Annotated in this window: 109 protein-coding genes and 4 tRNA genes (1 of these 113 running past the window's edge); 37 read left to right on the top strand and 76 right to left on the bottom strand. The window is 68.1% G+C overall.

Going from position 1 to position 113,241, the window contains the following annotated elements; genetic code table 11:
* From ACFVHY_RS11430 to ACFVHY_RS11410, 5 genes are all read right to left on the bottom strand, one after another.
* A protein-coding gene (locus ACFVHY_RS11430) for a hypothetical protein (RefSeq protein WP_390271798.1) crosses the window boundary here: on the bottom strand, positions 1-726 show its 5' portion. The gene continues 213 nt to the left of window position 1, outside the view; 726 of the gene's 939 nt are visible here — the first part of the coding sequence; its start codon is at positions 724-726; its stop codon lies off the left edge, out of view.
* A 48-nt stretch (positions 727-774) separates the two neighbouring features.
* Positions 775-1,212: a pyridoxamine 5'-phosphate oxidase family protein gene (locus ACFVHY_RS11425; RefSeq protein WP_390271796.1), complete on the bottom strand. Its 438-nt coding sequence runs from the start codon at positions 1,210-1,212 to the stop codon at positions 775-777.
* Positions 1,213-1,280: 68 nt separating this feature from the next.
* The gene (locus ACFVHY_RS11420; RefSeq protein WP_390271794.1) at positions 1,281-2,033 is read right to left on the bottom strand and encodes an isocitrate lyase/phosphoenolpyruvate mutase family protein; all 753 of its coding nucleotides are present in this window, start codon (positions 2,031-2,033) and stop codon (positions 1,281-1,283) included.
* Positions 2,034-2,081: 48 nt separating this feature from the next.
* Positions 2,082-2,729 (bottom strand): dihydrofolate reductase family protein, encoded by a 648-nt coding sequence (locus ACFVHY_RS11415; RefSeq protein WP_390271792.1) that lies wholly within the window; start codon positions 2,727-2,729, stop codon positions 2,082-2,084.
* 119 nt (positions 2,730-2,848) lie between these two features.
* Positions 2,849-3,709: an NmrA family NAD(P)-binding protein gene (locus tag ACFVHY_RS11410; RefSeq protein ID WP_390271790.1), complete on the bottom strand. Its 861-nt coding sequence runs from the start codon at positions 3,707-3,709 to the stop codon at positions 2,849-2,851.
* Between the two features lie 108 nt (positions 3,710-3,817).
* Here ACFVHY_RS11410 and ACFVHY_RS11405 point away from each other — a divergent pair, with 108 nt between their 5' ends.
* Positions 3,818-4,207 carry a helix-turn-helix domain-containing protein gene (locus tag ACFVHY_RS11405; protein WP_058252066.1) on the top strand — a complete coding sequence of 130 codons (390 nt, stop codon included), beginning with the start codon at positions 3,818-3,820 and terminating at the stop codon, positions 4,205-4,207.
* A gap of 60 nt (positions 4,208-4,267) precedes the next feature.
* Positions 4,268-4,456: a hypothetical protein gene (locus ACFVHY_RS11400; protein ID WP_390271788.1), complete on the top strand. Its 189-nt coding sequence runs from the start codon at positions 4,268-4,270 to the stop codon at positions 4,454-4,456.
* Between the two features lie 63 nt (positions 4,457-4,519).
* On the opposite strand, the gene ACFVHY_RS11395 is transcribed toward ACFVHY_RS11400, so the two are convergent.
* The 6 genes from ACFVHY_RS11395 to ACFVHY_RS11370 form a co-directional block, all read right to left on the bottom strand.
* Entirely contained in the window at positions 4,520-5,581 is a 1,062-nt protein-coding gene (locus tag ACFVHY_RS11395; protein WP_390271786.1) for a hypothetical protein, read from the bottom strand.
* A 94-nt stretch (positions 5,582-5,675) separates the two neighbouring features.
* Positions 5,676-5,748: transfer RNA gene (locus tag ACFVHY_RS11390), tRNA-Asn, on the bottom strand.
* A gap of 151 nt (positions 5,749-5,899) precedes the next feature.
* Complete coding sequence (locus ACFVHY_RS11385) at positions 5,900-7,498, bottom strand: regulator (protein ID WP_390271784.1); 1,599 nt, start codon at positions 7,496-7,498, stop codon at positions 5,900-5,902.
* Positions 7,499-7,577: 79 nt separating this feature from the next.
* Complete coding sequence (locus ACFVHY_RS11380; protein WP_390271782.1) at positions 7,578-8,279, bottom strand: cysteine hydrolase family protein; 702 nt, start codon at positions 8,277-8,279, stop codon at positions 7,578-7,580.
* A gap of 31 nt (positions 8,280-8,310) precedes the next feature.
* Complete coding sequence (locus ACFVHY_RS11375; protein ID WP_390271780.1) at positions 8,311-9,738, bottom strand: allophanate hydrolase; 1,428 nt, start codon at positions 9,736-9,738, stop codon at positions 8,311-8,313.
* A gap of 79 nt (positions 9,739-9,817) precedes the next feature.
* Positions 9,818-10,522, bottom strand: a complete 705-nt coding sequence (locus ACFVHY_RS11370; RefSeq protein ID WP_390271865.1) for a GntR family transcriptional regulator — start codon at positions 10,520-10,522, stop codon at positions 9,818-9,820.
* 137 nt (positions 10,523-10,659) lie between these two features.
* Between ACFVHY_RS11370 and ACFVHY_RS11365 the strand changes: the two genes are divergently transcribed.
* Positions 10,660-10,736: transfer RNA gene (locus ACFVHY_RS11365), tRNA-Ile, on the top strand.
* 382 nt (positions 10,737-11,118) lie between these two features.
* Here the strand turns inward: ACFVHY_RS11365 and ACFVHY_RS11360 are convergent.
* The 8 genes from ACFVHY_RS11360 to ACFVHY_RS11325 form a co-directional block, all read right to left on the bottom strand.
* Positions 11,119-11,556 carry a hypothetical protein gene (locus tag ACFVHY_RS11360; RefSeq protein ID WP_390271778.1) on the bottom strand — a complete coding sequence of 146 codons (438 nt, stop codon included), beginning with the start codon at positions 11,554-11,556 and terminating at the stop codon, positions 11,119-11,121.
* A gap of 30 nt (positions 11,557-11,586) precedes the next feature.
* The gene (locus ACFVHY_RS11355) at positions 11,587-12,276 is read right to left on the bottom strand and encodes a DUF433 domain-containing protein (protein ID WP_390271776.1); all 690 of its coding nucleotides are present in this window, start codon (positions 12,274-12,276) and stop codon (positions 11,587-11,589) included.
* A 581-nt stretch (positions 12,277-12,857) separates the two neighbouring features.
* On the bottom strand, positions 12,858-13,097 hold the full coding sequence (locus ACFVHY_RS11350; RefSeq protein WP_390271774.1) for a three-helix bundle dimerization domain-containing protein: 240 nt from the start codon (positions 13,095-13,097) through the stop codon (positions 12,858-12,860).
* Positions 13,098-13,205: 108 nt separating this feature from the next.
* Positions 13,206-13,757 (bottom strand): dihydrofolate reductase family protein, encoded by a 552-nt coding sequence (locus tag ACFVHY_RS11345; protein WP_390271772.1) that lies wholly within the window; start codon positions 13,755-13,757, stop codon positions 13,206-13,208.
* A 116-nt stretch (positions 13,758-13,873) separates the two neighbouring features.
* Positions 13,874-15,796 (bottom strand): DNA primase, encoded by a 1,923-nt coding sequence (gene dnaG / locus ACFVHY_RS11340; RefSeq protein WP_068970369.1) that lies wholly within the window; start codon positions 15,794-15,796, stop codon positions 13,874-13,876.
* Between the two features lie 62 nt (positions 15,797-15,858).
* Complete coding sequence (locus ACFVHY_RS11335; RefSeq protein WP_390271770.1) at positions 15,859-17,175, bottom strand: deoxyguanosinetriphosphate triphosphohydrolase; 1,317 nt, start codon at positions 17,173-17,175, stop codon at positions 15,859-15,861.
* Positions 17,168-17,644, bottom strand: coding sequence for a cold shock domain-containing protein (locus ACFVHY_RS11330; protein WP_269554549.1), 477 nt, complete (start codon positions 17,642-17,644; stop codon positions 17,168-17,170). Before ACFVHY_RS11330 ends, ACFVHY_RS11335 begins: the two co-directional genes overlap by 8 nt.
* Positions 17,645-17,780: 136 nt before the next feature.
* A complete protein-coding gene (locus ACFVHY_RS11325; protein WP_390271768.1) occupies positions 17,781-19,166 on the bottom strand; it encodes a glycine--tRNA ligase in 1,386 nt (461 codons plus the stop codon).
* 193 nt (positions 19,167-19,359) lie between these two features.
* On the opposite strand from ACFVHY_RS11325, the gene ACFVHY_RS11320 reads away from it, so the two are divergent.
* The 3 genes from ACFVHY_RS11320 to ACFVHY_RS11310 all read left to right on the top strand — a co-directional run bounded on the left by ACFVHY_RS11320 (position 19,360) and on the right by ACFVHY_RS11310 (position 21,785).
* Complete coding sequence (locus ACFVHY_RS11320) at positions 19,360-20,898, top strand: M28 family peptidase (RefSeq protein WP_390271766.1); 1,539 nt, start codon at positions 19,360-19,362, stop codon at positions 20,896-20,898.
* An 87-nt stretch (positions 20,899-20,985) separates the two neighbouring features.
* Positions 20,986-21,360: a helix-turn-helix transcriptional regulator gene (locus tag ACFVHY_RS11315; RefSeq protein ID WP_058252073.1), complete on the top strand. Its 375-nt coding sequence runs from the start codon at positions 20,986-20,988 to the stop codon at positions 21,358-21,360.
* A complete protein-coding gene (locus tag ACFVHY_RS11310) occupies positions 21,357-21,785 on the top strand; it encodes a Fur family transcriptional regulator (RefSeq protein ID WP_211540201.1) in 429 nt (142 codons plus the stop codon). Before ACFVHY_RS11315 ends, ACFVHY_RS11310 begins: the two co-directional genes overlap by 4 nt.
* A gap of 296 nt (positions 21,786-22,081) precedes the next feature.
* On the opposite strand, the gene ACFVHY_RS11305 is transcribed toward ACFVHY_RS11310, so the two are convergent.
* The 14 genes from ACFVHY_RS11305 to hrcA all read right to left on the bottom strand — a co-directional run bounded on the left by ACFVHY_RS11305 (position 22,082) and on the right by hrcA (position 35,968).
* The gene (locus ACFVHY_RS11305; RefSeq protein WP_390271764.1) at positions 22,082-22,495 is read right to left on the bottom strand and encodes a hypothetical protein; all 414 of its coding nucleotides are present in this window, start codon (positions 22,493-22,495) and stop codon (positions 22,082-22,084) included.
* On the bottom strand, positions 22,492-23,313 hold the full coding sequence (locus ACFVHY_RS11300) for an isoprenyl transferase (RefSeq protein WP_390271762.1): 822 nt from the start codon (positions 23,311-23,313) through the stop codon (positions 22,492-22,494). The genes ACFVHY_RS11305 and ACFVHY_RS11300 overlap by 4 nt, the downstream gene beginning before the upstream one ends.
* A complete protein-coding gene (recO, locus tag ACFVHY_RS11295; RefSeq protein ID WP_055475472.1) occupies positions 23,294-24,097 on the bottom strand; it encodes a DNA repair protein RecO in 804 nt (267 codons plus the stop codon). The genes ACFVHY_RS11300 and recO overlap by 20 nt, the downstream gene beginning before the upstream one ends.
* A 54-nt stretch (positions 24,098-24,151) precedes the next feature.
* Positions 24,152-26,011: a pyruvate kinase gene (locus ACFVHY_RS11290; RefSeq protein ID WP_390271760.1), complete on the bottom strand. Its 1,860-nt coding sequence runs from the start codon at positions 26,009-26,011 to the stop codon at positions 24,152-24,154.
* Between the two features lie 55 nt (positions 26,012-26,066).
* A complete protein-coding gene (locus ACFVHY_RS11285; RefSeq protein ID WP_390271758.1) occupies positions 26,067-27,479 on the bottom strand; it encodes a YhgE/Pip domain-containing protein in 1,413 nt (470 codons plus the stop codon).
* A gap of 57 nt (positions 27,480-27,536) precedes the next feature.
* Entirely contained in the window at positions 27,537-28,448 is a 912-nt protein-coding gene (era, locus tag ACFVHY_RS11280) for a GTPase Era (protein ID WP_165629857.1), read from the bottom strand.
* Positions 28,441-28,785 (bottom strand): cytidine deaminase, encoded by a 345-nt coding sequence (locus ACFVHY_RS11275; RefSeq protein WP_390271756.1) that lies wholly within the window; start codon positions 28,783-28,785, stop codon positions 28,441-28,443. Before ACFVHY_RS11275 ends, era begins: the two co-directional genes overlap by 8 nt.
* A complete protein-coding gene (locus tag ACFVHY_RS11270) occupies positions 28,782-30,209 on the bottom strand; it encodes a hemolysin family protein (protein ID WP_390271754.1) in 1,428 nt (475 codons plus the stop codon). The genes ACFVHY_RS11275 and ACFVHY_RS11270 overlap by 4 nt, the downstream gene beginning before the upstream one ends.
* Complete coding sequence (gene ybeY / locus ACFVHY_RS11265; RefSeq protein ID WP_269554561.1) at positions 30,206-30,793, bottom strand: rRNA maturation RNase YbeY; 588 nt, start codon at positions 30,791-30,793, stop codon at positions 30,206-30,208. The genes ACFVHY_RS11270 and ybeY overlap by 4 nt, the downstream gene beginning before the upstream one ends.
* Entirely contained in the window at positions 30,790-31,872 is a 1,083-nt protein-coding gene (locus ACFVHY_RS11260) for a PhoH family protein (RefSeq protein WP_068971662.1), read from the bottom strand. Before ACFVHY_RS11260 ends, ybeY begins: the two co-directional genes overlap by 4 nt.
* Before the next feature lie 139 nt (positions 31,873-32,011).
* Positions 32,012-32,791 (bottom strand): alpha/beta hydrolase family protein, encoded by a 780-nt coding sequence (locus ACFVHY_RS11255; RefSeq protein WP_390271751.1) that lies wholly within the window; start codon positions 32,789-32,791, stop codon positions 32,012-32,014.
* Positions 32,788-33,537 (bottom strand): 16S rRNA (uracil(1498)-N(3))-methyltransferase, encoded by a 750-nt coding sequence (locus ACFVHY_RS11250; RefSeq protein WP_390271749.1) that lies wholly within the window; start codon positions 33,535-33,537, stop codon positions 32,788-32,790. The genes ACFVHY_RS11255 and ACFVHY_RS11250 overlap by 4 nt, the downstream gene beginning before the upstream one ends.
* A 63-nt stretch (positions 33,538-33,600) precedes the next feature.
* Positions 33,601-34,767, bottom strand: a complete 1,167-nt coding sequence (gene dnaJ, locus ACFVHY_RS11245; RefSeq protein WP_390271747.1) for a molecular chaperone DnaJ — start codon at positions 34,765-34,767, stop codon at positions 33,601-33,603.
* A 166-nt stretch (positions 34,768-34,933) separates the two neighbouring features.
* Positions 34,934-35,968 carry a heat-inducible transcriptional repressor HrcA gene (hrcA, locus tag ACFVHY_RS11240; RefSeq protein ID WP_055475525.1) on the bottom strand — a complete coding sequence of 345 codons (1,035 nt, stop codon included), beginning with the start codon at positions 35,966-35,968 and terminating at the stop codon, positions 34,934-34,936.
* A 162-nt stretch (positions 35,969-36,130) separates the two neighbouring features.
* On the opposite strand from hrcA, the gene ACFVHY_RS11235 reads away from it, so the two are divergent.
* Positions 36,131-36,589 (top strand): type II toxin-antitoxin system VapB family antitoxin, encoded by a 459-nt coding sequence (locus ACFVHY_RS11235; protein WP_390271745.1) that lies wholly within the window; start codon positions 36,131-36,133, stop codon positions 36,587-36,589.
* A 19-nt stretch (positions 36,590-36,608) separates the two neighbouring features.
* Here the strand turns inward: ACFVHY_RS11235 and hemW are convergent, their stop codons facing one another.
* Entirely contained in the window at positions 36,609-37,808 is a 1,200-nt protein-coding gene (hemW, locus tag ACFVHY_RS11230) for a radical SAM family heme chaperone HemW (RefSeq protein ID WP_390271743.1), read from the bottom strand.
* Positions 37,809-38,174: 366 nt separating this feature from the next.
* On the opposite strand from hemW, the gene ACFVHY_RS11225 reads away from it, so the two are divergent.
* The 5 genes from ACFVHY_RS11225 to ACFVHY_RS11205 are packed head-to-tail and all read left to right on the top strand — an operon-like array spanning position 38,175 to position 43,687.
* The gene (locus ACFVHY_RS11225; protein WP_390271741.1) at positions 38,175-39,938 is read left to right on the top strand and encodes a nitrite/sulfite reductase; all 1,764 of its coding nucleotides are present in this window, start codon (positions 38,175-38,177) and stop codon (positions 39,936-39,938) included.
* The gene (locus ACFVHY_RS11220; protein WP_205333882.1) at positions 39,935-40,684 is read left to right on the top strand and encodes a phosphoadenylyl-sulfate reductase; all 750 of its coding nucleotides are present in this window, start codon (positions 39,935-39,937) and stop codon (positions 40,682-40,684) included. Before ACFVHY_RS11225 ends, ACFVHY_RS11220 begins: the two co-directional genes overlap by 4 nt.
* Complete coding sequence (gene cysD, locus ACFVHY_RS11215) at positions 40,666-41,658, top strand: sulfate adenylyltransferase subunit CysD (RefSeq protein ID WP_390271739.1); 993 nt, start codon at positions 40,666-40,668, stop codon at positions 41,656-41,658. Before ACFVHY_RS11220 ends, cysD begins: the two co-directional genes overlap by 19 nt.
* Entirely contained in the window at positions 41,658-42,953 is a 1,296-nt protein-coding gene (locus tag ACFVHY_RS11210; RefSeq protein ID WP_390271737.1) for a sulfate adenylyltransferase subunit 1, read from the top strand. Before cysD ends, ACFVHY_RS11210 begins: the two co-directional genes overlap by 1 nt.
* Positions 42,950-43,687: a sirohydrochlorin chelatase gene (locus tag ACFVHY_RS11205; protein WP_390271735.1), complete on the top strand. Its 738-nt coding sequence runs from the start codon at positions 42,950-42,952 to the stop codon at positions 43,685-43,687. The genes ACFVHY_RS11210 and ACFVHY_RS11205 overlap by 4 nt, the downstream gene beginning before the upstream one ends.
* A gap of 392 nt (positions 43,688-44,079) precedes the next feature.
* Here ACFVHY_RS11205 and ACFVHY_RS11200 read toward each other — a convergent pair whose 3' ends face one another.
* Positions 44,080-44,280 (bottom strand): hypothetical protein, encoded by a 201-nt coding sequence (locus ACFVHY_RS11200; protein ID WP_055475487.1) that lies wholly within the window; start codon positions 44,278-44,280, stop codon positions 44,080-44,082.
* A 151-nt stretch (positions 44,281-44,431) separates the two neighbouring features.
* Between ACFVHY_RS11200 and ACFVHY_RS11195 the strand changes: the two genes are divergently transcribed.
* Entirely contained in the window at positions 44,432-46,438 is a 2,007-nt protein-coding gene (locus ACFVHY_RS11195) for a glycoside hydrolase family 15 protein (RefSeq protein WP_390271733.1), read from the top strand.
* Positions 46,439-46,453: 15 nt separating this feature from the next.
* On the opposite strand, the gene ACFVHY_RS11190 is transcribed toward ACFVHY_RS11195, so the two are convergent.
* Genes ACFVHY_RS11190 through lepA form a run of 3 tightly spaced genes read right to left on the bottom strand, consistent with a single transcriptional unit; the run spans position 46,454 to position 51,316 of the window.
* Complete coding sequence (locus ACFVHY_RS11190; RefSeq protein ID WP_390271731.1) at positions 46,454-47,365, bottom strand: cation diffusion facilitator family transporter; 912 nt, start codon at positions 47,363-47,365, stop codon at positions 46,454-46,456.
* 13 nt (positions 47,366-47,378) lie between these two features.
* Positions 47,379-49,427, bottom strand: coding sequence for a M3 family metallopeptidase (locus tag ACFVHY_RS11185; RefSeq protein WP_390271729.1), 2,049 nt, complete (start codon positions 49,425-49,427; stop codon positions 47,379-47,381).
* 32 nt (positions 49,428-49,459) lie between these two features.
* Complete coding sequence (lepA, locus tag ACFVHY_RS11180) at positions 49,460-51,316, bottom strand: translation elongation factor 4 (RefSeq protein ID WP_390271863.1); 1,857 nt, start codon at positions 51,314-51,316, stop codon at positions 49,460-49,462.
* Positions 51,317-51,452: 136 nt separating this feature from the next.
* Here lepA and ACFVHY_RS11175 point away from each other — a divergent pair, with 136 nt between their 5' ends.
* Both ACFVHY_RS11175 and ACFVHY_RS11170 read left to right on the top strand, forming a co-directional pair.
* The gene (locus ACFVHY_RS11175) at positions 51,453-52,133 is read left to right on the top strand and encodes an alpha/beta fold hydrolase (protein ID WP_390271727.1); all 681 of its coding nucleotides are present in this window, start codon (positions 51,453-51,455) and stop codon (positions 52,131-52,133) included.
* A gap of 2 nt (positions 52,134-52,135) precedes the next feature.
* Entirely contained in the window at positions 52,136-52,561 is a 426-nt protein-coding gene (locus tag ACFVHY_RS11170; RefSeq protein ID WP_390271725.1) for a type II toxin-antitoxin system PemK/MazF family toxin, read from the top strand.
* A gap of 16 nt (positions 52,562-52,577) precedes the next feature.
* Here ACFVHY_RS11170 and ACFVHY_RS11165 read toward each other — a convergent pair whose 3' ends face one another.
* The 4 genes from ACFVHY_RS11165 to ACFVHY_RS11150 all read right to left on the bottom strand — a co-directional run bounded on the left by ACFVHY_RS11165 (position 52,578) and on the right by ACFVHY_RS11150 (position 57,533).
* Positions 52,578-53,426 carry a transglutaminase family protein gene (locus tag ACFVHY_RS11165; protein ID WP_065631479.1) on the bottom strand — a complete coding sequence of 283 codons (849 nt, stop codon included), beginning with the start codon at positions 53,424-53,426 and terminating at the stop codon, positions 52,578-52,580.
* Positions 53,423-54,400: an alpha-E domain-containing protein gene (locus ACFVHY_RS11160; RefSeq protein ID WP_058252096.1), complete on the bottom strand. Its 978-nt coding sequence runs from the start codon at positions 54,398-54,400 to the stop codon at positions 53,423-53,425. The genes ACFVHY_RS11165 and ACFVHY_RS11160 overlap by 4 nt, the downstream gene beginning before the upstream one ends.
* Positions 54,397-56,268, bottom strand: coding sequence for a circularly permuted type 2 ATP-grasp protein (locus ACFVHY_RS11155; RefSeq protein ID WP_390271723.1), 1,872 nt, complete (start codon positions 56,266-56,268; stop codon positions 54,397-54,399). The genes ACFVHY_RS11160 and ACFVHY_RS11155 overlap by 4 nt, the downstream gene beginning before the upstream one ends.
* Before the next feature lie 92 nt (positions 56,269-56,360).
* Positions 56,361-57,533, bottom strand: coding sequence for a sulfotransferase family protein (locus ACFVHY_RS11150; RefSeq protein WP_390271721.1), 1,173 nt, complete (start codon positions 57,531-57,533; stop codon positions 56,361-56,363).
* A gap of 238 nt (positions 57,534-57,771) precedes the next feature.
* On the opposite strand from ACFVHY_RS11150, the gene rpsT reads away from it, so the two are divergent.
* The gene (rpsT, locus tag ACFVHY_RS11145) at positions 57,772-58,032 is read left to right on the top strand and encodes a 30S ribosomal protein S20 (RefSeq protein ID WP_004023072.1); all 261 of its coding nucleotides are present in this window, start codon (positions 57,772-57,774) and stop codon (positions 58,030-58,032) included.
* Positions 58,033-58,239: 207 nt separating this feature from the next.
* Here rpsT and holA read toward each other — a convergent pair whose 3' ends face one another.
* The 12 genes from holA to ACFVHY_RS11085 all read right to left on the bottom strand — a co-directional run bounded on the left by holA (position 58,240) and on the right by ACFVHY_RS11085 (position 69,506).
* Complete coding sequence (holA, locus tag ACFVHY_RS11140) at positions 58,240-59,208, bottom strand: DNA polymerase III subunit delta (RefSeq protein WP_137808978.1); 969 nt, start codon at positions 59,206-59,208, stop codon at positions 58,240-58,242.
* A gap of 87 nt (positions 59,209-59,295) precedes the next feature.
* On the bottom strand, positions 59,296-60,693 hold the full coding sequence (locus tag ACFVHY_RS11135) for a ComEC/Rec2 family competence protein (RefSeq protein ID WP_390271719.1): 1,398 nt from the start codon (positions 60,691-60,693) through the stop codon (positions 59,296-59,298).
* 3 nt (positions 60,694-60,696) lie between these two features.
* Entirely contained in the window at positions 60,697-61,683 is a 987-nt protein-coding gene (locus tag ACFVHY_RS11130; protein ID WP_390271717.1) for a helix-hairpin-helix domain-containing protein, read from the bottom strand.
* A gap of 116 nt (positions 61,684-61,799) precedes the next feature.
* Complete coding sequence (locus tag ACFVHY_RS11125; RefSeq protein WP_390271716.1) at positions 61,800-62,660, bottom strand: DegV family protein; 861 nt, start codon at positions 62,658-62,660, stop codon at positions 61,800-61,802.
* 4 nt (positions 62,661-62,664) lie between these two features.
* A complete protein-coding gene (gene octT / locus ACFVHY_RS11120) occupies positions 62,665-63,489 on the bottom strand; it encodes a diglucosylglycerate octanoyltransferase (protein WP_390271714.1) in 825 nt (274 codons plus the stop codon).
* Positions 63,490-63,502: 13 nt separating this feature from the next.
* Positions 63,503-64,216, bottom strand: a complete 714-nt coding sequence (locus ACFVHY_RS11115) for a histidine phosphatase family protein (RefSeq protein WP_247449669.1) — start codon at positions 64,214-64,216, stop codon at positions 63,503-63,505.
* On the bottom strand, positions 64,213-64,575 hold the full coding sequence (gene rsfS / locus ACFVHY_RS11110) for a ribosome silencing factor (protein WP_004023080.1): 363 nt from the start codon (positions 64,573-64,575) through the stop codon (positions 64,213-64,215). The genes ACFVHY_RS11115 and rsfS overlap by 4 nt, the downstream gene beginning before the upstream one ends.
* Positions 64,576-64,585: 10 nt before the next feature.
* The gene (nadD, locus tag ACFVHY_RS11105) at positions 64,586-65,380 is read right to left on the bottom strand and encodes a nicotinate-nucleotide adenylyltransferase (RefSeq protein WP_390271712.1); all 795 of its coding nucleotides are present in this window, start codon (positions 65,378-65,380) and stop codon (positions 64,586-64,588) included.
* Between the two features lie 48 nt (positions 65,381-65,428).
* Entirely contained in the window at positions 65,429-66,823 is a 1,395-nt protein-coding gene (locus ACFVHY_RS11100) for a VWA domain-containing protein (RefSeq protein WP_390271710.1), read from the bottom strand.
* Positions 66,823-67,767, bottom strand: coding sequence for an AAA family ATPase (locus ACFVHY_RS11095; protein ID WP_390271708.1), 945 nt, complete (start codon positions 67,765-67,767; stop codon positions 66,823-66,825). The genes ACFVHY_RS11100 and ACFVHY_RS11095 overlap by 1 nt, the downstream gene beginning before the upstream one ends.
* Entirely contained in the window at positions 67,767-69,110 is a 1,344-nt protein-coding gene (locus tag ACFVHY_RS11090) for a glutamate-5-semialdehyde dehydrogenase (protein WP_390271706.1), read from the bottom strand. Before ACFVHY_RS11090 ends, ACFVHY_RS11095 begins: the two co-directional genes overlap by 1 nt.
* A 105-nt stretch (positions 69,111-69,215) precedes the next feature.
* The gene (locus ACFVHY_RS11085) at positions 69,216-69,506 is read right to left on the bottom strand and encodes a metal-sensitive transcriptional regulator (RefSeq protein ID WP_390271704.1); all 291 of its coding nucleotides are present in this window, start codon (positions 69,504-69,506) and stop codon (positions 69,216-69,218) included.
* 126 nt (positions 69,507-69,632) lie between these two features.
* Here ACFVHY_RS11085 and ACFVHY_RS11080 point away from each other — a divergent pair, with 126 nt between their 5' ends.
* From ACFVHY_RS11080 to ACFVHY_RS11070, 3 genes are read left to right on the top strand one after another with little or no spacing between them, the layout of a single operon-like run.
* Entirely contained in the window at positions 69,633-71,798 is a 2,166-nt protein-coding gene (locus ACFVHY_RS11080) for an MMPL family transporter (RefSeq protein ID WP_390271702.1), read from the top strand.
* Between the two features lie 53 nt (positions 71,799-71,851).
* The gene (locus ACFVHY_RS11075) at positions 71,852-72,256 is read left to right on the top strand and encodes a DUF302 domain-containing protein (RefSeq protein WP_390271700.1); all 405 of its coding nucleotides are present in this window, start codon (positions 71,852-71,854) and stop codon (positions 72,254-72,256) included.
* A 38-nt stretch (positions 72,257-72,294) separates the two neighbouring features.
* Positions 72,295-72,900, top strand: a complete 606-nt coding sequence (locus ACFVHY_RS11070) for a DsbA family protein (RefSeq protein WP_390271698.1) — start codon at positions 72,295-72,297, stop codon at positions 72,898-72,900.
* Positions 72,901-72,949: 49 nt separating this feature from the next.
* Here ACFVHY_RS11070 and ACFVHY_RS11065 read toward each other — a convergent pair whose 3' ends face one another.
* The 3 genes from ACFVHY_RS11065 to ACFVHY_RS11055 form a co-directional block, all read right to left on the bottom strand.
* A complete protein-coding gene (locus ACFVHY_RS11065; protein WP_390271696.1) occupies positions 72,950-73,714 on the bottom strand; it encodes an HNH endonuclease family protein in 765 nt (254 codons plus the stop codon).
* Positions 73,715-73,940: 226 nt separating this feature from the next.
* Positions 73,941-76,187 (bottom strand): ATP-dependent DNA helicase RecG, encoded by a 2,247-nt coding sequence (recG, locus tag ACFVHY_RS11060; RefSeq protein ID WP_390271694.1) that lies wholly within the window; start codon positions 76,185-76,187, stop codon positions 73,941-73,943.
* A complete protein-coding gene (locus ACFVHY_RS11055) occupies positions 76,184-77,833 on the bottom strand; it encodes a DAK2 domain-containing protein (protein WP_390271692.1) in 1,650 nt (549 codons plus the stop codon). The genes recG and ACFVHY_RS11055 overlap by 4 nt, the downstream gene beginning before the upstream one ends.
* A gap of 281 nt (positions 77,834-78,114) precedes the next feature.
* Here ACFVHY_RS11055 and rpmB point away from each other — a divergent pair, with 281 nt between their 5' ends.
* Together rpmB and ACFVHY_RS11045 are read left to right on the top strand one after the other, a co-directional pair.
* Positions 78,115-78,306, top strand: a complete 192-nt coding sequence (rpmB, locus tag ACFVHY_RS11050) for a 50S ribosomal protein L28 (RefSeq protein WP_004023092.1) — start codon at positions 78,115-78,117, stop codon at positions 78,304-78,306.
* A gap of 107 nt (positions 78,307-78,413) precedes the next feature.
* Entirely contained in the window at positions 78,414-79,238 is an 825-nt protein-coding gene (locus ACFVHY_RS11045) for an enoyl-CoA hydratase/isomerase family protein (protein WP_390271690.1), read from the top strand.
* 234 nt (positions 79,239-79,472) lie between these two features.
* Here ACFVHY_RS11045 and ACFVHY_RS11040 read toward each other — a convergent pair whose 3' ends face one another.
* Genes ACFVHY_RS11040 through ACFVHY_RS11030 form a run of 3 tightly spaced genes read right to left on the bottom strand, consistent with a single transcriptional unit; the run spans position 79,473 to position 81,776 of the window.
* The gene (locus ACFVHY_RS11040) at positions 79,473-80,156 is read right to left on the bottom strand and encodes a uracil-DNA glycosylase (RefSeq protein ID WP_390271688.1); all 684 of its coding nucleotides are present in this window, start codon (positions 80,154-80,156) and stop codon (positions 79,473-79,475) included.
* 26 nt (positions 80,157-80,182) lie between these two features.
* Positions 80,183-80,704, bottom strand: coding sequence for a gamma carbonic anhydrase family protein (locus ACFVHY_RS11035; protein WP_058252116.1), 522 nt, complete (start codon positions 80,702-80,704; stop codon positions 80,183-80,185).
* 31 nt (positions 80,705-80,735) lie between these two features.
* The gene (locus ACFVHY_RS11030) at positions 80,736-81,776 is read right to left on the bottom strand and encodes a thiamine-phosphate kinase (protein ID WP_390271686.1); all 1,041 of its coding nucleotides are present in this window, start codon (positions 81,774-81,776) and stop codon (positions 80,736-80,738) included.
* A 225-nt stretch (positions 81,777-82,001) separates the two neighbouring features.
* Between ACFVHY_RS11030 and ACFVHY_RS11025 the strand changes: the two genes are divergently transcribed.
* Both ACFVHY_RS11025 and ACFVHY_RS11020 read left to right on the top strand, forming a co-directional pair.
* On the top strand, positions 82,002-82,247 hold the full coding sequence (locus ACFVHY_RS11025) for an Lrp/AsnC ligand binding domain-containing protein (protein ID WP_058252118.1): 246 nt from the start codon (positions 82,002-82,004) through the stop codon (positions 82,245-82,247).
* An 84-nt stretch (positions 82,248-82,331) separates the two neighbouring features.
* Positions 82,332-82,925, top strand: a complete 594-nt coding sequence (locus ACFVHY_RS11020; protein WP_068970242.1) for a DUF3515 domain-containing protein — start codon at positions 82,332-82,334, stop codon at positions 82,923-82,925.
* Positions 82,926-82,939: 14 nt separating this feature from the next.
* Here ACFVHY_RS11020 and ACFVHY_RS11015 read toward each other — a convergent pair whose 3' ends face one another.
* Positions 82,940-83,947 (bottom strand): NAD(P)H-dependent glycerol-3-phosphate dehydrogenase, encoded by a 1,008-nt coding sequence (locus ACFVHY_RS11015; RefSeq protein ID WP_058252120.1) that lies wholly within the window; start codon positions 83,945-83,947, stop codon positions 82,940-82,942.
* Between the two features lie 145 nt (positions 83,948-84,092).
* Between ACFVHY_RS11015 and cofC the strand changes: the two genes are divergently transcribed.
* The 3 genes from cofC (at position 84,093) to ACFVHY_RS11000 (ending at position 88,082) form a co-directional block, all read left to right on the top strand.
* On the top strand, positions 84,093-84,830 hold the full coding sequence (gene cofC, locus ACFVHY_RS11010; protein WP_390271684.1) for a 2-phospho-L-lactate guanylyltransferase: 738 nt from the start codon (positions 84,093-84,095) through the stop codon (positions 84,828-84,830).
* 73 nt (positions 84,831-84,903) lie between these two features.
* Positions 84,904-87,102, top strand: coding sequence for an RNA degradosome polyphosphate kinase (locus ACFVHY_RS11005; protein ID WP_390271682.1), 2,199 nt, complete (start codon positions 84,904-84,906; stop codon positions 87,100-87,102).
* A 44-nt stretch (positions 87,103-87,146) separates the two neighbouring features.
* Entirely contained in the window at positions 87,147-88,082 is a 936-nt protein-coding gene (locus tag ACFVHY_RS11000) for an NUDIX domain-containing protein (protein ID WP_390271680.1), read from the top strand.
* Between the two features lie 104 nt (positions 88,083-88,186).
* Here the strand turns inward: ACFVHY_RS11000 and ACFVHY_RS10995 are convergent, their stop codons facing one another.
* The 3 genes from ACFVHY_RS10995 to leuC form a co-directional block, all read right to left on the bottom strand.
* On the bottom strand, positions 88,187-88,813 hold the full coding sequence (locus ACFVHY_RS10995) for an HU family DNA-binding protein (protein ID WP_058252122.1): 627 nt from the start codon (positions 88,811-88,813) through the stop codon (positions 88,187-88,189).
* A gap of 173 nt (positions 88,814-88,986) precedes the next feature.
* Positions 88,987-89,580 (bottom strand): 3-isopropylmalate dehydratase small subunit, encoded by a 594-nt coding sequence (leuD, locus tag ACFVHY_RS10990; protein ID WP_390271678.1) that lies wholly within the window; start codon positions 89,578-89,580, stop codon positions 88,987-88,989.
* A 52-nt stretch (positions 89,581-89,632) separates the two neighbouring features.
* Positions 89,633-91,096 carry a 3-isopropylmalate dehydratase large subunit gene (leuC, locus tag ACFVHY_RS10985; RefSeq protein WP_259937167.1) on the bottom strand — a complete coding sequence of 488 codons (1,464 nt, stop codon included), beginning with the start codon at positions 91,094-91,096 and terminating at the stop codon, positions 89,633-89,635.
* Positions 91,097-91,203: 107 nt separating this feature from the next.
* Here leuC and ACFVHY_RS10980 point away from each other — a divergent pair, with 107 nt between their 5' ends.
* Positions 91,204-91,938, top strand: coding sequence for an IclR family transcriptional regulator (locus ACFVHY_RS10980; protein ID WP_058252125.1), 735 nt, complete (start codon positions 91,204-91,206; stop codon positions 91,936-91,938).
* A gap of 60 nt (positions 91,939-91,998) precedes the next feature.
* The gene (locus ACFVHY_RS10975; protein ID WP_390271675.1) at positions 91,999-92,496 is read left to right on the top strand and encodes a PPOX class F420-dependent oxidoreductase; all 498 of its coding nucleotides are present in this window, start codon (positions 91,999-92,001) and stop codon (positions 92,494-92,496) included.
* Between the two features lie 130 nt (positions 92,497-92,626).
* On the opposite strand, the gene ACFVHY_RS10970 is transcribed toward ACFVHY_RS10975, so the two are convergent.
* From ACFVHY_RS10970 to ACFVHY_RS10950, 5 genes are all read right to left on the bottom strand, one after another.
* Positions 92,627-92,699, bottom strand: a tRNA-Glu gene (locus ACFVHY_RS10970).
* A gap of 54 nt (positions 92,700-92,753) precedes the next feature.
* Positions 92,754-92,825 (bottom strand) — tRNA-Gln (locus ACFVHY_RS10965).
* Between the two features lie 86 nt (positions 92,826-92,911).
* Complete coding sequence (gene gltX, locus ACFVHY_RS10960) at positions 92,912-94,390, bottom strand: glutamate--tRNA ligase (RefSeq protein WP_390271673.1); 1,479 nt, start codon at positions 94,388-94,390, stop codon at positions 92,912-92,914.
* 46 nt (positions 94,391-94,436) lie between these two features.
* Entirely contained in the window at positions 94,437-95,261 is an 825-nt protein-coding gene (locus ACFVHY_RS10955) for an alpha/beta fold hydrolase (RefSeq protein WP_390271671.1), read from the bottom strand.
* Positions 95,258-96,028 (bottom strand): fumarylacetoacetate hydrolase family protein, encoded by a 771-nt coding sequence (locus tag ACFVHY_RS10950; RefSeq protein WP_078112922.1) that lies wholly within the window; start codon positions 96,026-96,028, stop codon positions 95,258-95,260. The genes ACFVHY_RS10955 and ACFVHY_RS10950 overlap by 4 nt, the downstream gene beginning before the upstream one ends.
* Before the next feature lie 151 nt (positions 96,029-96,179).
* Between ACFVHY_RS10950 and ACFVHY_RS10945 the strand changes: the two genes are divergently transcribed.
* Entirely contained in the window at positions 96,180-97,409 is a 1,230-nt protein-coding gene (locus ACFVHY_RS10945) for an MFS transporter (protein WP_390271669.1), read from the top strand.
* A gap of 74 nt (positions 97,410-97,483) precedes the next feature.
* Here ACFVHY_RS10945 and ACFVHY_RS10940 read toward each other — a convergent pair whose 3' ends face one another.
* Together ACFVHY_RS10940 and serA are read right to left on the bottom strand one after the other, a co-directional pair.
* A complete protein-coding gene (locus ACFVHY_RS10940; protein WP_065632707.1) occupies positions 97,484-98,491 on the bottom strand; it encodes a 3-isopropylmalate dehydrogenase in 1,008 nt (335 codons plus the stop codon).
* Positions 98,488-100,083: a phosphoglycerate dehydrogenase gene (gene serA / locus ACFVHY_RS10935; RefSeq protein WP_058252194.1), complete on the bottom strand. Its 1,596-nt coding sequence runs from the start codon at positions 100,081-100,083 to the stop codon at positions 98,488-98,490. Before serA ends, ACFVHY_RS10940 begins: the two co-directional genes overlap by 4 nt.
* A 340-nt stretch (positions 100,084-100,423) precedes the next feature.
* On the opposite strand from serA, the gene ACFVHY_RS10930 reads away from it, so the two are divergent.
* Positions 100,424-101,089 carry a trypsin-like peptidase domain-containing protein gene (locus tag ACFVHY_RS10930; RefSeq protein WP_058252132.1) on the top strand — a complete coding sequence of 222 codons (666 nt, stop codon included), beginning with the start codon at positions 100,424-100,426 and terminating at the stop codon, positions 101,087-101,089.
* Positions 101,090-101,193: 104 nt separating this feature from the next.
* Here ACFVHY_RS10930 and ACFVHY_RS10925 read toward each other — a convergent pair whose 3' ends face one another.
* The gene (locus tag ACFVHY_RS10925; protein ID WP_390271666.1) at positions 101,194-102,264 is read right to left on the bottom strand and encodes a LacI family DNA-binding transcriptional regulator; all 1,071 of its coding nucleotides are present in this window, start codon (positions 102,262-102,264) and stop codon (positions 101,194-101,196) included.
* A 198-nt stretch (positions 102,265-102,462) separates the two neighbouring features.
* Here ACFVHY_RS10925 and ACFVHY_RS10920 point away from each other — a divergent pair, with 198 nt between their 5' ends.
* The 6 genes from ACFVHY_RS10920 (at position 102,463) to ACFVHY_RS10895 (ending at position 107,688) form a co-directional block, all read left to right on the top strand.
* On the top strand, positions 102,463-103,542 hold the full coding sequence (locus ACFVHY_RS10920) for an asparaginase (protein ID WP_390271664.1): 1,080 nt from the start codon (positions 102,463-102,465) through the stop codon (positions 103,540-103,542).
* Positions 103,543-103,546: 4 nt separating this feature from the next.
* Entirely contained in the window at positions 103,547-104,425 is an 879-nt protein-coding gene (locus ACFVHY_RS10915; protein WP_211540648.1) for a polysaccharide deacetylase, read from the top strand.
* 94 nt (positions 104,426-104,519) lie between these two features.
* Complete coding sequence (locus tag ACFVHY_RS10910; protein ID WP_058252136.1) at positions 104,520-105,893, top strand: MFS transporter; 1,374 nt, start codon at positions 104,520-104,522, stop codon at positions 105,891-105,893.
* A complete protein-coding gene (locus ACFVHY_RS10905; RefSeq protein ID WP_058252137.1) occupies positions 105,890-106,654 on the top strand; it encodes an SDR family NAD(P)-dependent oxidoreductase in 765 nt (254 codons plus the stop codon). The genes ACFVHY_RS10910 and ACFVHY_RS10905 overlap by 4 nt, the downstream gene beginning before the upstream one ends.
* Positions 106,655-106,681: 27 nt before the next feature.
* Positions 106,682-107,419, top strand: coding sequence for an SDR family NAD(P)-dependent oxidoreductase (locus ACFVHY_RS10900; RefSeq protein WP_065632703.1), 738 nt, complete (start codon positions 106,682-106,684; stop codon positions 107,417-107,419).
* A gap of 86 nt (positions 107,420-107,505) precedes the next feature.
* Entirely contained in the window at positions 107,506-107,688 is a 183-nt protein-coding gene (locus tag ACFVHY_RS10895) for a hypothetical protein (RefSeq protein ID WP_390271661.1), read from the top strand.
* A 62-nt stretch (positions 107,689-107,750) separates the two neighbouring features.
* On the opposite strand, the gene ACFVHY_RS10890 is transcribed toward ACFVHY_RS10895, so the two are convergent.
* The 4 genes from ACFVHY_RS10890 to ACFVHY_RS10875 all read right to left on the bottom strand — a co-directional run bounded on the left by ACFVHY_RS10890 (position 107,751) and on the right by ACFVHY_RS10875 (position 112,380).
* The gene (locus tag ACFVHY_RS10890) at positions 107,751-108,611 is read right to left on the bottom strand and encodes an alpha/beta fold hydrolase (protein WP_390271659.1); all 861 of its coding nucleotides are present in this window, start codon (positions 108,609-108,611) and stop codon (positions 107,751-107,753) included.
* Between the two features lie 172 nt (positions 108,612-108,783).
* Positions 108,784-109,797 (bottom strand): ketol-acid reductoisomerase, encoded by a 1,014-nt coding sequence (gene ilvC / locus ACFVHY_RS10885; RefSeq protein ID WP_058252140.1) that lies wholly within the window; start codon positions 109,795-109,797, stop codon positions 108,784-108,786.
* Positions 109,798-109,915: 118 nt separating this feature from the next.
* Positions 109,916-110,419: an acetolactate synthase small subunit gene (gene ilvN / locus ACFVHY_RS10880; RefSeq protein WP_058252141.1), complete on the bottom strand. Its 504-nt coding sequence runs from the start codon at positions 110,417-110,419 to the stop codon at positions 109,916-109,918.
* A complete protein-coding gene (locus tag ACFVHY_RS10875; RefSeq protein WP_058252142.1) occupies positions 110,416-112,380 on the bottom strand; it encodes an acetolactate synthase large subunit in 1,965 nt (654 codons plus the stop codon). The genes ilvN and ACFVHY_RS10875 overlap by 4 nt, the downstream gene beginning before the upstream one ends.
* A gap of 347 nt (positions 112,381-112,727) precedes the next feature.
* Here ACFVHY_RS10875 and ACFVHY_RS10870 point away from each other — a divergent pair, with 347 nt between their 5' ends.
* Positions 112,728-113,186 carry a PH domain-containing protein gene (locus ACFVHY_RS10870; RefSeq protein ID WP_390271656.1) on the top strand — a complete coding sequence of 153 codons (459 nt, stop codon included), beginning with the start codon at positions 112,728-112,730 and terminating at the stop codon, positions 113,184-113,186.
* Positions 113,187-113,241: the final 55 nt, after the last annotated feature.

Here is a 113,241-nt window from a genome sequence, read left to right as displayed (position 1 = left end):
CTCGGCGGATCCGCGGCGGGCGTCCTGCGAGGACTCGATGTAGGTCTGGGTGAACGCGGGCGTGGAGATCTCCCGGATGCGTCGGTCGAGGTCTGCGTAGTCCGCTGAGTTGTAGGTCGAGATCTCGGCCGCGTACCGCCGGGCGGTCTCGAGGAGGGACGTCGTCGTGCCGGCCGACGCGCTCGACTCGGCGCGTTCATCGGCATCCACGTACGCCACGGCGAGCACCGCCGTCGACGCCGCGAGGACGACGACCGCCGCGATCAGCGCGATCACCGCCCACGGTCGGCTGCCGACCTTCGAGGTCCAACCGGTCCACCGGCGGGAACCACTCCGACGCGCCGTGACGGGATCGAGCTTGCGGGGGGTGCGATCCGAACCGGGGTCCTGGTCTGCGGAGTCGGATGCAGCGGTACCGGTGTCGGCCGGCTCGTCGGTGTCGGCGGGCTCGTCGGCGCCCGCGGGCTCGTCAGTGCGTCGGCGTTCGGCCTTGCGGGCTGCTTTCGCCGCCTTCGCCTCGGCCTCGGCGCGGTACCTGTCGCGGTTGCTGCGATTGGCCTGCAGGAATTCGTTGCCGTCGAGAGGGGTGACCTGCTCGCCGCCCGGCGGCTTCGCCTGGTGTGAAACCTCGTCGACGGACTTTTCGGACTCCGCGCCGGACGCCGCGGCACCAGAAGCGGCGGCCCCGGAATCGGGCTGGTCGGACGTGGAACGCGACTTCGGCATGCGTTCAATGTAGCGAGACGTTCCCGACCGGTTCGTCTCGCTGCCGGATCACTGCCCGTCGGTCAGAGCACCGAGGTCCAGGGACACCCACTGTTTCGGTTCGAGGAACAGCTTGGTCTGGGGACCGTGGTCTTTCTCGGCCATCTCCACATAGGGGTCGACGGCCTGGGGCGGGAGGTAGCGCGCCGCCATCTCCTGCAGGTCGCCGCGGGTGCCCGGCACCATGTCGACCGCATCCCCCGACACGGCCACGTACATCAGCCGCGGCGACACCTCGTCGACCATGAGCGTGAACCGCCCGGCGGTTCGGATGAGCTGCAACTTGCGCGATTCGGTTCCGGTGAGCAGCCAGGGGCGACCGCCCGGCTCGTACTGGTACCACACCGGGACCGTGAGCGGCGCCCGGCCGGGCTCGGCTTCGACCGACAGCGCCGCGACATGGGGTTCGGACAGGAACGCTTCTCGTTCGGATTTCGTCAGTGCCATGGCCCGACGGTAGTCCGGACCACCGACAGTCTCCTCCGGGTTCGACGACCCGGAGGAGAACGGTGTGTCTACTTCCAGGGTTCGAGAACCTCGGCAGCGCGTTCGGCGAGCACCATCTGGAAGATCGGTCCGAAACTGACCCGGGCGACACCGAGTTCGGCCAGTGCCGCTTTGGTGTTCTTGGTCGGATGGCCGATCGCGTTGACCGGCAACGGCAGTTCGCTGGTGAGCCGCTTCTGCGCGGCGTCGTCGTGGAAACCGACCGGGTACAGCACGTCTGCGCCTGAGTCGGCAGCCAGCTTCAGTCGCTCGATCGCGCGGTCGAGGCGGTCGGATTCGTCGCCGACCTGCTTGACGAACAGGTCGGTGCGCGCGTTGATCACCACGTGGACATCGGTGGCGTCGGACGCCGCCCGCAGTGCGCCCACGAGATCGGCGTGCTCCTGCGCCTCGCGAAGGCGTCCGCCCTCGCTGTGCACGGTGTCCTCGATGTTCAGACCGACGGCACCCGCGGCGATCAGGCCCTCGATGAGCGTCTTCGGGTCCTCCCCGTAGCCGGACTCGATGTCGACGGAGATCGGGACGTCGACCGCCGCGGTGATCTGCCGGATGCGAGTGGTCAGTTCCTCGAACGTGATCCCTTCGTTGTCGGGCTTGCCGATCGAGTCCGACACCGGGTGACTGCCGACGGTGAGGGCGGTGAACCCGGCGGAGATCGCGAGGTTCGCCGACCAGGCGTCCCACACCGTGGGCAGAATGACCGGGTTACCGGGCTGGTGGAGTTCGAGCAGAGTGGTGGCCTTGCTGGCGAGTTCCGTCATGGTCCCTACAACTACGCGAGTTCTCGGTGTCATTCCACCGCCATTGCGCTACTTGCGCCAGAACAAATGGTGCGTCACGCCGCTGGTGCTCGGGACGGACTCGTGGTGGTACCGGTCCTCGAGCTCCTCGGGCGACTCCCAGAGTGTGAGCCCGGCGCCGATCGTGACGGGTGCGACGGCGATGTGGAGGGTGTCGATGAGGTCGGCGTCGAGGAACTCCCGAACTGTGCTCACGCCGCCGCCGATACGTACGTCCTTGCCGTCCGCCGCGGCCTTCGCCTGGTCGGCGGCCTCGGCCGGGGTGGCGTCGAGGAAGTGAAACGTGGTGTCGCTCAGCGTGAACGACGGCCGAACATGGTGCGTCAGCACGAAGACGGGAGTGTGGAACGGCGGTTCGTCACCCCACCACCCCTGCCACTCATGGTCGGTCCACGGTCCGCGCTGATAACCGAACTTGTTGCGGCCCATGATCTCCGCGCCGATGTTGTGGGCGAAGTCGCGGGTGAAATAGTCGTCGAGGCCGCGGGTGCCACCCGGGTCGGTCCGGTTGGGCCAGCTCGCGGTGGCACCCGCCCACGACATCAGGTCCCAGGGTTCGACGCGATCACCGAAGGGACGCTCGAACGTCTGGTTCTCCCCCGCCCCGACCCCGTCCTGCGAGATCGAGAAGTTCTGGACTCTGAGTAGCTGTGGCATGGTTCCGCTTCCTTGTCGCCCGGCACGAGCAATCTATGCGGACGGACTCGGTGTCGCAGCCAAACTCATCGATGCGACTCAGCGCGGAGCACGCCGGACGCCGATCGGGCGACGCCGGATCAGGCGAGCGCCTGCGCGATGACCTCCGCGACGGGGGTCGACGACCGGCCGATGAGCGACTGGAGGTCGCCGGAGTCGGTGTCCAGCTCACCGCGGCTGATCCCGGCATCTGCGCCGGCCAGCATCGCGGCGACCGGTTCCGGCAGACCCGCGCTGACGAGAGCGGCCTGGTAGTCGGCTTCGGAGAGGTCGCGGTACTGGACGGACGCACCCGAGGCCTCACCGATCGCTCGCGCGAATTCGCCGTACGTCAGCCGCTCGTCACCACCCAACTCGTAGATCTTGCCGGCCTGGTCGGTGTCGGCGGTGAGGACCGCTGCGGCCGCAGCCGCGTAGTCGGCGCGAGCGGCCGCAGCGAGTTCCCCCTCACCCGCGGCGCCCAGGAGCGTTCCGGTCGACGCCGCCTGCGGGATGGCGGCCAGGTAGTTCTCCCAGTACCAGCCGTTGCGCAGGATCACGGCGGGAACCGACGACTCGTTCAGTAGGGCTTCGGTGGCGACGTGCTCGGGAGCCAGACTCAGACCGCTCGTGTCGGCGTGGAGCAGGCTGGTGTACGCGATCAGTTCGACGGAGTTGGCCTCCGCCGCCTCGATCACGTTGGTGTGCTGGGCAACACGTTGCCCGACCTCGGAACCCGAGACCAGCAGCAACTTGTCGACGCCGACGAGGGCGTCGACAAGTGATGCCGGATCGTCGTAGTCGGCGACACGGACCGAAACGCCTTGCGACACAAGCTTCGAGGCCTTCGACTCGTCGCGGACGATCGCCACCACGTCGGCGGCGGCGACGCCCCGCGCGAGTAATTCGTCGATCACGAGTCCGCCGAGCTGTCCCGTCGCGCCGGTCACTGCTGTGGTCATCTGATTCCTCATCTCTGTCGGTTGGACGAGTCCCAGTATGCACTTACTATTCGTTAGTGCAATACGAACTGTTAGCGAGGTCTCGTTCATTCGGCTACCGTTGAGCACGTGACCGAGATCAGCGACGAGTCCCTCGAGGCGGACGTCTTCGCCCGGGACTGCTCGTCCCGGACGACACTGCAGACCGTCACCGGACGGTGGGGCAGCCTCGTGCTGATCGCTCTGGGAGAGAGCAACTATCGATTCAGCGCCCTGCGGCGACGCGTCGACGGCGTGAGCGAACGGATGCTCTCGCAGACCCTGCAGAGCCTCGAACGCGACGGCATGATCGTGCGCACCGTCCTCGAAGCCATCCCGCCGAAGGTCGAGTACCACCTCACCCCGCTCGGCAGGCAGGTCGCCGACCAGTTGAGTGGCCTGATCGAACTCGTGCAGGACAACATGCCGGCCGTCCGCGACGCCCAGGCCGACTACGACGAGCGACGCGGCGGCGACTGAAACCACTCTCGTCGGGTACACGTGGAGACGTAGGAGTTCGACGACGAGAGGAGCGTCCCGATGACGTCACCGGAAGCCGACCTGCCGGTCGAGGCCGACGAGGCCGATGCACTCGAGCAGGCCCAGACGGCAGTGCCCGACCCCGCCGAAGGTGTGGGCCCCAGCGTGCCGTTCGAAGCCGACGATGCCGACGCCGCCGAACAGGCCGCCGAGGTCGAGATCGATCCCGAGGACTACCCCCGGGAGTAGGGTCGTCCATCCGGTACAGGAAAGCCCATCACCTGCTCACGCAGCGTGATGGGCTTTCCGTTGTCACCGGCTCTTGCTCTTTCCCGAGCGCCGATTGCCATCGTCGTCCCGCTCGAAACGCCGTCGTTGCCGAGCCCCATACGTCGCCGCCCGCACGGCGTCGTCATCCTCCATGCCTGAACCGAGCGCGCCGCCCAATGTGGCCACCGAGGCCACCAGCCAGGCCATCACCACCAGAGTCCAGAAGTCCATCGGATGACCGACCTGGTCGGTGACCATGTCCGGCGGTATCGTCCACCACGCCGTCAGGAGCAAGAGGAAGAACACGACGACGTAGAAGACGATGACCCCGATCGTCAACGTGACGACGGTGGACATGTTGTAGAGCAACGCGCGCTCGCGTTCTTCCGGCGACGACGGCCGTTCCCAGAGTTTGTGCTCGATGATCAGCCAAGCGATCAGCGCGGCAATGGACAGAATCGTGGCCACCGTCAGTCGCCACGGGCCCATCATGTCGGACAGCTGCCACATGGTCCCGTACGCGAGACTCACTGCGCCGGTGGCGAAGGCGGCCATCATCACCTTCGACATACCGGCGACCACCCGCCAGGGCCGATTGGCGTAGACCATGCCCGCGAGAAGCCGTAGGCGCGACAATCTGGACGGCGCGAGATAGTGCACGACGTCGTCGTCCTGCACTCGATGAATCCGCTCGTTCGTCGCCGGTTCATCCGACTCGATGGACACCTCGGCAACGACCATTCGTGCCAGATCCCTTGTCCGTCGTTCGACAAACGCTGCCCCCATCGCCGGAATCGAGATGACCCCGAGCCCTTTCGAGCGATGGATCTCGGCTATGAGCGGGGTCGTACCCGATCGGCGCGCCAAGTCGGTGAGGTAGATGACGATGTCTTCGCTCGCGGAATCGGGATCGATCGTGCCGACCACATCGGCGAAATCGGTGTGCTCCTCGATCGGGTACGCGTGACTTCGGGTCGAGACGTGCCGACCCTCGGTGTTATCGCTGTCTGTCGACAAGGACTCGGACAGACGTTTGCCGATCGCCTCTGTTGTACCGGGATCGGCGATCACCAAGACAGACTGGAACGATGGCTCTGTTCGCATGCGGGGCGGCTACCCTCGCCGACCGGCCACAAAACGCACACGGGGTCGAAAGGAGAAGCCCGCCGCCTGCTGTTGCAGGTGACGGGCTTTTCTGCTCCCCCAACTGGACTCGAACCAGTAACCGTTCGATTAACAGTCGAATGCTCTGCCAATTGAGCTATGGGGGATTGCTCCGGCCCTGTTCGGCACCCTGTGATGCGTCATCAGAACCGAGGTCAGACTCTAGCGCATGGTCGCGCCGGACGACAAAACGCGCGGTCAGCGCACATCGGGCGGTCGGGTCGGGTGCGTACCGATCCGACCGCCCGGGCTGTCGGATCAGTGCCCGGCGACCACGTCGGACTCGTCGACCACGACGGGTGTGCGGGCTCCTGGCAGGAACCAGTGCGCCAGGCACACGACCGCGAACAGCAGGTAGCCGAGCGCGACAGCCGGGGCCGCCGCCCACGACACCTCCGGGGCGTGAATCAAGCCGATGAACGACAGCACGGCGCCGACCGACGCGGCTATCGCGGCGTAGTGGAACTTCTTCTCCAGGATGAACGTGACGATGGTGCCGAGGACGAGGCCGACGAGCACCGCGCCCTCGCCCAGCGTCTTGAGGCCCTCGTAGATGACCCCGGCGCCGCCGAGCGCTTCCATGCCCACCTCGCTCGCAGTCGTGCCGGCCGCCGACAGCGCGTTGTCGATCAGACCGCGCCCCCACTCGGCGAGGTTCGGCAGCAACGCGGCCACCACCGCGACCGCGTGCAGGCGCGGCACCGCCTGGAAGGCCTGGGCACCGATGAGCAGACCGATGAACAGCAGGATCGGGACGATCGCCGGGACCGGCAGCAGCGCGTTCAGCACCCCGAACATGCCCAGGAAACACAGCAACCCGATCGCGACGCCGCTGGCGAGCGAGTAGCTCGCGCGGCCGCCCGCGTCCTTCCAGCCCGGATGCCCGATGTAGACCGCGGGCGGGAACGGCGACCCGAACGCCGCTCCGATGCACGCTCCGGCACCGTCGGCCAACAGGACGCTGCGCAGGTTGTAGTTGTCCCCCGCCGCCGCGGCGCTCTCCACGTTGCTCATCGCCTCGGTGAAGTTGTAGACGCCGAGCGGGATCGCCGTGCCGAGCAGCGGTGCCAGATCACCGAGTCCGTTGAGCAGCAGGTCGATTCGTTGGTCCGGGATGCCGATCGCGATGTTCTCCACCGCGGAGGTGAGGTCGGGCACCGACATGTACCCGCCGGCCCAGCCGATGGCCGTGCCGACGAACAGCGCGGCCAGGCCGACCGGGATGTTGCCCGGCAGCTTCACGTCGGTGAAGAACCCGATCAGGATGATCGCGAGCACGGGGAGACCGATCCACGCCGCCTCCCACATCTGCCCGGCCGGTCTCATCGAGATGAAGGTGATCGAGATGCCCGCGAGGGTTCCCAGCATCGCCGCCCGCGGAGTGAGCTTGCGGACGTAGGGCCCGACGAACGCACCGATCATCACGATGACGCCGATCATGAACGCCCACGCCAGACCCGCCTGCCAGGCCTGGATCGCGTTGTCGGTGCTCAGATACACCGGCAGCATCACGACGAACACCACGATGAACATGTGCGGCACGCTCGGGCCGTAGGGCAGCGCGGTCACATCGTCGCGTCCCTCACGCGCGGCGAGGCGACGGGCCAGGAACGTGTAGTACAGGTTGCCCAGGATCAGGGCCACCCCCAGGGCGGGCAGTACCGTACCCAGGACATTCACCGCGCTGAGGCCGATCACCCCGATCATCAGGCCGGTCAACGTCAGCACGTTGACCAGGATGTTGAACCCGAGACCGAAGAACGCGTTGGTGTCCCCCCGCGTCCACCAGGCGACCTTGAACTGCTGCGGGGCTGACGGCGGGTCGGCGGCGGGGGCGGGATCGGTGGTGGCGCTCATGACTTCCTCCGGATGGTCGGGTTGGAGTTCGAGACGCCGGTGTCTCGGGAACGAACAGGGACTGGTGTCGTCGCGTGACTCACGCCGGGCTGATGACGTCGTCGGCGCTTGTGGGCAGCAGCGCGATGACGTCCGCACTCGGTGCCGTCCAGCCGAAGATGCCGCCCTGGGCCGCGATCATCTCGAGCCCGACGCGTTGGAACTCGGGAAAATACGAACCGACACAATCGGATACGACGACGCATTCGAATCCGCGGTCATTGGCCTCGCGGGTGGTCGTGTGTACGCAGACCTCGGTGGTCACCCCGGTGACGAGCAGCTGCGTGATGTCGTTGTCGGCGAGCACCGTCGACAACTCGGTCGCGTAGAACGCGCCCTTGCCGGGCTTGTCGATGACGACCTCGGTGGCGAGCGGGGCGAGTTCGTCGACGATGTCGTGGCCGTACTCGCCGCGGATGAGGATGCGGCCGTAGGCACCCGGATCACCGATCCGCTTCGACGGGAGCCCACGATTGAGCTTGGCGGGCGGACAGTCCGACAGATCAGGCAGATGCCCTTCCCTGGTGTGGATGACGAGCATCCCGGCCGTGCGCGCGGCGTCGAGCAGACCGGCCAGCGGCGCGACGACGCGCTGCAACTGGGCGACGTCGTTGCCGAGTGTCTCGCCGAAACCCCCGGGCAGCAGGAAGTCTCGCTGCATGTCGATGATGATCAGCGCCGTGTGGGCGAGGTCGAGCTCGATGGGGCCGGGTTGAGCGTCGAGGGTGACGGTGTCGGACATGGGGTTCCTTCGGGACGGTCTCGTCGAGAATTCAGGGGTGGGAAACGGTGGCGGTCGAGGTGCGTGACGACCGGTCGGGGATCGCCGGGCGGGAACGCGGCTCGTCGAGTAATGCGGCCGCCAGGTGCAGGACGGCGTCATCGGTGAGGGCGTTGCCGAGCAGCATCGCGCTGTGCGGCCGGCCGTCGGCGGTCAGACCCTGCGGGATGGCGACGCCGGTGAGGTCCAGCAGATTACCGAAGTGGGTGTAATGGCCGAGCATCGTGTTGACGGCGATCGGTTCGGCCAGGACCTCGTCGACGGTGAACGTACGGCCGATCGTGGGGACCACGAGGACGTCCATCTGCTGCCACAACCGGCCGACCTCGGCGCGCAACTCCTGTAGCCGCTGCAGCGCCGAGAAGGCGTCCACGGCGGAGTACTTCTCACCGCTGCGCAGTATGTCCCGGACCACCGGATGGATGTCGTCGGGCCGCTCGGCCAGGAACCGGGCGAATTCGACGAGTCGCTCGGCCACCCAGGGACCCGAGTAGAGCAGCTCGCCCGCGGCGAGGAACGGGGTCAGCGACACATCGACGATCTCGACGCCGCCGGGCACGGCCAGGTGCGACAGGCGCGCGCGGAACGAGAGGTGGGCCTCGCGCATGGCCTCGTCGCCGAAGAACTCCAGCTCGTCCGGCGCCGGCAGGCCGATGGTGAGAGTGTCACCGGAGTGACGAGGGCCGGGGTCGCGGGACCAGGGATCGGCGTCGTCGCGGCCGATCATCACGTCCATGACCCGGTCCATGTCGTCGATGGTCGAGGTCATCGCGGTGATGCAGTCCAGCGACTTGCAGGCGGGCACGAGGCCGACCGTGCTGATCAGTCCGCGGGACGGCTTGTAGCCGACGATCCCGTTCAGCGCCGCCGGCACGCGCCCGGAACCGGCCGTGTCGGTCGCGACGGCGAACGGCACGTCACCGCGCGCCACCGCCAGCGCCGAGCCGGAACTCGAACCGCCGGAGATCATCCCGTTGCCGAAGACGCCGCGTGGGATGGTGAAGGGCGTCCGGGTCCCGTTGAGTCCGGTGGCGAACTGGTCGAGATTTGTCTTGCCGACGTAGAGGGCACCCGCATCGAGCAGTCGCTGCACCACGGGCGCGGTCGTGTCCGGGACATAGGCGTACGCCGGACACGACAGTGTGGTCGGCACCCCCGCGACATCGATGGAGTCCTTCACCCCGAACGGAACCCCGTACAGCGGGAGATCGCGTGTGTCGGAACGGTCCTCGAGGTCCGCGGCGGCAGCGAGGAGCTCATCGCGAGGCACCGTGGACAGCCAGGTGCCGTCGTCTCCCCGGGCCTCGATGGCGTCGAGGACGGCTCGCGCGGTCCGCGTCGGCGACCCGCTGCCGTGCAGATGCGAGTCGAGGATCTCGGCGACCGTGGGACCCGTCGTCGGCCCGGCAACTTTCGTCATAACGTCGATTGTCGACAGAATGATGGCGTCTGCGGAACGGCTGTGTGTCGATTGTGTTAGCGCGTGAACCCGAGCGGGGTCAGCGAGCGGGATCGTGCTGGTGCACGGTGGATTCGCCGGCCGCGGACACCAATCCCAGGTAGTGCAGGTGTCCATGGTCACCGAGCGCGGCGACGACCGCCTCGGTGTCGTTGCGTTCGAGAGCGTCCAGAATCGCCTGATGGCGGGTGAATCCGTCCGCCGGGCCATGGTGATCGGCTGTCTCCGAACGCAGGTTGACCGCCATCGGCAACTGCAGTTTGAGCAGGATCGGCGCCAGGGTCACGTCGAGCTGACGGTTTCCGGCCAGCGCGACCACCGCGGCATGGAACCGGCGATGAGCGTCATCGCGTTCGAGATCGTCACCCGCACGACGCATCGCGTCGATCGCCGCCCGCACCGGCGCGAGCTGACGGTCGGGATCCGCCAGCGGCAGAGCGGTTTCGACGGCGTGGCGTTCGAGCACCTGGCGGATCTCGAACAGTTGCAGAATGTCGGTCGGCGACCATTCGGTCACCCGGACCCCGCGCCGCGGTTGATGTTCGACGAGACCCTGCTGCGCCAGGAGCCGCAGCGCCTCACGAACCGGGGCGCGGCTGATACCGAGGTCCGCGCACAATGTCTCTTCGACGATCTTCTGGCCCGGTTCGAGCGCGCCGCTCAGGATCGCGTCGCGGAGCCGGCGTGCGGCGACATCCACCAGGGACTCCGGGAGATCACCCCCAGGCCCGTCCGCCAGCGTCACCTGTTCCACTCCCGCCACACTCGTACCCGATCGTGCGGCCAGTCTAGCGGCGTCGACAGTCGACGGTTTTGCGCGCACACGTGTGTCGTCCGTCTCCGGCGGTGCGGTATTGTCCTCCCGCAGGCCTGTACAGGCGCGGGGAGTTAGCTCAGTCGGTTAGAGCCGCGGACTCATAATCCGTAGGTCGCGGGTTCGAGCCCCGCACTCCCCACCATCTTGACCAGTAGATTCGCTGCCGAGCGGGTCGCCTTCGTCGTCTCGGGAGACGGCGATGGTCACCGATTGGTCACCTTCGCCTTGCGACGAGTTAGTTTCCTGGTCAGCTCGCGGCTGACGTGCACCAGTGGAGCCGCGGCCTCCGTAGCCGCGGCAACGGCGAAGTACGCACCGCCACCGAATTCCTGCTCAAGACGCGCAAGCACTACGCGAATCTCGCCACCAAGCTCGGCCTCACTCCCGAGTCGGACTCCCGGATCAATCGGGACAACGCGCTACCACCGGCCGACGAGGTACGGCGCCCGAAGACTTCGTGGAGCACTCCGGGCTGTTCGGGGTGCATAACACGAAAGTCTGGGCTTGGGGCATGGTCACGAGGTCTACCTTGCTAGTCCTGGTTGGAACGGCAGCGTGCGAACACGTTTCGATTCCAGCGACAGCCACCAGGGACCACGAGGCGTCGTAGAGACCTGAAGCTCAACCTTCTGCCAGTGCACGAGCAGCCGCTCGGCTTGCTGCCATGGACGCTGCGAGCCGACCGCGCCGTGAAGGTGCACCACCGTGAGTTCGTGAGCGATCGCGGCGGGGGCCTCCAGTGGGCGGGTGCGGAGCCTGCGATCGTTCGTGATCACAATCCACCCGCGGCCGCCGGCCTCCGCGATCCAGTCGGCATCGAGTGTTCCACAAGGGATGACTCGATCGAGAGTGATGTCTCCGAACACTGCGGCATCGTTCCGGAGCTGAGTGAGCCCCTTCGCCAGCCCCATCAGGTTCTCGTCGAAGACGAACACCACGTCGTTCAGTGAGCGCGCAGGCATGATCGGCAGGAGGTCCAGTCTGTGCTGGAATCAGGCAGCCAGCCGATACTTCGCGGCGTACTCGCTGGCCGACCTCACCTGCACGATGCTAAGTCCGTAGGTTGCCGCTACATCTTCGACTGGCTCCCCGTAGGCGACAATCCCGGCGATGGTCTCGACGGACACACGGCGCCCTTCGAAGGTGGGTTGTCCCCCGAATCGTCCGGGATGTAGCACGATTCCGGGATAGGTCAGATCGCTGCTGATCTGTTCGGCGAACTTCTCCCCGGATTCGTCCTCCGCGAGCTGCGCACGCTCGATGAGCGGCCGCCCGTCGGTCAGGATCATCTGGCCGGTCTCGATGATCAAACGACCCTCCTCCGAGGACAGCTTCAGGTCGAGTTCGATGTGTTGGGGGCGGATGTCGATGTATGGTCGGTACCGGGCCAGCGGGTAGTCGATCTGGAACTCTTGCCGCAAGGCGTCGACCGCGGCCCTCAGCCGAGTAGTCTTGACCGCCTTCTGGTCTCGGTACTCAGCCAGTATGCGTGTCTCGACGAACTCTCCCCACGTCACCCATTCGGTGTCACGCCGCTGCTCTCGCAAGATTGGTGCGTAGTCCCGACCGTTGCGCGAGTAGCCGTTGATCCACCGACGGGCGGTGCCTGCGCGCAGCCCGGTGAGACGATCGACCTCGTTGTAGAGGTAGACGTCGCGGTGCAGCACGTTGGTGACGGTCACACCGACAGAATCGCACACCGAGTTTGCCGGCGTTACCTCAAGTCGGGAGTGATGTGCGGCTCAGGGTCCCCAGACGAAGGTCGCGGGATAGTCAACCGTGACCGCGATTGTGGGCTTGGTCGTCACCGCCTTGCCGCTCGGCCAGGATCTCACGGTACTGCGGCAGGAAACGTCCGTCTCCACTGCCTGGAGATCGGGTTATGTGAGTGGTCAGGCGCATCCTTTTCGCCGCCTCGACCGCGGCGCGGCGGATTTCAGCGCGAATCTCGGGAGGGATATGAGCCCTCGATGGGTCATAGTGAGCGAGCTGGTCGAGATCCTCCGCGCCTGTATCCGCTATCCGTTGATCTTGGCACGGCCGCTGGTCACACCGTGGACACGAACTTCCCATAACTGTCCGTCACACGACAGCAACAGGTGGTGATGATCATGGCCGCTGGCCTGCGCTGACCTTGACTACCCATCACCTGTCATCGCTATCCATCACGGACGGTTCGCCACTCATAATCCGTAGGTCGCAGGTTCGAGCCCCGCACTCCCCGCTCGCGAGCGACCTGACGAATACCGCCGGTTCGTCGACGTCACCCACCCAGGGCGGGCGGCACCTCTGCGGAATCGGCCATGACCGAGGACCCGCTGAGTGCGTCGTTGGCGCGACGCTCGACCAGCAGTGGCACGAAGTCGCGCACATCGGTTCCGTCGAAGTGCCGGTAGGCGGCCTCGACGGCCGCGGCGACCTCTCCGGGCTTCCGGTCGGAGTACATACCGATCAGGCGGTGCTGCACCTCGGTGACCTGACGGCGCTCATCATTCGCATCCACGCACCCAGGTCAGGCATCGTCCGGTGCGCCCCGCAGCCGTGGATCACGAACTGTCTCCGACTGTTCAAGCCGTGCTCGTCTCGACAAGCGGTCACCGGTCACACCGGCTCACCGCTCGACGCGACACCAGTACTCGGTCTCGCCGCGGATCGGCGCGAGTCTGACCTCGCCGCCCTCGGGACGGTCGAACAACCGGACACCCGCCCCCAGGAACACCGGGACGAAGAACACGAGCACCTCGTCGAGCAGCCCGTGATCGATCATCTGTCGCGCGACGTCGGCGCCGATGACGGTGACGTAGCCGTCGCCGGCCGTCCGGGCGGCGAGGTCGACCGCCTCGTGCAGATCCGAGACGAACGTGACGCCGTCGACGGGGTCCGCCGGCGGGTTGTGCGTGAGAACGACGGCGGGACCGTCGTATTCACCGCCGAACGCACCTTCGCGGTCCGTTCCCCGGTTGGGATCGTCGCCGCGAAACGACCGATTGCCGACCAACACCGCGCCGGTACCACGCATCAACCGGTCGGCCGCGTCGTCGGCTGCCCGGTTCTGTCCCTCGGCGGGGACGTCGAAGAACCGGGTCAGCCACGACATGTCGCCGCCCGGGCCCGCGATGAATCCGTCGAGAGACGCCGTCGCCGAATAGATCGTTGTCGCCATGATCAGTGCCCTTCGTAGCGGTGTCGACAGATAGACCGGCGCCACGACGGGAACTCATCGGTCCGGCGGGGGCTGCGACGCGGCTCAACCCACGGAGCCGGCGCGACCCGCAGGACTCAGCCCGCGTCGACGATGGGGTCGACCGCCTGCTCCAGCAGGCTCCGACGGTAGGCCTCGAGGGCGACGAGATCGCCGAAGACCGCGTTGTACCCGTCCGGGTCGTCGCTGGGTGCCATCCGGCGTAGACGCGACTTGATGTCGGCGATCTGGGAACCGACCCACACCTCTTGCAGCCTGGCGAGCACGCTCGTGATGTAGCGAGCGATGTTGTCCTCGTCGACCGGCATCGACTCGACCGCCAGTTCGGTCACCAGCGGGTCGATGACCGGGTCGTCGACGGCATTGCGCACGGCGTCGACCCAGGCCGCGCCACCCAGCCCGGCCGACGTGCCCCCGAGGCCGGTCATCGCCTGCCGGATGATGGCGTAGGCCGGCTCGTTGAAGCACTCGACGGGCAGCGAGTCGAAGACGGTGCCGGCGATAGCCGGATACTGCAGCGCGGCCTTCAGCGCTTCCCGCTGCGGCCACAGGCGCGGGTCGTTGGGCTGGGGGCGGGCCGACGTCGGCGCGGCCTCCGCCTCCGGCCGGTTGCGAGCACCGCGACCGCTCCCCCGACTGCCGGAGTTGCTGACGCCCTGCGCCTTTCGAATTCTGGCGCCTTCTTCGCGCACTCTGCCGAGAACCTGGGAGACCTCTTCCCAACCGACCCAACCGGCCAGCTGGCGGGCGTACTCGTCACGCAGCGCGATGTCCTTGATCCGGGCGACCACCGGGACGGTGTCGCGCAACGCGTGGACGCGGCCCTCCGCGGTGTCGAGGTCGTGGCCGGCGAGGAGGGCCTTGATCGCGAACTCGAACATCGGCACTCGACGCGCGACCAGGTCACGGACGGCGGCGTCGCCCTTCTCCTGCCGGAGTTCGCAGGGGTCCATGCCGTCGGGCGCGATCGCCACGAAGGTCTGCCCCGAGATGGACTGCTCGCCCTCGAATGCTTTGAGAGCCGCCGCTTTACCGGCATCGTCACCGTCGAAGGTGTAGATCACCTCGCCGCGGAAGTACGAGTCGTCCATCATCAGCCGCCGGATGAGGGCGAGGTGGTCCTCACCGAAGGCGGTGCCACACGAGGCGACCGCGGTGGTGACGCCGGCCAGATGCATCGCCATGACGTCGGTGTAGCCCTCGACGACCACCACCTGATGCCCCTTGGCGATGCTCTTCTTCGCGTGGTCGAGACCGAACAGCACCTGAGACTTCTTGTACAGCATGGTCTCCGGCGTGTTCATGTACTTGCCGAGGTTGTCGTCGTCGAACAGTTTGCGGGCGCCGAAACCGATGATGTCCCCGCCGAGGTTGCGGATCGGCCACAAGAGACGGCGATGGAAGCGGTCGATCGGCCCCTTGCGTCCCTGTTTGGACAGGCCGGCGGCCTCGAGTTCGCTGAACTCGAAGCCCTGCGACAGCAGCGCCTTGGTCATCGTGTCCCAGCCGGCAGGTGCGTAACCGCAACCGAATTGGACGGCCGCCACCGCGTCGAAGTCGCGTTCCTTCAGGTAGTCGCGCGCCGGCTGCGCCTCGGGTGACTGCAGCGCGGCCGCGTAGAACTTGGCCGCGGCGGCGTTGGCGGCCACCAGTCGCGCGCGGGTGCCGCGGTCCCGCTTGATGGCGGTACCGCCGCCCTCGTAGTTGATCTGGTAGCCGATCCGGTCGGCGAGCTGCTCGACCGCCTCGACGAAGCTGATGTGCTCCTGCTTCTGCAGGAAGCTGTACACGTCGCCGCCTTCGCCGCAGCCGAAGCAGTGGAAGTGGCCGTGGTTGGGACGGACGTGGAACGACGGCGACTTCTCGTCGTGGAAGGGGCACAGACCCTTGAGGCTGTCAGCACCGGCGCGACGCAGGGCGACGTAGTCGCCGACGATGTCCTCGATCCTCGTCTGCTCACGGATCGCCGTGATGTCGCGATCGGGAATTCGGCCTGCCACGCGACCAGTGTAGTGACGCCGGTGAGGCCGCCCGGCCGGGTGCTTCGTCGACCACGCCCGGCCTACCCCAGATGCGCCTGGGCCCCCGAATTGTGCTTGTCCGTGCGCTCGAGCCGGCCTTCGGTCATGGATGCGATCTGGTCGACGATGACGCGCATGCGGGCGGCATCGTCGGACGCGGCGTTCCACCACGGCACGAAGATCGGGTCCAGGCCCCCGGGCGCCGCCTCGGCGAACCAGTTCGCCACCCGGTGGATGCGTTCCCGCTGACGACGCTGCGTCGCCTTGTGCCGCTCGTTGGAGAAGATGAAGCGCAGTGCCAGGGTCTTGAGCATCGACACCTCGGCGGCGATGAGTTCCGGCACCTCGAGGTCGGCGTCGTAGCGCGAGACCGGCCGGCCGCCGACCACCTCGCGGGTGCCGGTGATCGCGGCCGACGCGAAGCGGCCGATGAACTCACTGGTCAACCTCTTGAGCGCGACGTAGGAATCGAGCGTGCCGTCGAAGACACCCACCGACCGCACGATGTCCATGCGGTGCAGGCGGGCGGCGGCGTCGACGAGGGCCGCGGGATCGAGACCCGGGAATTCCTTGGCGCCGATGTCGGCGAGCGCGCGCTGGTCCTGCGGATCGCCGAGGGTGCGCAGGTCGATCCGGCCACCGATGACGCCGTCCTCGAGGTCGTGCACGGAGTACGCCACGTCGTCGGACCAGTCCATGATCTGCGCTTCCACGCACTGTCGGGTCCCGGGCGCGTCCCGACGAATCCACGCCAGCATGGCGGCATCGTCGTCGTAGGCCCCGAACTTGCCTCCGGGTGTGCGCCGGGTCCACGGATACTTCAGGGTCGCGTCCAACGACGCGCGGGTGAGGTTGAGGCCGGCGCTGCGCCCGTCGGCATCGAGCAGCTTGGGTTCGAGCCGCGTCAGGATGCGCAGGTTCTGGGCGTTGCCCTCGAAACCACCGTGCTCCGCCGCCACCTCGTCGAGCGCGCGTTCGCCGTTGTGTCCGTAGGGCGGATGCCCGATGTCGTGGGCGAGTCCGGCGAGTTCGACGAGGTCGGGCTCGGCGCCGAGACCGATGGCGATCCCCCGGCCGATCTGCCCGACCTCGAGCGAATGCGTGAGCCGGGTACGGGGCGTGTCACCCTCCCGCGGACCGACGACCTGCGTCTTGTCGGCCAGCCTGCGCAGGGCGGCCGAGTGCAGGACCCGCGCACGGTCCCGCGCGAAGTCGCTTCGATGGTCGGTCCGGGTGCCGGGCAGGCTCGCGACCTTGGCGCCCTCGGGCACGAACCGCTCGACGGCCTCGTCGCCGTAGGTTGCCACCGTCGGGAGCACATGCCCGACCGTCTCGGGACCCTGTCGGGTGCTAGTCAAGCACCCAGCCCCGGGCGACGGCGAAGTCGGTGACCCGCTGCCGGATCGCCACGATCTGACGAGCCGTGAGGGCGCCGTCGGCGTCGAGGAGCAGCTCGGTGAGCTCTTCGGTGAACGCGGCAGCATCCAGCGAGCCGCCCCCGCCGCGCGGACGACGGCTGCCGCGGTCGTCGTGACGTCCGCGGTCGCCCCGGTCACGGTCGCGGCCGTGGTGCTCGTCGCGGCGGTGCGCCCGTGCGCCGGCGGTGTCGTCGGCCGGCGCCGCCTCGGTCACCGCGACGTTGACGGCCTTGGAACCGCGGTCGGTCTCCTCGATGTCGAAGGACACCTTGGCACCGGGTTTCAACGAGTTCTCGTCGATGTCGATGTCGTTGATGTGGAGGAACACATCGGCGCCGCCCGATTCCGGCGCCAAGAACCCGAATCCCCGATTCGCGTCGTAATGAACGACTTTCCCGCTGACAGACACGACTCCACTCACTCTCTCGTCGCGCGCACGACGGACCCCATGCCCTACTCCACGCGACAACTCGTCATCGATTGTGACAGACATCCGCAGGTCAGGCGGAATCGCGAGCACCCGGTCCGCGCGACCGGGAGCAGGATCAGGCGCCGAGCAGCTTGCCGCCGAGATACTCGGCGACCTTGTCGAGCGCGACCCGCTCTTGGCTCATGGTGTCCCGTTCGCGCACCGTGACGGCATGGTCGTCGAGGGTGTCGAAGTCGACCGTCACGCAGAACGGCGTGCCGATCTCGTCCTGCCGGCGGTACCGCTTGCCGATGCCCTGTGCGTCGTCGAACTCGACGTTCCAGTGCTTGCGGAGTTCGGCGGCGAGGTCGCGGGCCTTCGGCGAGAGCTTCTCGTTGCGCGAGAGCGGCAGCACCGCGACCTTGATCGGGGCCAGCCGGCGGTCGAGCCGCAGCACGGTGCGAGTGTCGGTGCCGCCCTTCGCGTTCGGCACCTCCTCCTCGGTGTAGGCGTCGCACAGGAAGGCCATCAGCGAGCGGGTCAGGCCGGCCGCCGGTTCGATGACGAACGGTGTGTAGCGCTCACCCGACGCCTGGTCGAAGAACGACAGGTCCTCCCCCGAGTGCTTGCTGTGCGTGGACAGGTCGTAGTCCGTCCGGTTGGCGACACCCTCGAGCTCACCCCACGGGTTGCCGGTGAAGCCGAACTTGTACTCAACGTCCACGGTCCGCTTGGAGTAGTGCGACAACTTCTCTTTCGGGTGGTCGTAGAGCCGCAGGTTCTCCGGATCGATGCCCAGGTTGACGTACCAGTCGAAGCGCTGGTCGATCCAGTACTGGTGCCATTCCTCGTCCTCGCCCGGCTTGACGAAGAACTCCATCTCCATCTGCTCGAACTCGCGGGTGCGGAAGATGAAGTTGCCCGGCGTGATCTCGTTGCGGAAGCTCTTGCCGATCTGCGCGATGCCGAACGGCGGCTTCTTGCGCGCGGTGGTCATCACGTTCTTGAAGTTCACGAAGATACCCTGCGCGGTCTCGGGACGCAGGTAGTGCAGACCCTCTTCGTCGTCGACGGGCCCGAGGAACGTCTTCATCAGACCGCTGAAGGCTTTGGGTTCGGTCCAGTTGCCGGGCTGCCCGGTCTCCGGGTCGTTGATGTCGGCCAGACCGTTGGCCGGCGGATGCCCGTGCTTGGCCTCGTAGGCCTCGATGAGATGATCGGCGCGGTAGCGCTTGTGGGTGTGCAGCGACTCGACCAGCGGGTCGGTGAACACCTCGACGTGGCCCGAGGCCTCCCAGACCTGACGCGGCAGGATGACCGACGAGTCGAGGCCGACGACGTCCTCGCGGCTGATGACCATCGTGCGCCACCACTGCCGCTTGATGTTCTCCTTGAGTTCGACGCCGAGCGGGCCGTAGTCCCACGCCGATTTGGTGCCGCCGTAGATCTCACCGCACTGGTACACCAGGCCCCGGCGCTTGGCGAGGTTGACGACGGATTCCACATTGGACTGGGCGGCCACGGTTAACTGCTCTCCACGGGTTGAGGTGTTCGGCTGGGACGGTCGTGCTGACGCTCGGTGCTCGACGTGCATCCACCAGATGCGGGCGGCAACCCGTACAGACTACCGAGCACATGTGCCGTTTCCCGAAACCACCGGCAACGGTGCACCCGTCGGACCCACATGCACGGACGGGAACTGCGAGAGTGGCAGGGTGATCGTTCGCATACGACGACGCGTCGGCGTCCCCCCATCAGCCCGTGGCCGTCGGCCGGTCCTCGCCTCGGCCGGCCTCGCACTGACACTCGCACTGGCCGTGGGGTGCGCGGCCGAGCAGGCCGCCGAGCCCCAGCGACCCTCGTCGGCGCCGGTGTCGACGCCCTCTCCCGAGCCACCGATCGACGAGGTCACCCCGGCCGCGCTGGCCAAGGCCGTCACCCTCGACAACGTGATGGCGCACGTTCGCGCACTGGCCCAGATCGCCGCCAACCACGGCGGCAACCGCGCGGCCGGCACACCCGGGTACGACGCCTCGCTCGACTACGTCGCCGGGCTCCTCCGCACGGCGGGCTTCGACGTGACGACGCCGCCCGTCGAGTACGAGCGCTTCGAAGCCGGTCCGGTCAGCCTCACCGCCGACGGCCTGAAGGTCGCCACCCGCGTCGTCGAGTATTCGGCCGGAACCGGCGACACCCCGGTCACCGGGGCCCCGGTCGCCGTCAACGGCCTCGGCTGCGCGAGCACCGACTTTCCGGCCACGACGCGTGGTGCGATCGCCGTCATCACCCGAGGTACCTGCACCTTCGCCGACAAGGCACGGAACGCGGAGGCGGCCGGCGCGGTCGGGGTCGTCATGGTCAACAACGAACCCGGCCCGCTCACCGGCGCCACCCTGGGGCCGGACGACCGGCCGGGGATCCCGGTCCTCGGCATCGCGGGCGACGACGCCGATCGGGTGCGGTCGGCGCGATCGGTCGCGCTTGCGGTCGAGGCGAAGACCACCGGCATCACCACGCGAAACCTGATCGCCGAGACCCGGACGGGCACCGGCGACGACGTCGTCATGGCCGGCGCACACCTCGACAGTGTCGCCGAGGGACCCGGCATGAACGACAACGCCAGCGGCTCCGCGGCCGTGCTCGAGACGGCTCTGCGACTCGGGTCGTCGCCGCGGGTCCCGCACCGCGTGCGATTCGCGTTCTGGGGCGCGGAGGAGGACGGGCTCGTGGGTTCCACCGAGTACGTCCGGGGACTCGACCCGGCCGCACGTACGGCGGTGGCCCTCTACCTGAACTTCGACATGCTCGCCTCACCCAACGGCGGGTACTTCACCTACGACGGCGACGACTCCGAGCGTCAGGGAGCCGGCCCCGGCCCGGACGGCTCCGGGGGCATCGAGCGGACCTTCGAGAAGTTCTACGCCGATCGCGGCATCCCCCTCGCCCCCGACGACTTCGACGGCCGTTCCGACTACGGCCCGTTCATCGCGGTGGGCATCCCCTCCGGCGGGGTGTTCACCGGCGCGGAAACCGAGAAGAACGAAGCGCAGGCGGAAATGTGGGGCGGCCGGGCCGGAGAACCCTTCGACCCCGACTATCACACCGCGCGCGACACCCTCGACAACCTGAACACCGACCTGCTGGCCGTCAACTCGGCTGCGGTCGCGTCTGCGGTCGCGACCTACGCGTTGTCGACCGCGGGTGCGGACGGGGTCCCGCCGCCGGCCGAGCGCCGACGTGCAGACGAGGGCTGACCAGCGGCGACACCGGTGGCACGGATTGAAAACCATTTCCGATAGAATGGCCGGATCATTGGCGCGAGCCAGGCGAGGAGGAGCGTGATGTCGACGCAACCGTTGGACGGGCCCGGACCGATCGAAGCGGCCGATGCCGCGGCGCGGGAAGCCGCCGCCGACCTCCTGCGCGCCCTCGCCTCCCCCACTCGCGTCGCCATCGTCCTGTCCCTGCGGGAGCGGGTGCAGTGCGTCCACGAACTCGTCGGGCACCTGGGCTTGAGTCAGCCACTGGTCAGCCAGCACCTGCGCGTGCTCAAGGACGCCGGTGTGGTGCGGGGCCAGCGCAACGGTCGTGAGATCACCTACGAACTCCTCGACGACCACGTCGCGCACATCGTCGGCGATGCGCTGATCCACGCGAACGAGACCACCGACGGCCGCGCCGTGCCGTCCGATGCGTCCCGGGTGGTGAACGAATGAGTGGCGTCGCATCGGGCCCGCAGCCGGTCACCGGCATCCGGTCGACGCGCCAACGCGCTGCGATCGCCGACGCCCTGGCCGGCACCGAGGACTTCTGCTCCGCGCAGGAACTGCACGAGATCCTCAAGGCCCGGGGCGAATCCATCGGCCTGACGACGGTGTACCGCAATCTGCAGGCGCTGAGTCAGGCCGGCCAGATCGATGTCCTGTGGGACGGTTCCGGTGAGACCCGATACCGCCACTGCTCGTCGGGACACCACCACCATCTCGTGTGCCGGGAGTGCGGCACCACCGTCGAGGTCCAGGCCGAACCGGTCGAACGCTGGGCCGCGAAGATCGCCGCCCAGCACGGCTTCACCGACATCAACCACACCGTCGAGGTCTTCGGGCGCTGCGGGGACTGCCGGACCGCCGAGAACGACTGAGCTTTCAGCGGTCTCTAATCCGAAAGAACCGCACACCCACTGTTCCCTGAGGAGCGAGCTCGCGAGCCCCTCCGCCCCCTGAGGAGCGAGCTTCCGAGCCCCTCCGCCCCCTGAGGAGCGAGCTTGCGAGCGTCACGAAGGGTCCTGGTGAGACGCGTGGCAGACCCTTCGTGACGCGCCCTCCGCAAGCTCCGAGCGCTCCTCAGGGAGCAGGGGGTGGCCGCGCCCTCCGCAAGCTCCGAGCGCTCCTCAGGGAGCAGGGGGTGGCCGCGCCCTCCGCAAGCTCCGAGCGCTCCTCAGGGAGCGGGGGTCGGGCCCACCAGCCGTTCGGCGGCGTCGACACCGGCGGCGAGCACGATGTGCAAGACCGTCAGCAGCGGGATGTCCTCGAGATGTGAAGCCGGAAACGTGTAGTACTGCAACACATCTGTGGTGACCCCGGCGAGATCGGAGCGTCGGAGGCTGCCGAAGCTGAGCTGGGCGGCGCACGCCTCGACGTCATCCCGGAGTGTCGGGGTGTTGGGCAGGTCCATCGCGACCATCTGCGTCAAGGCCAGCACGTCGAGGCCGTCGGCAAGCGTGAGTACGCGGATCGACGCGCGGGTCGGACCGACCTGCACCACCAGCGAATCGGCATCAGGACGGTCGACAGGCCCGAGTTCGGCGACGATCGCCGCGGTCCGGTCGAGCAACTCGGCGGCCTCGCTCACGACGGCTTCACCCCGCCGAAACGCCGGTCGCGCGAAGCGTATTCGAGGCAGGCGGCCCACAGGTCCCGACGGTCGAAGTCCGGGAAGAGTTTCTCCTGGTAGACCATCTCCGCGTACGCGGACTGCCACAGCAGGAAGTTCGAGATCCGCTGCTCCCCCGACGGACGCAGGAACAGGTCGACGTCGGGCATGTCCGGCTCGTCGAGGTACCGCGCGAACGTCGACTCCGAGATCCGCTCAGGATCGATCTCGCCTCGCGCGGCGCGCCGTGCGATCTCCCGTGCGGCGTCGGCGATCTCGGCACGACCGCCGTAATTCACGCACATCGTGAGCGTCATGACGGTGTTGTCCCGGGTCATCTCCTCGGCGATCTCGAGTTCCCGGATCACGCTGCGCCACAACCGGGGTCGGCGTCCGGCCCAGCGCACCCGGACGCCCATCTCGTGCATCTCATCGCGTCGACGGCGGATGACGTCGCGGTTGAAGCCCATGAGGAACTTCACCTCGTCGGGGCTGCGCGACCAGTTCTCGGTGGAGAACGCATAGGCGGAGAGCCAGCCGACCCCCAATTCGATACAGCCGCAGACGGTGTCCATCAACACGGCCTCACCGCGCTTGTGCCCCTCGGTGCGCGGGAGCCCGCGATCGGTGGCCCAGCGCCCGTTCCCGTCCATCACCAGCGCCACGTGCTTGGGCACGAACTCCGCGGGGATCGCCGGGGGCCGGGCACCGCTCGGATGCGGATCGGGGGGACGGACATCCGTCCGGGGGCTCGCGACCTTGCGTCCCTTCGCCGAACTACCCGGCCGCAACGCCATCGTCGACCCTCCTCACGCCCGTGTCCACACCCGTCTCCATCAGCCTATGAGGGGCGGTGCGTTCGATCAGCGGCAGGGTTCGGAGCTGGCGTTCCAGATGCCACTGCAGATGCGCGGCGGTGAGTCCGCTGGCCTGTCGACGCAGCGACGGCGTGGCGTCGACGACCTCATCCCACCGACCGCGGAACAGGGCCTCCATGAGGTCGAGCACGCCGGGCGAGGGGGTCGCCGATCCGGGTGGCCGGCACGGCAGACAGACGGCGCCGCCGGCGGCGACGTGGAAAGCGCGGTGGGGGCCGGGTGTCGCGCACCGCGCGCACTCCTCGAGCGCCGGCATCCAGCCCGCGCTGTACATCGCGCGCAGCAGGTAGGCGTCGAGGATCAGCTCACGCGGCCGGCGGTCGTCGGCCAGCGCGGCCAGCGCCCCGACCGTCAGCCGGTGCAACTGACGAGTAGGCGCTCGTTCCTCACCCGCGAGTCGTTCCGCGGTCTCGAGGACCGCACAGGCCGTGGTGTAGCGCCCGTAGTCGGCGACGATGGCGTCGGCGAAGGCGTGCAGGCTGTGTACCTGGGTGACCACGTCGAGGCTGCGGCCGGGATACAGATGTACGTCGATGTGGGCGAAGGGTTCGAGCCGGGCGCCGAACTTCGACCGCGTCCGCCGCACGCCCTTCGCGACCGCGCGCACGAGACCGTGTTCGGCGGTGAGCAGCGTGATGATGCGGTCGGCTTCGCCCAGCTTGTGCTGGCGCAGCACGACGGCCTCATCCCGGTAGAACCTCACCGGGACATTCTCCCATCGGGTACCGACACGACGTGTCCCGACATGCCCGCCGGCCTACCCCGGATCGATGTCGAACGAGGTCAGCGGCCGCAGCAGCGAGCGCTTCTTCTCGACGTGACCACCCATCCGATCGAGGATCGACGTCAACGCCTCGATGGCCTCGACGATGTAGGGCCCCTTGTTCAGCATCACGCCCTCCGCACGCCGGCTCATCGCGGCGTCGGTGACCTCGGCCCGGGACGGCACGCCCTTCTTGGCCAGTCCGTCGAGCACCTGTGTCGCCCAGATGACGGGGACATGCGCGGCCTCGCACAGCCAGAGGATCTCCTCCTGCACTTCGGCGAGCCGGCCGAACCCGACCTCGACGGCCAGGTCGCCGCGAGCGATCATGACCCCGACCGCGTCCCAGCGCATCGCCTCGAGCAGCATCTGCGGGAGCGACTCGAACGCCGCCCGGGTCTCGATCTTCAGCACGATGCCCACATCGGACGCACCGCGACGGTTCAGTTCGTCGATGAGGTCGGCCACGTCCTCCGGCGACCGGACGAACGAGCAGTTCACCATGTCGGCATGTGCCGCGACGAACTCTAGGTCATAGCGGTCCGACGCGGTGAGCGCCGGGATGTGCAGTGTCGTGTCCGGGAGGTTGATGCCCTTCTCGGCGCGAAGTTTCGTCCCGCCCGGCGCGGCACGCTCGACGTCGACCACGATCTCGTCGTCGAGCTTCTCCCGCACTCGCCCGGCGATCTTGCCGTCGTCGAACAACACCCGATGGCCCGCCTCGACGTCGTCGAAGGCGTCCCCGAGCTCACATCCGATCCGATGCGGCCCGGTCCGGGTCGCCGGTGTCGGCGTGAGGTCGCGCTGTAGCCGGATCTCGTCACCGGTGCGCACGAGCAGATGCTGACGCTTCTCGGGCAGATCGTCGACGACGATCGGGGCGGCGTCGGCAGAGCCCGACAACCCGATCGTCGTACCCGTCTCGTAGTAGACGGTGCGATCGCATTCGACGTCGATCCCCGCCTCGGACACCGCGACCACCTCGAGTCGCCGTCGGCGACCACGAGCGTCCCGTAGGCGCAAGCGGTCTCCCTGCGCGACGTCGGCGAGAGCGCGGACCGGGATGACCCCGTCGATGCCCTCGGGCAGGCGTGCGCCGGGATCGAACGGTGCGGCACTGAGCCGCACCCGCGACCGCCGTTCGACGGTGCCATCGTCAGCGCGGACCGGTTTGACCTTGATCACCTTAGGTCCCGGTTCGAGTGGGCCGGTGCGCAACTTCGGACCGGCGAGATCCATGGCCACCCGCACCCGGCCGGGTAGAGCACGCACCGACTCGATCATCCGCGCCCATTCGGCCGGGCCGTCGTGTGCGCAGTTCACCCGCGCGACGTCCATCCCGGCGGCACCCATGGCACGGACGAGGTCGGGGTCGTCGGCGGCCTGGGTCGGCATCGTGACCATCACACGGGTGGCCCGCTCGCCGTGCTCGTCATCGGGTCCGTCGGCGGTGGCGTCATCGCCACCGCCGGGATGCACCCGCCCGAGGAGCCGGTCGCGATTGCGCGTCAGGGTCCGCACCCCACCCGCGAGGTCACCCCAGATCGGATGCCGGGTGCGCCCCTCGGCCAGGGCGTCCACCGTCTCGATGACCGTCTCGATCCACGAATAGACGATCGACTCCATCCGGCCGAGACTCGACAGTCCGTGCGCGGACATCGACTCCTGCAGCGGACGCAGATCGCGGCGTCGCACCGTGACGTAATGCACCAGGTTGCGGGCGCTGTCCCGGTGCTGGTCGGCGACCGCGGCGATGAGCGATTCGGCCTGCTCCTCGGCGCGGTCGAGGTCGTCGCGCAGTTCGTGCAGGGCCGAGGACAATTCGGGGATCGACATGACGACGGGGGTACCCATCCGGCCACCGTGTCAGACCCAGGTGAACGGCCGGGGCGAGGCGGCGCCGCCCGCGTCAGCCGGCGTTGACGATCTTGTCCAGCTTCGGCGGCAGCGTCATCCCACCCGGATATCGGTGCCAGCCCCTGCGGTCGTAGAACTTAGTGCCGAGCAGACCGAGGAGCACGCCGACGAGCAAGCCGATGAAGCACTGGATGATCGACCGGCCCAACCCCGCCGACAGGTCGGCGTCGAAGTACAGGACCGCACGCACACCGAGGTAGATCACGTGCATCGGCTCGATCGCGGCGATCCACTCGAAGAGGCGCGGACTCGCCTCCAGCGGGAGCGTCCCGCCCGACGACGGCAGGCCGAACACCACGAAGAAGAGCAGATTGAACAGCAGACCGGGGTTGCCGAACACCGCCATCATCGCGCTCGCGCTCACGCCGACGGCGAAGATGCCCAGCACCGAGAGCATCCAGAGCACGAAGCCGTTCGGGATCGACGTCCCGACCATCGCGCCGACGGCGATGAACAGGGTCGAGAGCACCACCGCGACCAGGAACATGATCGTCCACTTCGCCGCGAGCGTCGCCCACCGGCTGATCGCGAGCCGCTCGCGCAGCTGATAGAACGGCCCGTACTCGATGGGGGTCTGGCCGAGCATCCCGTCGACCACGATGCTGACCATCATCGCCCCGGTGAAGCCGGCGAGGACGAGCAGCAGGGTCAGATAGAACGCCGACAATCCGTTGCCCGCACCCTCGGGAAGCGGGGTCGGCTCGGACACCTCGACGGCCACCGGGGTTGCGAGCGCGAGCTGCGCCGCCCCGGTGAAGGTGATGTCGTTGCGATCGAGCTGGGTGCGGACCTGTTCGGTCAGCTGCGCGCCCACCTGCTCGTTGACGCGCGTACGCACCTGGTCGGCGAGGGTGGTGGTGATCGACGACGCGAACGCCCCTGAGCCCCGGTTGATGAAGATGTCGATGGTCGGTTTCGCCGGTTCGGCGGTGAGGACCGTCGACCGGCCCAGTGCGACAGCCCGATTCGTGAAATTGGACCCGACGACGATGACGCCGTACACCTTGCCGCTGTTGAGTTCGGACAGCGCGGTCGAGCGATCCGTGCGGGTCACCACGATCCCGTTCTGCGCCGCCGAGGAGATGATGCCCTCGGCGACCTGATCGCCGAAGTTCTGCGGCGTGGACTGTCCGTCGGCGTTCTGCACCTCACCGCCCGCGTCCTCCTGCACCAGGGCGACGGGGAAGTCGTGGAGGTGGCGTTGCGGGTCGACGACCGCGGCCATGTACAGCGCGGCCATCAGCGAGAACATCACCGCGACCAACGCGAGTGGGGCGAGCCAGAAACGCGGCGATCTGAGGACGCCGGCGATCGTGCGACCGGTCGGCTGGTCGGTGTCGGGCGCCTCATGCGCTCCGCGGCCGGAATCGTCCCCCGGCTGTTGCGGCGATTCGTGCGTTCCCATCGGCGTACCTCCCCGCAGGCGGCCTCCGTCGGCGGCGAAGCCGGCAGTTCTGCGTTGCTAAAAACCCAATCGACGCAACTGCTTGGGGTCGCGTTGCCAGTCCTTGGCGACCTTCACGTGCAGATCCAGGTACACCTTGGTGCCCAGCAGCCGCTCGATCTGTGCGCGGGCAACTGTACCGACCTCTTTCAGACGCGCGCCCTTGCGGCCGATGATGATGCCCTTCTGGCTGTCGCGTTCGACGAACAGCACGGCGTGGACGTCGACCATCGGCGGTAGGTCGGGGTCGCGGTCCTCACGATCGATGACCTCCTCGATGACGACGGCCAGCGAGTGCGGTAACTCGTCGTGCACCCCCTCGAGCGCGGCCTCGCGGATGAACTCCGCCATCAGCACCTGTTCGGGTTCGTCGGTGAGTTCGCCGTCCGGGTAGAACGCGGGGCCTTCCTCCATGAGGCTCACGAGCACGTCGGACAGCACGTCGAGCTGCTTGCCCGACTTCGCCGACACCGGAACCACTTCCGAGTCCGGCCCGAGTACCTCCGACAGCGCGAGCAGCTGTTTGGCCACCTGCTCCGGACCGACCCGGTCGATCTTGGTGACCACCCCGACGATCGTCGTGCGCGGCGCCATCTCGCGGACCTGGGAGATGATCCACCGGTCACCCGGACCGATGGCCTCGTCGGCCGGTATGCAGACTCCGATCACGTCGACCTCGGAGTAGGTGTCGCGGACGAGGTCGTTCAGGCGCTGACCCAGCAGGGTGCGCGGTCGGTGCAGGCCCGGGGTGTCGACGAGGATCAGCTGTGCGTCGGGCCGGTTGACGATCCCGCGGATGGTGTGGCGGGTGGTCTGCGGACGATTCGAGGTGATCGCGATCTTCTCCCCGACCAGGGCATTGGTGAGCGTGGACTTGCCGGTGTTGGGCCGGCCCACGAAACAGACGAAGCCCGAACGGAACTCAGGCATCCGCGCGCCCCACCCGCTGCTGAGGGCGACCCGCGGTGTCGGTGAGAACCGCGTACGCCCCCGGGCTCAGCTCGTGCAGGGTGTCCAGGCCCGGGTCGTCGGCGTCACCGTTGACGACGACCGCTGCCTCGAAGGAGCGGGCGCCGCTCGAGATCGCCGACGCCACCGCGACCTGGAGTCCGGTGAGGGTCAGCGAGCGGGTCCGCACGTCGGCCCCGGCGTAGGTGCGACCGTCGCCGTCCCGGACCGCCGCGCCCGAGGGCGACTCGGCGCGAGCCAGCGCACCTCGAGCGAGCACCACGAGCTTGCGATCCTCGTCGGAGAGGGTCTCGGTCACTGGTTCATCCTTGCTCTCGACTCGCCTGCGCGCTCCTGGCCGGCGGTGTCCGTGTCCTGGTCGTCGTCGTGCGCGTTCCCCGTGGTGCGATCGGCACGTCCCTGCGATCGACTCGACTGCCCACCGTGCTCGGCCCGTCGGGAATCCTCGTCCGGGTCGGGGACCCGGGTGACCAGCACCGTGATGATGCGTTGGCGCCCTTGGCGATTGGGACCACCCTCGGCCACCAGCTGCAGCCCGTGCGACTCGACCCGGGCGCCGGGCAGTGGCACGCGCCCCAGTTCCAGACCGACGAGTCCGCCGACCGTCTCGACCTCTTCCTCGGCGATCTCGACACCGAACAGCTCGCCGAGATCCTCCACCGGCAGTCGTGCCGACACCCGGTACGACCCGTCGCCGAGGTCTTCGACAGGTGCGAGTTCGTCGATGTCGTACTCGTCGGTGATCTCGCCGACGATCTCCTCCAGCACGTCCTCGATGGTCACCAGCCCGGCGATGCCGCCGTACTCGTCGACGAGCATCGCCATGTGGTTGCGCTCGCGCTGCATGTCGGCGAGGACCCGGTCCAGTGGCTTGGAGTCGGGGATGAACTCGGCCTCGCGCATCACGTCGACCACGCGGAGGGTCGTGGGGTCGATCCGCTGGGCGACCGTGCGCGCCACCAGATCCTTGAGGTACACGATGCCCAGGACGTCGTCGGTGTTCTCCCCGATCACCGGGATCCGCGAATGTCCGGACCGCGTCGCGAGATTCGTGGCCTGCAGCGCGGTCTTGTCGGCTTCGATCCACACCATCTCCGGGCGCGGGACCATCACCTCGCGGGCACTGGTGTCGCCGAGGTCGAAGACCGACTGGATCATCCGGCGCTCGTCGGCCGCGACGACGCCCGAGGCCTCGGCCAGGTCGACGACCTCGCGCAACTCGACCTCGGTGGCGAACGGACCGTTGCGGAACCCGCGACCCGGGGTGAGGGCGTTGCCGATCAGGATCAGCAGCCGGGTCAGCGGTTTGAGCAGCACGCCGAGCGCGAACAACAGGTACGACGACGACAACGCGATCGTGTACGCGTGCTGCCGGCCGAGCGTGCGGGGGCCGACTCCGACGGCGACGTACGAGACGACCGTCATGGCGGCGATGGCCACCGCCAGTCCCCCGCCGACGCCGATCAGCTGCGTCGCGGCGACCGCGACAAGCGCGACGGCCGCGGTCTCGCACACGACTCGGAGCAGCACCACGAGGCCGACATAGGTCGCACGCGCCTCGAGGATGCCCGCCAGGCGGCGCGCACCGGCGCGCCCTTCCCGGACCATGTCGTCGACCCGGGCGTTCGACACCGTCGACACCGCGGTGTCGACGGCCGCGAAGACGCCGCCCACCACGATCAACACGACTGCCGCCACGATGAACCAGTAGTCGGAGGTCACCCTCGGTCCTCCTCGGACCGCGCCGGCGCACCGGGGGTCGGTGAATCGCCCTCGGCTCCGGTGAACCCGATGTTGGACAGCAGCCGGGAATCGCGGTCGGTCTGTCGTTGCTCCTGGGCGCGACGGTGACGTTCGGCGTAGAACGCGTCGAGGATGCGGTTCTGCAGTCCGAACATCTCGCGCTCCTCCTCCGGCTCGGCATGGTCGTAGCCGAGCAGGTGGAGCACTCCGTGGATGGTCAGCATGGCGAGCTCGTGTTCGAAGGACCGCTTCGCCTCGCGCGCCTGTTTCCGGGCGAAGTCCGGGCACAGCACGATGTCCCCGAGGATCGCCGGGCCCGGGTCGGTCGCATCCGGCCGGCCGCCGGGCACCAGTTCGTCCATCGGAAAACTCATGACATCGGTCGGACCGGGCAGGTCCATCCACTGGACGTGCATGTCGGCCATGGTGTCCTCGTCGACGCACAGCACCGACAGCAATGCGGCCGGGTTCACGTCCATCGCGGTGACCGCGAAACGCGCGGCGTCGATGATCAACTCGGCCGGGACCTCGACCCCGGATTCGTTGGCCAGTTCGATGCTCATGAGCGACGGCCCTGCGCCGCTGCCCGGCGTGCGGCGCGATTGCCGCCGATGGCCGTGTTGGGCAGACCCCGCTGCGCCTCCTCGGCCCGCCCGTAGGCGTCGACGATGTCGGCGACCAGGCGGTGCCGGACCACGTCCTGGCTGGTGAGGCGGGCGAAGTGGATGTCGTCGATGCCCTCGAGGATCTCCGACGCGGCGAGGAGTCCGCTTCGGGCGCCGCCGGGCAGGTCCACCTGCGTGACGTCACCGGTGACGACGACCTTGGAACCGAAACCGAGGCGCGTGAGGAACATCTTCATCTGCTCGCTCGTGGTGTTCTGCGCCTCGTCGAGGATGATGAACGCGTCGTTGAGGGTGCGCCCGCGCATGTAGGCCAGCGGCGCGACCTCGATGACCCCGGCCGCCATCAGCTTCGGGATCGCGTCAGGGTCCATCATGTCGTGCAACGCGTCGTACAGCGGGCGCAGGTACGGGTCGATCTTCTCGCTCAGCGTGCCCGGCAGGAAGCCGAGGCGTTCGCCGGCCTCGACCGCCGGCCGCGTCAGGATGATGCGGTTGACCGACTTCGACTGCAGCGCCTGCACGGCCTTGGCCATCGCCAGGTAGGTCTTGCCGGTACCGGCCGGACCCAGACCGAACACGATGGTGTGGTTGTCGATCGCGTCGACATAGTGCTTCTGGTTGAGCGTCTTGGGCCGGATCGTCTTGCCGCGCCGCGACAGGATGTCCAGCGACAGCACATCGGCGGGCGATTCCTCGGTGCCGTCGGACAGCATCGAGACGCTGTGCCGGACGAGATCCGGTGTCAGCGGGGTCCCGCGGCCGACGAGGTCGACGAGTTCGGCGATGACGCGCTCGGACGCGGCTACCTCGGCGGGCTCACCGGTCAGCGTCACCTGGTTGCCGCGGACGTGGATGTCGGCGGGCAGGAGCTGCTCGAGGGTACGCAGGTTGACGTCACTCGCGCCGAGCAGCCCGAACACGACTCCGGGAGAGACTTCGACAGTGGATGTGACCCCAGACCGGCGCGGCTGCGTACGGCTGGATTGCCCGCTCTGGTCGGGGTTGTCGTCACTCACGTATGAAATCACTCCTGGTGTCCTGGTCCGGATGGATGGTCGGTTCTGGATGCGGCGCCCCCGGACGACGCGTGTCGCGGCGGCAGGGGTGTGGTCAGTGTATCGCGGTGCAACAGCCGATCAGCAGGCAATATTTCCGTCAGATCCCGAGCACGCGGATCGTCTGTCGCGTGCCGACGCTGCGCGGGTCGACGAAGGCGTCGTGCCCCTCACCGGGGACGACGATGAGTTCGGCGGACTGTCCGCGTGCGATCGCGGCGTCGACGTACCGTCGGCTGGACTCGACCGGGATCAGATCATCGGCGTCGCCGTGGATCGCGACGACGTGGGCGTCGACCACCGGCGCCAGCAATGGTGAGGCATCGGAGTAGCGGCGCGGCGACTCGCTGAACGGCCGGCCCATGAACGCCCGCACCGACTCCCGGTCCGCTGCGCCGACGGTGTCGAGCACGGCCGCCTGGGCGATCACGGTGGTGATGGTGGCCGTGGCGGTCCGGGCACCGAGCTGACCGACGGCCCAGACCGCGAGCTGACCGCCCGCGGAATGCCCGACGACCGCGGTCGAGGCGAAGTCGACCGCGTCGGGCGGGAGCAGGTCACGAACGGGACCGTCCAGGGCACCGAGCGCGTCGAGGACATCCCGGCCGGTGTTCGGCCATCCGCCGCCCTCTTCGCCCACCCGGCGGTACTCGATGTTCCACACCGCCGCCCCGCGCTCGGCGAGCATCCGAGCGATCGCGGTCTGCGTCGTCGACCCGAACTCGACGGACCAGGACCCGCCGTGGACGAGCACCACGAGCCGCGCCGGCGCCGCGGCGCCGAGCCCCTCGGAGGGCACGTACAGGTGCCCGAATTGGGAAGGCGCAGAGCCGTATTCGACTTTGGTCCGACGCACCGGACGGCGTCCGACGACACTCATCGGCCCCACCGGCGGGTGAGCACCCCGATCGCGCCGAGGGCCACTGCGGCGGCCGTCGACGTACGCAACACCTCGGGGCCGAGCACGACCGAGTGCGCACCGAGCGCGGTCAGGTCGGCGACCTCGCCGGCGTCGAGTCCGCCCTCGGGCCCGACCACGAGCAGGATCTCGGTGGCCTCGGCGAGGGGTAGCCGGGCCAGGGGTTGCGCGGCTTCCTCGTGCAGGACGGCGACGACCCCTCCCCGCGCCACGACGTCCGCGCAGCGGGCCCGGACGTCGATGGTGGTCGCGAGGTCGGTGATCTCCGGAATCCATGGTCGACGGCTCTGTTTGGCGGCTGCCGAGGCCGCGGCCCGCCATTTGGCGACGCCCTTGTCCGCCTTCCCCGTCCACCGCGACACGCACCGCAGCGCCTGCCACGGCACGATGACGTCGGCGCCGGCCTCGGTGGCGAGGTCGACCGCGAGCTCGGACCGCTCCGACTTGGGGAGCGCCTGTACCACGGTCACCTGCGGGGTCGGGCGAGCCTCGAACGCGAGGTCGTGGACGGTCGCCACCAATGTGTCCTTGGCGGTGATCTCCCGGATCTCGCAACCGCCGACCGAGCCGGCGCCGTCGCCGACGAGGATCCGTTCGCCGACGCCCAGCCGGGCGACGGTGACCGCGTGACGACCCTCGGCGCCGCTCAGGATGAGGTCAGCGCCGGGCGCGGGCACGGAGTCCGCCCAGAACAGCGGTGGACTCACCGCGCACCCGCCGTCCCGAACGCGCACATCCGCCGGGAGATCGCCGCCGCGGACAACAGGTGCCTACTTCCCGGCGAACGCGTTGCGCAGCCGCGAGAAGAGACCGCCGGGCGCCGCGGCCGCCGAGGTGTTGACGACCTCGATCTCGTCGGCGGCGATCTTGCGGTACTTCTTCAGTGCTTCGGTCTGCGCCGCATCGAGTCTGGTCGGTACGACGACGTCGAGGTGGACGTGCATGGTGCCGCGCACACCGGAACTGACGTGCGGCATGCCCTGCCCGCGCAGCTTCACGATCTGGCCCGGCTGCGTGCCAGGCGCGACCGTCACGGTGACCGGGTCGCCGAGAATCGTCTCCACCTCGAACTCGGCACCGAGCGCGGCGTCGGCCATCGGGACCTTGACGGTGCAGTGCAGGTCGTCCTTGTCGCGCAGGAACACCTCGTGCGGCCGTTCGGCGACCTCGACGTACAGATCGCCGGCGGGGCCGCCGCCGAGACCCACCTCACCCTGACCGGTGAGGCGGACACGCATGCCGTTCTCGATCCCGGCGGGGATGCGCACGGTCATCGTGCGTCGCGAGCGGTAGCGTCCGTCGCCGCCGCACTTGTGGCAGGGGTCGGGGATGACTTCGCCGACGCCGTGGCAGGTCGGGCACTCGCGCACGGTCATGACCTGCCCGAGGAAGGAGCGCTGCACCGACTGGATCTCCCCGGCGCCCTTACAGATGTCGCAGGTGACCGGCTTGCTGTCGCCGTTGGTGCCCGAGCCGGTACACACGTCGCAGAGGATCGCGGTGTCGACGGTGATCTCCTTGGCGACACCCTTGGCGCACTCGGCGAGATCCAGGGTCACGTTCACCAGCGCCGGCTCACCCGGCTGGACACGGGACTTGGGTCCGCGGCCCGAGCCGAAGCCCCCGCCACCGCCGCCGAAGGCACCGCCGTTGCCGAAGAACGCCTCGAAGACGTCCCCGAAGCCGCCACCACCACCGAAACCGCCGAAGCCGCCCGCACCGGCGCCGGCCAGCGGATCGCCGCCGGCGTCGACGATGCGACGCTTCTCCGGATCGGTCAACACCTCATAGGCGGTGCTGACCTCTTTGAACTCGTCTTCTTTGCCCGGGTTGACGTCGGGGTGCAGCTCCCGCGCCTTCTTGCGGTAGGCGCGCTTGAGCTCCTGATCACTGGCGCCCTTCGCCACTCCCAGGATTGCGTAGTAGTCACGTGCCACGGTTGTAGTGATCCTTCGGTCTCAGTTGGTGCCTGGCGGCGGGTGCTCTCACGATCGCGCGACGCGCGGGTGGACCGGCCGTCCCCACCGTCGTCCCGGCTCGGTGTCGCGAGCGGCCGCCGTCGACGCTGCGGTATGCCCGACAGCGATCATGGAAAAACAGCGATCATCGTTCGGCGAGCACCTCGCCGATGTACTTGGCAACGGCTGCCACCGAGGCGATGGTTCCCGGATAGTCCATCCGTGTGGGGCCGAGCACACCGACGCCGCCGAACACGGTTCCCGAAGCACCGTACCCTGTCGACACGACCGAGGTCCCACGCAGGTTCTCAGTCCGGGTCTCCTCGCCGATCTGCACCGTGACCTGGCCCATGTCCTGGGTCGTCGCCAAGATCTTGAGCACCACCACCTGCTCCTCGAGCGCCTCGAGAACGGTGTCCATCCCGCCGACGACGGGGGTGAAGTCGGCCGCCGACCGCGCGAGGTTCGACGTGCCGCCCAGCACCAGCCGGTCGTCACCGCGTTCGACGAGGGTCTCCACCAGCACGGTGGCGATGTTGAGGACCGCACCGCGCAGATCCTCGGGCGCGGAGTTGGCGAGCTCGGCGACCGCGGCCGACGCGGCTTCGAGCCGTTTGCCGTGCAGCGCGGCCGAGAACAGATCGCGCAACCGGGCGATCTCGTCCTCATCGTGGTCTTCGCTCAGCGCCACCATCCGCTGTTCGACCCGGCCGTTGTCGACGATGACGACCAGCAGCAGGCGCGACGGAGACAGGGTGACGACCTCGAGGTGACGCACGGTCGCCGCCGACAGGACCGGGTACTGGATGACCGCGACCTGTCTCGTCAGCTGGGCGAGGAGCCGCACCGAGCGCCGGAGCACGTCGTCGAGGTCGACGCCGGAGTCGAGCACCGAGAGGATCGCGCGGCGCTCGGCGGCCGACAGCGGCTTGATCTCGCTGATCCGGTCGACGAACATCCGGTAGCCCTTGTCGGTGGGCACCCGGCCGGAGCTGGTGTGCGGCTGGGTAATGTATCCCTCGGCCTCCAGGACCGCCATGTCGTTGCGGACGGTGGCACTCGACACCCCCAGCTGGTGTCGCTCCACGAGCGCCTTCGAACCGATCGGTTCCTGCGTGTCGACGTAGTCGGTCACGATCGCACGCAAGATCTCGAAGCGACGATCATCGGTGGTAGACACGCGGCACACCTCCTGACTCGGGTCCCTGCCATACAGTTGGGTGCGTTCCATAGTACGAAATGGGATCGCGATCACCGTGCCACGGCGTGGTGTCGCGCACTGACCGTCGACGCGTCGTCGCAGATCAGCAATCGTCGAGGCACGGGCGTCGGAGGAGTTCGCATGATCTTCAAGGGGGTGCGGGAGGGCAAGCCCTATCCCGACCACGGGCTGTCGACGCGCGGCTGGGCCAAGATCCCGCCGCGGCAACTCCGGCTCGACCAGCTGACGCCGATCACCAAGGTCCTCGCCCTGGACAAGCTCCTCAGCGAGGACTCCACCTTCTACGGCGACCTGTTCGCCCACGTCGTGCGGTGGGAGGGCGAGCTCTACCTGGAGGACGGACTGCATCGCGCGGTGCGGTCGGCGCTGCGAAACCGGCACATCATCCACGCGCGCACCCTCGACCTCGACGCCCTGGACCTGTCCGACGCGGCCAAACCCCTCGACGATCAACTCGAGGACACCGCCGAGATCCCGGCGCGTCGGCCCCCGACCACACCCGACGGCCCCGGTGCGCATCGGCGCGGTGCCCGATCGACGGGCTGGACGAGTCCGCCTCGCCCCGATCAGCGCTGGTAAACGGGCACCGGAACCCGCATCAGCCCCAGAGCACGCGGCGGATCACGCCGTCGGCCAGCAACCGACCCGCGTCGGTGAGCACATAGGCGTCGTCGGCCGCGGTGAGCAGTCCGTCGGCCCGGAGCTGTTCGGCATGCGCCGTCTCGGCGTCGTCGAGGAGATCGCGCGGCAGTCCGCTGCGGCACCGGGTGGTCAGCATGATGGCCTCGAGGTGTTGGTCCTCGGCGGTCAGCTGCTCCGCCGACGCGATCGGCAGGACCCCGTCCGCCAGCGACTTCGCGTAGCGTGCGGGGTGTTTGGCGTTCAGCCAGCGCACGCCGGCGACGTGGGAATGCGCCCCCGGACCGATGCCCCACCAGTCGTGGCTGTGCCAATAGGCGATGTTGTGACGACACACCGACTTCTCGCCGCGCGCCCAGTTCGACACCTCGTACCAGTCGAGTCCGTCCGCACGCAGACGACGATCGAGGATCTGATAGCGGTCGGCGAGGACGTCGTCGTCGGGTGCGGGCATCTCCCCGCGCCGGATGCGGCGGGCGAGTGCGGTGCCGTCCTCGACGATCAGCGCGTAGGCCGACACGTGGTCGACCCCGGCGTCGAGCACCGCGTCGACGGTGGCGTGCAGGTCGGCATCCGTCTCGCCGGGCGTGCCGTAGATCAGGTCGAGGTTGACGTGCTCGAAACCGGCCGCTCGTGCCTCCCTGGCGGCCGCAACCGCCCGACCCGGGGTGTGTGTGCGATCGAGCAGCCTGAGCACGTGTGCGGCGGCCGACTGCATGCCGAGCGAGATGCGGGTGAAACCGGCGGACCGGAGGTCATCGAAGAACTCCGGCGAGGTCGACTCCGGATTCGACTCGGTGGTGATCTCGACGTCGTCGGCCAGGTCGAAGTTCGCCCGCACCGCGTCGAGGAGGCGCGTGAGACCGGCACCTCCGAGGAGCGACGGGGTGCCGCCGCCGACGAAGATCGTCGAGACCGGCCGCGCCGGGGTCAGCATCCGCGACGCCGCGTCGAGTTCGCGGGCGACCGCGTGCTGCCACGATTCCGGCGACGACGACGAACCGAGTTCGCCCGCCGTGTAGGTGTTGAAGTCGCAGTACCCACACCGGGTCGCGCAGAACGGGACGTGCAGGTACAGCGCGAGAGGCACGTCCGCGTCGACGTCGCGGCACGCAGCGGCGACCAGGTCGGCTGCGATGGTGGTGGTGTCGACGTTCACCGTTCCATGATGCCGATCGCGGCGACGTGGGAGGAAATCGTCGCCCCGATCGGGAACAGCGCGGTCCTCGACGGCGTTGTGCGGCGCAGGCAGGGTGGAGCCCGGCCCGGTTTCCATCATCGTGATGGAAAATAACCCCAAGTAGACGAGCCGATAGGGAGCGTGGCACTATGGACCGCGTGATTTTCCCCGGGGTGTGGCTCGCAGCTCGCCGCCACATTGATCTCAAGCGCGTCAACAGCGCTTTCTGTCGCATCTAGCGACGTCTCGGCCCCGATTCGTCCCCGATTCCCGGGGATGCCGGCACGTTTCAGCCCGTAACTCGTGCAACGAACGCCGGCCCTGTGCGCCGGCACAGGAGAGTTCATGACGTCCACCACCGACGCCCCCGCCGCTTCCGGTCCGGGTGCACCGAACGACGCTGCCGCTGCCGAGCCGGCCGCCGCGAAGCCCGCGCGCCCGGCCCGCAAGGCCCGTCCGACCAAGCGCCGCGCCGAGGGTCAGTGGAAGCTCGGTTATCGCGAGCCGCTGAACCCCAACGAGCAGGTCAAGAAGGACGACAACCCGCTCAACGTGCGTGCGCGCATCGAGAACATCTATTCCAAGCAGGGTTTCGACTCGATCGACAAACAGGACCTGCGCGGCCGGATGCGCTGGTGGGGTCTCTACACCCAGCGCGCCGAGGGTTACGACGGCACCTGGACCGGCGACGAGAACATCGACATCCTCGAGGACAGTCACTTCATGATGCGGGTGCGCTGCGACGGCGGTGCGCTCAACGTCGCTCAGCTGCGCACCCTCGGTGAGATCTCCACCGAGTTCGCCCGCGACACCGCAGACCTCTCCGACCGCGAGAACGTCCAGTACCACTGGATCCGCATCGAGGACGTCCCGACGATCTGGGAGCGCCTCGAGGGTGTGGGGCTCCAGACCACCGAGGCCTGCGGCGACTGCCCCCGCGTCGTGCTGGGTTCCCCGCTCGCCGGCGAGTCCCTCGACGAGATCCTCGACCCCACCCCGGCCATCGACGAGATCGTCCGCCGCTACATCGGCGACCCGAAGTACTCGAACCTGCCGCGCAAGTTCAAGACCGCGATCTCGGGCCAGCAGGACGTGGTCCACGAGATCAACGACGTCGCGTTCGTCGGCGTCGTGCACCCCGAGCACGGCCCCGGACTCGACCTCTGGGTCGGCGGCGGACTGTCCACCAACCCGATGCTCGCCCAGCGCGTCGGCGCCTGGGTGCCGCTCGACGAAGTACCCGACGTCTGGGAGGCCGTGGTCTCGATCTTCCGCGACTACGGGTACCGGCGTCTGCGCGCCAAGGCGCGGCTGAAATTCCTCATCAAGGACTGGGGCATCGAGAAGTTCCGCCAGGTGCTCGAGGACGAATACCTGGGTCGCAAGCTGATCGACGGCCCGGCGCCGGAGAAGCCCGAGCGCCCGATCGACCACATCGGTGTGCAGAAGCTGAGCAACGGCCTCAACGCGATCGGCTTCTCCCCCATCGCCGGACGCGTCTCGGGCACGATCCTGACCAAGACCGCCGAGGCGGTCGCCGCGGCCGGTTCCGACCGTGTGCGCTTCACCCCGTACCAGAAGCTGATCGTCCTCGACGTCCCCGACGACAAGGTCGAGTGGCTGATCGACGAGCTCAAGCCACTCGGCCTACACGGCCGGCCGACCCGGTGGCGCCGTAACCTGTTGGCGTGCAGCGGCATCGAGTTCTGCAAGCTGTCGTTCACCGAGACCCGCAAGCGCTCGCAGGTCCTCGCCCCGGAACTGGACGAGCGGCTGGCCGACATCAACGCGAAGCTCGACGTGCCGATCACGGTGAACATCAACGGCTGCCCCAACTCCTGCGGACGGTCGCAGATCGCCGACATCGGCTTCAAGGGACAGCTCGTCGAGGACGCCGACGGCAACCAGACCGACGGCTTCCAGGTCCACCTCGGCGGCAGCCTGGGCCTGGACTCGGGTTTCGGTCGCAAGTTGCGCCAGCACAAGGTGCTGGGCACCGAACTGGGCGACTACATCGAACGCGTGGTCCGCAACTTCGTCGACCAGCGCGAAGAGGGTGAACGGTTCGCGCAGTGGGCCGTTCGTGCCGATGAGGAGGCGCTGCGATGACCATCGAGACCACCACCCGTACGGGCCGGCGCTTCAGCGAGGACCAGCTGCGGGACATCGCCGAGAAGGGCGCTGCGGACCTCGGTTCCGACGCCACCCCGGAGGAATTGATCCGCTGGACCGCGCAGACCTTCGGCACCAACTTCGTCGTCGCGTCGAACATGCAGGACGCGGCCCTGGTCGACCTCGCGGTGAAGAACATCGACCGTGAGCTCCTCGACGGAGACCCGGTCAAGGTGCTCTTCCTCGACACCGGGTACCACTTCGCCGAGACCATCGGCACCCGTGACGCCGTCGAGCAGGTGTACGGCGTGGAGATGGTGAACCTGACCCCCGAGCACAGCGTCGCCGAGCAGGACGAGCTGTTGGGGCGCAACCTCTTCGCGCGCGACCCGGGCGAATGCTGCCGACTGCGGAAGGTCGTGCCGCTCAAGGCCGGGCTCGCCGGGTACGACGCGTGGATCACGGGCATCCGTCGTGTGGAGGCACCGACTCGGGCCAACGCCCCGCTCATCTCCTTCGACGAGGGCTTCGGACTGGTCAAGATCAATCCGATCGCGGCCTGGTCCGACGAGACGATGCAGGACTACATCGACACCAACGGCGTGCTGGTGAATCCGCTCGTCGACGAGGGATACCCCTCCATCGGGTGCGCACCGTGCACCGCCAAACCCGAACCCGGATCCGATCCGCGCAGCGGCCGCTGGGCCGGTCGCGCCAAGACAGAATGTGGGCTGCACGCATGACCGTGACCGAAACACCGTCCGTTCCGGCGACGCCCGGCGTCGCCGCTGCCCAGACGAGCGGCGCCGCCGCCGCGGAGGCTGACGAGTTCACCACACTCGACGCCCTGGAGTCCGAGGCGATCCACATCTTCCGCGAGGTCGCGGGCGAGTTCGAGCGGCCGGTGATCCTGTTCTCCGGCGGCAAGGACTCCACCGTGCTCCTGCACGTCGCGCTCAAGGCGTTCTGGCCTGCGCCACTGCCCTTCTCGCTGCTGCACGTCGACACCGGGCACAACCTGCCCGAGGTCCTCGAGTTCCGTGACCAGGTCGTGGAACGGCACAACCTGCGGCTGCACGTGGCCAAGGTGGAGGACTACCTCGCCGACGGCCGGCTCACCGAGCGCCCCGACGGGGTCCGCAACCCGCTGCAGACCATCCCCCTGCTCGATGCCATCACCGAGAACCGTTTCGACGCGGTGTTCGGCGGCGGTCGCCGCGACGAGGAGCGGTCCCGCGCCAAGGAGCGGATCTTCTCGCTGCGCAACGCCTTCGGCCAGTGGGACCCGAAGCGACAGCGCCCCGAGCTGTGGAACCTCTACAACGGCCGCCACGCCCCGGGTGAGCACGTGCGGGTGTTCCCGCTGTCGAACTGGACCGAGCTCGACATCTGGCGCTACATCGCTCGCGAGCAGGTGCTCCTCCCGTCGATCTACTACGCCCACGAGCGCGAGGTCTACCAGCGCGACGGCATGTGGATGACCTCGGGAGTCTGGGGCGGTCCCCGCGAAGGCGAAGAGGTGCAGCGACTCTCGGTGCGCTACCGCACCGTCGGCGACGGCTCCTCGACCGGCGCGGTCCTCTCCGACGCCACGGACAACGAGGCCGTGCTCGCCGAGGTCGCCGCGTCGCGGCTGACCGAGCGTGGCGCCACCCGTGGCGACGACCGGGTCTCCGAGGCCGCCATGGAAGACCGTAAGCGCGAAGGATATTTCTGATGAAGCACGCTCCTGATCTCCTCCGCATCGCGACCGCGGGCAGCGTCGACGACGGTAAGTCCACGCTCGTGGGCCGCCTGCTGTACGACACGAAATCCGTTCTGGCCGACCAGATCGACGCGGTCACGAAGGCGTCGGTGGACCGCGGTCTCGACACCCCGGACCTGTCGCTGCTCGTCGACGGGCTGCGGGCCGAGCGCGAACAGGGCATCACCATCGATGTCGCCTACCGCTACTTCGCCACTCCCGCGCGCTCGTTCGTGCTCGCCGACACCCCCGGGCACGTCCAGTACACCCGCAACACGGTGTCGGGTGCGTCGACTGCGCAACTGGTGATCCTGCTCGTCGACGCCCGCACCGGCGTCGTCGCCCAGACCCGCCGCCACGCCGCGGTGATGGCCCTTCTCGGAGTGCCCCAGCTGGTGCTCGCGGTCAACAAGATCGACCTCGTCACCGACCAGGCGTCGGTGTTCGCCGAGATCTCCGCCGAATTCGCCGAACTCACCCGATCGCTGGGCTGGTCCGACGAGCAGGTCACCGCGATCCCGGTGTCGGCGCTGCACGGCGACAACGTGGCCCACCGCTCGGAGACCACCTCCTTCTACGACGGGCCGACACTCATCGAGCATCTCGAGACCGTGCCCAATCTGGTGGAGCGCAACGACGTCGGCCTGCGGTTCCCGGTCCAGTACGTCATCCGTCCCCGCACGCCGGAACACCCCGACTACCGCGGTTACGCGGGTCAGATCGCCGCCGGCCGGGTCTCCGTCGGCGACGAGGTGGTCGTCCTGCCGTCGGGGCAGCGGACCACCGTCAGCCAGATCGACACCGCCGACGGCGAATTGCCCACCGCGCACACCGGACGCAGTGTCACGATCCTGCTGGCAGACGACGTCGACATCTCGCGCGGTGACCTCATCGCCACCGCCGCCGACGCCCCGGAACCGTTGCAGCAGTTCAGCGCAACGGTCTGCTGGCTCGCCGAGAAGCCGCTGCGCCCGGGCGCTCGCCTGCTCCTCAAGCACGGCACCAAGACCACCCAGGCGATCGTCGGCGCCCTCGACGCGCTGTTCGACGAGCAGAACCTCGCCCTGGTGGAGGCACCGGAATCGGTGGAACTCAACCAGATCGTGCGGATCTCGGTGCAGACCGCCGAGCCGATCCCAGCCGACGACTACCAGGTCAACCGGGAGTCGGGCAGCTTCCTGCTCATCGACCCGCAGGGCGGGAACACGCTGGCCGCGGGCCTCGTGGGCGACGCCTTGGCGCCGCTCCATCTCAAAGAGTTGGTGTGACACCGACTCTCGTCCTCGCCGCACACGGCAGTCGCGATCCGCGTTTCGGCGCGACCGCGCGCCGCGTGCGTGACGCCGTCGCGTCGAGCCTGCCCGGTGTCGAGGTGGTGCTCTCCTATCTCGACCTCGACGAGCCACTCGTGGGCGACGTTCTCGGACAGCTGGGCGGGTCGGATTCGCCGCACCACGGTCCCGTCGTCGTACCGATGCTGCTGTCGGCGGGGTACCACCACAAGATCGACCTACCGTCGATCATCGCGTCGCGACGTCCGACCGCCCGGCAGACCGACGTCATGGGCACCCGATCGTTGGCCGGGGCACTGGCGGACCGTCTGGTCGAGGCCGGCCTCGGCCCGCGCGACGGGGTGATCCTGTCCGCGGTCGGGTCCTCCGACCCGGCCGCCGATCGCTCGGTGCGCCTACGGGCGATCGAACTGTCGACGCGGCTCCACCGTCCGGTCGAGGTGGTCTTCGCGACCAAGCTGGGGCCGCACGATCGCGCCGTCGTCTCGGCCGTGCGCCGACTCCGCGCCGGCGGTGCCCGACGTATCGCGGTGAGTCCGTACTTCCTGTCGGCCGGACTGCTCACCGAGCGGGTCGAGTCGGCCCTCGACGCCCTGGTCGACGACACCCTCGTCGCCGGTCCCCTCGGCACCCATCCGGACGTCATCGAGGCGATCGGGTCGCTCTACCGCGCGGCGGCGGATCAACGAGCTGTCCCCGCCGGACACTGAACCGTCCGCTCCTCCCGCTCCCTGATCCGGAAGAACGACATAGCCATTGCTCCCTGAGGAGCGCCCGGAGCTTGCGGAGGGCGCGTCACGAAGGGCCTGGCGACCGGGGTTGCGAAGACCCTTCGTGACGCTCGCAAGCTCGCTCCTCAGGGAGCAGTGAAGTGGCGCGCCTTCAGGCGCAGCGAGTTCGTCATACTGCGCATGGGCCGGAACACCACCCGCTCCCTGAGGAGGCCCGGAGCCTGCGGAGGGCCGTCACGAAGGGTCGCCGAACCCACCGATCAACCGGCGACGACCAGCTTGGGACGCTCAGCCCGTGACAAGCCAGGCGATGATGACCAGGACCAGCAGCGCCAGCAGCGCGAAGGTGACGGGCGAACGCAGTATCTTCTTCACAATCCGGTCCCGTCGTCGTCGGCGAAGCGGCGTCGGTCGACCAGCGTGGCGGCGGCGTCGACCAGCAGACTCAGCACGTAGGCGATGAGGATCGCCACCGGGATCACGACGGCGACGGTCACCAGCAACTGGGGCACGAAGGACAGGCCCGTGAGCCACTCCTCCACGCTGTCCCACCAGTCGAAGAACGCCGACACCTCATCACCCCGTCATCCGTGCATTCGTTCCCGCGGGGAGCCGTATATCCGTCCGCGGCATCTGCGTCACTCCGAGTCCGTGATCACCGCCACTGTCTCGCTCGCGGGAGCCGAGTGGCGTCGGCGAGAACCCGTCGTAATGATGGAACCCATGTCTGTCGCAGATGACTCCACCGTAACGTCCCTGCCGACCGTGCCGCCGCGGGCATCCGGGACCGCGGCCGACGCCGACGTCTCCCCGGCGGCTCCCCCGGCTCCGTCGCACACGAGCGCCTTCCCGCCGATCGGCGACTATGCGTTCCTGTCCGACACCGAGACCAACTGTCTCATCGCGCGCAACGGCTCCGTCGAGTGGATGTGCATACCCCGGCCCGACTCTCCGAGCGTTTTCGGTGCCATCCTCGACCGTAGTGCCGGCCACTTCCGACTGGCGCCCTACGGCGTGAACGTCCCGGTGGATCGGCGATACCTGCCCGGCAGCCTGATGGTCGAGACCACCTGGCAGACCGACACCGGTTGGATCATCGTCCGTGACGCACTGGTCATGGGTCCGTGGCACGACAACGAACGTCGCTCGAAGACGCACCGCCGGACGCCCACCGACTGGGACGCCGAGCACATCCTGCTGCGCACCGTGCGCTGCGTGTCCGGCACCGTCGAACTGCACATGAGTTGCGAACCCGCCTTCGACTACCACCGCGGGACGACGAAGTGGGAGTACTCGGGCCCGGCCTACGGCGAGGCGATCGCGACCGCCAAGGACACCGATGCCGACACGCCCACCCTGAAACTCACCACGGACCTCCGGCTCGGTCTGGAAGGTCGCGAAGCGCGGGCACGTACCCGGCTCGTCGAAGGCGACAACCGCTTCGTCGCACTCAGCTGGTCCCGGCAGCCGGCGCCGCAGAACTTCGAGGAAGCCGCCCAGAAGATGTGGGCGACAAGCGAGTCGTGGCGGCAATGGATCAACATCGGCAGCTTCCCCGATCATCCGTGGCGCTCACACCTGCAGCGTTCGGCCCTCACGCTGAAGGGACTCACCTACTCCCCGACCGGTGCGCTGCTCGCCGCCGCGACCACGTCGCTGCCGGAAACGCCTCAGGGCGAACGCAACTGGGACTACCGCTATGCGTGGGTGCGCGACTCCACCTTCGCCCTGTGGGGTCTGTACACGCTCGGTCTCGACCGGGAGGCCGACGACTTCTTCTCCTTCATCGCCGATGTCTCGGGCATCACCAACGGGGAACGTCATCCGCTGCAGGTGATGTACGGCGTCGGCGGCGAACGCACCTTGGAAGAGGAAGAGCTGACCCATCTCTCCGGCTACGACGGCGCCCGGCCGGTCCGCATCGGCAACGGCGCGTACAACCAGGCACAGCACGACATCTGGGGCACGATGCTCGACTCGGTGTACCTCAACATCAAGTCGCACGAAGCGGTGCCGGAGACGCTGTGGCCCGTGCTGAAGGCCCAGGTCGAAGAAGCGATCAAGCACTGGAAGGACCCCGACCGCGGCATCTGGGAGGTGCGTGGGGAGCCGCAGCATTTCACGTCGTCGAAGGTGATGTGCTGGGTCGCGCTCGACCGCGGGTCACGCCTCGCGACGATGCACGGCGAGCGGGCCCACGCGCGCGAGTGGGCGGCGATCGCGGAGGAGATCAGGGCCGACGTCCTGGCGCACGGGGTCAACGAGCGCGGGGTGTTCACCCAGCGTTACGGCGACGACGCGCTCGATGCCTCGTTACTACTCGTCCCGCTGCTGCGATTCCTGCCGCCGGACGACCACCGGGTGCGCGCAACGGTTCTCGCGATCGCCGACGAACTCACCGAGAACGAACTGGTGCTCCGCTACCGGGTCGAGGAGACCGACGACGGCCTCAGCGGCGAAGAGGGTACGTTCACCATCTGCTCGTTCTGGCTGGTGTCGGCCCTCGTCGAGATCGGCGAACTGCCACGGGCGAAGACGCTGTGCGAACGACTGCTGTCCTACTCGAGCCCGCTCAAGCTGTACGCCGAGGAGATCGACGCCAAGACCGGACAGCATCTCGGCAACTTCCCGCAGGCGTTCACCCACCTCGCCCTCATCAACGCGGTCATGCATGTGATCCGCGCCGAGGAAGCCGCCCACCAGGCCACCTTCCAACCGGCGAACCACTGACGCGACGACGACGACTCAGTCCAACCGCCAGTCCTCGTAGGCGCGTGGGTCGTTGATCGGTTCGACGTGCAGGGTCACGGTGAGATCGTCGACCGCGGCGCGGAGTTCGTCCTCGATCGTCTCGGCCAGGTCGTGCGCGCGCTGCACCGACCAGTCACCGGGGACGAGCATGTGCAACTGGACGAACCGTTCATGGCCGGCCTCCCGCGTGCGGACGTCGTGGAAGTCGATCCGGTCGGCGCGGTGACGCGCGAGGACGGCGTCGATCGCGGCGCGCAGGTCGTCGGGCAGCGCCGAGTCCATCAGTCCCGCACCGGATCGCCAGACCAGCCGTCCGCCCACGACGAGGATGTTGGCAGCCACCGTGATGGCGATCAGCGGGTCGAGCGGCAGCCAGCCGGTCACGGCGACCAGGAACACACCGACCACCACGCCGGCCGTCGTCCACACGTCGGTCATGAGATGCCGCCCGTCGGCTTCGAGGGTCAGCGACCGATGACGTCGACCGGCGCGGATGAGCACCCAGCCGACGACCGCGTTGACCACCGTCGCGCCCACCGAGATCGCCAGTCCCATGCCGACTTCGTCCAGTTCCTCCGGGTGGAGCAGGCGGTCGACGGCCGTCGCGACGATGACGACCGCCGCGACGACGATCATCACCCCCTCGAACACCGCTGAGAGGTACTCGGCCTTGGTGTGCCCGAAGTTGTGGCTCCGGTCCGGCGGCTTCGCCGCCACCCGCAGCGCGACGAACGCACCGATCGCCGCAACGAGGTTGACGGTGGACTCCAGCGCGTCGGAGAGCAGACCGACCGAGCCGGTGATCCGCCACGCGATCAGTTTGAGACCGATCACGACGATCGCGGTCACGATGCTCAGCACCGCGAACGCCGACAGGTCCCGGCGCGGGGTGCGCGTCGTCGTCATGACCGCGACCCGATCAGGCCGCGAGCCCCCGGCGCCGCAACAGCGGTTCGATGCGCGGCCGGCGACCGATCAGGCCCTGGTGTGCGACAAGCGGATCCACGCTGTCGCCGCGGGAGAGAGTGGCGTCGGCGAACCGGCGGCCGTTCTCGCGACGCAACCCGCCCTCGGCGAGGAACCACTGCTCGGTCTCGGCGTCGAGCACCTCCGACCAGATGTAGCTGTAGTAGCCGGCAGAGTAGCCGCCACCGAAGATGTGGTTGAAGTACGAGCTCCGGTAGCGCGGCGGGATCAGCTCGGTGTGCAGTCCCGCGTCGGTGAGCGCCCGCGCCTCGAAGGCCTCGACGTCGGCCACCGCCTCGGCCTCCGCCACCGACAACCGGTGCCAGGCCAGGTCCAGTGAGGATGCGGCGAGGTATTCGATGGTGCCGTGCGCGGACTCGGCTCCCGCCGACTCCCGCGCCGCATCGGCGAGCTCGGCCGGGATCGGCTCTCCGGTCTCGTGATGCCGGGCGTAGTTCGCCAGCACGTCCGGGTGCAGCGCCCACATCTCGTTCACCTGCGACGGGAACTCGACGAAGTCCCGCGGTACCGATGTCCCGGATTGCGACGGGTAGTCGACCGACGACAGCAACCCGTGCAGGGCGTGCCCGAACTCGTGGAAGAGCGTGGTGAGCTGATCCATCGTGAGCAGACACGGTTGTCCGGCATCGGATTTGGTCAGGTTCAGCACGTTCACGATGATCGGCTGGGTGTGCAGGACCGACGACTGGTCGACGATGTTGTTCATCCACGCCCCGCCGCGTTTCGACGGCCGGGCGAAGAAGTCGCCGAGGAAGAGTCCGATACCGACGCCCGCGTCGTCGCGTACCTCCCAGGCGCGCACATCCGGGTGGTACAGCGGGAGATCGGTGATCTCCCGAAAGCTGAGGCCGTACAGCTTGTTCGCGGCGAAGAAGACACCCCTGGTCAGCACCGCGTCCAGTTCGCAATAGTTCGCGAAGTCGTCGAGCGGCACCGCCGAGTGCGACCGCTTCTCCCGATCGAGCCAGAAGGTGAGATCGGCGGGGCCGATCGGCGCGTCACCCGCGAACTCGGTGAGCCGGGTGAGTTCGCGGCCACCGGCACGCATGGCCGAGGAGTTGAGCTCGCGCAGCATGTCGTCGACGGCACCCGGGTCCGGCGCCGTCTGCTCGGCGATCACGTATTCGGCGTGGTCCCGGTAGCCGAGCATCTCTGCTCGGCGTGCCCGCAGGCGGACGATCTCGAGGACCAGTTCCCGGGTGTCGTGTTCGTTGCCTCGGGCGCACCGCCCCACCGACGCGTCGAACACCCGCCGGCGCACATCGGCATTCGTCAATTCGGCGAGCACCGACTGGCTCGTCGGGAGCTCGAGCGTGAGGAGGTATCCGCTGTCGTGCCCGGCCTCGCCGGCGGCGCGGCGGGCGGCGGCGATCTGTCCGGCGGACAGACCCTCGAGTTCGGCCGCGTCGTCGACCAGCACCGCCGAGTCGTTGGTGTCGTCGAGGATCTTCTGGGAGAACGTCGTCGTGAGATAGGCCAGGCGGGAGGCGATCTCGCGCATCTCACGCTGCGCGTCGGGGTCGAGTCCGGCTCCGGCGCGGACCGATTCCCGGTACCGCTTGTCGAGCAACCGGCGCTGAGCTTCGGTGAGATCGAGTTCGTCGGCGCGCGAGTGGAGGTCGGAGATCCGTTCGAAGAGAACCGGATTCATCGCAATCGTGTTCGTGTGATCGGTCAGGAGCGTCGACAGCTCCTGGGAGATCTCGTTGCGTCTGGGGTTCGTGTCGGGCCCGACGAGGTTGAAGAAGATCCCCGACGCCCGGGCCAGGTCGCGCCCCGACAACTCCAGGGCTTCGATCGTGTTGGCGAAGGTGGGCGCCGCGGGGTCGGCCGCGATCGCCTCCACCTCGGCCACATGCGACGCCATGGCCTCGGTGAACGCCGGCAGGAAGTCGTCGTCGGCGATCGACGCGAAGTCGGGGAGGTCGTAGGGCAGGCCGCTTTGCGCCAGTACCGGATTGGTGCCCTGTGCTGCGGTCATCGTCTCCCCGCTCCCGGTCTGCCCGTCGCCCATCACTTCCCCTTCGGCTTGTCACCCACCGCGTCGGTGGAGAGCGCGGCCACGAAGGCCTCTTGCGGGACCTCGACGCGGCCGATGGTCTTCATCCGCTTCTTGCCCTCTTTCTGCTTCTCGAGCAGTTTGCGCTTACGGCTGATGTCGCCGCCGTAGCACTTCGCGAGCACGTCCTTGCGGATGGCTCGGATGTTCTCTCGCGCAATGATCTTCGAGCCGACGGCGGCCTGCACCGGAACCTCGAACTGCTGACGCGGGATGAGCTCCTTGAGCTTTATCGCCATCCGATTGCCGTAGGCATACGCCGCGTCCTTGTGGACGATCGCACTGAACGCGTCGACGGCCTCGCCCTGCAGCAGGATGTCGACCTTCACCAGATCGGCTTCCTGCTCGCCCGCCTCCTCGTAGTCGAGACTGGCGTAGCCACGCGTCCGCGACTTCAAGGCGTCGAAGAAGTCGAAGATGATCTCGGCCATGGGCAGCGTGTACCGCAGTTCCACGCGCGTCTCCGACAGATAGTCCATACCGCCGAGCTCACCTCGACGGGACTGACACAGCTCCATGATCGCGCCGATGAATTCGCTCGGCGCGATCACGGTGGTCTTGACGATGGGTTCGTAGATGTGCCGGGTCTTGCCTTCCGGCCAGTCCGACGGGTTGGTCACCACATGCTCCGAACCGTCTTCCATCACCACCCGGTAGACGACGTTGGGGGCGGTCGAGATCAGGTCGAGGTTGAATTCGCGCTCGAGACGCTCGCGGGTGATCTCCATGTGCAGCAGGCCGAGGAAGCCGCAGCGGAACCCGAAGCCGAGCGCGACCGAGGTCTCCGGCTCGAAGGTCAGGGCGGCGTCGTTGAGCTGCAGCTTCTCGAGCGCCTCACGCAGGACCGGGTAGTCGGAGCCGTCGAGCGGGTACAGCCCCGAGTAGACCATCGGGCGCGGCTCGCGGTACCCCGTCAGCGCCTGCTCGGCACCCCGGCGGGCGGTGGTGACGGTGTCGCCGACCTTCGACTGGCGGACGTCTTTCACGCCGGTGATGAGGTAGCCGACCTCGCCGACGCCCAGACCCTTGGTCGGCTTCGGCTCCGGGGACACGATGCCCACCTCGAGCAGCTCGTGCGTGGTGCCGGTCGACATCATCAGGATCTTCTCCCGCGGCACGATCTTGCCGTCGACGACACGGACGTAGGTGACCACGCCGCGATAGGTGTCGTACACCGAGTCGAAGATCATCGCGCGCGCCGGGGCGTCGGGGTCGCCCACCGGAGCCGGCACCTTCCGGATGACCTCGTCGAGCAGCTCGGTGACCCCGACGCCGGTCTTGCCCGACACACGCAGCACGTCCTCCGGCTCGCAGCCCACGATGTGCGCGAGTTCGGCAGCGTAGCGCTCGGGGTCGGCCGCGGGCAGGTCGATCTTGTTCAGCACCGGGATGATGGTGAGGTCGTTCTCCATCGCCAGATACAGGTTGGCGAGGGTCTGGGCCTCGATGCCCTGCGCGGCGTCGACGAGCAGGACAGCTCCCTCGCACGCCTCCAGAGCGCGGGACACCTCGTAGGTGAAGTCGACGTGCCCGGGGGTGTCGATGAGGTGCAGGACGTAGTCCTCGTCACCCTCCGCCGACTTCACCGTCCACGGCAGGCGCACGTTCTGCGCCTTGATGGTGATGCCGCGCTCGCGCTCGATGTCCATCCGATCGAGGTACTGCGCCCGCATCTGCCGCTCTTCGACGACGCCGGTGAGCTGCAGCATCCGGTCTGCCAGCGTCGACTTGCCGTGGTCGATGTGGGCGATGATGCAGAAGTTCCGGATACGTGCCGGATCGGTGAAGGTGGTGTCGGCGAAGGTGGGAATGGAACTACTCCTCGAACGAGAACTTCGGTAGCGAACGGGTACGGATACGGGATGTGCTCCAGTTTCTCATGAGCGGCGCCGGCGGCGCGTCGGGCCACGTCGCCGCGGGGTCCGCGAACACCCGGGAGGCGCTACGGTGGCAGCCGTGTCCGCGTCCACCGTCACCACCATCGAGTCCGACGACGTCGCCGCCGAGGTACACCGCCCGGGGATCCCGGCACGTGCCACGCTCGTCCTCGCCCACGGCGCAGGTGGCAACCGCGACGCCGTGATCCTGCGTGCCCTGGCCGAGGAACTGTGCGACCGCGGGTTCGTCGTCGCCCGGATCGACCTGCCGTATCGACGGCGCCGGCCCAAGGGCCCGCCCAGCCCGTCCACCGCCGCCGCCGACCGGGACGGCATCCGTGCCGCGTGCGCGACGCTGCGCGCCGAGTCCGACGGGCCGCTGATCGTCGGTGGCCACTCCTATGGCGGGCGACAGTCCTCGATGGCCGTCGCCGAGGACGGAACAGCTCTGGCCGACGGCCTGCTGCTGACGTCGTATCCGCTGCATCCGCCGGGCAAGCCCGACCGACTACGCACCGAACACCTGCCGTCGATCACCGTCCCCACCCTCGTGGTCCACGGGAGCACCGACCCGTTCGGCACCACCGACGAAATGACCCGCGCGATCGGCCTCATCGACGCGCCGACACACATCGTCGAACTCGAGCAGGTCGGACACGACCTCAACCCGAAGAGAAAACCCACCGCAGCCCTCACCGCGGACGCGGTCGAGGACTTCCTGCTACCCCGCATCTCCGGAGAGGACTCCTGACGGTGACCAGTCGCGACGCCCGGCCCGCACTTCGGCCGACAACCGATCTCGCCCGCACCATCAGCTACTCCCCCGACCTCGACGGCGACGCCGACCCCGGCGAGATCGTGTGGACCTGGGTCGCCTACGAGGACGACCCGAACCAGGGTAAGGACCGGCCGGTCCTGGTCGTCGGCCGGGACGCCCGGGCCGACCGGTCCGACACCGTGCTCGGGCTCATGCTGTCGAGCAAGGACCACCGGGATGACGGCAACTGGCTTCCCGTCGGGTCGGGCGCATGGGATTCCCAGGGCCGGCCGAGCTTCGTGTGCCTCGACCGTGTACTCGTCGTCGACGACGACGGCATCCGCCGGGAAGGCGCGATCCTCGACCGCACGACGTTCGACGCCGTTGCGCAGCAACTCCGCCGGCACTACGGCTGGCGGTGACCCGGAGGACGAAACCCTAGGCGAGCCGGGTGATCTCGACGATGACGTCGAGGTCGGTCGCGCCGCCGCCGGTGTAGATGCCCTTCAGCGGCGACACATCGGCGTAGTCACGACCCACACCCACCGACACATGCTGCTCGGTGATCGGGGTGTCGTTGGTCGGGTCGTATCCCCACCAGCCGCCCGTCCACGCCTCGATCCAGGCGTGACTCTGACCCTGCACCGTCTTGTCGATCTCGGCGTCGGGTTCGGGATGGAGATAACCCGACACGTACCGGGCGGGGATGCCGAGCCCGCGGAGCATCAGCAGGGTGAGATGCGCGTAGTCCTGACACACGCCCTTGCGATCGGTCCACGCGTCGACAGCCGTGGTGTGCACACCCGTCGTCCCTGGGACGTATTCCATCTCGGTGTAGATGAAGCGGCACACGGCCTCGACAGCCTCCTGGGGCGTCAGTCCCTTGGTGACCTTCTTCGCGGTCGAGAGCAACTGCCTGTTACGGGCGACGAACTCCGTGTAGGACAGCATCTCGTCGTAGCGGTCCTTGATCGCCTCGCCGTTGATGTCGTCCCACGACACCTGATCCTCTTCGTCGGGGCGTTGTCCGGCCTCGGTTTCGACGACCGACAGCCCCGAGACCTCGAGTTCGTTGTGCGGCGCGTGCAGATCGAAGGCGGTGACCGCGGTACCCCAGTAGTCGGTGTACCGGTAGGACCTCGTCGCCGGGACGGTCTCGACCCGGTTGACGATCACGTTCTGGCGGGCGTCGCTGCGCGGGGTGAGCCGGGCTTCGTTGTACGACGAGGTGACCGGACTGTGGTAGGCGAAACCCGTGGAATGGACAACACGCAGACGCCAGCTCACAGCTCACTCTCCTCGATGACATGCCCGTCGCTGACGCGGGCGTCGGCCCACGAGACATAAGGCGACACATGGAAATACTGCTTCGTGACCGCCTCGTTGACCGCTCGGCAGGTGTCCTGCAGGTCGACGAGCCGGTCCTGCAGATCGTCGAGCAACTTCCCGGGCTCGAGGAACTCGAGCGAACTGCGCGCGCGGCCCAGCAGCAACTGCGCCTCGGCCTGGGCCCCGACGCGGCTCGGCCCACTCTCGAGCTGGCCCAGATTGCGCTCGGCGACGCTGAGGGCGTGGAAGATCGACCGTGGGAACAGCCGGTCGAGAAGCATGAACTCGACGATGTTCTCCGCGTCCAACACACCGCGGTAGGTGCGCAGGAAGGTGTCGTGCCCGCCGGCGGACACGAGGACGTTCACCCAGGCCGGCGACGTCGTCCGATCTCCGGCGCGGGACAGCAACATCCGGATGGTCATGTCGACCCGCTCCACCGACCGACCCAGCAGCAGATACCGGTAGCCGTCGTCGTGGCTGAGCGTGGCGTCGGCGAGGCCCGCGAACATCGCCGCCCGGTTCTTCACGTACGACAGGAACTCGTGGGGACCGAGGCGACGCGAGCGCCGCTCGGCGCCGTCGAGTCCGTTGTAGGTGGTGTTCAGGCATTCCCACAACTCGCTGGACGTGACTTCCCTTGCGCCCCGGGCGTTTTCCCGCGCCGCCCGGATCAGGTCGACGATCGACCCCACCGCGTCGGCGTCGTAGGCGACGCGTTCGGTCAGCGACCAGACGTCGAGCTCGTCGTCGTCCTCCGGCGCGGTGAGTCCGAGCACCTGGATGATCAGGCGTGCCTGCCGGTCGACGTCGACCGTGGTGTCCTCGAGGATCTGGTGGATCGCGACATCGAGGATGCGCGCCATGTCGTCGGCGCGCTCGACGTATCTGCCGATCCAGTAGAGCGATTCGGCGTTCCGCGCCAGCATCATCGGACATCACCGCTCTGCTGCTGGGTCATGTCGCCGGACGCGGTCGTCGGATTCGGTTGCGGCGTCATGCCACCCATCTGCTGCGTCATGGAACCCATCTGCTGCGTCATCGAACCCTGCTGTTGCTGTTGAGTCTGCGTGTGCACCGGGTCGGGGGCGCTCTCCGCCGGCCGGGCGGCGGCGACTCCGCTCGTCGTCACGACCTTCGCACCCGACAACTCCCGGTCCCCCTCGGAGGTACGCGAGGCCAGCACCCAGGTGTCCTTGGAACCGCCGCCCTGGCTCGAGTTGACGACGAGCGATCCCTCCGGCAGCGCCACCCGGGTCAGGCCGCCGGGCAGGACCCACACGGACTCACCGTCGTTGACCGCGAACGGACGCAGGTCAACATGGCGCGGTCGGATGTCGTCACCGATCTTCGTCGGTACCGTCGACAGCTGCACGACCGGCTGCGCGATCCACCCGCGCGGATCGTTGCGGACCTTGCGTGCCAGTGCGTCCAATTCGGCGCCGGTCGCGTCGGGGCCGAAGACGATGCCGTAACCGCCCGATCCCTCAACGGGTTTCACGACGAGTTCGTCGATGCGGTCGAGTACCTCCTCGCACTCGTCGGGGAGCCAGCAGCGCAGCGTGTCCACGTTCTGGAGACTCGGCTTCTCGCCGAGGTAGTACTGGATGATCTCCGGGACGTAGGTGTAGATCAACTTGTCGTCGCCGACGCCGTTGCCGACCGCACTGGAGATCACCACGTTGCCCGCGCGTGCGGCGTTCAGCAGCCCCGCCACGCCGAGCATCGAATCGGGGCGGAACTGCATGGGATCCAGGAAGTCGTCGTCGATGCGGCGATAGATGACATCGACCCGCTGCTCCCCCTCGGTCGTGCGCATGTACACGACGTTGTCGCGGCAGAACAGGTCACGGCCCTCGACCAGCTCGACGCCCATCAGGCGTGCGAGGAGCGAGTGCTCGAAGTAGGCGGAGTTGGCCACGCCCGGGGTGAGCACGACGATGTTCGGGTCGGCCTCGTTGAACGCCGCCGACGCCCGCAGTGCGCGCAGGAGGTGGCTCGGATAGTCGGCGACCGCACGCACCTTGTGTTTCGAGAACAGATCCGGGAAGACGCGGGCCATCGCGCGCCGGTTCTCGAGCACATAGGAGACGCCCGACGGCGACCGCAGATTGTCCTCGAGGACCCGGAAGTCGCCGTTCTCGTCGCGGATCAGGTCGATACCCGCGACGTGGATGCGAACACCGTTGGGCGGCCGGATGTTTGCCGCCTGTCGATGAAAGTGCTCACAGGAGTGGACGAGTCGCTTGGGCAATACCCCGTCGCGCAGGATCTCCTGCTCGCCGTAGATGTCGTCGAGGAAGAGTTCCAGCGCCTGTACGCGCTGGGTGATACCCGCCTCGAGCTTGTTCCACTCCGCCGCCGAGATCACCCGTGGCACAACATCCAACGGGAAGGGGCGTTCCTTGCCGGACAGCGAGAACGTCACACCCTGGTCGAGATAGGCACGCCCGAGGGCCTCCACACGGGCCTCCACGAGGTCGGACTGATCCTCGTCGGCCATGGCCTTGTAGATACCGCGGTACGGTGTCCGCACCTCGCCGGCGGCATCGAACATCTCGTCATATGCCTTGCCGTACGGGCCTTTTGCGTACCCGCCGAAGTTGCCGGTGAAGTTCTCCCCGGTGGTTGCGTCGCCCGCGCCCTTCGCCGACCGGCTGCCGGAACCGGAACCGGAACCCTTGGTCGAACCGGACTTGGCGGAGGCCGTCCGTCCCGACGAGGCGGACGACGCCGCTTTCGCGGCTGCGGACTTACGCGCCGCCTTCTTGGCTGGCGCACTTGTCGATGCGGGGGTCATAAACTGCCATGGTGCTACAGAATGCCGAAATCGGCAGGACGTCGACCGGCCGTGTCATCGACGAAGCCGCACCGCCGTTCCGGGGCCACCGATCAGGATGATCGGCGCGCAGCGATCACCCGCCGCTTGACCCTGCGCACCACATTCGCCGCCCGCGTCCGCGCACGGGGTCCGACCTTGGGCAAGGGCGCCGCGAGCACCATCGCCGCGATCGTGTCGAGCGCGACGTCGAGCACCTCGCCGTCCGACGGCGGCGGTACGTCGCCGGCGTCGTGTTCGGGCGACACCACCAGATCGTCGAGGTCACCGACGACGTCGTAGCCGGCGTCGCGGACCGCCGCGACCATTCGCCGGGACTCCCCCGCCGCCCACCCCCGGCTCTTGTCCGAGAGTCCCTGCGGCGGGCCGGACGGCGCCTCGAACAGGATCTCCCCGATCACCTGCCCCTTGATGATCCGCTCGTATCGGCGCCACTCGATGACGTCCGGCTGCAGGCGGCGGTTGAGGCCGCGCAGGAACTCGGCCTGCGGCGCGGACAGCGAGCTGTTCAGGCTGGGGACCGGGATCCGCAGCGGGACCGGATCGATGTTCATCGCGCGCAGGAACCGATCCCAGAGCGTGTCGCCCGACGCAGCCCCGCGGGGCGGCACCGTGACGATGTGGACGCGCTCGGGTCCGACGACGCGCGACCACCGTTCCAGGATGCCGACGTAGTCCTGGAACTCCCAGAACGGCTCCTCGTCGACCTCGTCGGCCGGGGCATCGTCAGCGGGGGTACTGACGACGACGGGACCGCCGGTCCGGCGCCCCTCGGAAGCGAAGGCCACCGAATCCACGAACTCGTCGAACGACGCGCGGCGCTGGTTCTTCACGTTCTCCTGCCACACGGACGGGAGTTGGCGGCCGAGGTCGCGGACGGTCGCGATCACGTGGACCTCGTCGGCGAAGGACAGGTCGGCCATCAACCGTTCGATCTGGTCGACGGTCGCGGTGCTGTACAGCTCGTGCGACAGTAGCGAGATCTGCGGCCAGGCCCGGATCTGACCGAGGAGCGTCGGCCAGGTGCCGGCGAAGGCGGGATCGACCCAGTCGAGGTAGCGCTCCGGCTGCAGATGCACCGCGGCGTGGAAGTGATCGGAGATCACGTTGCCCGGGTACAGCAGCCCGGAGGATTGCAACGCCAGGTCGCGGTTTCGCCAGAGGCGATCCTGGAGGTGTGTGGTCCCGGTTTTGGGAAGGCCGATGTGTACGTAAACGACGGACATGATGGGTCCACCGTAGACATAAGTTCACGATGATTCTTATTGGCCGACGCGGCGGCCCGTCGTTCCCGACGCATGGATTTTGGCGGGCTGACCCCGGCTGGTAATGTTGTGCGCTGTTGCGGTGACGCCGTGGAGATGCTTCACGCGCCGACACCGCCCGGTGCGAGTTCAGCCCCAGGGCCGACCGCCCGACCCGAACAGACAGACATATCCACCAGCAACGACAGAGGTAACACGCGTGGCAAACATCAAGTCTCAGATCAAGCGCAATCGCACCAACGAAGCGAACCGTCAGCGCAACCAGTCGGTGAAGTCGGCCCTTCGTACCGCCATCCGCAGCTTCCGTGAGGCTGTCGAGTCCGGCGACAAGGCGAAGGCCGCCGAGCTCGGCCAGACCGCCAGCCGCAAGCTCGACAAGGCTGCCAGCAAGGGCGTCATCCACGCCAACCAGGCCGCCAACAAGAAGTCGGCCATCGCCCTCGCGGTCAACAAGCTCTGATCTGACACCGACCCCGGTCGGTCCGACGGTTGATCCGTCGCCACATCTGCATACCTCGCTCACCCCGGCAGCATCCACGCGGTTGCCGGGGTGATCGACGTTTCTGTCTGGCGTTCCACCGCTGGTTGAGCCGGCCCCGAGCGGAGCGAGGCGCCGAGTCGAAGCCACTCCCGTCCGACGGCCGACTGAAGACCCGGCCGCGTGGCGTCAGCTCCGCCGGCGCCCGTCCGGCCGGAGCTCGGCGACCGTGGCGACGGCGTGGGTGAGGCTGTAATCGGGGTCGGCGGCCTGCCCCTTCACGTCCGCGTTGAGCGCGGCGACCACGCCGACCGCCCGCGCGATCGATTCCGCATCCCACGCCTTGGCCTTCGCCTGCACGTTCTTGACCCGGTTGGGCGGCATGCCGAGTTCGCGGGCCGCATCGAAGTGGTTGATCGACCCCATGGGCCGGATGCGCGCGATGGCGTGGACGGCCTCGGCGAGGGCGTCGGCCAGCAGCACCCGCGGCACGCCGTGGTGCAGTGCCCAGGCCAGGGATTCCAGTGCTCCGGCACGGTCGCCCGTCACCGCCCGGTCGGCCACCTCGAATCCGGTCACCTCGGGACGGCCCTGGTAGTACAGGCGCACGGTGTCGCGATCGACCTTGCCGCCGGTGTCGGCCACGAGTTGCGCGCACGCGGCGGCCAGCTCGCGCAGTTCCGATCCGACGCCCTCGACAACCTGCTCGACGACATCGGCGCCGACCTTCACGCCCAGCGAACGGAACTCGTTGCGCACGAACGTCATCCGCTCCGACGGCCACTTCGGGGCGGTCGTCTCGTGTTCGACGGCCCCGGCCTTCTTCAAGGCGGGGACCATCGACTTCGCCCGGCCCCCGCCGTGATGGATCACCATCAGCGTGATGCCCTCGGGCAGCGACGACGCGGTCGCGGCGATGAGCGCGGCCGGCTCCTTGCCCGCGTCGGCGGCGGCCTCGACGACAACGATCCGCTCTTCGGCGAACAGCGACGGACTGAGCAGCTCCGCGAGTTCGTGTTCGCTCACGTCGCCGGCACGTACCCGGGTCACCGGCACCGGGGTGCCCGCTGCTTTCGACGCGGCGTCGACCACGGCCGAGATCACCCGGCCGGTGAGGAAGTCGTCGTCTCCGAGCAGCAGGTGCAGGCGATCGGTCACGGCGACAATGGTGCCAGACGGTGCCGACACGGTCGCAGCGCCCGACGCCGGCGGTCGGCCACGCGACACGACGGAGCGTCGCAAGCCTCATCCGAACGGCGACCACACCTCCACACTCGCCCAGCCCACTCCGCCGAGGGTGCGCGCGCACGCGACCATCCACCACAGCTCGGGCGCGAGGGCACGCACCAGCAGCTCCCCGACGAACGCGCCGGGTCCGTCGGGCGGACCGATCGCGCCGATGAGTGCGGCGAGGGTGCCGACCACGCTGATCACCGCGACCACCGGGGCGACCAGCAGGTTCGCGACGATTCCCACCACCGAGAACGTGCCGGTCACCACGACCACGATCGGCGCCGTCACCACCTGCGCGGTGACCGCCATCGCGATCACCTCGGCGACACCGGGCGGACAACGCCACTCGCGCAACCGGTCACGGAGTCGCGGGGCCCACAGCACGATGGCGGCGGTGGCAGCGACCGACAAGGCGAACCCCGGTTGCAGCGCCAGTTCGGGCCACCACAGGAGTCCGCCGACGACCGCCGCACCGAGCGCCGGGAACGCCTGCGCTCGACGAGAGGCGAAGAGCGCCAACACACCCACCGCTCCCATCAACGCGGCACGCACGACACTAGGCGACGGCCGGACGAGCACCACGAATGCCAGGATCACCACCAGCCCGACGACCGCGGCCGCCCGCGGTGGCACACCCACACTGCGAACCACGAGAAGCGCTGCCCCGCACACGATCGCGAAATTGCTGCCGCTCACCGCGGTCAGATGGCTCAGGCCGGCGTCGCGGAAATCGTCCCGCAGGCCGTCGTCGAGGGAGCTCTCGTCACCGAGCACGAGGCCGGGCAGGAGTCCGGCCGCATCCTCGTCGAGCGCCCGCGCGGCCAACACCTGCAACCGCTCCCGGATCGCGCCGGCCACCTGCTGGTGAGCGGGCGGCGCGCCGACGATCCGGGGCTGCTGCGCAGTCAGGGTCGCCACCAGAAGCGAGTGCTCGGGCGGGGGCCGCACCCGCGCGACCGTGACCACCCGTTGCCCGGGCAACAGTCCCGACCACTCCCCGAGATCGCCCATCACGTCGGCAGAAGCCGTCGGAACACGATGCGAACCAACCTGTTCCACGTCGACGCGCAGACGGACGCGTCCGGCCGACGACGGCCCGACGACCACCGGATCACCACGCACGGTCAGCACGACCGTCGACTTCTTGGTCGACGCGGCCAGCGGGTGGTCGGCGCGGACCTCCTGCCGGATCGCCAACGAGGTCGCGCACACCGCCGCGAGTCCGGCCACGACGATGATCAAACCGACCGCGTCCCATCCGAACCGGCCGCCGGCACAGACCAGCGTGCCGACCGAGGCCACCGCGCCCGAACAGATCGCCAGCCCGAGCGTGTACGCGGGCGGCATCACCAGCCCGAACGCCGTCACCGACCACACCGCCATCGCCGGTACCAGCAGGCGGTAGTCCACCCGTCAGACCGTCACGAGATCGCGCAGTCTGGCCAGGCGTGCCGGACCGATCCCGTCGACCTCGGCGAGCTGGTCCACGGAGCTGAAGCGCCCGTTGCGTTCCCGCCACGACAGGATGGCCTTCGCGGTCACCGGCCCCACCCCGGGCAACTCGTCGAGGTCGGCCTCGGTGGCGGTGTTGAGGTTCACGAGTCCGCCGGTGGTCGGCGGACCACCCGAACCGCCGGCGGGGGCACCTGGATCTGCCGGGGGTGCACCCGCGGGTGCGGGCGGAGTGCCGGAAGCCCCGACGACGGCGCTGCGCAGCGACATCTCGCCCTGCCCGCCCGCGTAGCCGACGAGGATCTGATCGCCGTCCCGGAGGACCTGCGCGAGGTTCAGCGACAGCAGATCCGCGTTCTTGCGCGCGCCTCCGGCCCGGTCGATCGCGTCGGCGACCCGCGCCCCGGGCGTGAGTTGCACCAGACCCGGCGTGTGCACCAAACCGACGACACTGACCACCATCTGCGCCGGGATCGATTCGGTCGGCACGGCCGGCGGCGTCGACGGGTTCGACATCGACGAGGTGCCGGCCACCGCACCGAAATCCACGACCGGCGCCGACTCCGACCCGCGGAACAGTCCGAAGGCCGCGACGGCACAGACGACGACACCGACCGCGATCAGCGCGAGAGCTGCCGGCGGCGCGACCGCGAAGCGCCGTCGAGGGATGGGATCGTCGTCGAAGTCATCGTCATCCTCGGCACCGTCGCCGCCGTCGGCGTCCGACCGCCGACGCTGGGTTCGCGGCGGCGTGTCGAGCCACGTCGGCATCCCGCCGATCCCCCACCCGGGATGCTCGGGTTCCTCGACGGGGCCGAGCGGGTCGTCGATGTCCGGCGCGAGCGGCGGCGACTCGGGGTCGATGCCTGCCGTACCGTCCCGTCGGCCCGGCAGATCGGCCACCGGCGCCAGCCGGTCCAGCGGGTTCCGCCGTCCTGATGCGCTCATGACGCCACACGCTAGGTCGCACAGCCGCCGCTGCTCCGCACGCGAGCCGCGGAGCCCGCGATCTGTGGACGGTCAGCGCGAGCTGTGGATGACGCCGAGTCCGGCGGGCCGGACCGCTAGGACTCGCCGAGACCTTCGATCGGTTCGAGGTGCGCGGCGATCACGACGCCCACCGCGCCGGGGCCGACGTGGGTGCCGAGGATGGGACCGAGATCGACGGTCAGCTCGGAGGTCACCACCCGCAGCTTGGCGTGGACGGCCGCGCGCAGTTCCTCGGCGACGTCCGGGCTCTGACAGTGCTGGATGCCGACCGTGACCGCGCGGCCGCCCGCGGAGTCGGCGGCGGCGTCGACCATCTTGTCCAGCGCCTTGGAGAACGTGCGATGACGTTCCTTCAGCGTCAGGGTCCCGTCGACCATGTGCAGGATCGGTTTGATGGACAGCGCCGAGCCGAAGAGCTTGCCCGCGGCGCTGATCCGGCCGCTGTTGCGCAGATTGTCGAGTTGCTGCACACACAGCAGCGAGTCGACGGTCGCTGCCTGTCGGATGGCGGACTCGTACACGCGGTCCCTGTCGGCTCCCCCGGCGGCGGCCTGGGCGGCCGCGACGGCGGTGAAACCGACTGCGAGACCGACAGATCGGGAATCGACGACGCGAACCTGCCCGGAGAACTTCTCCGCGGCCATTCGCGCCGAACTCCAGGTCCCCGACAGCCGGCGCGACATGTGAACGGCGACGACGCCGGCACCCTGACTCGCCTCGAGCGCGGACTCGAAGTGTTCGGAGAGGTCGTTGGGGTTGGCGCCGGAGGTGGTCACGCCCGGCGTCGTCACGATGTCGGCCGGGATGTCGTCGACACCTTCCCGGTAGTCCTCGTCGCCGACGGCGAGGTGCAGTGGGACCTGCCGAATCCCGTAGTACTCGGTCACCGACCGCGGCAGTCGGGACGAGGAGTCTGTGACGACGACGACAGGCACGCGTCTACGTTAACGGGTTCACGCGCCGGGCCTCCACGGGCGTCGGGGTCGGGCCCCCGGCGTCGCGATTCGCACGCCGCCGGACGGCGTCGACGACCGGGGCGACCAGGTCGGCGATGCCCCGATGGCACGAGAAACCCCAATGGATTCCGTCGGGATTCATCTCGGCGGTGTCGTCGTCGAAGGCGTCCCGGGTGACCGGGTAGAAGTCGACACACGGTAGGCCGTGGCTCGACGCCCATCGCGACATCGCCGCGGTCGTCGGGATTCGCCCGGAATGGACGTTGCCGTAATACGGGCTGCGGTGAGTGGGCGGCAGGCACACGACGATCGGGAGGTCCGGACGCAGTTGCGTGAGCGCCGCCCGGATCTTCTCCAGGTACTCGATCGTGACGTGCGGCGGCAGCGCGAGCGGCCAACCGAGGTGCGACCCCCGCGGTTGTATCCACGCATAGGCCGCGCGTATTCGCTGCCGCAAACCGTTCGGCCGGATGTAGCGGATCTGCTCCCGAAAGGCCGTCGGAAGCGGCGACGGCAGCGTGTCCATCCCTCCGAATGCCAGCACGACGACGTCGGCGCGGGGCACGGTGGCCCAGATGTTCGGGTCCTGGGTGAGGGCCCACCAGACGTCCCGGCTCGTCCACCCGATCCGGCCGAACAGCCGCACCTCCGAGCGCGTCGCAGCGCCCACGAGCATCGGCCAGATCCGAGGGTCATCCGCGGGCAGACCGCCCTGCGGACCGTAGTACGCGAGCGAGTCGGACAACACCAGCACACATCGCTCCCGCGCATCGGCAGCGGATGGACCGGGTCCGGCAGCCTCGGTCATCGGCGGACGTCGCTCACTGCACCGCCGGGTCGGAGTCCTCGGCGGACGCATTCCACACGTCCAGACGCCACCGCGGCAGTTCGCCGGGCATGCCGTGCCCCGACAGCTGCACCCAACTCGTGTTCGCGAGCCCCCCGAAGACGGGCCAGTTCTCGACCGGCAGCCCGAGCAGCGCCGCGGTCATCGCCGCGATCACTCCTCCGTGGGCCACCAGCACCACCGGCGCCTCCGGGTTGTCGCCGACGCCCCACTCCGGCAGCAGCTCGATCAACTCGTCGACCAGGGGGGTGGAGCGTCGGGCGACGTCGACGCGGCTCTCCCCACCCGGCGGCGTCCAGGTCGCGTCATCGCGCCAGACGGCGCGCGCGCCCGGCATCGCGGCATCGACGTCGAGGTGCGTCAGACCCTGCCACTCACCGAGATGTGTCTCCCGCAGGCGGACGTCGGTGGTCACCGGCAGACCGGTTCGTTGCGCGAGCGCCTCGGCGGTGTCGCGGGCCCGCCGCAGATCCGACGACCAGATGACCACCGGTTGCCGCTTGGCGAGCTCGACCGCCGCCGAACCAGCTTGCCGGACACCGAGTTCGGACAGGTCGGTGTCGATCTGGCCCTGCATCCGACTCGCCGCGTTGTACTCGGTCTGCCCGTGCCGCAACAGGATCAGGCGCCGCACCACCGGGGTGAGACGTTCGACGGCGGTGTCGTGTGAGTCGGGACCGCCACTCACGACAGCCCGTCCACCTCGACCACCGGGCAGTCCTTCCACAGACTCTCCAGCGCGTAGAAGCGTCGCTCGTCGGTGTGCTGGATGTGCACCACGATGTCGGCGTAATCGAGCAGTGCCCAACGACCTTCGCGCGTGCCTTCGCGCCGCAGCGGCTTGTGGCCGGCCTCCCGCAGCTTCTCCTCGACCTCGTCGACGATCGAGTTCACCTGACGCTCGTTGTCGGCGGAGGCGATCACGAAGGCGTCGGTGATCACCAACTGCTCCGAGACGTCGATCACCGTCACCTCGTGGGCGAGCTTCTCGGCCGCGGCCAGGGCGGCCACCTTGGCCATCTCCAGCGCTTCAGCTGACGCAGTCACACTTGTCCTCTCATTCGGTCACGGCCTGTTCGCCCACCGTCCGGTCCGACCCATCGGCATCGCTCTGCAGTTCCCCGGGCGGGAACCGTCCAGGCGGCGAGTCCTCGGGCGGAAGCCTCTCGGGGCGGTTGGCCCCGGGAAGCGCCGGGGCGGAGACACCGGGCGACGACGCCCGAGGCGCACGATACAGCTTCCGTTTGGCGATGTACTGCACGACGCCGTCGGGCACGAGGTACCAGACGGGCCGTCCCAATGACGCGCGCGTCCGGCACTCGGTGGACGAGATGGCCAGCGCCGGGATCTCGAGGAGGTGGAGGGTGTCGGACGGCATGGCTTCGAGGTGGTGCGCCAGATGTGTGGCATCGAGCTCGTAACCCGGCCGGCTCACGCCGACGAAGCGGGCGAGTCCGAAAAGTTCCTCCCAGTCCTGCCACGACAGGATCGATTCCAGCGCATCGGCGCCGGTGATGAAGTAGAGCTGAGCGTCCGGGAGCAGCGCCCGCAGGTCGCGGAGGGTGTCCACGGTGTAGGTGTCCCCGTCGCGGTCGATGTCGACGCGACTGACGCTGAACTGCGGATTCGACGCGGTCGCGATGACCGTCATGAGGTAGCGGTCCTCCGGCGGGCTCACCGTCGTCGCCTCGCCCATCTTCTGCCAGGGCCGGCCGGTCGGGACGAAGATCACCTCGTCCAGCGAGAACCGGTGGGCGACCTCGCTGGCCGCGACGAGGTGCCCGTTGTGGATCGGGTCGAACGTGCCGCCCATCACGCCGATACGGCGCGCACGCGGGCGGTCGGGTGACATGGACGGTCAGTCTACGCGTCGAGCACTGATGCGAATCGGCAGCGCTGGTCAGATCGGCAGGAGGTCGGCGATGACCGTGCCCAGTTGGGTGGCGTTCCGGCATTCGAACATGTCGATCACGTCCGCGTAATCGGTCGCGACCGAGTCGCCCGTGCCCCAGTGCTGCTTGGCCTCCGGGTTGAGCCAGTAGGCGTGGCGGGCCCGTTCCACCAGTTCGGCGAGCGCGTCGGCGTGCGGATCGTGATAGTTGTTCCGCCCGTCCCCCAGGATCAGCAACGCACCCCGGTGGGTCAGCGTATCGCCGTAGTCGGCGACGAACCCGGCCAGCATGTTGCCGTAGTCCGAGTGACCGTCGCGGGTGGAGATCCGCGCGGTGGAGATCATGTGGTGCATCGCCGCACCGAAATCCTCTTCGCCGTGGTCGAAGTAATCGGTCACCTCGTCGACGGTGTCGACGAACGCGAACACCCGCACCTTCGAGAACTGTTGCCGCAGTGCATACACCAAGCGCAACGTGAACTGACTGAACCCGGCCACCGACCCCGAGACGTCGCAGATGATGATGAGTTCGGGCCGCCCCGGTCGGGGCTTGCGGTGACTGAGTTCGATGGGCACCCCACCGGTGGACATCGAGGCGCGCAGCGTCTTCCGGACGTCGACCGCGCCGCGGTGAGCGCGCCGTCGCCTCGTCTCGAGCTTCGCGGCCAGCAATCTGGCCAGCGGTTCGATGGTCTTGCGGATCTCCACCTGCTCTTTGGCACCCGCCGACAGGAAGTTGACGTTCTCCGGTAGCGGGGGCACCGCGTAGGCGCCGACCTTCTCGCGGCCGTTGCGGTCGGCCATGCGCCGCTGGGTCTCTCGCTCGATCGCCGCACGCAGATCGTTGGCCTTCTGACGCGCCGCCTGCCGGTAGAGCGGTTCCGTACCGGCCCGCCCGCCGTCCCCGTCGCCACCACCGGCCATGGCCGCCGCGATCTTCGCGATCAGTGTCTGCGGACTCACCGCGGTGATGGCCTGATAGGCCGAGAACGCCTCGCCCCGAGTCGATCCGTACCGCCCCAACTCGTCGACGATCATCGCGATGGCCTGGTCGAGCCGGCCGTCGTTCGCCGACGCGTCATCGGCCAGCATCTCCGCCAGCGCGTCCCGGACCGCCTCGACATCGAGCTCGCCGTCGGGGGTGCGCGGGAGATCCTCGGTCACGGTGCGCATTCCGGCGCCGAGCGGGAACCACAGGTCGAAGACCCGGTCGAACACACCGCGATGGGCGTGATCGACGAGCAGTGTCGTCGCGAGCCCCTCGCGCAGACGGGGGCGTTCGAGGAGATCGAGGACCTCCATCGCACTCGCCGCATCGATCAGCGCCGACGGCCCGACCACGATCCCGCGACGACGCAACTCGTCGACGAAATCGGTGAGGTGCGCGACGAGCGGAGCCGTCATCAGCCCAGCTTGAGTTCTTCGAGAGCCGTCTTGAGGTCCGGCCGGTGCTTCAGCACGACACCGAGAGTCCGTGCGATGAGTCCGTCGTCGAATCCGCCACCGCTCTTCGCCGTGGCCTTCTCCCCGGCTCCCAGTGCCAACAGCGTGTTCGCCCAGTCGATCGTTTCGGCCACCGACGGCTTCTTGCGGATGTCGAGTGTGCGCAGGACACCGACGATCCGCACCAGCTCGGCGCTCAGCGAATCCGACAGGTTCGGCACCCGCGACGCGAGGATCTCCTTCTCGCGCTCGGCATCCGGGAAGTCGATGTAGAGGTACAGACAACGACGCTTGAGCGCCTCGGACAGTTCACGGGTCGCGTTCGATGTCAGCAGGACGATCGGACGACGCTGAGCGGCAACGGTTCCCATCTCCGGGATGGTGATCGCGAAATCGCTGAGCACTTCCAGCAGCAGACCCTCCATGTCGACGTCGGCCTTGTCGACCTCGTCGATGAGGAGCACGGTGGCACCCTCGCGCGAGATCGCCTTGAGCAGTGGCCGCGGCAGGAGGAACTCATCGGAGAAGATGTCGGCCTTGGCCTCATCCCACGCGCGGTCCCCCGTCGCCTGGATGTGCAGGATCTGCTTGGCGTGATTCCACTCGTACAGCGCGCGGGCCTCGTCGATGCCCTCGTAGCACTGCAGGCGGATGAGTTCGGCATCAGTGGCCGCCGCGATGGACCGGGCGAGTTCGGTCTTGCCGACACCCGCGGGTCCCTCGACCAGCAAGGGCTTGCCGAGACGGTCGGCCAGGAAGGTCGAGGTCGCGGTGGCGTCGTCGGCGAGGTAACCCGTCGCGCGCAAGCGACCGACGACGTCGTCGACACCCTCGAACGACGGCACGACGGCCGGGCCCGAGCCGGTGTATCCCGTGGTCCCCGCGTCCGGGGTCGGCGCGCTCATCAGGCGGGCCGCACGTGCCCGTTGCCCCAGACCACCCATTTGGTCGAGGTCAGTTCCGGCAGGCCCATCGGGCCGCGGGCATGGAGCTTCTGGGTGGAGATGCCGATCTCGGCGCCGAATCCGAACTGCTCGCCGTCGGTGAAGGCGGTCGATGCGTTGACCATGACGGCGGCGGCATCCACGCGCCGGGTGAACTCGTCGGCGGCCGCCAGGTCGGTGGTGATGATCGCCTCCGTGTGGCCGGTTCCGTAGGTGTCGATGTGGGCGACCGCGGCGTCGAGCCCGTCGACCACCTTCATCGCGATGTCCATCGACAGGTATTCCATGGACCAGTCGTCCTCGGTGGCCGGCTCCATACCCGGCTCGTCGCCGTGGATGACCACGCCCTGGGTCTGCAGCACCGAGGTGATCCGCGGCAGCGCGTCGGCCGCGACGGCCTCGTCGATGAGCACGGTCTCCGCGGTGTTGCAGACACTCGGCCGGCGGGTCTTGGAGTTGAGGATGACACGCGCCGCGACATCGAGGTCGGCGAGTGCGTGGACGTAGACGTGGCAGTTGCCTACGCCGGTCTCGATCGTCGGGACCGTCGCATTCGACACCACGGCCTCGATGAGGCCCGCGCCGCCACGGGGGATGACCACGTCCACGAGTCCGCGCGCCCGGATGAGCGCGGTCACGCTGGACCGATCGTCGCTGGGCAGCAGCGACACCGCATCCGCGCTGACCCCCTTGGCCGACAGGGTCTCCCGCAGCACGCGCACGAGTTCGGCGTTCGACGACGCGGCCGACGACGAGCCACGCAGCAGCACCGCGTTCCCGGACTTGAAGGAGATCCCGAACGCATCGACGGTGACGTTGGGGCGCGCTTCGTACACGATGCCCACGACCCCCAGGGGCACGCGCAGCTGGCGCAGCTGCAGCCCGTTGGGGAGGGTCTTCCCCGCAACCACCTCACCGATCGGGTCGGGGAGCACGGCGACCTGCCGCAGACCGTTGGCGATACCGGCCACGCGCGAGGCGTCGAGCCGCAGCCGGTCGAGCAGGCTCACCTCGATGTCGGCCGCCTCGGCACGCGCGATGTCCTCCGCGTTCGCGGCGAGGATGGTGTCGGTGGCCGCCTCGATGGCGTCGGCCGCGGCGAGCAGGACCTCGTTCTTGCCCGCGGTCGTCAGACCGCTCAGCGAACGGGACGCCGACTTGGCGGCACGGGCAAGCCCGAGAACGACCTTCTCCGTGTCGGACTTCTCGGCCCCGGACTTCTCGGCGCCGGACTTCTCGGAGCCGGACTTCTCGGCGCCGGAGCCGCCTTCGGCGACGGACTGCTCTGCGGTGGGTGCGCTCATCAACATCCTCGACTTCGGTGGTTCCGGGCGCGACCGCCCGGAAAGTGCCGTTCTCAGAGTAACGCCGCAGGTTCGGAGTCCCCAACGAGATCCACGGTCGGCGCCTCAGGCGAGTGTGAGGAAGAGTTTCTCCAGCTCTGCCTCGGTCAACGGCGGTTGCTCACCGTCAACGGTCTCGATGCACTGCCGCATTCCCGAGGCCACGATCTTGAAGCCGGCGCGGTCGAGCGCGCGGGACACCGCGGCGAGCTGGGTGACGACGTCCTTGCAGTCGCGCCCCGCCTCGATCATCGCGATCACACCGGCGAGTTGCCCCTGAGCTCGGCGTAACCGGTTGAGGACGGCACTCATCGCGTCGTCGCCGACGGCCGGGTGGGGCCTCACGTCATCGGCCATCGAGGCCTCCTCGCTGTCGTGCACCACCGACGTGCGGTTGGTGCTGGATTCTTGACGCCAAGATACCCCCTTGGGTATGTTGGCCGCCAGATGGATACCCCTAGGGGTATATGAGAAAGGAAAACCATGGCGCCGATCACCGCCCTGTCCGACGACGAGGCGACCACCTCCGACCCCGCGGGCCCCTCGGCCGGGGTCCTCGGCCGGTGGGGTGCGGCCATGGCCGCGCACGCCCGCTGGGTGTTCGGCGTGTGGCTACTCGTGCTTCTCGTCCTGGGGGCCGCGGCACCGTCGGTGTTCTCCGCACTCGCGGGCGCGGGCTGGCAGGCCGACGGGTCGGAGTCCGTGCAGGTCCGCGAGCTGGCCCAGCAACATTTCGGCGGAAACTCGTCGGCCGCGGTGCAGGTGGTCGTCCACTCCGAGCGCGACATGGTCGACGGTCCCGCGGTTCGAGAGGTGGTCGGCGAGATCGCGGCACTGGCCGGCGCGGACAGCCGGTTCGCGCAGGTCGTCCCACCACAGCCCGGCGTGTCGATCAGCCCGGACGGCCACACCGGGATCGTCATCGTGGGCGCGGCCGCCGACACCGACGAGATGGTGCGTGCTGTCGATGAGCACAAGGGCGCGTTGATCGCCCTGTCCGGGAACGGGATCGAGGTGTACCCGACGGGTGCCTCGGCCCTGTGGAGCGACTTCAACAAGGCCAATCACGACGCGATGATCAAGGCCGAGCTGTTCTCGTGGCCGGTCACGCTGACGATCATGGTGCTCGCCTTCGGGTCGCTCGTCGCGGCCGGTCTGCCACTGTTGCTGACCATCGCCGGTCTCGTCGCATCCGCGGGCGGTCTGGTGTTGTTGAACCAGGTCACCCCGATCTCGGTGTGGGCCATGAACTTCGCGATGATGTTCGCGCTGGCTCTGGGCATCGACTACGCACTGTTCCTGGTGTCGCGGTTCCGCGACTCGGTCCGGGAGCAGGGCGACGACATGCGCGCGGCGGTGGCGCAGACGATGGACACCGCAGGCAAGGCGGTGTTGCTGTCCGGCATCACGGTTCTGGTGAGCCTGTCGGCCGTTCTGCTGGTTCCGGCACCGGCGGTACGCACGATGGCGGTGGGAATCATGCTCGCGGTGGCCTTCGTCCTCGCGGCGACCCTCACTCTCCTGCCCGCCGCGCTGGGCGCCCTGGGTGGCCGGATCAATGCCCTCTCGCTGCCGTACGCGCGCCGCCAGCAACACCGTTCGCCGGTGTTCGCACGCTGGGGCGGCTTCCTGCAGCGCCATCCGTGGGCTGTCGCCATCGGCTCCCTGGTCGTTCTCGTCGCGCTCGCGATCCCGGTCGTCGGGTTGAAGGTCGCGATGCCCTCCATCGGTGTCGTCCCGGCCGATGCCCCCGTCCGCCAGGGCTATGAACTGGTGCAGTCGCAGATGGGCGAGGGCGCACCGGGGATGCTGCAGATCGTCGCACCCGCCGACGAGGCGCAGCGGGCCGCCGAGGTCGCGGCACAGTCCCCGGGGATCACCATGGTCACTCCCGCGACGCCGGCCGCGGACGACTCGGGCTTCGTTCTCATGCAGGCTCTTCCGGCCGTCGATCCGTCCGCCCGCCAGATGGCCACGATCGTCGACGACCTGCGTGACGCATTGCCCGACGGCGCTCTGGTCGGCGGCGAGCCCACCGAGAACCTCGACCTGCAGCAGGCTTTGAACGACTACTTCCCGCTGGTCGTCGCCGTCATTCTCGTCCTCGGTTTCCTCCTGCTGCTGGCGTCACTCCAAGCACCGCTGATCGCACTCATCGGCACTGTGGTGAGCCTGTTGTCCACCGCAGCGGCGTTCGGCGTCGCGAAGCTGATCTTCCAGGACGGGCACCTGTCAGACCTGCTGGGCTTCACACCTCAGGGATTTCTCGACGGCTGGGCCCCGGTGTTCTTCTTCGCCATGATCTTCGCGATCGCGATGGACTACACCGTGTTCCTCCTCGCCACCGCCAAGGAACACCACGAACGGTCCGGGGATCCATCGACCGCGCAGGTCGACGGCATGGCCCACTCCGGGCGGATCATCTTCGCCGCAGCTGCGGTCATGGTCGCCGTCTTCTTCACCTTCGCCCTGGCCGAACCACTCCCTCCGAAGGAGATGGGGATCATCCTGGGTGTGGCGGTCCTGCTCGACGCCGTCCTGATCCGGCTCACCCTCCTGCCGGCGCTGCTACGCATCACCGGCCGGGCGGCGTGGTGGACACCATCCTGGTTGCGCCGGATTCTCCCGTCGATCAGCTTCTCGCATTGACCTCACCCGAATCGGGTACACGCCCCTCGAGGGCCGACACGAAAGGACACACGATGTCACTCGCACTGACCACCACGCTGCCGCACCCCTTCGCGGAGGCGGTCGAACGGACCAGAGCCGCGCTCGCCGACCAGGGATTCGGCGTTCTCACCGAAATCGACGTCCAGGCGACGCTCAAGACGAAACTCGACGAGGACATGGAGCCGTACCTGATACTCGGCGCATGCAATCCACCGCTGGCGCACCGGGCGCTGGGCGTCCAGCGGCAGATCGGGTTGTTGTTGCCGTGCAACGTCGTCGTCCGCGCCGACCCGGGCAACCCCGACCACACGCTCGTCGAGGCGATGAATCCCGACCTCATGGTTCAGGTCTCGGGCGAACCCGACCTCGAACCGGTCGCACGTGATGCCGCGGGGAAGTTGCGTGCCGCGATCGATTCCCTGACCGCACAGTCCTGAATCCCCTTGCACATTCGTCCGAGACCACCGGAGTTCTCATGACCCACTTCGATTTCCACTTCGACCCCGTGTGCCCCTTCGCCTGGGCGGCATCGCGATGGCTCATCGACCGGGCTCAGGCACACGACGCCTCCGTCGACTGGCACGTGATGAGTCTGGCCATCCTGAACGAGGACCAGGAGCCGGATTCCGACGAGCAGAGGCAGCAACTCGACACCTCGCGGCGTCTCGGACGTGTGTTGATGGCGGCCGTCGCCGAGTCCGGGGCCGACGTGCTCGAGCCCCTGTACTCGGCGATCGGCCGACGGCTCCACCACCTGGGCGACGAGATGACTCCCGCGGCGGTGTCGGAAATCCTCGTCGACACCGGCCTCCCCGCCGGCCTGACCGAGGCCATGGACGACGAGTCGCTCGACGACGCCCTGCGCGCGTCCCATCAACGCGGTCAGGATGCTCTGGGTGAGGCGGGCGGCAGCCCCATCATCGGGATCGACGGCAACCATTTCTTCGGTCCCGTCCTCTCCGACATCCCGACCGGGGCCGACGCGGAGGCGCTCTTCTCCGCACTCGTGACCCTCGCCGGCACCGAGACCTTCGCGCAGGTCAAACGTCCGGCCGGCGGCCCGCCGACGTTTTCGCCGTGATCCCCGGGGCCGCCGGAGTCCGCTCCACCCTGTCATCGGCGCCGCGGCGTCACCCACACCGCAGCGCCTCCGTCAGGACTCGTCGGGACGGCTCGTCGATCGTCAATCCGTAAGCCTCCGTGACGATCACGAACTGGATCGCGTACTGGCACCAAAAGCCCCGCGCCGGTGGCATCCAGCGCGCCGGTTCCGAGTCACTCTTGTCCTGGTTCGAATATCCGTCGACGGCAACGAGATTGGCGGGGTCGTTCGCGAAGTCCAGCCTCTTCGCCGGTGTCCACGACCAGGCACCCATGTCCCAGGCATACGACAGCGGGACGATGTGGTCGATCTGCACCGTAGACGCGCTCCGATCGCGCCGGAAGACGATGAAATCGCCGGTGTACGGGCTCCGCAGTTCGCCCGCCAGCACGGCACGTGGACAACTCGACGTCGGCCCGGCTCGGATGTCGCGCAGATCTCGGGCGAGCACGTCGTTACGGGTGTCGCATCCGTTGCCGCCTCCGGGTACGGACGCGGCGTCCGACCAGGCGGCGCCGAACGCGGATCGGTCGTAATCCGGTCGGTCGGTACGACCCGCACTGATCGGGATCGAGGCGAGCGACGACGCCGCCTGCCCCGCCATCGTCCGAATCCTCGGGTCGGTGTCGGGACCGGCCCGAAAGGCGTCGACGCCGACGGCGACCATCACCGCCGTGACGACGGCGGCGACGAGCACCGCCCACTGCCGTGGCGACCAGGACGGCGAGTCCCGCGGCGTCCAGCGCATCCATCGGATCCGCATGCGGAGTCGTCGCAGCGTCGGCGAACGCATCACCATGCATTCTCAGACGCACGCGGTCACCTTCTGGTTCCGTGTGTCGATCGGCCGGTACCGGTGTCGCAGAACGTGGCACCACTTCCGCTGGTCGAGCCGGCACCGAGCGAAGCCGCCGGGCCGAGCAGGCGACGAAGGAGCGCGTCGAGGTCGAGGCGCCGAGTCGAAGCCACCTGGTGCGCCAGGCGCATCGATGCGCGACAACTGGCCTCAGGCCGAGCGGTCAGGACTTGTCGAGGTAGGCGATCTTGTTCGGCACGAGGATACCGTCGACGAGGTCGGCGAGCGGCCGGTGTTCGAGCAGCGTGATGTCCTCGCTCACCACGTCTTCCGCGAGTTCGCGGGCGTCCTCGATGACCTCGACGTCCTCGAGCAGGGACAGGAACCGCAACGACGTGTTGACGCCCGACTGTAGGGACCCGAGCAGATCACCCTCCCGCCGTTGCTCGAGATCGACTCGCGCGAGCTCGAATCCGTCGTTCGAACCGGCCACGGCGCGGAGGCGGTCCATCGACGGCGAGCCGTCCCGGGCATTCGTCATCAGCAGGCATAGGCCCGCATGCCGCCCGCGTCCCACACGACCGCGCAACTGATGCAGCTGGCTCACGCCGAACCGATCGGCGTCGACGATGACCATCGTGGTCGCATTGGGCACGTCGACACCCACCTCGATGACGGTGGTGGACACCAGCACGTCCACCTCGCCCCGACCGAAAGCATCCATGACGGCGTTCTTCTCGTCGGCGGGTAGGCGGCCGTGCAGGAGCTCCACGCGTCGGTGCGCGAACGGGCCGGCGACGAGGGCCTCGTACTGCTCGAGGACCGAGGTCGTCCGCGGGCCCTTCTCCTCGTTGTCGTCGGGCTCGGGTTCGGGCCCGTCGCCGATGCGGGAACACACGACGTAGACCTGACGGCCGGCGTCGATCTCCTCGTTGGCGCGCGACCACACCCGGTCGACCCATGAGGATTTCCCGGTGGGCACCACCGACGTGGTGATCGGCTGCCGGCCGCGCGGCAGCTCCCGGAGGACCGAGGTCTCGAGGTCGCCGAAGGCGGTCATGGCGACGGTCCGCGGGATCGGCGTCGCGGTCATCACGAGGAAATGCGGTATCCGTCCGTTGCGGCCCTTGCCGCGCAACACATCTCGCTGCTCCACGCCGAAGCGGTGCTGTTCGTCGATCACGACGAGTCCTAGGTCGAAGAACTCGACCTTGTCCTCGAGGAGCGCGTGGGTCCCGATCACGATCCCGGCCTGGCCCGTCACCACGTCGAGGAGCGTCTCGCGCCGGCCCTTGGTCTTCATCGAACCCGTCAGCAGCGCGAGGCGCGTCGCGCCGTCGGCCGCGGTCAGTTCGCCCGCCTCGGCGAGGTCGCCCAGCATCGTCTTCATCGTCCGGTAGTGCTGTGCGGCAAGCACTTCCGTCGGGGCCAGGATGGCACACTGGTACCCGTTGTCGACGACCCGCAGCATTGCCAGCAACGACACGAGTGTCTTCCCGGACCCGACCTCGCCCTGTAACAGCCGCGACATCGGCTGCGCGCGGGCCAGATCCTCGGCGAGCTCCTCCCCCACCTCGACCTGACCGTCGGTCAGGGTGAACGGGAGTCGGTCACGCAACTTGTCCTCGAGACCACCGGGCACGCGTGGACACGGTGGCGCCGACTCGCTCCGCCCCGCCAGCCGGCGCTGCGCCAGCACGGTCTGGATGGCCAGCGCCTCATCGAACTTGAGCCGATGGGCGGCGACCTTCACGTCGTCCTCGGCATCGGGCAGGTGGATCTTGCGGATCGCCTCGTCGGTGCTGACGAGACCCCGCGCGCGGCGTTCGGCTTCGGTGAGTGCGTCGGGAATCGGCGCGCTCTCACTCAGGATCCGACGGACCGCGCCGAGGATGTCCCAGGTCTGAATGTTCTTGTTGGCCGGGTACATCGGCAGGATGTCGCGGTCGAACATGGTGACCAGCGGGTGATCGCCGCGCTCTCCGGTGATCTGCTCCTCGATCGCGTACATCTCGGTCAGCATCTTGGAACCGACGACGTCCTCGATCTCCGGGTCGCCGTCGGGAAGGATCATCCATTCCGGATGCGACAACTGGATCTGATCGCGGAAGTATTTGACCGCGCCGGCCATCATCACCCGTGCACCGGGTCGGAACAGCCCCTTGAGGCGGTGGGCGTTGAAGAAACTGGCCTCGTAGACGTCGTTGTCGTCGGTGACCTTCACCTTGAGGAACGACCCTTTGCGGCTCCTCATCTTGATGAGATCGGACTTGGTGATCCGTCCGACGATCGTCAGCCACTCACCCGGTTCGGGACGCTCCTGGTCGACCACGTGGCCGCGCCGGATGTAGCGGCGGGGCGTGTACCGCAACAGCTCCCCGACCGTGTGCACGCCGACTGTGGCGAGCTGTTCGGCGGGCTTGGTCCCCAGGACGTCGGACAGCGAATCCGACAGTGCCAGTTCGGTCACTCCACACCCACCTGGACGAGATCGGTGCGTTGTCCGGTGCGGTACACCGCCAACTCGATGCCGGGGTAGCTGCGCCGCATCTGCTCCGCGACGGCCTCGAGGGCGGCCTCGTCGACCTCGACCCCGGCGAGCACCGTGACCAGCTCGCCTCCGGTGGAGAGCATGAGGTCGACGAGGGCGGTGCACGCCGACGTCTGATCCGGCGCCACGACGAGCACGTCGTCGCCGATCAGCCCCAGCACGTCACCGACCTCGCTCATCCCCGCCAGCGTCATCATCCTCGTGGTCGCGGACTGCAGCGATCCCCAGCGTGCCCCGGCGGCGGCCTCGGCCATCGCGTAGGCGTCGACGTCGGGGACCTCGCTCGGATCGTGCACGGCGAGAGCGGCGAGGCACTGGGTCATCGACGACGTCGGCAGCATCAGGACCGAACGCTGGGTGGACCGCACCTCGGTGGCGACCGTGACGAGATCCTGCGATGTCAATGCGCCGTTGGCCATCACGACGACGTGCGCGCTGTCGGTGTCGCGGATCGCGCGGCCCAGCTCGTGGGCGGAGAGTCCGTCGTCGGCGCGCAGCACGACCGCACCGGCCTCGCCGAACAGTTCGGCCGCACCGTCACCGAACACGACGACCACCACGGCCCGTTTGTGCCGAGGCGGCGGCTCAGCCGAATCCGCCTGTGCCCGAATGGCATCGAGGGCGAAGCAAGTGATCCGGACATCCGAGAGCTGCCCGATGCCCGCGCCGGCCTCGACCGCCGCACCCGGGTGGCAGGTGTGGACGTGTACCGAGAAGCGTTCGCCCTCACCGCTGGAACTGTCACCGACGATCACCACCGCGTCGCCGAGTTCGTCCAGACGTTCGCGCAGTTCGGCGATCTGCTCGCCGGCCGCGCCGTCGAGGAGGTACATGACCTCAAAGTCCTGGTCGCTCCCGTCGAGGCAGCTGTCGTCCGGTCCGTGACCGAGCGTGGTGCTGTCGGTGAGGATGCCCCGGTAACGCCGGCGGCGGTGCGAGACGCCGGTGATGACCTTGACCATGGCGTCCACGATCGCGAGGAAGCCACGCCCGCCCGCGTCCACCACGCCCGCGTTCGCGAGCACCGACAGCTGTTCCGGGGTGCGTTCGAGCGCTTCGGCGCAGTCGTCGGCGACGGCGCGCACCTGGTCGGCCGGGGACTCGTGCTCGTGCGCCGCGGCCGATTCGGCGGCGACCCGCACCAGCGTGAGGACCGTGCCCTCGCGCGGTTCGCTCACCGCACGGGTCGCCGCGAGCGAACCGAGACGCAGACCCAGCGTCGACAGCTCGGCGAAGGTCAGGGCGTCGGTGTCGCCCAGGATCTCCGCACCGTCCGCGAGTCCGACCAGCACCTGCGAGAGGATGATCCCCGAGTTGCCCCGCGCCTGCGCCACCGCGCCGTCGGCCATCGCGCGGGCGACCTCGGGCAGCGACGCGTCGGGCGGCGTCTTCTCGACCGCCTCGGCCGCGGCCCGCATCGTGAAGAGCATGTTGCTCCCGGTGTCCGAATCGGGGATCGGGAACACGTTGAGGTCGTTGATCTCGCCGCGCAGCGACTCGAGCTGTTCGACCGAAACTCGGGCCCAATCGCGCAGCAACTGCGGGTTGACGGTGCGGGCGATCACACGGTGGCTCTTTCTCGCAGACGCGGCGCGCGACGTACTGTGCTCTCGCGCGCAACGTGACCGGCTGGTGAGGTTGTGGGCAAGGTTACTCGGGGTGTCCGACCGTGCGGCGCGACCGAGCGGGACCGGGTGGCGGATCGGCTCGGATTTGGTCACGCCCCCACGACCTGGTTATCCTTGCAGGGTTGCCTTTCGCCTCGAGCGCGCACACCCACCGGTGGTGCCGATCGATCCGAGCGGCTGAACACCAGACCATGATCATCTACCAAGGGAGTTCGACGATGGCTGCCGTCTGCGATATTTGCGGCAAGGGCCCGGGCTTCGGCAAGTCGGTGTCTCACTCGCACCGCCGTACCAACCGCCGCTGGAACCCGAACATCCAGTCCGTTCGCGTGGAGGTCGCCCCCGGCAACCGCAAGCGCAAGAACGTCTGCACCTCCTGCCTGAAGGCCGGCAAGACCGCAGCTGTCTGACCTCCTCGCCCGTCCGCGGGTGGGAGTCCGAGAGCACGAGACCCGATGCCATGAGCGCAAGCTCCCCGGCATCGGGTCTTTGGTGTGTGCGCGATAGGGTTTCGCGCATGGCCTCATCGAACCCCACCGCCCCCGCTGCCGTAGACGACACCGATGCTCTGGTGCACGAAAGCAACGGCGTCCTCACCATCGCGGTCTCGACGGCGGGCGCGGGCAACTCGCTCGACGACACTGCCCTCGCCGCGGGAGCCCAGGCACTGCGCGAGGTCGCGCGTGGACAGCGTGACGTGGGGGCGGTCCTGCTCATCGGAATGGGCAAGAACTTCTGCGCCGGCGGCAACGTCCGCGCCTTCGCCGGTGCGGACGACCGCCCGACCTATCTGCGCGAGATCGCCGACAACTTCCATCAGCTCGTCGGCGCCCTGTACGAGGCGGACCGCCCCGTCGTCGTCGCCGCGAAGGGCTGGGCCGCCGGCGCGGGCATGTCGCTGGTGTTGCACGCCGACGTCGCCGTCGGTGGTCCGTCGACCCGGTTGCGGCCCGCCTACCGCGGTATCGGTCTCACCCCCGACGGGGGTCTCACCTGGACCCTCCCCCGCGCCGTCGGCGCTGCCCGGGCACGCCAGATCATCCTGACCGACCGCATCATCAGCGCCGACGAGGCCCAGCAGTGGGGGCTGCTGTCGGAGATCGTCGCCGACGACGAGGTCGAGTCCGCCGCGCGCACGGCCGCCGAGGCCATCGCGTCGGGTCCCCGTGACGCCGACGCGATGACCAAGCGTCTGCTGGCCGTCGCCGCCGACACCACGCTGGTCGAGCACCTCGCCCTCGAAGCCCGCTCCATCTCCGAACGGTCCGGACTGCCCGAGGGCATCGAGGGAGTCGACGCCTTCGTCGGCAAGCGCGCGCCGGACTTCACCCGGGGCCGCTGAGGCGCGACCCTTCGTGGCTCGTCGCCAACGCTCCTCGCACCTCAGTACTGCCCTCTGATCAGGGAGCTTGCGAGCCCCTGTCCGCTCCCTGAGGAGCGAGCTTGCGAGCGTCACGAAGGGTCTTCGCAACGGGTCTTCGCAACCTCGGTCGCCAGGACCCTTCGTGACGCGCCCTCCGCAAGCTCCGGGCGCTCCTCAGGGAGCGAAGGAGATCCTTGAGGCGCGAGCGAAGGGTCACGGCAGACGCCACTCCACCGGCTCGGCGCCGAGGTCCATCAGTTCCTCGTTGGCCCGGCTGAAGGGTCGGGATCCGAAGAACCCGCGCGAGGCCGACAACGGTGACGGATGCGCCGACACGATGGTCGGGACGTCGGGCAGCCACTTCTCCAGTCCCGCGGCGTCCCTGCCCCACAGGATCGCGACGAGCGGCTCGTCGCGGGCGGCAAGCGCCTTGATCGCGCACTCGGTCACCTCTTCCCAGCCCTTCCCCCGGTGAGAGGCCGGCTCGCCGGGGGCCACCGTGAGCACGCGATTCAGCAGGAGCACACCGTTGTCCGCCCACGGCGTGAGATCCCCGGTGGTCGGCATGGGGTAACCGAGATCGGCGCAGTACTCGGTGTAGATGTTCGCCAGGGAACGCGGGATCGGGCGCACGTCGGGCGCCACCGAGAAGCTCAGTCCGACGGCGTGTCCGGGCGTCGGGTATGGATCCTGCCCGACGATCAGCACGCGCACGTCGTCGAGGGGGCGCGTGAATGCCCGCAGGACATGTTGTCCCGCAGGCAGATAGCGCCGCCCCTCGGCGATCTCGGTGCGCAGGAACCGGCCCATCTCGGTGATGAGCGGCTCGACCGGGGCGAGCGCCTGCGCCCAGCCCGGGTCGATCAGTTCGGCAAGGGGTTTGGGTGGTGCGGTCACTCGATTGCCTCCGTCGTGGGCGGTCGTCAGTCCAGTCGTTTCAGGGCGGTGCGATAGTGCTGCGCGTTCTGGAAGTACATCTCGCAGTTGAGTTCGGTGTGCCCCTCCGGTACCTCGTAGCCGTCGCGGAGCCGGGCCGGTACACCGAGCGCCATCCGTCGCGAGGGAACGTCGAACTTGAACGGGACCACCGCGCCGGCTCCGACGATCGCGCCGTCGCCGACCGTGGACCCGTTCAGGACCACCGATCCCGAGGCGATGAGGCAGTCGTTTCCGATCGTCGCGCCCTCGATGTGCGCGTTGTGTCCGACGACGCACCGTTCGCCGATCACGGTCGGGTCGAGAACCGTGCAGTGGATGACGGTGCCGTCCTGGATGTTGCTGCGGGCGCCGACGGTGATGGTCCCGTAGTCGCCGCGGAGTACCGCGCCCGGCCACACCGAGACACCGTCGCCCAGGGTGACCGCGCCGATCACCACCGCGTCCGGGTGCACGTAGGTGTCCTGTCCCAGGACCGGTTCTCGGTCGTCGAGTGCGTAAATCGCCATGAGGCGACTCTAATGGTGCGCCCCGGGGACCTCAGTCACCAGTCGGGTCGGCGAAGGACTGCCACCCGTGCAGTTCGAGACCGCCGGGCCCGCCGACCCGGCGGTCGTCGACCCAGACCTCGGGCGCCGACGAGGATTTCTCCCCCACCGAGCCGATGACGGTCCACCCTGGCGGCACCGTGGGCCCGCCGAACGCCGCGAGCAGGTGATGGTCCTCGCCGCCGGCCAGTACCCAGCGGTCGACGTCCGCCCCGAGTTCGCTTGCCGCGGCAGCCAGATCCGGGCGCCGCGGTACGGCGTCGCCATGCACGGTCATGGCGACCTGGGCAGCCCTCGACATGGTGAGCAGTTCCTCGACCAGGCCGTCGGAGATGTCGGTCATGGCGTGCGCACCTGCCGCCGCGGCGACCGGCCCCTGGGTGAGGTCGGGGTTCGGAACTCGGTGCAGTGCAACCAGTTCCGACCAATGGGTGACCACCGGACGCGGATCGGACAGCACCGCGAGTCCCGCGGCGCTGGCCCCCAGCGGACCGCTCACCGCGAGGACGTCACCAGGCCGGGCACCGCCCAGCGAGACGGGGGGCCGACCCTCGAGCGCGCCGACCGCGGTGACACTCACCACCACCTGACCGGCCGCGACGAGGTCGCCGCCCAGCACCCGGGCCCCCTGTCCGTGTGCCGCGCGGACCACGCCGTCGTTGAGGTCGAGGACGACGCCGACGGGCGTGTCCGACGGACACGCGATGGACACGACGAGACCCGTTGTGCGGCCGCCCATCGCGGCGACGTCGGCGGCACTCTGCACCACCGCGCGGGCGCCGACCTGCTCCGGCGTCGACCAGTCGAATCGGAAGTGGCGCCCCTCGACGACGGTGTCGGTGCTGATCACCGCCGATCCGCCGATGTCGAGAACGGCTGCGTCGTCACCGGATCCGATCACGATGTCGTCGGCGGGCTCACCGGAGGTCGCGGACGCGGTCAACGCGGCGATCACGGCACGCTCACCGATCGCCCCGACCGTGTCGGTCCGGTCGATCGCGCGGTCCTGCCGACCTGTCTCGTCGAAGGTCACTCGTCGGGGCCTTTCCTCTTCCGGTCGCGCGCGCACAGGGTTGTCGGTGACAATGTGTGCCACAGTGTATGGGGCCGCCGGGCGGGAGCGATCCGCAACAGTCCGGCCGCCCGCGGCAGTCGTGCACTGCCCGACGACCGCGCATGCGCCGAGCCGCCGGTACGACAGCCCGTGTCGACGATGTGCCTCATACGATGTGGCGCGGGTACGACACAGACGGAGAGGATGTCCGTGGTTCAGGCATACATACTGATCCAGACCGAGGTCGGCAGGGCCGCCCTCGCAGCTGCGACCATCGCCGAGATCGCCGGGGTCGCCTCGTCCGAAGAGGTCAGTGGGCCGTACGACGTGATCGTCCGGGTCGACGCGTCCGATGCCACCCACCTGACCGAGAACGTGGTTCCGCAGATCCAGAAGGTGGACGGGATCACCCGCACCCTGACCTGCCCGGTGGTCCCCACGACGCGCTGAGGGGCGTCGGCCGGCCGCCGACGACGGGTGATCGTGACGGGTCCCCGTGCGCGGGTTCGGCAGACCGACTCCTACTGTTGTGGGGTGACGTCAGCAGGTTCGGATGACACCCAGCAGGATCCCGTCGACGGCGAATCCGCCGAGGACTCCGCGCGGTATGGCGGCGGCGGACGTCTCAGCCCCGCACTCGTCGCGACCCTGGTAGCCATTCCCGTGATGGTGCTCGCCGGCTTCATCGTGTTCGCCGCGATGCGCCCCGATCCGGTGACCCCGATCGAGTCCTACGACTCCGTCGGCCCGGTCGCCGCGGAGTGCACCCGCTTGCTCACCGAAGCACCGGACACCTTCGAGGGTTTCGGCACCAAAGAGGTCTCCGGCGACCGCGCGACGTGGCCGTCGACCGGCCCGGGCGACGACATGACACTTCGGTGTGGGGTGACCCGACCTGCCGAGCTGTCTCCCACCAGCAATCTCCAGGAGATCCATGCCGCCGGCCAGGCCGGGGTCCAGTGGTTCATCACGGACACGGTCGACGGCTCGGGCCAGGCCTATGTGTGCGTCGACCACCGGCCCTATGTCGCGATGTGGATTCCGACGAACGCCGGCAACGGACCCATCACCGACATCTCGGGACTGATCGACCGCACCCTTGAACGGGGACCGCTCGACTTCGGCTGATCGGCGGCGGGCGCTCAGTCCCGGTAGATCTCCGGCTTGGTGCTGCGGCCCAGCAGCGAATTGACCGCGTCGGCCACCGACATGCCGTCGTGACAGACCTGGTGGACCGCGTCGGTGAGCGGCATCGGCACCTGGTGTCGTTCGGCCAGTGCACGCACCGACGAGCACGACTTGACGCCCTCGGCGACCTGCCCGTTGGTGGCCTCCTGAGCCTGCGCCATGGTGGCGCCCTCCCCCAGCCGCGCGCCGAACGTGCGGTTGCGCGACAACGGCGACGAACACGTCGCGACGAGATCCCCGATCCCCGCCAGACCCGCCAGCGTCTCGATCTGCGCGCCCACCGCGACGCCCAGCCGGATCGTCTCGGCGAGCCCACGAGTGATGATCGTCGCCAGGGTGTTCTGACCGAACCCGATGCCGCTGGCCATCCCGCAGGCCAGCGCGATGACGTTCTTCGCGGAGCCGCCGATCTCACATCCGACGACGTCGGTGTTGGTGTACGGCCGGAAGTATCGCGTACTGAACGCGCTCTGCAGCGTCACCGCCCGCGCCTCGTCGGCACAGGCGATCACGGTCGCCGCCGGTTGACCCTCCGCGATCTCGCGTGCCAGGTTCGGCCCGGTCAGCACCGCGATCCGGTCGTCGGCGACACCGGTCACCTCGGCGATGACCTCACTCATCCGTAGCAGGGTGTTGGATTCGATGCCCTTGGCGAGCGACACCAGCGACGCATCCGACCCGATGTAGGGAGTCCACTGCGTCAGGTTGGGGCGCAACGACTGCGACGGGACACCGCAGACGACGACGTCGGCGCCGAGCAGGGCATCGACCGCCGAACTCGTCGCGGTGAGCGCGGCGGGCAGCGCGATGCCGGGTAGATAGTCGGCGTTGACGTGCTCGGTGTTGATCGCCTCGGCGAGTTCGGGTCGCCGCGCCCAGATCACGGTGTCGGTACCGGCATCGACCAGCACCTTCGCCACCGAGGTTCCCCAGGAACCCGCACCCATCACCGCTGCGCGCACCGCAACCTCCCACCGGGCAAGCCCAATTCCGTATTCCCACCGCCGGCGCCGGCCGGACGGCCGACCCTGCTCACCCTAGTGCCCTGCCGGGTATGGCCGACCCGGAATGTCACCGACCAGGGGTCGGTGCATCATGATGGTCGGCATGGAACACAGCACCGTCGGCGCGGGCGCCGACTCCACGGTCGTCGACGCGGGGGGCAACGAGCCCGTCGCGACGTCGGTCGCGGCCGTGCTGGCGGTCAAGAATCTGCACCGCGCGAAGTCACGACTGGCGGCGACGCTGTCCACCGCATTCGAGGGTGACGACCCCGTCGCCCGAGGTTTCCTCGTCCTGGCGATGTTCCTCGACACCGTCGACGCCCTGCGCGGCGCCGGGATCTCTCGGCTCGTCGTCGTCAGCCCCGACGACGAGGTGCTCGCCGCGGCGCGGCGCTCGGGCATGCGCGGCCTGCGGGAGTCGCCGCACCGGGCACCCGCGGACGCCGGTCTCAACTCCGCGTTCGTCGACGGTGCGCGCTGGGCGCGCGAGGCGTGGCCCGAGTCGACGGGCCTGATGTACGTGCAGGCCGATCTGCCGGCGGCGACGAGCACGTCCGTCGCCGCCGTGTTGCGCGCCGCCGGTGAACACCGCTCGAGCTTCGTCACCGACCGGGACGGATCCGGGACGGTGCTGCTGCACGGCACCGGTACCGGCGTCCCCGCTCCCCGCTTCGGTCCCGGTTCGGCGGCCGCCCACCGGGCCGCCGGCGCCGTCGAACTCGACCCGGCCGGCCGGGAGTGGGCCGACCTGCGCACCGACGTCGACACCGCGGCGGACCTGGGCGTCGCCCGCGAGCTCGGCCTCGGGCCGCACACCATCGCTGCGCTGCGTCATCTCTGACCCCGACCGCAATCGACAGGCGTCCGACTGGCGGGCGTGTACGCCGGGGACGGCGATGGGTCATCATTGGGGGGTGAGCCCCGCCGACGATGACGTATCGCAGACCGCCACGGTCACCACGACACCGATCCCGCACGCCCCGCCGGCCGCCACCCTGGTGCCCGACGAATCCGCCGACCTGCCCGAGGACCGTTACCTCAACCGGGAATTGAGCTGGCTGGACTTCAACTCCCGGGTGCTCGCACTCGCCGAGGACACCTCCCTGCCGCTCCTCGATCGGGCGAAGTTCCTCGCCATCTTCGCCTCGAACCTCGACGAGTTCTTCATGGTGCGGGTGGCCGGACTCAAGCGGCGTGACGAGACCGGCCTGTCGGTCCGGTCCGCCGACGGCCTGTCGCCCCGAGAACAACTCATGCGCATCGCCGGACGCGCGCAGACCGTCGCCGACCGGCACGCGCGCGTCTTCCTCGATTCGGTCCGACCGGCGTTGGCCGACAACGACATCTACGTGGTGTCCTGGTCGCAGCTCACCGCCGAGCAGCAGGCGCGGATGACCGACTATTTCCAGGACGAGGTGTTCCCGGTCCTGACGCCCCTGGCGGTCGACCCCGCTCATCCGTTCCCGTACATCAGCGGGTTGTCGCTGAACCTCGCGGTCACGGTCCGCGACGTCAACGAGAGCGGCGAGCACTTCGCGCGGGTCAAGGTACCGGACAACGTGAACCGCTTCATCCGGGTCGACCGGTTGTCGCCCGCTCGGGTCCCCGACGACGACAAGGCCGCCCGGAGCGCGGTGTTCCTGCCGTTGGAGAGTCTGATCGCGGCCAACCTGGGCAACCTGTTCCCCGGTATGGAAATCGTTGAGCATCACGTCTTCCGGATCACCCGCAACGCCGACTTCGAGGTCGAGGAGGACCGCGACGAGGACCTGCTCCAGGCGCTCGAGCGAGAACTCGCGCGCCGTCGGTTCGGCTCGCCGGTGCGGCTCGAGGTCGCCGACGACATGAGCGAGCACATGCTCGAGTTGTTGCTACGCGAGCTCGAGGTGGACCCCGCCGACGTCATCCAGGTGCCCGGACTCCTCGATCTGTCATCACTTTTCGAGATCTACGCGCTCGACCGCCCGCACCTCAAGGACCGTCCGTTCGTCCCCGCCACCCACCCCGCGTTCGGCGAGCGAGAGACACCCAAGAGCGTGTTCTCGACCCTTCGCGACGGTGACGTACTCGTCCACCATCCGTACGACTCGTTCTCGACGAGCGTGCAGCGGTTCATCGAGCAGGCCGCGGCCGACCCGCAGGTCCTGGCCATCAAGCAGACGCTGTACCGCACCTCCGGCGACTCTCCGATCGTCAACGCGCTCATCGACGCCGCCGAGGCCGGGAAGCAGGTCGTCGCGCTGGTGGAGATCAAGGCCCGCTTCGACGAGCAGGCGAACATCAAGTGGGCCCGCAAACTCGAACAGGCCGGCGTCCACGTCGTCTACGGCCTCGTCGGTTTGAAGACCCACTGCAAGACCTGCCTGGTGGTGCGTCGCGAGGGCTCGACGATCAAGCGGTACTGCCACATCGGGACCGGCAACTACAACCCGAAGACCGCGCGGCTCTACGAGGACGTGGGCCTGCTGACCGCCGCCCCCGACATCGGCGCCGATCTGACCGACCTGTTCAACACCTTGACCGGTTACTCCCGCAAGCAGGAGTACCGCAACATCCTCGTTGCGCCGCACGGCATCCGGGCCGGCATCATCAAACGGATCCATCGCGAGATCGAGCTGTTCCGCGACGGCGACACGCGCGCGAGAATCCAGCTCAAGGCGAATGCACTGGTCGACGAGCAAGTGATCGATGCGCTGTACCGGGCCTCGCAGAGCGGGGTACCCGTCGACGTCGTCGTCCGTGGCATCAGTGCGCTGCGGCCCGGGGTCGAGGGTTACAGCGACAACATCCACGTGCGGTCGATCCTGGGGCAGTTCCTCGAGCACTCTCGAATCCTGTATTTCGGTGCGCAGAACGAGTACTGGTTCGGCAGCGCGGACATGATGCACCGCAATCTCGATCGGCGTGTGGAGGTCATGGTGAACGTCCGTGACGAGCGTCTGGCCGGCGAACTCGGTGACATCTTCGCCTCCGCCCTCGATCCGCGGACCCGCTGCTGGGTCCTGCAGTCCGACGGGAGCTGGGTGGCCTCACCCGCCGAGGGCGAGGAGGTGCGCGACCATCAACGACAGATGATGCGGCGCAATCGTCGTCGGCCGGAGACCAGTTCGTGACCGGCACCGTCACGTAACCTTCGACCTCTACGATCACCATCGACATGGCGAAGAAGACGAATGAGGTGTGGGCCGCCGGTGGCGTGGTCTGGCGACCGGGTGTCTCCGGTTCGACCGGGAACGACGACGCCGCCGAGAACGACGATGTCGAGATCGCGGTCGTCCACCGCCCCAAGTACGACGACTGGACGCTGCCCAAGGGAAAGGCCGAGCCGGGCGAGACCCTCATCGACACGGCGGTGCGCGAGATCGCCGAGGAGACGGGCCAACACGTCGTTCTCGGCCGGCACCTGGACGACGTCCACTACGACCTCGGCGGCACCCGCAAGCATGTGCGCTACTGGTCGGCGCGCGCGCTCGACGGGGAGTTCGTCGCCGGGCACGAGGTCGACGAGCTGCGGTGGCTCTCCGTCGGCGAGGCCCGGGAGACGTTGAGCTATCCGCTCGATCGCACGATCCTCGAGGAGTTCGTGCGGTTACCCGCGGACCTGCACACGTTCCTGTTGGTACGGCACGCCAAGGCCGGCCGGCGCTCGACCTACAAGGGCGACGACCGGTTGCGACCCCTCGACAAACTCGGCCGGGCGCAAGCCGCCGCCCTCGCCCCACTGCTGATCGCGTTCGGGGCGAGCCGGGTGCACTCGGCCGATCGCGTCCGATGTGAGCAGACCCTGGAACCGCTACGCGACCGGCTCGGGGCCGAGTTGCACAGCGAGCCGGATCTGTCGGAGGAGACGTACCGGACCAATCCGGCAGCGGCGCAACGCCGGATCCTCGAACTCGCCGCCGACACGACGTCGACCCTGGCGGTCTGCAGTCAGGGCAAGGTGATCCCGCCCCTCATGGATTGGTGGTCCGAGCGCGACTCGATCCCGCTTCCCAAGGCCTCCAACCGCAAGGGCAGTGTGTGGGTTCTGTCCCTGTTCGACGGCCGGCTGGTGGCGGCCGATCACATCGCCGGGCCGCTCCCGACAGCCTGAGTCCCGCGCCCCTCCGCCGGTTGACCCCGAACACGATTCAGCCCCCGGCGGGGGAAGTACGCCGGGGGCTGAATTGTGGTCGTCGACTGCGGTTGTCCCGCAGGTCAGCGACGGGTGGTCTTCTTTGCCGCGGTCTTCTTCGCGGCAGTCTTCTTGGCCGGAGCCTTCTTCGCCGCGGTGGCCTTCTTCGCCGGCGCCGCCTTCTTGGCCGGAGCCTTCTTCGCCGCAGTGGTGGTCTTCTTGGCCGCCGTGGTCTTCGCCGGAGCCTTCTTGGCCGCGGTGGTCTTCTTGGCCGCCGTGGTCTTCGCCGGAGCCTTCTTGGCCGCGGTGGTCTTCTTGGCCGCGGCGGTCGTCTTCTTGGCGGCGGTCTTCTTCGCCGGCGCAGCCTTCTTGGCTGCCGTGGTGGTGGCCCCGCTTCCGCGCTTCACAGCCGGACCGGTCGCGGACAGCTTCTGCTTGCCCGCCACAACGGCTTTGAACTGAGCGCCCGGACGGAACGCCGGCACCGAGGTCGCGCGGACCTTGACGGTCTCGCCGGTGCGCGGGTTACGGGCGACGCGCGGTGCGCGCTTCCGCTTCTCGAATACGCCGAAGCCGGTGATCGTCACGCTCTCGCCCTTGTTGACTGCGCGCACGATCGTGTCGACGACGAGCTCGACGGCTTCAGTCGCAGTCTTGCGATCCGCGTCGAGCTTCTTGGTCAGCTCATCAATGAGCTCCGCCTTGTTCATGAGTACCTCCGCAAGCTGATCTGACCGAGTTTCGGCCAGCTACCAACACACGGTAAACGTCGAATTTGAAAACGTCCATCTTCCACGCCAATTAGGACGCCGTGTTGCGAAATGGCATGGCAGCTCACGACGGTGCCGCCGCGGCGAGATGACCCCGCCGCGGCGGTGCGGAATCAGTCCGCGAGGGTGCGCGGCTTGAATGCCGGACGCGCCGACTCGTACTCGGAAATCGCCTCTACCTGGCGCAACGTGAGTCCGATGTCATCGAGACCCTCCATCAGACGCCACCGCGTGTAGTCATCAATTGCCAACGGCACCACGAGGTCTCCGGCGGTGACCGTCTTATCGACAAGGCTCACCGTCACTTCGAGGCCAGGATTCTCCTCGAGGCGCTTCCACAGCAGTTCGACGTCGGGCTGCTCGACCTGCGCGGCCACCAGACCCGCCTTGCCCGAGTTGCCGCGGAAGATGTCGGCGAAACGCGACGAGATCACCACGCGGAAGCCGAAATCGGACAGCGCCCAGACCGCGTGCTCACGCGACGACCCGGTGCCGAAGTCGGGACCGGCGACCAGGACCGACCCGCGGCTCCAGGGCTCGTTGTTGAGGATGAAGTCGGGATCGGTCCGCCAACCGGCGAACAGTCCGTCCTCAAAGCCGGTGCGCGTCACCCGCTTCAGATAGACGGCCGGGATGATCTGGTCGGTGTCGACGTTGCTGCGACGCAGCGGGACACCGATACCGGTGTGTTCGGTGAACGGTTCCATGGAAAAAGCCCCTGTTCGAATGATGTGGCTGGGATATGGGTCGGACCGTGACTCAACCGAGATCGGCGGGCGCCGGCTGTGCGTCCAGGTCGGCGGGCGCGGACAAGGTGCCGCGCAGCGCGGTGGCCGCTGCCACTCCCGGAGACACGAGGTGCGTTCGGCCACCCTTGCCCTGGCGCCCTTCGAAATTGCGGTTGGAGGTCGACGCACACCGCTCCCCCGGGGCGAGCTGGTCGGGGTTCATGCCGAGGCACATCGAGCACCCGGCCTGCCGCCATTCGGCGCCGGCCGCGAGGAAGATCTCGCCGAGACCTTCGTCCTCGGCCTGTGCACGCACCCGCATCGAACCGGGCACGATGAGCATCCGCATCCCGTCCGCGACCCTGCGCCCCTTGAGGATGCCGGCGACCTCGCGCAGGTCCTCGATCCGCCCGTTGGTGCAGGAGCCGACGAAGACCGTGTCGACCTTGATGTCGCGCAGCGGCGTTCCGGGCTCGAGGCCCATGTACTCCAGCGCCTTGGCCGCGGCACTCGCCTTGACCTCGTCGCCGTACTCCGCCGGGTCGGGTACCGCGGCGCCGAGCGGTGCACCCTGTCCCGGATTGGTCCCCCACGTGACGAACGGGGTCAGCGAGGCGGCGTCGATGTGCACCTCGGCGTCGAAGGTGGCACCGGGATCGGTGCGCAGACTGTCCCAATAGGCAACGGCAGCATCCCAATCGGCACCCGACGGGGCATGCGGGCGGCCCTTGAGGAACTCGTAGGTGACCTCATCGGGTGCGATCATCCCCGCCCGGGCGCCTGCCTCGATCGACATGTTGCACACCGTCATCCGCGCTTCCATGGAGAGCTTGCGGATCGCCTCCCCGCGGTACTCCAGCACGTAACCCTGCCCGCCGCCGGTGCCGATCTTCGCGATGATCGCGAGGATCAGGTCCTTGCTCGTCACACCGGGCGGGAGCTCGCCGTCGACATTGATCGCCATCGTCTTGAACGGGCGCAGCGAGAGGGTCTGCGTCGCCAGGACGTGCTCGACCTCACTGGTACCGATACCCATCGCGATCGCTCCGAAGGCACCGTGCGTCGAGGTGTGGCTGTCACCGCACACGACGGTCATGCCGGGTTGGGTCAGGCCCAACTGCGGCCCGACCACGTGGACGATGCCCTGCTCGGCGTCACCCATGGGATGAAGGCGGACGCCGAATTCCTCGCAGTTGCTGCGCAGCGTGTCGACCTGGGTCCGCGACACGGGATCGGCGATGGGCTTGTCGATGTCCACCGTCGGGACGTTGTGGTCCTCGGTCGCGATGGTCAGATCCGGTCGGCGGACCGGACGACCGGCGAGGCGCAGACCCTCGAAGGCCTGGGGGCTGGTGACCTCGTGGACGAGGTGGAGATCGATGTAGATCAGGTCGGGATTGGTGTTGCCGGACGCATCGACGTCACCGGGGACGACGACATGGTCGCGCCACACCTTCTCGGCGAGAGTCAGCGGCTGGGCTGGGCTGTTGCTCATGGCTTCACTCGTTATCTGCTCGGGTTCTTCGGACTCTGCACGCGGTGTTGACGTTCTGGCTGTGTTTCGAACGTGCATCTCACTATTTGGACAGCTAGTATCGTCCTATGGGAAAGGATACCGCATCCGCGGTCAGCAGCGGAATCGGAGTGCTCGACAAGTCCGTGGCGGTGCTGCACGCGATCGCCGAGGCGCCGTGCAATCTCTCCGAACTCTGCGAACGCACCGGTCTGCCCCGGGCGACGGCACATCGACTCGCCGTGGGACTCGAGACGCACCGCTTTCTGACCAGGGATGTCACCGGCCGTTGGCAGCCCGGCCCCGTCCTCGGCGAACTCGCCTCCTCGGCACACGATCCCGTCACCGAGTCGGCTCTCATGGTCCTCCCCCGGCTCCGCGACATCACCGGCGAATCGGTTCAGGTCTATCGCCGCGAAGGTGCCGAACGCGTCTGCGTCGCCGCGATGGAACCACCGACCGGCCTGCGTGACACCGTGCCGGTGGGCACCCGCTTCCCCATGAGCGCAGGGTCCGCGGCGAAAGTCCTCCTCGCCTGGGCCGACCCTGCCACCCAGCGCGCGCTCGTGCCGGACAGCGTCTTCAGCGAGCGCGCACTGCACGAGATCCGCCGGCGCGGGTGGGCCCAGAGTGCCGGTGAACGCGCCGCCGGAGTCGCGAGTGTGTCGGCTCCCGTGCGCGACGGCAACGGTGACGTGGTCGCCGCGATCTCGGTGTCCGGGCCGATCGACCGGATGGGCCGACGACCCGGTGCACGCTGGGCCGCCGATCTGCTCGCCGCCGCCGACGCCATCCACAAACGCCTCCAGGCCGCACGTCCCTGACCCAGAGCCGTTGCACCCGGAGCGGTTCCGATGGACCCGCCGGTGGGCTAGCGTCGGGGAATGGGAGTCAACCAACGCAATCAGATCGTCATGTCCGAGGCCGAGATCGCGGAGTTCGTGGCGCGCAGCCGGACCGCGACCCTCGCCACCACCGGAGCGGACGGGAGCATCCACCTCGTGGCGATGTGGTACGGGATCATCGACGGCGAGATCTGGTTCGAGACCAAATCCAAGTCGCAGAAGGCGGTCAACATCCGTCGCAACAACCGGTGCTCGGTGATGATCGAGGACGGTGACACCTACGACACACTGCGCGGCGTCACCTTCGAGGGCACTGCCGAGATCCTCGACGACCCGGACTCGTGCCTGAAGGTCGGCATCAGCGTCTGGGAACGCTACACAGCGCCCTACACCGAAGAATCGCGACCATTCGTCGAGCAGATGATGAACAAGCGCGTCGCCGTCCGGATCCGTCCGTCCCGCACCCGTTCCTGGGACCACCGCAAGCTCAGCATCCCCGAGATGCCGGCCTCGGGCACCACCGCCGAATTTCTCTGACCGCAGTCCCGGCGCAACACCTTCCGACCCTCGTCCGTGGTTCGGTGTGATCATCGCAACACGGACGAGATGGTCTGTCGCGCAATGAAAAACACCCTCCCCCTGCATCGCAGAGGAAGGGTGTTTCTCGTAGCCCCGACGGGATTCGAACCCGCGCTACCGCCTTGAGAGGGCGGCGTCCTAGGCCGCTAGACGACGGGGCCATGGGAACTTCCGGCGATCAAGACCTTAGCACGGTCTCGATCTCTTTCTGTCCGCTGGGGTACCAGGACTCGAACCTAGAATGGCGGTACCAGAAACCGCTGTGTTGCCAATTACACCATACCCCATTGGCTTGGTTCTCCTTGCGGAAAACTGCCGAGAAAGAGAGTATCAAAGGGTTACCGCAAGTCCACAAACGTGCAGCTCAGCGGCACTATTTGGCTGCGATCTCCCGTGCCGAGGCCAGCCGCGCGAGCGTCTTGTCGCGACCCAGGATCTCCATCGATTCGAAGAGCGGCGGACTGACCTGGGAGCCGGTCACCGCCACGCGTACCGGACCGAACGCCTTGCGCGGTTTGAGCCCCAGATCGTCCACCAGCGCAGCATTCAGTGCGTCCTGCAGTGCGGCGGTGATGAAGGAGTCCAGCGACTCGACCGCGGCGATGGTGGCGTCCAGGACCGGCACCGCGTCGGCGCCCAGGTTCTTGCTCGCCGCCTTCTCGTCGATCGTGAACTCGTCGTCGGAGACGTAGGCGAAGGAGATGAGGTCCCACGCGTCGCCGAGGACCTGGATACGCGTCTGCACGAGTTCGGCCAGAGCCGCGAAGGTCTCGTCGTCGGCGCTCTCGGGGAGCTTGCCCTGCGCGACGAGATACGACCGCAGCCGCCCCGTGAAGTCGGCGACCTCGAGCATCCGGATGTGCTCGGCGTTGATGGCGTCGGCCTTCTTCTGATCGAACCGTGCGGGGTTCGAGTTGACCTGTCGCACATCGAAAGCCGCGATCATCTCGGCCAGGCTGAAGACGTCGACATCGCTCTTGTAACCCCAGCCGAGCAGCGCGAGGTAGTTGAGCAGACCCTCGGGGATGAAACCGCGGTCGCGATGGTGGAAGAGGTTCGACTGGGGGTCGCGCTTGGAGAGCTTCTTGTTGCCCTCACCCATCACGAAGGGCAGGTGCCCGAAGGCCGGCACGGCGTCGGCGACGCCGATTCGGATCAGCGCGTCGTACAGCGCGAGCTGCCGCGGAGTCGACGACAGGAGATCCTCGCCGCGCAGCACATGGGTGATCTTCATCATCGCGTCGTCGACCGGGTTGACCAGCGTGTAGAGCGGATCGCCGGTCGCACGGGTCAGCGCGAAGTCGGGAACGGTACCCGCCTTGATCGTCGTCGTGCCGCGCACGAGGTCGTCCCAGGTGAGGTCGGTGTCCGGCATCCGCAGGCGGACAACGGGTTTACGTCCTTCGGCGAGGTAGGCCGCACGTTGCTCGGGCGTCAGGTCACGATCGAAGTTGTCGTACCCGAGCTTGGGGTCGCGTCCGGCGGCGCGGTGCCGGGCCTCCACCTCTTCCGGGGTCGAGAACGCCTCGTAGGCCTCGCCGGCCTCGAGAAGGCGGGCGACGACGTCGGCATGGAGTTCCCGCCGCTCGGACTGCCGGTAGGGACCGTAGGGTCCGCCCACCTCCGGCCCCTCGTCCCAGTCGAGACCGAGCCAGCGCAAGGCGTCGAGGATGGCCTCGTAGGATTCTTCGCTGTCTCGCGACGAGTCGGTGTCCTCGATGCGGAAGACGAAGGTGCCACCGTCGTGCCGGGCCTGCGCGAAATTGAAGAGCGCGGTCCGCACGAGTCCCACGTGGGGAGTGCCGGTCGGGGATGGACAGAATCGGACGCGAACGGCCTCACTACTGGTCATGAGGCTCAGCGTATCGAAGCCGACCGCCGCCCCCGCACGCCCGCCGTCAGGCCCGGTGGCGCTCGCAGAACTCCACCAGGACCCGGTTCACCTCGGCCGGCTGTTCGAGATAACCGAAATGACCGGCCCGCTCGATCTCGACGTACTCCGCGCCTGGAATGGCTTCGGCGACTTCGCGCGCCAGCTTCGCCGGCAGGGTCCGGTCGTCGGCGAATCCGACGACCAGCGCGGGCCGGGTGATGCCGCGGTACGCCGCGAGACGGTTGGACTCCTTGTTGTGGAGTTCGAGCTGTGCGCGGACGCCCGGGGTGATCGTCTGCGGGGAGAACCCGATGATGTCGAGCCAGTCTCGCGCGGTGCGGTCGTCGTCGAGCGTGTGCGGCGACAGGTTGAGATGCGCGGTGATGGCGGCCTCGTACTCCGGTGGCAGCTTGATCTTGTTGTCGTAGAGGGCCCGCTCACCGGCCGAGATCGCTTCCTGCAGTGGGGTGTTGCGGCCGTACGTCGCAACCATCACCGCCGCCTTGACCACGTCGGGGCGGGCCAGCGCCAGCTCCTGGGTGATCCGGGCACCCAACGAGGTGCCGATCACGATCGCCGGACCGCGGCCGAGGTGTTCGATCAGAGCCGCGGTGTCGCCGACCATGTCGTCGAGCGTGAAACCCTCGGCGCACTCCGACGACGGTGCGACACCGCGGTTGTCGAACGTCACGACGGTGAAGCCGGCTTTCACCAGCGCGGGTTCCTGATGCGCCTTCCAGACGCGGCCGGGACTTCCGGTTCCCATGACCATGACCACGAGCGGGCCCGACCCGGCGAGGCTGTAGGAGATGTCGATCCCGTTGACACGGGCCGTGCTGGGAGCTGTCACTTGTCCACCACCGGGTTGGAGAGCGTACCGATACCGTCGACGGTCACCGAGATTCGTTGACCGGCCACCATGGGCCCGACCCCTTCCGGGGTGCCCGTGAGGATCACGTCGCCGGGCAGCAGGGTCATCACGCGCGAGATCCACTCGACGATCTCACCGACGTCGTGGAGCATCAGCGACGTCCGGGTCCGCTGCTTGACCTCGCCGTCGAGTTCCGTCACGAGTTCGACGTCCGACGGATCGAGCGCGGTGTCGATCCACGGACCGAGCGGACAGAAGGTGTCGTACCCCTTGCCGCGGGTCCACTGACCGTCGGCCTGCTGGTGGTCGCGGGCGGTCACGTCGTTGGCGACCGTGTATCCGAGGATCACGTCCTTGGCCTGCGCGGCCTTCACGTCCTTGCACGGGCGTCCGATGACGGCCGCGAGCTCTCCCTCGTAGTCGACCCGTTGCGACGACGGCGGACGCACGATGGGTACCTCGGGGCCGATGATCGAGGTGTTGGGCTTGAGGAAGATCACCGGGTCGGCCGGCGCCTCGCCGCCCATCTCCGCCGCGTGTGCGGCGTAGTTCTTGCCGATGCAGATCACCTTGCTGGCGAGGATCGGCGCCAGCACCCGGACATCCGCCAGCTTCCACGACCGGCCGGTGAACGTCGGCGTACCGAAGGGATGTTCGGCGATCTCCTTGACGACGGCGTCGTCTCCGTCGCCCTCGACGGACACGAAGGCCACGCCGTCAGGACTCGCAATTCGACCTAAGCGCATGTCCAGACCCTATCGCACCGCCGATCCCACACGTTGGGAGACGAGTTGGCGGACGTCGGTGCCGGTTTTACAATGTGGTCACACTGTTTCATATATTGAGATATCCAACCCCGGTTCTCCGAGTCCGGACAGACAGCGAGGTGAGTAGACCATGACCGATGTCGACGACATCACCACTGCCCGAAGGTGGATCATCCTCGGGTGCTCGCTGCTCGCCGCGCTCACCACGACTTGTGTGGTCAGCGGTGTCGCCTACCTGATCCCCACGCTGCACACCGACGCCGGACTCACCCTCACCCAGGCCTCGGCGCTTGCCGCGATCCCGACGGTCGGACTGATGGCGGCGACGATCCCGTGGGGAATCCTGTTGGACCGCTACGGCGAACGACGGATCCTATTGCTGTCGCTGTCGATCTCGCTCGCCGGCGCGACCGGGGCGGCCGTCGCCGCGTCAGCCGATGCGTCCTATGCCGTCGTGGGTGCCGCGCTCTTCGTGGGTGGTCTCGGCTCGGGTGCGGCGAACGGGGCCAGCGGCCGCATCGTCGTCGGCTGGTTTCCCGCACACCAGCGTGGGACTGCGATGGGCATCCGGCAGATGGCACAACCGCTGGGGATCGGCGTCTGCGCTCTCACCATGCCGGTTGTCGCAGCGAGTTCGGGACCCGCTGCGGCACTGGCGATCCCAGCCGTGGTGACTGCTGCAGGACTCGTCGCGGTGGTCGTCGGCATCACCGATCCGCCGCGTCGGCCGGCTCCCGCGTCGACGGTCGGCAACCCTCCCCCGCGCACGAATCCCTACCGCGACAACTCTTTCCTCGCACGCATCCACATCGTCAGCATGCTGCTGGTCATCCCCCAGTCCATGCTGTGGACCTTCGTACCGACCTGGCTGATCGTCGCGCACGGGTGGTCACCGGCCGGCGCCGGAACCCTGATCACCGTGACCCAGATCATCGGTGCACTGGGCCGGATCGTCGCCGGACGGTGGTCGGACGCCTGGATGTCGCGGATGCGACCGGTCCGCGTGATCGCGGTGGCCGGTGTCGCCGCCATGTCCGCGCTCGCGATCGCCGACTGGTTCGACAGCCCACTCGCGCCCGCGCTCATGGCGGTGGCGAGCGTCATCTCGGTGGCCGACAACGGCTTGGCGTTCACCGCCATCGCCGAGTACGTCGGACCGGAATGGAGCGGCCGCGGACTCGCCGTACAGAACACCGGCCAGTATCTGGTGACCGCGGCGACCACACCGCTTCTCGGAGCACTCATCGCGACCGTCGGTTTCCCGATCGCCTTCGCCGCGACCGCCCTGGCACCGCTTATCGCGACGCCCCTGGTCCCGCGCGACCGGATGCGAGAACCCGATGAGCTGGTCGACGCCTGAACCCACCACCAACGGACGAACCCGCCACCGAATCGGTGGCGGGTTCGTCCCTTGCTGGTGAATATCCCTGCGAACTACAGCCGTTCGCGGATACGCGCACCGATCTCGGAGGTGCTGAACGTACCGCTGCGCTCGGCGAGGTCGTCGGCGACTGCCTTCTCGATCCGGGCCGCGGCGTCGTCGTCGCCGAGATGCTGGAGCAGGAGCGCGACCGACAGGATCGCGGCCGTCGGATCGGCCTTGCCCTGCCCGGCGATGTCGGGTGCCGAGCCGTGCACCGGCTCGAACATCGACGGGTTGGCGCCGGTGGCGTCGATGTTGCCCGACGCGGCCAGCCCGATACCACCGCTCACCGCGGCGGCGATGTCGGTGATGATGTCGCCGAACAGGTTGTCGGTGACGATCACGTCGAAGCGGCCGGGGTCGGTGACCAGGTAGATGGTCGCCGCGTCCACGTGGCAGTAGTCGGTGGTCACGTCGGGGAACTCGGCGCCCACCTCCTCGACCGCGCGACTCCACATCGACCCGGCGAAGGTCAACACGTTGGTCTTGTGGACCAGCGTCAGCTTCTTGCGACGCTGCTGGGCACGCTGAAATGCGTTGCGCACGACGCGTTCCACACCGAACCGGGTGTTGACGCTGACCTCGGTGGCGACCTCGTTCGGGGTTCCGACACGGATCGCGCCACCGTTGCCGGTGTAGGGCCCCTCGGTCCCCTCCCGCACGACCACGAAGTCGATGTCGGGGTCGCCCGCGAGGGGCGAGGAGACACCGGGGAAGCGGCGCGACGGCCGCAGGTTGACGTGGTGGTCGAGCGCGAATCGCATCGTCAGGAGCAGACCGCGCTCCAGCACGCCCGACGGCACGGACGGATCGCCGATGGCGCCCAACAGGATCGCGTCGTGACGACGAAGCGACTCGAGGTCGTCCTCGGTGAGCAGCTCGCCGTTGCGGTGGTAGCGGCGTGCGCCGAGGTCGAACTCGGTGGTGCTCACCGACGGTACGACCGAGTCGAGGACGCCCAGCGCCTCGCCGATGACCTCGGGACCGATGCCGTCGCCGGCGATGACTGCGAGTTTCATGCGAGGTCGACCTGTTCGATGAGGGTTGCGCTGACCGCGTCACCGATCGCGGCGACGACCTCGTCGTCGAGGACGCTGCTCACGCGCAGCATCATGGTCGCGCCGCCGCCCTCGGCGTCCTGCGACAAACCGGCCGCCAGGATGTCGATGCCGGCGTTCCCGAGCAGCGTTCCGATCTTGCCGAGGGAACCCGGCTGGTCGGCGTAGCTGACGATGAGGTTGTGCCCTTCGGCACGCAGGTCGAAGTTGCGGCCGTTGATGTTGACGATCTTCTCCACCAGGCGCGGACCCGACAGGGTGCCCGAGACATTGTGGGTCGAGCCGTCGGCGAACACGGCCTTCACGTCGACCACGCTGCGGTGGTTGGGACTCTCCGGCGCGGTGGTGACCTCGCTGGTCACGCCGCGTCCCTCGGCGACCGCGGGGGCGTTGACGAAGGTGACCGGCTCGTCGAGCACTGCGGAGAACAGGCCGCGCAGCGCGGACAGGCCGAGCACGTCGACGTTGTTCGCGGCGAGTTCACCCCGTACGTCGACGACGATGGAGGTCGGCGGCTCCTTGCTGATGGCCCCGACGAGCACGCCCGCCTTGCGAGCGACCTCGAGCCACGGTGCGACCTCTTCGTCGACGGCGCCCCCGGTGATGTTGACGGCGTCGGGGACGAAGTGACCGGCCAGCGCCAGCCGGACGCTCTTGGCGACGTCGGTGCCCGCGCGATCCTGCGCCTCGCTGGTCGATGCGCCGAGGTGGGGCGTCACGACGACCTGCGGCAGCTCGAAGAGCGGCGAGTCGGTGCAGGGCTCGGTGGCGAAGACGTCCAGGCCGGCCGCGCGGACCTGACCGGAGTTGATCGCGTCGGCCAGTGCCTGCTCGTCGATGAGACCACCGCGGGCCGCGTTGACGATGACGACGCCCTTCTTGGTCCGGGCGAGCTGCTCGGCGCCGATGAGACCGAGGGTCTCCGGGGTCTTCGGCAGGTGGACGGTGATGAAGTCGGCGCGCTCGAGGAGTTCGTCGAGGCTGACCAGCTCGATCCCGAGCTGGGCCGCACGAGCCGGCGACACGTAGGGGTCGTAGGCGATGATGTGGGTTTCGAAGGCTGCCAGCCGCGCGGCCACCAGCTGGCCGATGCGGCCGAGTCCGACGACACCGACCGTCTTGTCGAAGATCTCGACGCCGTTGAACGACGAACGCTTCCAGGTCTTCTCGCGCAAGGTGGCGTCCGCGGCCGGGATCTGGCGCGACGCGGCCATCAGCAGCGCGACGGCATGCTCGGCCGCGGTGTGGATGTTCGAGGTCGGGGCGTTGACGACCATGACGCCGCGCTCGGTCGCGGCAGGCACGTCGACGTTGTCCAGACCGACACCCGCCCGGGCGATGATCTTCAGCTTCTTGCCCGCGTCGAGGACCTCGGCATCCACGGTCGTCGCGGAGCGGACCAGGATGGCGTCGGCGTCGACGACCGCCTCGAGCAGCTTGGGACGATCCGGGCCGTCGACCCATCGCACCTCGACACCGTCACCGAGTGCTTCCACGGTGGACGGCGCCAGCTTGTCGGCGATGAGTACAACCGGGCGGCCAGCAGAGCTCACAGTCATTTCTCCAGGTTCGGGGAGTGCGGTTTCACGAACGTCGGTATGGAGTGTCGGTGACGACTCCGTACGACAGCTTAAAGGTGTGGTAGGTGCCGTCGAGCATGCGGTCTACCCCGAAACGAGAGCCCTGTCCCCCGGCACGAGTAGAGTGTGACGCGCATTACGGCAAACTCGCGCGGCGCATCACAGAAGTGTTGCAAACCGACCGCGGCTCGATCCCACGCCGCCGTGCGCGCGTGGGGCGCCCGGTACGGTGTGCTTGCCGCCCATCGCGAAGTTCCCGACGGGCGGCGATGCCCGTGATCAAGAACTGGTAGACCCGAGAAGTGGAGTGCGGATGACGAAGAAGCTGACAGTACTGTTGGCGGTTTTGGCTGCGACGGTGCTGGCCGGCTGGGGAGGGGGCGTCGCGGTCGCCGCACCGGCGAAGATCTTCATGGGAGGCGGGTCCGGAATCCTGGTGCTCAAGGGCGGCAACTCGGCCGCGGCCTGCACCCTGACCACCATCGGCCGCTCGAAGACCAACAAGCTCATCGGGGTCACCGCGGGACACTGTGGCACTCCCGGCCAGAAGGTCTACTCCGAGACGTTCCAGGACCGCGGCCAGGCAGGCACCATCACCTACACCGCGCCGGATCTCGACATGGCGATCATCGAACTCGACGCCTCGCGAGTCGTGCCGCTGCGCACGGTCCGCGGCGTGACGATCCGCTCGGTCGACCAGGCGCCGCTCGCCTTCCCGACCATCGCCTGCAAAGAAGGCCGGACCACCGGCAACACCTGCGGCATCGCCTGGTTCTCCGACGGCGACGTGCACGTCAGCCAGATGTGCGTCATCGAAGGTGACTCCGGTAGCCCCGTGGTCGTCGGCGACCGGCTGGTGGGCATGGTGAACGCCTACTACTTCCTCGGTTGCCTCGGCCCCGAGACCGGCACCAACATCCAGCCGATCCTGAAGCGGATCGCTTCGCTCGACGCGTACAAGGGATTCCGGGTCGCCTGACGACTCTGGGTCCCACCCCCACCGACGCCCCGGATGGTTTCCCTCCGGGGCGTCGTCGTGTCCGGGGTGACGTACGCGACGCCGCTGCGTGTGGTGTTCGCCCGTCAGGCCTCGACGGATGACGGCTCGCCCGCCTGCTCGCTCACGGAGGTGCTGCTCGATCGGATGATCAGCTCGGGCTCGAGCACGACCGACTCGGGCGTCCGGCCGCCGATGACCTCGAGCAGCAAGCCAACCGCTCGTCTGCCCATCTCGTGCATGGGCGACCGGATCGTGGTCAGTGGGACGGCCCCACCCGCTGCGATGGGCGTGTCGTTGTAACCGACGAGTGCAACGTCATCGGGTACCCGAATCCCGCGATCGCGCAGGGCCCCGAAGGCTCCGATGGCAGCGAAGTCGTTCGTCGCGAAGATGGCATCCGGCACCGACCCGGTCTCCAGCAGCTGCTCGACCGCGGCACGACCGCCGGCCGGGTCGAAACCCGAATAGACGATACGGTCGTCCGGGATGTCGACGCCCTGTTCGGCGAACGCGGTCACGATGCCGTTGGTGCGGTCACGTGCGGTGGACGCGAACTCCCAGCCGGCGAGGACCGCGACATCTCGCCGCCCGGTGTCGTACAGATGCCCACCGACCAGCCGTCCGCCCTTGACGTCGTCGACCGTCGCCGAGGGATAGTCCCCCGCCGTTCGTGACACGAGCGCGAATTTGACTCCCTCCGAATAGATCTCGTCGAGGAAGTGGTGATCGAGATGAGCGTCCCCGTAGATCAGGCCATCGACACGGCGGTCGATCATCATGCGGGTCCGCGAGCGTTGATTATCGGGCTTGTCCAGTGAGTTGGTGACGAAGGTCGAGAGTCCCGACTCGTAGGCCGCCTCCTCGACTCCCTCGTAGATGGTGGCGAGTACGTAGTCCTGTAGCCGCGGTACGAGTACGCCTATCAGTCCGGAGCGACGGGTCCGCAGGCTCGATGCCTGGGGGTTCGGGGAATAGCCGTGTTCGGAGGCGAATGCGCGTATCCGGGCGACAGTGTCGGAGGACCCCCAGCGGAGCGCGGCGTCGCCGGGCGTGTTGAGCACCCGGGACACGGTTGACGGGCTGACCCCCAGTTCGGTGGCGATCATGCGGAGTGTCAGCGGCCCCCTCGCCGTCCCCTGTACTGGCTTTCTCAACCCGGCCCTCTCTCGTCGATGGCCCACAGCGTACCCAACGACTTCTGTTACGTCGCGATTTACACAAACGTTTGGCGGAAGTTACACAAACGATTGCGTCAAACGTTTGGGTTGTGCTTCACTTCACGTCATGCACGTCACAGTCATCCGAATCGCTCCCGCCATCGGGGGCCTCACCACACCTTCGAGCCGCAACCGATGACGCGGATCGCCATCGTCGCCACGGGCGGCACCATTGCCTCCGAGGCCACCGACGCCGGGGTCGTGGCGACCAAGACCGCCGCGCAACTCGTCGAACGGGCGGGCCTCGACGACATCGAGATCGAGACGGTCGATCTGATGACGGTGGGCTCCTACCGGCTGACACTCGGACATCTGCGGCAGATCAGTGACGCGGTCGGCGCACTTCTCACCCGGTCCACGGAACGGGTCGACGGCGTGGTGATCACGCACGGAACCGACACCATGGAGGAAACTGCGATCCTCCTCGACCTCGTCCACGACGATCCCCGTCCCGTCGTCCTGACGGGTGCCCAACGGGCCGGCGACAACGCCGACGGTGACGGTCCGGGCAACCTCACCGACGCCGTCCGCGTCGCCGCGACGCCGACCGCCCGCGACCGTGGCGTCATGATCGTCTTCGCCGGACAGATCATCCCCGCCCGGGGGGCACGCAAGATCCACACGACCGCACTCGATGCATTCCGCTCCGTCGTCTCTCCCTCGTCGGGGAAGGTGACGAATGGGCAGGTCTGCTTCGGGCCCACGGCGCCGCGACCCGACCCGTTGCCACGCCCAGATGCTGGATTCGACGACACGCGTGTCGATCTCGTCGACGTCTATCCCGGTGCGGACGACGCGCTGCTGCGCGCGGCTGCGGCCTGCGGCGCCGCCGGAATCGTGCTGGCGGGAACCGGTATCGGCAACGGCAACCCGGCGATCGTCGAAGCCGCGGCCGACCTCGTCGATGACGGCCTGGCGCTCGTCCTGTCCACCCGTGTACCGGCCGGACCCGTCCGCGGCGTCTACGGCAACGGCGGCGGTGCCGATCTGGTCGGCGTCGGCGTCCCACCCGTCTCCGGCCTGCCTGCGACGCAGGCACGGATTCTGTTGGCGCTGTTGCTGTCCACCGGCCGGACGCGCGACCAGCCCCTCGCCCACTTGATCGAGACATATGCAGATGTGTCGCCGAACCGGGCATCGAATTCCGACGTTTCTACCGACATCCACACGACCCTCATCCACGACAACGAACTCCCGAACACCAAGGAGGACTGAAACAATGGCCAAGGAAATCTTCGTAGCTTTCGGCATCGACGTCGACGCGGTCGGCGGCTGGCTCGGCTCATACGGCGGCGAGAACTCTCCTGGGGACATTTCTCGCGGAGTGTTCGCGGGTGAGGTCGGCGTCCCCCGCCTCAATAACCTGCTCGCGAAATACGATCTCCCGGCAACCTGGTTCTGGCCGGGGCACTCCGTCGAGACATTCCCCGAACAGTTCGATCAGGTCGTCGCCGCGGGACACGAGATCGGTTTGCACGGATACAGTCACGAGAACCCGATCGCGATGACACGTGAGCAGGAATCGGAGATCCTCGATCACTGCATCGATCTGATCAGCACTCGGACCGGCAAGCGGCCCACCGGATACGTCGCGCCATGGTGGGAGTTCAGCAAGGTCACCAACGAGTTGCTCGTCGAGCGCGGGATCACCTACGACCACTCGCTGATGCATCGTGACTTCGAGCCGTACTACGTCCGGGTGGGTGACTCATGGACCCCGATCGATTACGACAAGCCGGCCGCGGAATGGATGAAACCGCTCGTCCGCGGTGAGGAGACCGACCTGGTCGAGATCCCGGCGAGCTGGTACCTCGACGATCTCCCCCCGATGATGTTCATCAAGGGCAGCCCGAACAGCCACGGATTCGTCAATCCGCGACACATCGAGGAGATGTGGCGTGACCAGTTCGACTGGGTCTATCGCGAAAGCGACTACGCCGTCTTCACATTCACCATCCACCCGGACGTCTCCGGCCGGCCGCAGGTGTTGCTCATGCTCGAGCGCCTGATCGAGCACATCAATTCGCACGACGGTATCCGTTGGGCGAATTTCGACACCATCGCCGAAGACTTCAAGAAGCGCTCGCCGCGCCGCTGACTTCCGGGCCGCCGACTGCCGCACCGCCCATTCCCCTATGCCGACCCGATGACGCGCCGGCTTCGCACATCCCACTGAGCAAGAGAGCACAACCATGTCTCAATCCACCACCCCACCCCCGGGGCTGCGTCGTGTCACCGGCAAGGAGACCCGACGCGCGTCCGGAATCGCGTTCTTCGCCTGGACGATCGCGGTGTACGACTTCATCCTGTTCGGCACGTTGCTCCCGCGGATCGAGGAGTCGTTCGGCTGGTCGACCAGTCACGCACTCCTGGTCTCCACCCTGGTGAGCGTCGGCACCGCGATCGTGGTCCTCCTCGTAGGTCCCATGGTCGACAAGCTCGGACGTCGCAAGGGCATGATCATCTCGGTCGGCGGTACCGCGGCGTCGTCGGCGGCCACGGCGGCGACGTTCGGCGCGACCTCGCTGATCGGTGTCCGCGCGATCAGTGGCCTCGGCCTCGCCGAGCAGTCGGTCAACGCCACGTATCTCAACGAGCTCTACGAGCTGACCGAGGACGAGAAGATCAAGAAGCGTCGTGGGTTCGTCTACTCGATGGTCCAGACCGGTTGGCCGGCCGGCGCATTGCTCGCGGCCGGATTCGTCGCCATCGTGACGGCCATCTTCGGCGCGGACTCCTGGCGGATCGCGTTCCTGCTGGCCACCATTCCCGCGGTCATCGTCGCCCTCGTGTGCCGCACCCTCAAGGAGAGCCCGCAATTCGAGGCGCAGCACGCGGTCAAGCAACTCCGCAAGGCCGGAAAGCACGACGAGGCGGAGGCCCTCGCGGCCGCGACCGCCACGGTCGAGCAGACCTCGGCACCCTTCAAACGGATCTTCACCGGCAAGCACCTGCGCAACACGGTCGTGTTGTCCCTGGCCTGGCTGCTCAACTGGTTCGCGATCCAGACCTTCTCGGTCCTGGGTACCACGGTGCTGGAGAAGGGTAAGGGGATCGACGCCTCGAGCACCCTCATCCTCGTGGTGCTGTCGAATCTGGTCGCGGTCGCGGGTTACCTCGCGCACGGCTGGGCCGGCGACCGATTCGGGCGGCGCAACACCATTGCCGTCGGCTGGTTGCTCTCGGGTCTGTTCTTCGGCGCGATGCTGCTCGGACCGTCGAGTCAGATCTTCGTGCTCGTGACCTACATGATGGGCCTGTTCTTCCTCCTAGGCCCGTACGCCGCCATCATGTTCTTCCAGGCGGAGTGCTTCGACACCGATTGTCGCGCAACGGGAAGTGCCTTCATCGGCGCGATGTCGCAACCCGGAGCGATCATCTCGGGCTTCATCCTGACCGGTCTCACCGCGGCATCGGTCGGTTACTCGACCGCCGCGCTCTGGGTCGGTGCTCTCGGCGCCATCGCGTCGGCGGTGATCGTGCTCGGCGCACGCAAGGTCGCCGACACGCCGCCGCAGGCCGGCGTGCCCGCGGGCCCCACGACGACGGCAGGAGCACAGGCATGACCGACCCGGCCGTCGCCATGATCACCGGCGCCGCTTCGGGCATCGGCGCCGCCACCGCGGTCTGCCTGGCCGAACGAGGCGTGCGCGTGGGGATCGGGACATTCCCGGGCGACCCGCACGATCCGGAGACGACGCTGCGGGACGTCAGCGACGCCGGTGGACAGGGGCGGATCGTCGAGGTCGACGTGCGCTCGACCGAGTCGGTGGACGCCTTCGCCGCGGACCTCGTGTCGGCGTGGGGACGTCTCGACATCGCGGTCGCGAACGCGGGAATCCTCCGCGAGGCCTCGTTCGATTCCATCACCGACGAACAATGGCACGACATGATGGCCGTCGACCTGCATGGCGTCATGCGGACGGCTCGCGCCGGACTCCGCCACATGACCGAAGGCGGATCGGTGACCGTGATCTCGTCGATCGCCGGCGGTGTCTACGGGTGGCAGAACCACGCCCACTACGCGACGGCCAAAGCCGGGATCATCGGTCTGGCTCGAAGTCTCGCCGTCGAATACGGGCCCCGGGGCATCCGCGCGAACGCCATCATCCCCGGCCTCATCCGGACTCCGCAGTCGAGTGACGCCGTCAATTCGCTCGGCCCCGAGGGCTTGGACCGGGCAGGGGGTTACATCCCCTGGGGTCGGGTCGGCCATCCACGGGAGGTAGCCGAGGTGATCGCCTTCCTCTCGAGTCCGCAGGCCTCCTATGTCAGCGGTCAGGCGATCGTCGTCGACGGGGCACTGACCACCGCTATGCGCGACTGAACAACGGGTTGAAAGAGAGGATCTGACATGACCGGAATTCTCCGGGGCCGGCGCGCTCTGGTCACCGGCGCGGCGTCGGGAATCGGGCGTGCGATCGCGTCGGCCTATCTCGCCGAGGGCGCCACTGTGACGCTTGCGGATCGCGATCATCGGGTGACCGCAGTCGCCGACGAGGTCGGCGCCCGGCGCGGGGTCGTTCTGGATGCGACATCCGAGCCCGAGGTCGATGCGCTGGTCGCGCGGATGGTCGACGAGGACGGTGGACTCGACATCCTCGTCTGCTCGCACGGCATCCTCACCCAGTCGCCGACCGTGGACATGTCCACCGAGATGTGGCGTGAGACCATCGACATCGATCTCACCAGCGTCTTCTTGTGCAATCGGACGGCGCTGCGGCCGATGTTGGCCCAGGGCGCCGGGCGCATCATCAACGTGGCCTCGCAGCTGGGCATCAAAGGCGGTGTCTCGCTGGCGCATTACGCCGCGGCGAAGGCTGGCGTGATCGCGATGACGAAGTCGATCTCGCTCGAGACCGCGGGACGTGGCGTGCTCGTGAATGCCATCGCACCCGGTCCGATCGACACCCCCATGGTCGAGGGCATCGACGACGGGTGGAAGCGAGACAAGCGCGCCGAACTCCCCCTCGGACGGTTCGGCCGGCCCGAGGAGATCGCACCGGCAGCCGTGCTCCTCGCTTCCGATCCGGGTGGCAACCTGTTCGTCGGGCAGGTACTCGGCCCCAATTCCGGCGACGTGATGCCCTGATGTGCGGAGGTTGCGCAGGCGCACCGCCGGATTGGGCCGCGGAGTTCGTGTCCGGGCCTCGCCGGCGTGCGGACGTGGCCCGGCGGATGTCGGAGCTGCTGCGCCGCGACCATGTTCGGGCCATTCCCTCGGGATGGGTGGTCAGCGCCCCCACCGGTTCCGCGGTGGTGTGTCGCACCTACGACGAACTCGTCGACATCGTCTCCCGGCGGTCCGGACTCGAGACTGCCCACGTACGGGAACGGGGTCTGGCGGCACACGCCATGTGACGATCACGATCACCGCCGCGGCTACCGGAGAACTTCCGGCAGCCGCGGCGTCGTCGGTGAGGTCACCGCGGTAACGTCACCGCCCCGAGCCAGTCCTCGATCTGCCGGGTGACCGCTGCCGTCGCTTCCAGAGGTGCGAGATGTCCGACACCGTCGAGGATCACGGGGTCGCGGCGGTCGGGCAGGAGGTCTCGTAGCTGCGTGGCCTGCTCGACGGGAATCCACGGATCGTCGGCGCCCCAGCCGATTCGCGTCGGGCACCGGACCTCCGACAGGCGTTCCGCGACAGGTCTCGTGTGCTCCGGCCGCAAGGCCGCGATCTGACGATAGAACCCAGCTTTGCCGGCCCCGCCGAGCCACGGACGAGTCAGCGCGTCGAGGTCATCGTCGGTCAGCCGATGCCGCGCGGCACCGGCGATGTACTCGCGCACCAACGCCGCGTGCAAGGGGTCGGGAAGTTGCTCGAAGACCTCGGTGTTGTCGGCGACCAGTCGAAAGAAGGGCGACCCCCACGGATCCAGAGTCACGATGTCCCAGAGGAACAACGACGCGTACTCGCGACCGTGGAGCAGATGCGCACCCAGTGCCACCGCGCCCCCGATGTCGTGTGCGATCACGTGCGGCCGCGTCAGACCCCACTGTGACTGCAGCACAGCGAATCTCGACATCTGGGTCGCCAGATCCACCGGTGCGTCCCTGACCATCGACTGCCCGTATCCGGGCATGTCCCACAGGAAGACCCGGCGACCGAGGCCGATCTGTTGCGCCACGCCGGCCCACACGTACGCCGACCACGGAGTCCCGTGGCACATCACCACATCGATGTCGGTGTGCCCCGCCGGCTCGAGAACATATGTCGCAACACGCTCCCCGTCAACGCCGACATAGACCGGCGGCGGCAGAACGATCCCTTGGCTGTCCACGAGTCAGACATTAAACCCGTCGAGCCGAACCCACCCATTTTCGGTATTTCCTCACCCCGCGACCCCGGTGGGTTTGCCGAAAAGGGGTGGGTCTGCGGAGACGCACGCGGGCCCGCACCACATCGGTGCGGACCCGCTGTCGGCGCTGCGTTCAGCGCAATACCGCTGCGACTCAGGCGGTCTCGGTGATCGGACGATCAACCCAGCTCATCAGGTCGCGCAGCTTCTTGCCGGTGACCTCGATCGGGTGCTCGGCGTTCTCCTTGCGCAGGCCCTCGAGCTCCTTGTTGCCGCCCTCGACGTTGGCGACGAGGCGCTTGACGAAGGTGCCGTCCTGGATGTCGGTGAGGATGCCGCGCATGCGCTCCTTGGTGTCGGCGTCGATGACCCGCGGGCCCGACACGTAACCGCCGAACTCGGCGGTGTCCGAGACCGAGTAGTTCATGCGCGCGATGCCGCCCTCGTACATGAGGTCGACGATCAGCTTGAGCTCGTGCAGCACCTCGAAGTAGGCCATCTCGGGGGCGTAACCCGCCTCGACCATCACCTCGAAGCCGGTCTTGACCAGTTCCTCGGTGCCGCCGCACAGCACGGCCTGCTCGCCGAAGAGGTCGGTCTCGGTCTCTTCCTTGAACGTGGTCTTGATGATTCCGGCACGACCACCGCCGATGGCGCTGGCGTAGCTCAGCGCAAGCGCCTGGCCCTCGCCCTTGGGGTCCTGGTGGACGGCGATGAGCGCGGGAACGCCCTTGCCGTCGACGAACTGGCGGCGCACGAGGTGGCCGGGGCCCTTCGGGGCGACCATCGCGACGGTCACGTTCTCCGGCGCCTTGATGAGGCCGAAGTGGATGTTGAGACCGTGGCCGAAGAACAGCGCGTTGCCGTCCTGCAGGTTCGGCTCGATGTCCTCGGTGAAGATCTTCGCCTGCGAGGTGTCGGGCGCCAGCACCATGATGACGTCGGCCCAGGCGGCGGCCTCGGATGCGGTGAGCACCTTGAGGCCCTGCTCCTCGGCCTTGGCCTTCGACTTGGAGCCCTCACGCAGACCGATCACGACGTCGACGCCGGAATCGCGCAGCGACAGCGAATGCGCATGGCCCTGGCTGCCGTAGCCGATCACCGCGACCTTGCGACCCTGGATGATCGACAGATCCGCGTCGTCGTCGTAGAACAGTTCGATGGCCACTATGTTTCCCTTCGATATGTGGTGTCCCTGGCGGATTCTCGGAATCCGTCGGGATTCGTAATTCCCTTGTCGCTCCTCGCCGATGCTCAGATGAGCGCGACGACAGCGGGATTCTCTGTCAGCGGTTGGCCGACATGCTCTTCGGTCCCCGACCGAGGGTCACCGCGCCCGATTGCGCGATCTCCCGGATTCCATACGGATCGAGCATCCGCAGAAGTGCTTCGAGTTTTTCCGACGTGCCGGTGGCCTCGATCGTCAGCGACTCGGGCGAGACGTCGATCACCTTGGCGCGGAACAGGTTCACCACCTCGATGACCTCGGTGCGCACCGTCGAATCCGACCGCACCTTGACCATCATCAGCTCGCGCGAGACCGAGCTCGCCGGGTCCTGCTCGACGATCTTGATCACGTTGATCAACTTGTTGAGCTGCTTGGTGACCTGCTCGAGGGGGAAGTCCTCCACCGAGACCATGATGGTCATCCGCGAGATGCCCTTGAGCTCGGTGGGGCCCACGGCGAGTGACTCGATGTTGAATCCGCGCCTCGAGAACAGCGCCGAGATCCGCGCGAGGACGCCGGGTCGGTCTTCGACCAGGACACTGAGGGTATGGGTGGTGCTCACTGCTCGTCCTTCTGGTTTGCGCGATCGGCCGGCGCGTTGTCGACCGTTTGATGGCCATCCATCGCCTGGTGGATCTCCACCGGACCCGACGCCGACTCGTCGTCGTCGAACAGCGGCCGGATGTCGCGGGCGGCCATGATCTCGTCGTTGCCGGTGCCGGCGGCGACCATCGGCCACACCTGGGCGTCCTTGCCGACGATGAAGTCGATGACCACCGGGCGGTCGTTGATCTCCCGCGCCTTCGCGATCACCTCGTCGACGTCTTCCTCGCGCTCGACGCGGAAGGCCACGCAGCCCAGCGCCTCCGAGAGCTTGACGAAGTCCGGGATCATCCGCGAGTGCGTCGACAGATCGGTGTTCGAGTAACGCTCTTCGTAGAACAGCGTCTGCCACTGACGGACCATGCCCAGGTTGCCGTTGTTGATCAGCGCCACCTTGATCGGGATGCCCTCGATCGCGCAGGTGGCGAGTTCCTGGTTGGTCATCTGGAAACAGCCGTCACCGTCGATCGCCCAGACCTCGGCGTCGGGGTCGGCGGCCTTGGCGCCCATGGCGGCGGGCACCGCGTAGCCCATCGTGCCCAGACCACCGGAGTTGAGCCAGGTGCGCGGCTTCTCGTAGGAGATGAACTGTGCGGCCCACATCTGGTGCTGGCCAACACCTGCGCAGTACACCGCGTCCGGGCCGGCGGCCTTGCCGAGGGCCTGGATGACGAACTCCGGCGACATCGAGCCGTCGGTCTGACGGTCGTAGCTCAGCGGATAGGTCCGACGCAGGTTGTCGAGGTAGGACCACCACTGCGAGATGTCGGGAGTCGAGCCACTGGTCGCCCGCTCCTCACGCAGCGCCTCGGTGAGCTCGGCGATGACCGCCTTGCAGTCACCGACGATCGGCACGTCGACGGGCCGGTTCTTGCCGATCTCGGCGGGGTCGATGTCGGCATGGATGACCTTGGCGTTCGGCGCGAACGACGACAACTGTCCGGTGACCCGGTCGTCGAAGCGTGCTCCGAGGGTGATCAGCAGGTCGCTGCGCTGCAGGCCCGCGACCGCCGCCACCGTGCCGTGCATGCCGGGCATGCCCAGGTGCAGCTGGTGGCTGTCGGGGAACGCGCCGCGTGCCATCAGCGTGGTGACCACCGGGATGCCGGTCAGCTCGGCCAGTTCCAGCAGCTCGGCCGACGCGTTCGCCTTGATGACACCGCCGCCGACGTAGAGCACCGGCGACTTCGCGGCGTTGATCATGCGCGCCGCCTCACGAACCTGCTTGCCGTGCGGCTTGGTCACCGGACGGTAGCCGGGCAGGTCGATCTGCGGCGGCCAGGAGAACGTGGTCTGGGCCTGCAAGATGTCTTTGGGGATGTCGACCAGGACCGCGCCGGGACGACCGCTCTCGGCGATGTGGAACGCCTCGGCGATGGTCTTCGGGATGTCGATCGCCCGGCTGACCAGGAAGTTGTGCTTGGTGACGGGCATCGTGATACCCGAGATGTCGGCTTCCTGGAACGCATCGGTGCCGATGAGCGCGCGACCGACCTGGCCGGTGATCGCGACGACCGGCACCGAGTCCATCTGGGCGTCGGCCAGCGGGGTCACCAGGTTGGTGGCACCGGGACCGGACGTGGCCATCATGACGCCGGCCCGCCCGGCGACCTGGGCGTACCCGGTCGCGGCGTGACCTGCGCCCTGCTCGTGACGGACGAGGACGTGGCGGACCTTCTGCGAGTCCAGCAGCGGGTCGTAGACCGGCAGGACCGCGCCACCCGGAATGCCGAAGACGACCTCGACACCGAGCTCCTCGAGGGAACGAACCACAGACTGGGCGCCGCTGACACGCTCGGGAGCAACGGTGTGCTGGGTTACCGCACGGAGGTTGCCCGCCGCCGGAGACTGCTGCCGCAGTCCTGCGTTGCGCGTCGGCTCGTTGCGGCCGGCGTCGGTGCGTGCTGTTGGTGCGCTCACTGCACGATCCTCATCTTGGTTGTGGAATCCGATATCGGTGATGGAAGTACCTGGCATGAAAAAACCCCCGACAGCTTCCGCTGTTCGAGGGTGGCGCGTCGATGCCGGTTGGGGGTCTGCGAGGTGACCGGTCAGGCGAAGACGCGCCAGCCGATTACTACGAGGATCCCGTTCTGCATCACGCGTTCACGGTAGGACTGTGTTCGGTTCCGAGTCAAACTCCGGACCACACCGTCTCACCATCTGGGAAAACACTGGTCGAGTCGGTTGTCTGCGCACCTCGATTTCGGTCCGGCGCGACGAACCCGTCAGCGAGAGGCCTCGGGGCCGGTTGGCACAATGGAACGGTGCCGACTGATTCCACCGACCCCGTAGACCCGAAGACCAGCACGACCCCTGCCGACGACGACGTCGCATTCGACTATCCGGTGACGTTCCGTATCAATCGGACCGCCTACTTCACGGTCCCGATGGCCGCTCTGGTGGTCGTGCTCCTGGTCGGCGCCTCCCTGTGGTTTGCCTTCGCCCTGATCGTCCCGGTCCTGGTCTGGCTGTGGATCCACCGGTTGCGGACCGTGGTCACCGAGAACGGACTCACCTCGGTGCGGATGTTCTCGACCACCGAGATCGCCTGGTCCGACATCGCCGGACTGCAGTTCCCGAAGTGGAGTTCGGTGCGTGCGGTCCTGACGGATGGCAGTCGAGTTCGTCTGCCCGCCATCGGTTTCCGTGATCTTCCCGCGTTGTCGCTCGTCAGTGGTGGCCGCATTCCGGACCCCTTCGAGGCGGCCCGCTCTGCCGAGTAGTCACGGTCTCCTCGTTTCTGGCACGGATCCGACTCCGCTCGGTCTCAGAGGCCTC

It is taken from the genome of Gordonia sp. NPDC127522 (assembly GCF_042672305.1).
Lineage (GTDB): Bacteria > Actinomycetota > Actinomycetes > Mycobacteriales > Mycobacteriaceae > Gordonia > Gordonia hongkongensis.
The sequence above is the reverse complement of the archived record's forward strand: the minus strand, read 5'-3'. Positions and strand labels throughout refer to the sequence as shown.

What these genes read in the sequence shown, in the direction of transcription:
- ACFVHY_RS11425 (WP_390271796.1), bottom strand. Translation starts at nt 1,212, where the DNA reads ATGGCACTGACGAAATCCGAACGAGAAGCGTTCCTGTCCGAACCCCAT.
- ACFVHY_RS11420 (WP_390271794.1), bottom strand. Translation starts at nt 2,033, where the DNA reads ATGACGGAACTCGCCAGCAAGGCCACCACTCTGCTCGAACTCCACCAG.
- ACFVHY_RS11415 (WP_390271792.1), bottom strand. Translation starts at nt 2,729, where the DNA reads ATGCCACAGCTACTCAGAGTCCAGAACTTCTCGATCTCGCAGGACGGG.
- ACFVHY_RS11410 (WP_390271790.1), bottom strand. Translation starts at nt 3,709, where the DNA reads ATGACCACAGCAGTGACCGGCGCGACGGGACAGCTCGGCGGACTCGTG.
- ACFVHY_RS11400 (WP_390271788.1), top strand. Translation starts at nt 4,268, where the DNA reads ATGACGTCACCGGAAGCCGACCTGCCGGTCGAGGCCGACGAGGCCGAT.
- ACFVHY_RS11395 (WP_390271786.1), bottom strand. Translation starts at nt 5,581, where the DNA reads ATGCGAACAGAGCCATCGTTCCAGTCTGTCTTGGTGATCGCCGATCCC.
- ACFVHY_RS11385 (WP_390271784.1), bottom strand. Translation starts at nt 7,498, where the DNA reads ATGAGCGCCACCACCGATCCCGCCCCCGCCGCCGACCCGCCGTCAGCC.
- ACFVHY_RS11380 (WP_390271782.1), bottom strand. Translation starts at nt 8,279, where the DNA reads ATGTCCGACACCGTCACCCTCGACGCTCAACCCGGCCCCATCGAGCTC.
- ACFVHY_RS11375 (WP_390271780.1), bottom strand. Translation starts at nt 9,738, where the DNA reads ATGACGAAAGTTGCCGGGCCGACGACGGGTCCCACGGTCGCCGAGATC.
- ACFVHY_RS11360 (WP_390271778.1), bottom strand. Translation starts at nt 11,556, where the DNA reads ATGCCTGCGCGCTCACTGAACGACGTGGTGTTCGTCTTCGACGAGAAC.
- ACFVHY_RS11345 (WP_390271772.1), bottom strand. Translation starts at nt 13,757, where the DNA reads ATGGCGACAACGATCTATTCGGCGACGGCGTCTCTCGACGGATTCATC.
- ACFVHY_RS11315 (WP_058252073.1), top strand. Translation starts at nt 20,986, where the DNA reads ATGTCGACGCAACCGTTGGACGGGCCCGGACCGATCGAAGCGGCCGAT.
- ACFVHY_RS11310 (WP_211540201.1), top strand. Translation starts at nt 21,357, where the DNA reads ATGAGTGGCGTCGCATCGGGCCCGCAGCCGGTCACCGGCATCCGGTCG.
- ACFVHY_RS11300 (WP_390271762.1), bottom strand. Translation starts at nt 23,313, where the DNA reads ATGGCGTTGCGGCCGGGTAGTTCGGCGAAGGGACGCAAGGTCGCGAGC.
- ACFVHY_RS11290 (WP_390271760.1), bottom strand. Translation starts at nt 26,011, where the DNA reads ATGGGTACCCCCGTCGTCATGTCGATCCCCGAATTGTCCTCGGCCCTG.
- ACFVHY_RS11285 (WP_390271758.1), bottom strand. Translation starts at nt 27,479, where the DNA reads ATGGGAACGCACGAATCGCCGCAACAGCCGGGGGACGATTCCGGCCGC.
- era (WP_165629857.1), bottom strand. Translation starts at nt 28,448, where the DNA reads ATGCCTGAGTTCCGTTCGGGCTTCGTCTGTTTCGTGGGCCGGCCCAAC.
- ybeY (WP_269554561.1), bottom strand. Translation starts at nt 30,793, where the DNA reads ATGAGCATCGAACTGGCCAACGAATCCGGGGTCGAGGTCCCGGCCGAG.
- ACFVHY_RS11255 (WP_390271751.1), bottom strand. Translation starts at nt 32,791, where the DNA reads ATGAGTGTCGTCGGACGCCGTCCGGTGCGTCGGACCAAAGTCGAATAC.
- ACFVHY_RS11235 (WP_390271745.1), top strand. Translation starts at nt 36,131, where the DNA reads ATGATCTTCAAGGGGGTGCGGGAGGGCAAGCCCTATCCCGACCACGGG.
- ACFVHY_RS11225 (WP_390271741.1), top strand. Translation starts at nt 38,175, where the DNA reads ATGACGTCCACCACCGACGCCCCCGCCGCTTCCGGTCCGGGTGCACCG.
- ACFVHY_RS11220 (WP_205333882.1), top strand. Translation starts at nt 39,935, where the DNA reads ATGACCATCGAGACCACCACCCGTACGGGCCGGCGCTTCAGCGAGGAC.
- cysD (WP_390271739.1), top strand. Translation starts at nt 40,666, where the DNA reads ATGTGGGCTGCACGCATGACCGTGACCGAAACACCGTCCGTTCCGGCG.
- ACFVHY_RS11210 (WP_390271737.1), top strand. Translation starts at nt 41,658, where the DNA reads ATGAAGCACGCTCCTGATCTCCTCCGCATCGCGACCGCGGGCAGCGTC.
- ACFVHY_RS11195 (WP_390271733.1), top strand. Translation starts at nt 44,432, where the DNA reads ATGTCTGTCGCAGATGACTCCACCGTAACGTCCCTGCCGACCGTGCCG.
- ACFVHY_RS11190 (WP_390271731.1), bottom strand. Translation starts at nt 47,365, where the DNA reads ATGACGACGACGCGCACCCCGCGCCGGGACCTGTCGGCGTTCGCGGTG.
- ACFVHY_RS11185 (WP_390271729.1), bottom strand. Translation starts at nt 49,427, where the DNA reads ATGACCGCAGCACAGGGCACCAATCCGGTACTGGCGCAAAGCGGCCTG.
- ACFVHY_RS11160 (WP_058252096.1), bottom strand. Translation starts at nt 54,400, where the DNA reads ATGATGCTGGCGCGGAACGCCGAATCGCTCTACTGGATCGGCAGATAC.
- ACFVHY_RS11155 (WP_390271723.1), bottom strand. Translation starts at nt 56,268, where the DNA reads ATGACCCCCGCATCGACAAGTGCGCCAGCCAAGAAGGCGGCGCGTAAG.
- ACFVHY_RS11150 (WP_390271721.1), bottom strand. Translation starts at nt 57,533, where the DNA reads ATGTCCGTCGTTTACGTACACATCGGCCTTCCCAAAACCGGGACCACA.
- ACFVHY_RS11130 (WP_390271717.1), bottom strand. Translation starts at nt 61,683, where the DNA reads ATGAGCGCATCAGGACGGCGGAACCCGCTGGACCGGCTGGCGCCGGTG.
- octT (WP_390271714.1), bottom strand. Translation starts at nt 63,489, where the DNA reads ATGACCGAGGCTGCCGGACCCGGTCCATCCGCTGCCGATGCGCGGGAG.
- nadD (WP_390271712.1), bottom strand. Translation starts at nt 65,380, where the DNA reads ATGTCACCCGACCGCCCGCGTGCGCGCCGTATCGGCGTGATGGGCGGC.
- ACFVHY_RS11100 (WP_390271710.1), bottom strand. Translation starts at nt 66,823, where the DNA reads ATGACGGCTCCGCTCGTCGCGCACCTCACCGATTTCGTCGACGAGTTG.
- ACFVHY_RS11095 (WP_390271708.1), bottom strand. Translation starts at nt 67,767, where the DNA reads ATGAGCGCGCCGACCCCGGACGCGGGGACCACGGGATACACCGGCTCG.
- ACFVHY_RS11090 (WP_390271706.1), bottom strand. Translation starts at nt 69,110, where the DNA reads ATGAGCGCACCCACCGCAGAGCAGTCCGTCGCCGAAGGCGGCTCCGGC.
- ACFVHY_RS11085 (WP_390271704.1), bottom strand. Translation starts at nt 69,506, where the DNA reads ATGGCCGATGACGTGAGGCCCCACCCGGCCGTCGGCGACGACGCGATG.
- ACFVHY_RS11080 (WP_390271702.1), top strand. Translation starts at nt 69,633, where the DNA reads ATGGCGCCGATCACCGCCCTGTCCGACGACGAGGCGACCACCTCCGAC.
- ACFVHY_RS11075 (WP_390271700.1), top strand. Translation starts at nt 71,852, where the DNA reads ATGTCACTCGCACTGACCACCACGCTGCCGCACCCCTTCGCGGAGGCG.
- ACFVHY_RS11070 (WP_390271698.1), top strand. Translation starts at nt 72,295, where the DNA reads ATGACCCACTTCGATTTCCACTTCGACCCCGTGTGCCCCTTCGCCTGG.
- ACFVHY_RS11065 (WP_390271696.1), bottom strand. Translation starts at nt 73,714, where the DNA reads ATGCGTTCGCCGACGCTGCGACGACTCCGCATGCGGATCCGATGGATG.
- rpmB (WP_004023092.1), top strand. Translation starts at nt 78,115, where the DNA reads ATGGCTGCCGTCTGCGATATTTGCGGCAAGGGCCCGGGCTTCGGCAAG.
- ACFVHY_RS11045 (WP_390271690.1), top strand. Translation starts at nt 78,414, where the DNA reads ATGGCCTCATCGAACCCCACCGCCCCCGCTGCCGTAGACGACACCGAT.
- ACFVHY_RS11035 (WP_058252116.1), bottom strand. Translation starts at nt 80,704, where the DNA reads ATGGCGATTTACGCACTCGACGACCGAGAACCGGTCCTGGGACAGGAC.
- ACFVHY_RS11025 (WP_058252118.1), top strand. Translation starts at nt 82,002, where the DNA reads ATGTCCGTGGTTCAGGCATACATACTGATCCAGACCGAGGTCGGCAGG.
- cofC (WP_390271684.1), top strand. Translation starts at nt 84,093, where the DNA reads ATGGAACACAGCACCGTCGGCGCGGGCGCCGACTCCACGGTCGTCGAC.
- ACFVHY_RS11000 (WP_390271680.1), top strand. Translation starts at nt 87,147, where the DNA reads ATGGCGAAGAAGACGAATGAGGTGTGGGCCGCCGGTGGCGTGGTCTGG.
- ACFVHY_RS10995 (WP_058252122.1), bottom strand. Translation starts at nt 88,813, where the DNA reads ATGAACAAGGCGGAGCTCATTGATGAGCTGACCAAGAAGCTCGACGCG.
- leuD (WP_390271678.1), bottom strand. Translation starts at nt 89,580, where the DNA reads ATGGAACCGTTCACCGAACACACCGGTATCGGTGTCCCGCTGCGTCGC.
- leuC (WP_259937167.1), bottom strand. Translation starts at nt 91,096, where the DNA reads ATGAGCAACAGCCCAGCCCAGCCGCTGACTCTCGCCGAGAAGGTGTGG.
- ACFVHY_RS10980 (WP_058252125.1), top strand. Translation starts at nt 91,204, where the DNA reads ATGGGAAAGGATACCGCATCCGCGGTCAGCAGCGGAATCGGAGTGCTC.
- ACFVHY_RS10975 (WP_390271675.1), top strand. Translation starts at nt 91,999, where the DNA reads ATGGGAGTCAACCAACGCAATCAGATCGTCATGTCCGAGGCCGAGATC.
- gltX (WP_390271673.1), bottom strand. Translation starts at nt 94,390, where the DNA reads ATGACCAGTAGTGAGGCCGTTCGCGTCCGATTCTGTCCATCCCCGACC.
- ACFVHY_RS10950 (WP_078112922.1), bottom strand. Translation starts at nt 96,028, where the DNA reads ATGCGCTTAGGTCGAATTGCGAGTCCTGACGGCGTGGCCTTCGTGTCC.
- ACFVHY_RS10945 (WP_390271669.1), top strand. Translation starts at nt 96,180, where the DNA reads ATGACCGATGTCGACGACATCACCACTGCCCGAAGGTGGATCATCCTC.
- ACFVHY_RS10940 (WP_065632707.1), bottom strand. Translation starts at nt 98,491, where the DNA reads ATGAAACTCGCAGTCATCGCCGGCGACGGCATCGGTCCCGAGGTCATC.
- ACFVHY_RS10930 (WP_058252132.1), top strand. Translation starts at nt 100,424, where the DNA reads ATGACGAAGAAGCTGACAGTACTGTTGGCGGTTTTGGCTGCGACGGTG.
- ACFVHY_RS10920 (WP_390271664.1), top strand. Translation starts at nt 102,463, where the DNA reads ATGACGCGGATCGCCATCGTCGCCACGGGCGGCACCATTGCCTCCGAG.
- ACFVHY_RS10915 (WP_211540648.1), top strand. Translation starts at nt 103,547, where the DNA reads ATGGCCAAGGAAATCTTCGTAGCTTTCGGCATCGACGTCGACGCGGTC.
- ACFVHY_RS10910 (WP_058252136.1), top strand. Translation starts at nt 104,520, where the DNA reads ATGTCTCAATCCACCACCCCACCCCCGGGGCTGCGTCGTGTCACCGGC.
- ACFVHY_RS10905 (WP_058252137.1), top strand. Translation starts at nt 105,890, where the DNA reads ATGACCGACCCGGCCGTCGCCATGATCACCGGCGCCGCTTCGGGCATC.
- ACFVHY_RS10900 (WP_065632703.1), top strand. Translation starts at nt 106,682, where the DNA reads ATGACCGGAATTCTCCGGGGCCGGCGCGCTCTGGTCACCGGCGCGGCG.
- ACFVHY_RS10895 (WP_390271661.1), top strand. Translation starts at nt 107,506, where the DNA reads ATGTCGGAGCTGCTGCGCCGCGACCATGTTCGGGCCATTCCCTCGGGA.